This is a genomic window from Pseudomonas sp. Ps21-P2 (assembly GCF_039672565.1).
Taxonomy (GTDB): Bacteria; Pseudomonadota; Gammaproteobacteria; order Pseudomonadales; family Pseudomonadaceae; genus Aquipseudomonas.
The window spans coordinates 345,254-459,568 of record NZ_JBDFPL010000005.1; the positions used below are offsets into that span (position 1 = coordinate 345,254).

A 114,315-nucleotide genomic window follows, 5' to 3' on the forward strand; every position below is an offset into this window, starting at 1 on the left:
ACCGCCCAGCAGACTGACGCTGAAGGTGCGGATGTGCACCACCGCGACGTTCATCAGCGGCTGCGGATGCCGACGCATGTGGCGCCAGGCCAGCGCGCCGCAGACCACGCCGAGCGCCGTTACCGCAAGGCCCGGCCACTGACTGCCATGGCCCTGCCCCAGCCGTTCCATCCCGAACAACAGCGCCGTGCAGGCCACGCCCAGCAGCAGGAAACCTTTCAGGTCAAACGGCCGAGTGCTGACTTCATTGCGCTTGGGGATGAGGATGAGGGTGGCAATCAGCGCCATGACGCCGAGGGGCAGGTTGAGGTAGAAAATCCACGGCCACGACGCGTGGGTAACGATGAACCCGCCCAGGGGCGGCCCGAGTATCGGCGCCACCAGCCCGGGCCAGGTGATCAGCGAAATGGCCCGCACCAGGTCTTTCTTTTCAGTGGCGCGCATGACCGCGAGGCGCCCGACCGGGACCATCATTGCGCCGCTCATGCCTTGCAGGACCCGGGCGGCGACGAACGTCTCAAGACTGTCGCTGATGCCGCACAGCATCGAAGCCACCGTGAACAGCACGATGGCGCCGCCGAACACCCGGCGTGAACCGAGTCGGTCGGCCAACCAGCCGCTGAGGGGAATGAACGCTGCGATCGCCAGCATGTAAGCGCTCATGCCGATATTCAGGTCCACCGCCGCGACGCCGAAGGTCCGGGCCATTTCCGGCATGGCCGTGGCGATCACCGTGGCGTCGAGGTTTTCCATGAAAAAAGTGACGGCCACCAACAAGGCGATCAGCGTGGATTGGCGTTGCGACATCGTTGGGTCCTCAGGCAAGCGTGGCGTTTGACCTGCCGGGTCACGGCAGCAGGTAGCGCATCACCGCATCACAGATCATCGCTTTTTGCCGCGCCTTGACCGCTTCGTCTTCCAGGTCGATCTGGAAAATCTCGGAAAAGGTATGGCGGTTCGACACCCGATAGAAACAGAACGAGCTCATCAGCATGTGCAGGTCAACGGCCTGTACGCCTGCCCGGAACACGCCGTCCTGCTCGCCGCGCCGCAAGGTGTCGTCCAGCGCCTGCAAAACGTTCCGGCTCAGCTCGCGGATGGTCGGAGACTGTTTGACGTTGGCGCCGTTGTGGATGTTTTCGATGCACACGATGCGCACGAAATCGACGTTGCGGTCGTGGTGATCGAAGGTGAATTCCACCAGCCGCCTGACCGCTTCTTCCGGCGCGAGCACGCCGAGGTCAAGGCTGCTTTCCGTGGTGCGAATGTCGCCGTAGAGCTTCTCCAGCACTTCGGTGTACAGCTGCTCCTTGCTGTTGAAGTAGTAATAGATCATGCGCTTGGAGGTTTGCGTGCGCTCGGCGATCGCGTCAACGCGGGCGCCGGAGAGCCCTTGGGCGACGAACTCGGCGACGGCCGCCTGAAGGATACCGTCGCGGGTTTTCTCCGGATTGTTCTTGCGGGACTTGCGCGGGGCGTCTTCGGGCGCTTCGGCGAGGCTGTCGTCAACGGTTTTCATGCGGGGCTCACGACCACGGTGGAATCGCGGGATTATGGGCTGCGCCTGTGCGTTACGGAAGTGGTGCGTGCCGATGCGCTACACGTCATCAGAACCGGGCGGAGCCGCTGCGGGCCCTGGCCATTGCCGCCAGGCGCACCGCCGCATTCGCCTCGCCGTACCCGGCGTAACCCTTCCTGCGCTGGAGGATTTCAAAAAAGAAACGTCCCTCGAACGCCTCGGTGCAGGCGTGAAACAGCTCGCCACCGTCGGCATCGCGGTCATACAGCACGTTGTGGCGCGCCAGTTCGCCAAGGAATGCGGCGTCGAAACCGAACCGCGCGCCCAGGTCATCGTAGTAATTCTGCGGAATCACCAGCCACGGCACGCCTGCCGCTTTAGCGCGGGCAACCTGGACGAAAATGTCGTCACAGGCGAAGGCGATGTGATGAACGCCAGAGCCGCCGTAGCTCGACAGTGCGTGGGAGATTGCCGTGTCGCCGCGATCCGGCGTGTTCAGCGGCAGGCGCACGGTGCCGCAACGGCTGCGTAACGCCCGGCTCCTCACCAGACCGTGGGGATCAGGCAGCAGCTGGTCGGCATCGGCCACAAAATCCAGCACGCTTTTGTAGAACAGCACCCGGCTGTCCAGGCTGTCGGCCGGCAACGCCATGGCCACATGATCGATGCACTGCAAACCGCTTTGCGTGGGAGACTGCGGGCTCAGGATGAAATCCCTGTCCCAGCTCGATTGCCCTGACGCGGCAGGCTCGACCAGGTAAATAAGGCTGCCGTCCGGCGCACGCACCGCCGGGGGCTCCCGATCATCAGGCCCCACCGGACCACCATAGATTTCGGCATTGAACTGACGCGCCCGCTCCAGCGCGTCAGCGCTGTTGTCCACCCGCAACCCCATGGCGCGCAGCGACGGGCCGGGGGCTTCAAGGGCTGAGTCAGCGAAGGAAGCGGCAGCGAAAGGCATCTGAGGTAAGGACAAGCGCTCGGCGTTCAGCACGATCTTGATATCGCCCTGCCCCAGCATGGTCATGGCTTTGCTGCGGTGCTGACCCAGGGTGCCGAAGCCCAGGCCATGCAGCCAGCTGACCAATCGCGCCCCCTGGGCATCCTCCACGGCAAACTCGAGAAACTCGACGCCGTTGCAGGCGCTGGGTGCCGGCGGATGGAACAACGATGACGGCGCGATGGGTTGAGATGGCTGCTCCAGCAGCGCGCGGGTTTGCGCTTCCAGGTACAGCAACGAGCGCAGGCCGTCGGCGGCGTTGGCCCGAGTGGGCGCGGCGCGAAACACGTCGTTGAAAATCTCCAGCGACAGCGGACCGGTGTAGCCGCTGCGCAAAATTGCCGCGAGAAAGCCGGGGCAATCGAACTCGCCCTGCCCCGGAAAACACCGGAAATGCCGGCTCCACTCCAGCACGCCCATGTTCAGCAGCGGCGCGTCGGCCATCTGCACGAAGAAGATCTTGTCGCCGGGAATCTGCGCAATCCCGCTCGGATCGCCCTTGAGCGACAGCGTGTGGAAACTGTCGAGCAGCACGCCGAGGGCCGGATGGTCGACCTGCCGGACGAGATCCCAGACCTGCTGCCAGGTGTTGACGTGACGTCCCCATGCAAGCCCTTCATAGCCCACGCGCAGTTGACGCGCCCCAGCCCGCTCGGCGATCGACCCAAGATCACTGAGCAGCACGTCTCGCTCGCCCAGGGAATCGCTGGCGGTATTGCTGCACACCAGCATCAGGTCGGTGCCAAGTTCGTGCATCAGGTCGAATTTGCGTTCGGCACGGTCGAGGTTGCGCTGAAGATGCTCGCGGCGACAGCCCTCGAAGTCGCTGAAAGGCTGAAACAGGGTGATAGCGATGCCCAGGTCCGCGCAGAGCTGGCGCACCTGGCGCGGACTGCCGTCGTAACAGAGCAGGTCGTTTTCGAAAATTTCAACACCGTCAAACCCTGCGGCGGCAATGGCTTCCAGCTTTTCCGGCAGGGTGCCGCTCAAGGAAACGGTGGCGATCGATCGCTGCATGCGGGGGTGGCTCCTGAATAATCACATGGCGCCCGGCACGATGATGGGGCTCGAACCGGGCGGGCGTTCATGGGATTATTCGCGCCGCTGCATGGGACATCAACTGAAATGAACCATACGGTTAGTTTTATGACGCTATGCGGGGCCAAGGCCTTGGCCGCGCGGACATCACCATAACAATTTCAAAACAGGCTTGATGCTTATGCGGTCCCCTTCTGCTTCGCCTGCCCCGGTCGCCTCCCACCCTGCGCCTCCCCACGCCAGTGTGAGCGAAAAAATTCGCGGCGCCCTGGCCGTCGGCAAAACCCGTTGGGGCATGCTGGCACTGGTGTTCTTCGCCACCACCCTGAACTACATCGACCGCGCCGCACTCGGCGTGATGCAACCGATCCTGGCGAAGCAAATGAGCTGGACGGCGATGGATTACGCCAACATCAACTTCTGGTTTCAGGTCGGTTACGCCATCGGTTTTCTGCTGCAGGGGCGTTTCATCGATCGGGTCGGCGTCAAGCGCGCATTCTTTCTGGCGGTGCTGCTGTGGAGTGTTGCGACGGGCGCCCATGGCCTGGCCACATCGGCAGCGGGCTTCATGGTCTGCCGGTTCATTCTCGGCCTGACCGAAGCGGCAAATTACCCGGCCTGCGTCAAGGTCACCCGGGTGTGGTTCCCGGCCGGCGAACGCGCCGTGGCCACCGGCATATTCAACGCCGGCACCAACGTCGGTGCGATGGTCACGCCCGCCCTGTTGCCGCTGATCCTCACGGTGTGGGGCTGGCAGGCGGCGTTCATCTGCATGGGTGCGCTGGGGCTGGTCTGGGTCATCACCTGGCGGCTGACCTATTTCAATCCGCAGGAACATCCCACCGTGCGCGCCAGTGAGCGGGCCTACATCAACAGCGAGGCCGAGCCTGAGACCGAGGCTGAAGCGGAAAAAGTACCGCTCTCGCGGATCCTGAAGATGCGCGGCACCTGGGCCTTCGCCCTCGCCTACGCCGTGACCGCGCCGGTGTTCTGGTTCTACCTCTACTGGCTGCCGCCGTTTCTGAATCAGCAATACAACCTGGGCATCAGCGTGACGCAGATGGGCATCCCGCTGATGCTGATCTGGCTGACCGCCGATTTCGGCAGCATCGGCGGCGGCATTCTCTCCTCGTGGCTGATCGGCCGGGGCATGCGCCCGATGACCGCCCGCTTGCTGTCGATGCTGGTATTCGCCGTGACGATCATTGGCGTGGTGTTCGCCGCCAACGCCAGCGGTCTCTGGGTGGCCGTGCTGGCGATCGCCCTGGCGGTGGGTGCGCATCAGGCCTGGACGGCGAACATCTGGAGCCTGGTCATGGATTACACGCCCCGGCACATGATCAGCACCGTGTTCGGCTTCGGCGGCATGTGCGCGGCCATCGGCGGCATGTTCATGACGCAGATCGTCGGCGCCGTCCTGACCGCGACCCACAACAACTACAGCGTGCTGTTCACCCTGATCCCGGTGATGTACTTCGTTGCGCTGATCTGGATGTATTTCATGGCGCCGCGCAAATCATGAAGCCGCTGTCGTCAGCCACCCTTTTTGCGCTGTTGCCACGCCGCCGCCAGGCCGCTGAGGCAGATGATCGCAATGCCGGCCTGGGCGACAAGGGATGGTGAGTGGTTGAAGACGATGTAGCCCCACAGCCCGGCGAAGACGATCTGGCAGTAACCGAACGGCGCCAGCATGGCCGGCGCGGCGAAGCGGAAGGCCTGGGTCAGCATCAGGTGCGCGACCATGCCGCAGGTGCCCAGCGCCAGCATGAAGGGAATGTGTTTCCACTCCGGCGATTGCCAGAAGAACGGCACGATGGCGCTCATCAACAGGCTGTTGAACAGCCCGGCGAAGAAGTTGCTGGTGGTCGGGCTGTCGTGGGCCGCGACCAGACGGGTCAGCAGCTGATAGCAGGCGAAACAGAACGCCGAGCCCAGCGGCAGCAACACTGCCGGCCGAAACAGCTCGCCGCCGGGATGCACGATGACCAGTACCCCGCTGAAGCCCACCAGCACGGCGATCCATTGCCCGCGGCTGACCGTCTCCTTGAGCAGTGGCACCGACAGCGCCGTGACCAGCAGCGGCGCGAGGAAGTTGACCGCGGTCGCCTCGGCGATCGGGATGAACATCAGGCCACTGGTGAACAACAGACTGGTGCCCAGCAGGCACACCGCGCGCAACGCCTGCAAACACGGGCGCTTGGTGCGCAGCACACGCAGGCCCGACGACGGCATGAAAATGCACGCCATCAGCCCGGTGTGCACCACATAGCGCACCCAGACCACCATCATGATCGGGTAGATGCCGGAGAGGTATTTGGACAGCGTGTCGTGACTGGAAAACAGAAAGGTCGCAAACAGGATCAGTGCGATGCCTTTCAATGGCTGGTTGACGCCGGAGAGTGGCGTGCTGGTGGTGCTCATCTGCGTTCCTTTGGCCTTGCGTGAATGCGGGTCTGTCCCTTGCCGTGTCGAGCGCCGGCCTTTCGTCGAGGAATCCAGTGTCAGCAAGAATATAGAAGGCGTCGCCGGAGCACCAAGCAAACATGACCGCCCGGGCGTTTTTCTGACTGTCTGGATCAGACCTTTCCGCTCACCCGGATTTGCCGCAGACTGCCGCTCTCGTTGGCTCGAAAACGGACGCTCAGTGGATCGCATTCAGGAAATGACCCTTTTTGCCGCCGTCGCCGAAGGCCCCAGCTTCGCGGCGGTGTCGCGCAACCTGAACGTGTCCACGGCCACCGTGACCCGCGCCGTCGCGCAACTGGAAGCGCGGCTCGGCACCTTGCTGATCGTGCGCACCACCCGGCAGTTGCGCCTGACCGAAGCCGGCGTGCGCTTCGCCGACGACTGCCGGCGCCTGCTGGCCGATCTGCACGAAGCCGAAAGCGCCGCTGCCGGCATCCATGCCACGCCCCGCGGGTTGCTGACCATTACCGCGCCGCAGGTGTTCGGCGATTTGCACGTCACGCCGGTCATGACCGACTACCTGAGTCAGCACCCGGAGGTGCAGATTCGGGGCCTGTTGATGGACCGGATTGCCGGTCAACTGGAAGAAGGCATCGACGTGTCGGTGCGCATCGGCGACTTGCCCGACTCGTCGATGACGGCCATTCAGGTCGGTACCGTGCGGCGCATGGTCTGCGCCTCCCCCGCTTATCTCGCCGCCCACGGCACGCCCCGGCATCCCCACGAACTCATCGAGCGCGAAACCGTTTCCGTGATGATCACCGGTCGCAGCCCCGCGTGGACCTTCCGCATCGAAGGCCAGCACCAGGAAGTGAAAGTGCAGTCGCGGCTGTCGATGACGTCGTTCACTGCCTCCATTCATGCCGCCATCGATGGCTGGGGGCTGACCCAGGTGCCGTCCTATCAGATTCGCCGACACCTGCAGGCGGGCACCTTGTGCGCCGTGCTCGAAGACTTCGAAGTCACGCCGATGCCGGTTTACGTGGTCTACGTCGAGGGGCGACGGGGGTCATCCAAGGTGCGCTCGTTCGTTGATTTCTGCGTGCAGCGTTTGCGCGCGGACCTGCATTACAGCGCCGGGCCGGGTTGATGGCGGGACACTCCCACAAGTCCTGCACCCACCCAAAATCCCGAGCCGAACACCACCCCGTGGGAGTCGAGCTTGCTCGCGAAGGCTTACTTTCAGTCCCCAGAAAAGTGGCTGAATGCATCGACTTCTTCGTGAGCAAGGTGGAGCGCCACCCCGGTCACTCGCACCGGACACCCCAGTCTCTCCCTACCTACTGAAATAGGGTTAGAGTGGTCGCGCTGGCTCCGTCATCCTTCGACACAGCAACAAAAGGAACGGGGCGCTTTCCATCAATCACCTGAAGGAAGACACGCGTGAATCCATCGTCTCACCCAGCGAACATTGCCGAATTGATCGTCGCCGCCATGGGCGGCGGTCAGAAAATCACTGAAATCCGTCCTGAATACGTGCCCGACGATGCGGCCAGTGCCTACGCGCTGCAGCGCGAGATTCTGCGTCTGCGCGACACCACCGTGGGCGGCTGGAAGGTCGGCGCCAAGTCGCCGACCGGGCCAATCAATGGCGCGCTGTTGCCGGACGACGGTATTTTCGCCAGCGGCAGTCAGGTTGAGTGCGTCGACTATCCGTCGCCGATTCTGGAGCTGGAGATCGCGTTTCGTCTTGGCCGCGAATTCACCCCTCGCGACGAGGCGTACTCGGATGAAGACGTGCTGAGCAGCATCGCGACGATGGGCGCGACCATTGAAGTGGTGTCTAGCCGGTTCGCGGCCTGGCCGAAGATCGAGCCATTGCTGGCCTTGGGCGACCTGCTCAACCATGGGGCGTTGGTCATCGGTGAGTTTGTCGACTACGACGCCAGCTTTCCGTTTGTCGAGCCTGCGCTGAGCTTCACTTATGGCGATGAAGACATTGTGCCGGGCGATGGTGCGAATCCGGCCGGTGACCCTCGGCGGTTGCTGCCGTGGCTGGTCAATCACCACACGCAGAACGGGCTGAGCGTGACGCCGGAGATGGTGATCACGACCGGTTCCTATACCGGGATGTACAAGACCCGCGGGCCGGGTCTGGCGGTTGGCGAGATTCGCGGGCTGCCGGTGGTCTCGGTGGAGTTGATTTAGGTTCCTCGGTCGCCCTTGGTGGGACCGGCTTCAGCCGGGAAGACGTCGGTGCATCCAACCTATCTTCAGCGCCAGTTACGGCCCCTTACCGGCTAAAGCCGGTCCTACCAAAAGCAGCGTGCGCTTTCTGGCCTGTTCCCGGCTGAAGTTGGTCCTGCCGACCGCGCACGACCTGTGGGACCGGCTTTAGCCGGGAAGCATTTGATTTGGGTGCTTCGGGGATCGTGGCTCATCCCTGGCGCCAATACCCCGGCCGGTTGTAGACCTCTTTCAGAAACGCGATAAAAAACCGCACTTTCGCCGGCAGGTAATGCTGCTGCGGGTACACGCCCTGGATGTCGTAACTGGACAAGGCAAATTCGTCCAGCACGGTGACCAGCGCGCCGCTTTCAACCTCGTTCTGAATCTCCCACGTCGAACGCCAGCTCAGGCCAAGCCCGCGCTTGGCCCAGTCATACAACAGCTCGCCATCGTTGCAGTACAGGTTGCCCGCAACCTTGATCGCCACCGGCTTGCCCTCGCGCTGAAACGTCCAGCCGCGATGCTGCCCGCCCTGCAGGTTGAACGACAGGCAATTGTGCTGCGCCAGATCCTCAAGCACCTGGGGAAACCCATGCTCGGCGAAATACGCCGGAGAGCCACAGACCACGCGTTTATTGGCGTACAGCTTGATGGCGACGTAGTTCGGGTCCAGCACCTCGCCGATGCGAATGCTCATGTCATAACCCTCACGCACCAGATCCACCACGTTGTCAGTGAGGTTGAATGACAGCTGCAAATCCGGAAACCGCGCCTGGAATTCCGGCGCATGGGGCGCCACGTGCTGACGGCCAAACCCGGCGGGCGCCGAGACCACCAGATGGCCCCGCACGCTGCTTTCGTTCTCGCTGATGCTGGCGTCCAGCTCCTCGAACGACTGCAGCACCAGCTTGGCGTTCTCCAGGTACGACTCGCCGGCATCGGTCAGGGTCAAGCCCCGCGTCGAGCGATGAATCAGCTTTACGCCCAGGCGATCCTCCAGCGCGCTCAGTCGCCGGCCCATGATCACCGGCGTCACCCCCTCCACCAGCGCCGCGGCGGCAAAACTGCCACGGGTAGCCACCAGAACGTAGCTGCGCAATTCCGTATATCGATCCATTCGATACTCCAGATACCGATAGAACGGATAAAAACAGCCATTCACAAAACATCGGATTCAAATCAGGCTGTTTACGTACAAAAACTATCGAGTTCAGGAGACTAGCAAATGACCGTCATGAGAGCCATCGAAGCCGCCGTTCTGGTGATGCGTCGCGAAGGCGTCGACACCGCCTTCGGTATTCCGGGCGCCGCGATCAACCCGCTGTACGCCGCCTTCAAGAAACTCGGCGGCATTGACCACGTGCTGGCGCGCCACGTCGAAGGCGCTTCGCACATGGCCGAGGGTTACACCCGCGCCATCGCCGGCAATATCGGCGTGTGCATCGGCACCTCGGGCCCGGCCGGCACCGACATGATCACCGGTCTGTATTCAGCCTCCGCCGACTCGATTCCGATTCTGTGCATCACCGGCCAGGCGCCGCGCGCACGGATGCACAAGGAAGACTTCCAGGCCGTGGACATCGCCAGCATCGCCGCGCCGGTGGCCAAGTGGGCGACCACGGTCATGGAGCCGGGCCAGGTGCCCTATGTGTTCCAGAAAGCCTTTCAGCTGATGCGCAGCGGCCGACCCGGTCCGGTGTTGATCGACCTGCCCTTCGACGTGCAGATGGCCGAGATCGAATTTGACATCGACGCCTACGAACCGCTGCCGGTGGTCAAGCCCCAGGCCAGCCGCAAGCAGATCGAAAAAGCCCTGGCGATGCTCAACGCCTCCGAACGTCCGCTGATCGTGGCCGGCGGCGGCATCATCAACGCCGATGCCTCGGACGCGCTGGTGGAGTTCGCCGAGCTGACCGGCATTCCGGTGATCCCGACGCTGATGGGCTGGGGCACGATCCCCGACGATCATCCGCAGATGGCCGGCATGGTCGGGCTGCAGACGTCTCACCGCTACGGCAACGCGACGATGCTGGAGTCTGATCTGGTCCTCGGCATCGGTAACCGCTGGGCCAACCGCCACACCGGCACCGTGTCGGTGTACAGCGAAGGGCGCACGTTCATCCACGTCGACATCGAACCGACGCAGATCGGCCGTGTGCTGACGCCGGAGCTGGGCATCGTTTCCGACGCCGGCGCAGCCCTGGCGATGTTTATCGAAGTGGCGCGCGAGTGGCACACCGCCGGCAAGCTGAAGAACCGGAGCGAATGGCTCGCCAGTTGCCAGAAACGCAAGCGCACGCTGCAGCGCAAGACCCATTACGAGAACATCCCGGTCAAGCCGCAGCGGGTGTACGAGGAGATGAATCAGTATTTCGGCAAGGACACCAGCTACATCAGCACCATCGGCCTGTCGCAGATTGCCGGCGCGCAATTCCTCCACGTCTACAAGCCGCGTCACTGGATCAACTGCGGACAGGCCGGGCCGCTGGGCTGGACCATTCCGGCGGCGCTGGGCGTGGTCAAGGCCGACCCGAGCCGCCAGGTGGTCGCGCTGTCAGGGGATTACGATTTCCAGTTCATGATCGAAGAGCTCGCCGTCGGTGCGCAGTTCAAGCTGCCGTACATCCACGTGGTGGTGAACAACTCGTACCTGGGCCTCATCCGTCAGGCCCAGCGCAATTTCGACATCGATTACTGCGTGCAGCTGGCGTTCGACAACATCAACGCGCCTGAGCTGGAAGGCTATGGCGTCGATCACGTCGCGGTTGCCGAGGGCCTCGGCTGCAAGGCGATCCGCGTGCTCGACCCGGCGCACCTGCAGGCCGCCTTCGCCGAAGCCACCAGCCTGATGCAGCAGTACCGCGTGCCGGTGGTGGTGGAGATCATTCTCGAACGCGTCACCAACATTGCGATGGGCACCGAGATCAACGCCATCAATGAATTCGAGTCCCTGGCCGAGAGCGGCGCCGACGCCCCCACCGCCATCAGCCTGCTGGACTGATCGCGCCTGGTTGCTCCAAACAAAAGCTCCCAACACGAACCCGGAACACGAACAAGGAGTACGTCATGCCCCGTTTATGCGCCAACCTGTCGATGCTGTTCACCGAGCTGGCATTTCTGCAACGTTTCGAAGCCGCCGCCGACGCCGGGTTCAGTGGCGTCGAGTACCTGTTTCCCTATGACTTCAGCTCCGCCCAGATCAAGGCCGAGCTGGACCGCAACCGGCTCACTCAAGTGCTGTTCAACTTGCCAGCCGGGGACTGGGCCAAGGGCGAGCGCGGCATCGCCTGTCACCCCAATCGGGTCGAGGAGTTCTATGCCGGCGTTGACTTGGCCATTGCGTACGCCAAGGTCCTGGGCAACACCCAGATCAATTGCCTGGCGGGGATCAAACCCCAGGGATTCGACGACGGGCTGATCGAGAAGACCTTCGTCGACAACCTCAAATACGCCGCCGACCGACTGCAAGCCCAGGGCATTGATCTGGTGATGGAAATGATCAACAACCTGGACATTCCGGGGTTCTACCTGAACACCACCGCCCAGGCGCTGGCGATTCGCGAGAAGGTCGGCAGCCGCAATCTGTCGCTGCAATACGACATCTACCACATGCAAATCATGGAAGGCGACCTGGCCCGCACCCTCGAAAATCACCTGCCGGCGATCCGTCACGTGCAACTGGCGGACAACCCGGGGCGCCACGAACCGGGCACCGGCGAGATCAACTACGGCTTTTTGTTCAAGCACCTGGACCGGCTGGGTTATCGCGGCTGGATCGGCTGTGAATACAAGCCGCTGACCACCACCGAAGCCGGGCTTGGGTGGCTGAAAACCCATAATTTGATCTGATACCGATTCTTGTAGGAGTGAGCTTGCTCGCGATGCTGTGGGCTGTTGACGATGCGCTGACTGATAAATCGCAATCGCGAGCAAGCTCACTCCTACAGGAAGAAATATTGAGGCATGTACGCAACCAGTCTGCCTCCTCCAAACAAGGGAAAAAATCTCATGGCTAACATCGGATTCATCGGCACCGGCATCATGGGCCTGCCCATGGCAGAAAACCTGCAGAAAGCAGGTCATCAATTGATTCTCTCCCGGCACTTCATTGCCCCGCCCGCGTCCCTGGTGGAGGGCGGCGCGACGGTGCTGGCCAACCCGCGGGAAGTGGCGCAGGAAGCGGAATTCATCATCGTCATGCTGCCGGACACCCCGCAGGTCAACGACGTGCTGTTCGGCGAAAACGGTCTGAGCGAGGGCGTTGATAGCCGCAACGTGGTCATCGACATGAGCTCGATTTCCCCCTCGGCGACGAAAGCCTTCGCCGAGAAAATCAACGCCACCGGCGCGCAGTACCTCGACGCGCCGGTATCGGGCGGCGAAGTCGGCGCCAAGGCGGCCACGCTGAGCATCATGGTCGGCGGCGAGCAGGCCACATTCGAGCGCGCCCTGCCCCTGTTCCAGACCATGGGCAAGAACATCACCCTGGTCGGTGGCAACGGAGACGGCCAGACCGCCAAGGTCGCCAACCAGATCATCGTCGCGCTGAACATCCAGGCCGTGGCCGAAGCCTTGCTGTTTGCCTCGAAAAACGGCGCTGACCCGGCCAAGGTGCGGGAAGCGTTGATGGGCGGTTTTGCCTCGTCGAAGATTCTTGAAGTGCATGGCGAACGGATGATCAAAGGGACGTTCAACCCAGGCTTCAGGATCGCGCTGCATCAAAAGGATCTGAACCTGGCCCTTGAAGGTGCGCGGGAGTTGGGCCTGAACCTGCCCAATACGGCCATCGCCCAGCAAGTGTTCAGCACCTGCGCGGCATTGGGCGGGAGTGGCTGGGATCACTCGGGGCTGATCAAGGGGCTGGAACACATGGCGAATTTTTCGATTCGTGGGGATCACAGGCCTGATTGACTGGCATTGAGAGGTGTGTTGTCCATACCGGCCCCTTCCCGGCTGAAGCCGGGCCCACTAAAAGCAGCGGCATGCACTGTGTGGGACCGGCTTTAGCCGGGAAGAGGCCCGCCCTGCTGATACATATCCCGGCCAGTCACAAGCAAAAAAGCCAGGCCTCCTTTCGGACAGCCTGGCTTTCTTGGGCAGCGGGGATTCAAATCACCCCGCCTCCCGATCAGAAAATATTGATCGGATAATCGGCAATCAAACGAAATTCCTTCACGTCGCCGTCAGGCTGGTCGCCGTTGGCGGTGTGCCAGGCCTGCCGCATGCGCAGGGACAAATCCTTCGCCGGACCGGACTGCACTACATACTTCGCTTCGAGGTTGGTTTCGTGGTGGTCGCCGTCATCGCCATAACCGGTGTAAGTGCTGTTCGATGGAATATGGGACCCATCGATGTCGTCACCGTGAATATAACGGACCATGAAACTCAGCCCCGGCGCGCCATAACTCGCCATGTTCAGGTCATACCGCGCCTGCCAGGACTTTTCCCCTGGACCATTGAAGTCGGAATACTGAACCGAGTTCGCGAGCAGTATCGAGTCGCCAGTGTCGCCCGCGCCGTTATTACCGAAGGCCACATAATCGAACGGCGTGTCGCCATGCACTTTCTGATAGGCCAGGGTCACGGTATGAGCGGTCAGGAATGAATAGGCCGCCGCCAGCGACCAGGTCGTGTTGCTGATATCGCCCGCCTTGGCGGCACCACTGTCGTTGGTGCGATAGATATTGAAATCGAAGTTCAACGACTGCTGATCAGAGATCGGCAAGGTGTAGTTGGCATTGCCGTAGTACTGATGCCAGACATCCTTGAGGTCCGAGCCGTAAAGGCTGACCGACAGATTATCGGTGAGCGCATATTTGCCGCCGGCGTAGTCAATGCTGCTGGCTTCGACGTTGGCATACGCCGCCCAGATGCCGTGATCATTGTTGGTGGTGATCGGGCCGTTGCTGCCGGTGAAGTGGCCGCCGTCGAGTTCCAGGTTGGCGATGTCGCTGCTCAGCAGGTTAAAGCCAGTGGCGGTTTGCGGGAACAGGCGTGAGCCGCCCGCGGCAAACACTGGCGCCTGGGGCTGCAGATTGCCGTAGCGCAATTCAGTCTTCGAGATGCGCATCTTCAGCGCCCCGCCGGCTGTGCCGTATTCATCCTGGGGATTGCCATGGCTGTCCACTGGCAGGTTGCCAGTGCCGGTGGTCCCGCCACCGCCATCCAGTTTCAGGCCCCAGTAACCGTAGGCATCAACGCCAAAACCCACGGTGCCCTGGGTGAAGCCGGAGCTGAAATTACCCAGCACGCCCTGGGTCCAGTCCTTGCTGTCGTCCTTGCCGTTTTTGTTGTCCCGGTTGAAATAATAGTTCTTCAGGTGAACGGTCAGACTGCTGTCGTCGACGAAGCCCTTGGCCTCCGATTGATCACTGACAACTGCTGCCGTTGCCAGTTGACTGACGCCCAGCGATACCGCCAGCGTCATCAGATTCCATTTCACGAAAGTCATTGTTATCCCCTGTCTCGATTAAGGCCCAGCGCTTGCGCCCCCGAATGCGTGGCACTCTTTCAAGTTGACACGACGATTCAGCGCTGAAGCGGGCGTTGCGGCAGATGGAAGCGAAACACACATGCCAGTGACTGGACGGCTGTTCCAGCCAATGGAGCACATTGATTATTGTTGATGCACGTTCTGGCCAGGTTATACCACGCACTTGAAGGCCGAAAATCTTGTAGCACTATCCGACCGGCGGGATTCCCAACGAGTCTTGATAGTCACTATCAATCTTCGTAATAGTCGAAAACTTTAAGCCAGTGTTACCGTCGTCGGCGATGAAGAACACGACTCAATTGCCGGATGACTCCGCAGCATCAGGCAGTCGAATCATGCTCCGCTTCATCATTCCTTTGGTAAGACTTTTAGCCACCTCACGTCAGTGCGGTGGCTTTTTTTATGCCCGCGTTCTACCGGACGTTCGCGACAGGTCCCCGAACACCCAACGGCGGAAAAATTCCTTGTAAAAGGACCAACGGACTCTATTGCTTTAATAGCGAAAATATTTCGGCACTGCTCTGAAAACTCCGATATAAAGCGCACCAAGTAATAGCGTTCTAATATCACGAACGCCATCATTTCAGGTGCCCTTATGTTCAAAGATCTTTCAATTGCCAAGCGCCTGGGACTGGGCTTCGGGCTTGTCCTCGCGCTGATGATTCTCGTCACCCTGGTGGGCGTTAACAGGGTTCATCTGATGGAATCCGCCCTGACCGACGTCAGTGAGGACGCCACCGTCAAACAGCGCTACGCGATCAACTTCCGCGGCAGCGTGCATGACCGCGCCATTGCCCTGCGCGATGCCGTGCTGGTGCGCAACGACGCAGGCCTTGCCACGCACTTGCGTGACATTGAGCGCCTGGACGGCCTTTATCAGGCCTCGGCCGCGCCCATGGACCGCATCTACCAGACCAAGGGTGCGTCGCCCCGTGAGCAGGAGCTGCTAGCCAACATCAAGACCGCCGAACGCACGGCACTGAGCGCCACCGAGAAACTGCTGAAGCTGCGTCAGCAAGGCGAGATCGACCAGGCCCAGACAATGCTGATGGAGCAAGTGTCCGGCGCCTACAAAGACTGGCTCGCCCGTATCAACGCACTGATTGACCTCGAAGAAGCGTCCATTGGCGGGCACATCACTTCGGTACGAGCCACGGCCTCGCAATTCGCTTCGCTGATGCTGCTGGCTACCGGCATCGCCGTGGTGTTGGGCATCATCGCCTCGCTGCTGATCATCCGCAGCCTCAAGTCGACCCTCGGCGCCGAACCCCACCAGGTCGCGGCTTCAATCCGTCGTCTGGCGGCCGGCGAGCTGACCGACAAGATTGAAACGTCCTACCCCGACAGCGTCATGGGTGCGCTCAAGGCGACCAACCTGCACCTGTCGGCCACCATCACCGAAGTACGCTCTGCCGCATCAGCGTTGACCCACTCCTCCGCCCAATTGCTGTCCAGTTCCGACAGCAACAGCGAGCAGATGCGCCTGCAAGCCAGTGAAACCCAGCAGATGGCGACGGCGATCAATCAGATGGCCACCACCGTAAAAGAAGTCGCGGGCTACGCCGACCAGGCCGCCAATGCCACCCAGACGGCTGACCATGAAGTCGAAAACGGCAAGCGCGTGGTCGAAGGCACTGCCCAGGCAATGGACCAACTGGCGCGCAAGCTGGAAAGCGCCGCTGACTCGGTGGGCCAGGTGTCCAGCGACAGCCGCGCCATCGAAAACGTGGTGGCGGTGATCAACTCCATCGCCGAACGCACCAACCTGCTGGCGCTCAACGCTGCCATCGAGGCCGCCCGCGCCGGTGAAGCGGGCCGCGGTTTCGCCGTAGTGGCCGACGAGGTTCGTTCTCTGGCCAATCGCACTCAGGAATCAACCCAGGAAATCCGCGACATGGTCGGCCAGTTGCAAACGGGTGCGGTGAAGACCGCCGACCTGATGCGCGAAAGCCGCGAAATGGCCCAGCGCACCGTCGAGCAGACCCACGAAGCGCAGACCGCGCTGGTGAAGATCCGCCACGAAGTCGGTGCGCTCAACGACATGAACGCGCAGATCGCCAGCGCCGCCGCGCAGCAACGGGCGGTGGCCGATGACGTCAGCGTCAACATCAACCGCATCCACGATTCCGCACTGGAAACTGCGGTCGGCTCCAATCAGGTCGCACGCTCCAGCCGCGAGCTGTCGACCCTGGCCGACGTGCTCACCGACCGCGTGAGCTTCTTCAAGGTCTGAGCCTGCAAGGCTGCGTCGTTCAGGCGACGCAGCCATTTACGCCATCAGCCCGCCGCCCAAGTTTCCTCGTTAAAGACGTCTTGATTCCGACGCTGCCCCCGGCTTAATCGCTGGAGTCCTTCTGCACTTTCTGGTCTAGTAGCGATCCGATCATCGCGAGTCGACTGCCGTCGATTCCATCATCCATTCGCTGCAACTGCCGCCCTAGCAAAGGTCCCGCCGATGTCTGCCCACCGTTTCAAGCACGCCCTCTCCTGCCTGTCCCTGCTGGCCTGTCTGACCTCCACTGCCGCCTTCGCCCACGCCCATCTTGAAAGCCAGCAGCCGGCTGCCGACAGTGAAGTGAGCGCACCCAAAGAGCTGCGCCTGATCTTCTCCGAAGGCGTCGAAGACACCTTCACCAAAGTCGTGATCAGCCTGGACGCGCCCGATACGCCGACTGAAATCATCCAGACGCGCAACGTCGAAACCGACCCCAACGACAAAAAAGTCCTGATCGTGACCCCGGCCGTGCCGATGGTCCCGGGCAAATACAAGGTGGAATGGCACGCCGTGTCGGTGGACACCCACAAGAGCGAAGGCACCTATCGCTTTCAGGTGACGCCATAACCCCATGCACGAAGGACTGATCCTGTGCCGGTTCATCCACTTCGGCGCAGTGCTGTTGCTGTTCGGGATCGGTGCGTTCCGCAGCCTGTTGTTTGTCCCGCACCTGCGCCCTTTTGAGGCCAGCCCCGCGGGACCTCCGCTGAGTCGACTGCTCGGCTGGCTTGCCGTTGTGGCCTTGGCGAGCGCAGTGGCCTGGCTGATGCTGACGGCTGCTTACCTGAGCAGTGACTGGAGCAGCGCAATCGATCCGTCCACGGTCGGGCGGGTACTCGGCAATACCTGGTTCGGGCACGTGTGGATCGTCCATTTGTTGTTAAACGCGCTGGTTGTCATCCTCAATCGCCGGGCGAAGCCGAGTGTCATGCTGGTCCTCAACGCCCTGTTGCTGATGACGTTGGCGCCGGTCGGTCACGGCGCGATGTTTGAGGGGCTGAAAGGACAGTTGTTGATCCTCAATCAGATGCTGCACCTGCTCGGCGTCGGCACCTGGCTCGGCGGGTTATGGATGCTGGTCTGGCTGCTGAGGGCTGATCATGGCGTCGATCTCGCGGCGGTATTGCGGCGTTTCAGCGGCATCGGCTACGGGCTGGTGGCGGTGATCATCGCCACGGGCCTGATCAACGTTCGTGCGCTCAGCGGCGGGTTCTGGCCTGCACCTGCGCTTGCCGGGTTTGGCCTGGTGCTGGCGGTCAAAGTCGTGATGGTGTTGGGCATGCTGGCGCTGGCGGCGCTGAACCGGCAACTGGCCCGGGCGGCTGATCTGCCGGTTCAGCGCCTGAAGTTGAGCCTGTTTCTGGAATGCCTGTGTGGCGCCGGTGCGCTGGCGGCGGTGTCGTTGCTTGGCACCTTGCCGCCGATGCTGGGCTGATGTGAATGCGAGGTCCTGCGTACAGAGAGTTTGAACGCAAGACTCGGAGTGTCGTCCTCCATCGCAGCGATTAACGTACAGGCCAGTAAACCGTCAGAGAGCCCGCCAATGAGCCGCCAGCCGCGTAATCCGTCACCCGAAAGCGTCGAGTTCGATCCGCGCTGGAGCGCCGTGCTGTCCAGGGACGCCAGCGCCGACGGGCTGTTTGTCTACGGCGTGCGCACCACCGGCGTCTATTGCCGCCCGAGCAGCAGCGCGCGCTTGCCTCGCCCGGAAAACGTGGTGTTCTTTGACAGTGCCACCGAGGCCGAAGCCGCCGGGTTTCGCCCGAGCAAACGCGCCGCCGCCGACCGCACCGGTCTGGCTGAGCAGCGTGCTGCCGTGGTCGCTGGCGCCTGTCGACTGATCGCCGAAGCGGAGTTGCTGCCGACCCTCGCCGAGCTGGCCGTCCACGCCGGCATGAGCCCCTGGCATTTCCACCGCGTGTTCAAAGCCGTCACCGGCCTGACACCCAAGGGCTACGCCAATGCCCACCGCGCCGACAAGGTGCGCAGCAAACTGACGGACAGCGGGCGCATCACCGACGCCCTGTACGACGCCGGTTTCAATTCCAACAGCCGCTTTTACGAAGCCAGTGCCGGATTGCTGGGCATGAGCCCCACCGACTACCGCAAGGGCGGCGCCGCGCTGGAGATTCGGTTTGCCGTCGGCGAGTGCTTTCTCGGTGCGATTCTGGTGGCCCGGAGTCCGCGCGGCGTGTGCGCCATTCTGCTGGGCGATGACCCCAATCGATTGGTGCAAGACCTCCAGGATCAGTTTCACAGCGCCACGCTGATCGGCGGCGATGCCGACTTCGAGCGGCTCATGGCTGAGGTGGTCGGGTTTATCGAGGCGCCGAAGCTGGGCCTGAACCTGCCACTGGATTTGCAGGGCACGGCGTTTCAGCAGCGGGTGTGGCAGGCCCTGGCGCAGATACCGCCGGGCACGACCGCCAGTTACGCACAAATCGCCCGGCAAATCGGTGCGCCGACCGCCAGTCGTGCGGTCGCCCTCGCCTGCGGGGCAAACCGGATTGCCGTGGCAATTCCCTGTCACCGGGTGGTGCGCAGCGACGGCGGATTGTCGGGTTATCGTTGGGGGGTGGAGCGCAAGCGCGCGTTGCTCACTCGTGAAGGTCAAGGAACGGAACCACAGCATTCACGCTGAGCTATTTTGATTGGTTTCAGCCCAGCTCAAACTTCAGTTCCGCTGCTTCCACGATCCTATCGATCCTCGCGGGTGTGCCACAGACGCAGCAGATAGATTGTGGAACTGGCTATCTCGTAGCGCATCTCGTAATGGCCGATCTGGATTCTGCGCACATCCCTCGGTTCAAATTCTTCAAGGCGTTCGCCGATGCGTGGATTAACGAGCAGCGTAGTCGGTGCTGCCGTGAGTTGCTGCACGGTTCGTGCGGCGGCAGGCTGATTGGCCGCTGCCAGAAACTCATAGAGCCGGGCAATGTTGGAAAGCGCCTTGCTCGTCCACTTCAGTTCCATCAGTGTGGAACCGGCAACGGCGTGTCGGTGCTAAGGCTATCAGCCCAGGCCTGAACGGTCTGGTGGTCAATTACGTGACCAGCATCAACATCAGCCAATGCCTCGCGAGTCAGGCGACTGCGCTCTTCTTCCTGATCTATCCAGGCGGACAGGGCCTGTTTGACGATCCAGTTTTTGGAGCGTTCCAGCCGCTCCGCCATCAAATCGACTTTTTGTGCCAACGCCTCAGGAACGTGAGCCGTCACCGATCGGGTCTTTGCGGAAGTTGCCATGATAGGACGGTCCTGATTAGAGAGTGATTTAAAGTTAATCATAGTGAGTCATTAAAAATCGTCAAGAACAGGGTCAGCTGTCGGATTGCGCTGTACGCCATCCGTTAGGCGTTTCCGGCTAAAGCCGGCTCCACTAGGGAAGCAAAGCATGCAAACGCCGGTAACAGCTTCTCGCTTGAGAAACCCTGACAGCGGCGTAAGGTCCCTGCACCGGATCTCACAAGGAGCATGGACGTGCCTTCGACTCTTCAAGCAGCGATAACCGACACCGCCCCCTCATTCTGGTTGATCGCCGACCAGCTCAACGCACGCAACGAAACCGAACGGCTGGACTACATCCGCTCGGGCTTCCCGCCCGGCTGGGTCAAGGTGCTGCGCAATGCCTTCCGCCTCAGCAACAGCCAGCTCGAAGCCTTATTGGCCACCTCGGTCTCCACGCTGGAGCGCCGCCAGCGTCAGCAACGACCGCTGGACATCGTCGGCTCCGAACGCCTCGACCGGGTCGCCGCCCTCGCCACCCACGCCGCCGAACTCTTCGAAGACCAGAACACCGCCCGCCGCTGGATGATTGCGTCCAACCGCGCGCTCAATGGGCAGACGCCTATCGCCCTGTGCGAAACCGAAATCGGCGCACGCCAGGCACGTCGGGTGCTCAGCGCCTTGCAGCACGGCGGGGTCGTCTGATGCAGGCCTGGAGGATCAGCAAGGCAAATGCCGCGAACGATCTGTCCGGCACGGGCGCCGCGCAGTTCGGCGGGCGCTGGAATCATGCCGACCAGCCTGCCCTCTACCTGGCGCTGAGTGCGTCAGGCTGCGCGCTGGACACCCTCGTTCAGTGCGCGAGCCTGCCGCAGCCGGGTTTCCAGCTGGTTCACCTGCAGTTGCCGGATGACCCGGCACTGTATTGGCAGCCTGCCCTCTCGCAACTGCCGCCCGGCTGGGACGTCACGCCGGCAGACCGGCCCAGCATGGATTTCGGCAGCGCCTGGCTGGAGCGGCGTGAGCAACTGGGTTTGATCGTGCCCTCCGCAATCATCACCCACACGCGCAACCTGCTGCTCAACCCCCGTCACCCCGCCATGGCGCAGGTCAGGGTGCTCGACGTGCGCCCTTTCACCTGCGGCTGATCAGCGCTGGGTGTCGACCACGATTCTGCCGCGCACCTGCCCGTCCATGAGCTGGTGTGCGGTTTCAATCACCTCACTCAAGCCGATCTCCCGGCTGATCGATGGCAGCAGCGAGACATCGAGATCCCGGGCCAGACGCGCCCAGGCGTCGATGCGGTCCTGGCGCGGGCGCATCACACTGTCGATACCGGCCAGCGTTACACCTCGCAGAATGAACGGCGCCACCGATGCCGGAAAGTCCATGCCCTGGGCCAGTCCGCAGGTCGCCACCGTGCCCCAGTACCGTGTGCTGGCGCAGATATTGGCGAGCGTGTGACTGCCCACCGAATCAATTGCCCCGGCCCAGCGCTCTTTGGCCAATGGGCGGCCGGGCTCGGCAAGGGTCGCGCGGTCGATAATTTCAGCGGCGCCGAGGGACGTCAGGTATTCGCTCTCGCTCACGCGGCCGGTGGAGGCCACGACGCGATAACCGAGCTTGGCCAGCAACGCGATGGCGAAACTGCCGACACCGCCGTTGGCCCCGGTCACCAGCACCTCGCCCTTGTCCGGCGTCACGCCGTTTCTCTCCAGTGCCATGATTGCCAGCATCGCGGTGTATCCCGCCGTGCCGATGGCCATAGCCTGCGCCGGTGTAAAGGCGCTGGGTAGCGGGATCAGCCATCTGCCTTGCAGCCGCGCCTTTTGTGCCAAGCCACCCCAATGCCCTTCCCCCACGCCCCAGCCGTTCAGCAACACCTGATCGCCGGGTTTGAAGTCCGGGTCGCGGCTGTCCTCGACGGTGCCGGCCAGATCCACGCCGGGCACCATCGGGAACTGCCGAACGATCGGCCCTTTGCCGGTGATCGCCAGGCCGTCCTTGTAATTCAGCGTGCTGTGGCTGACGCGCACCGTGACGTCGCCCTCGGGCAACTGACTGTCATCGATGTCTGCCAGCTCGGCGCGGTAGCCGTTGTCGTCTTTGTTGATCAGGATGCCTTTGAACATTGCCCCTCTCCTATTTAGACCGCTCGTCTATAACCAGACCTGAAAACATCAGCGCGGCAAGCCGCGCAGAAATCCAATGATGAAGGTGTTAAGTGGTTGCTCGTTCTGCACCAGCCGAGCCCGCAGCACGGCGCCCTCCCAGCCGATCCAGAAATACGCCGCCAGTTCTGAACAATCCGTGCGCGCTGGCAGTTCCCCTGCGGCAATCGCCGCCTTGAAGCAGACCGTCAGGCGCGCCTGCCAATCGAGGAAAACCTTTTCCAGGGCCTCGCGGAAACCCGTTGGCAGGACGCTCACTTCCTGGCCCATGTTGCCGACCAGACAGCCGCGTCGGAACTCATAGCGGGCGATGTTGACCTTTGATTCCTGAACGAACGCGGCCAGTCGTTCCAGCGGCGACAGGGTTTCATCCAGCAGCCAGCGATCAAGGCGCCGGGCAAAGTAGCCGGCGTAGCTGTCGAGCACCGCGAGGCCAAACACCTCTTTGCTGGCAAAGTAGTGATAGAAAGAGCCTTTGGGCACGCCGACGCGTTTGAGGATGCCGTCGATGCCTGTGGCCATGAAGCCCTGCTCGGTCAGCACCTCTACGCCGCAACGGATCAGCGCCTCGCGGGTGTCGAAGTCATCGGGGCGCGCCACTTTGGGCGGGCGGCCGGGGCGTCTGGGTTTTGCAATGATGTCGTTCATGGGGTTGCATATTAGACCGAGCGTCTATTAAATCAACCGCATTTTTTCAAATGCTGCTTTTTAACAGCCTTTTCGCTATGGAGACTCTGCCGATGATCGCCTGGCCCGACACCCGCCTGCTCAAACTGCTGGACATCGAACTGCCCATCCTCCAAGCGCCCATGGCCGGCGCGTCCGGCTCGGCAATGGCCATCGCCGTCGGCAAAGCGGGCGGCCTGCCCTCGCTGCCTTGCGCCATGCTCACCCGCGCGCAGATTCGCGAAGAAGTGGCGCGAATACGCGCGAGCACTCACGCGCCGCTTAACCTGAATTTCTTCTGCCACTCGACTCCGCCCGCCGATCCGCAGGCGGATGCCGACTGGAAAAACCTGCTCAAGCCCTATTACGACGAACTGGGTGCAGACTTCGACGCGCCGACGCCCACGTCCAACCGCGCACCGTTTGACGAAGCGGCCTGCGCCTTGATCGAAGAACTGAAGCCTCAAGTGGTCAGCTTCCATTTCGGTCTCCCCGAGGCTGCGCTGCTGGCGCGGGTGAAGGCGACTGGCGCGAAGGTGTTGTCTTCTGCAACCACGGTTGAAGAAGCGATTTGGCTCGAAGCGCGGGGTTGCGATGCGATCATCGCCATGGGCTACGAGGCCGGAGGGCATCGCGGCATGTTCCTCAGCGATCAGCTTCACACCCAGGTCGGGACCATGGCGCTGGTGCCGCAGATTGTCGATGCCGTGAGGATTCCGGTCATCGCGGCCGGTGGCATTGCCGACAGTCGCGGGATTGCCGCTGCGTTCATGCTCGGCGCGTCAGCGGTTCAGATCGGCACCGCGTATCTGTTTACCCCGGAAGCCAAGACTTCCGCGCTGCATCAGTCGGCACTGAGCCGAGCGCAGGATAGCCAGACCGCTATCACCAACATTTTCACCGGCCGCCCGGCCCGGGGCATCGTCAACCGCATCATGGCTGACATCGGACCGATGGCCGATGCCGCGCCGGCCTTCCCCACAGCGGGCGGCGCGTTGATGCCGCTTCGCAGCAAGGCCGAAGCCCGGGGCGACGACGGTTTCATGAACCTCTGGGCGGGTCAGGCAGTGGGCATCAAGCACTCGCTGTCGGCGGAAGAACTCACCCGGACGCTGGCCATCGGCGCCCTGGAACGGCTGGCCGGGCGCTGAGCCGGTGATTAACCCGCCGATTTAAAAACGCAGCGCGGCAAGATCCGGCTTCCGCGCGGGGAAGAGTCGCTATATATTTCGCTGCATAGCGTTTGACCGGCGTCCGGTTGGCGTTCTTCCTCACCCCGTTTGCCACAGCCCGTTCGCCACCCCGGAGCCGTTCCATGCGCGCAGTTTCACACCGCTTCACCCTCACCTCACTGGCCATCGCCTTTGTCGCGCTGTCCTCGGGCACAGCGTTTGCCGATGAAGTCCAGGTGGCCGTCGCGGCCAATTTCACCGCGCCGATCCAGGCCATCGCCACGGATTTTGAAAAGGATACGGGCCACACACTCGTGGCCTCGTTCGGCGCCACCGGCCAGTTCTACACCCAGATCAAAAATGGCGCGCCGTTCGAGGTGTTCCTCGCCGCCGATGACACCACTCCGGCAAAACTTGAGAGCGAAAACGAGACGGTGAAAGGCTCGCGCTTCACCTACGCCGTTGGCACCCTCGCGCTGTGGTCGGCCAAAGACGGCTACGTCGACGACAAAGGCCAAGTGCTCAAGGACGGCAAATTCCAGCACTTGTCCATTGCCAACCCGAAAGCTGCACCCTACGGCCTCGCCGCCACTCAGACCCTGGACAAACTGGGCCTGACTGACGCGACCAAAAGCAAGATCGTCGAAGGCCAGAGCATCGCCCAGGCCTATCAGTTCGTGCAGACCGGCAACGCGGAACTGGGTTTCGTCGCCCTCTCCCAGGTGTTCAAGGACGGTAAGCTGACCGGGGGCTCGGCGTGGATCGTTCCGGCCAACCTCCATGAACCCATCAAGCAGGACGCCGTGATCCTCAACAAGGGCAAGGACAACGCCGCCGCCAAGGCGCTGATGGACTACCTCAAGGGCCCGAAGGCCGCCGCAATCATCAAGTCCTACGGGTACCAGCTGTAAATGCTGCTGGGCAGTGCCGACCTCGCGGCCATCTGGCTGACGCTGAAACTGGCGTCCCTCACCACCGTGATTCTGCTGATCGTCGGCACGCCCATCGCGCTGTGGCTGTCGCGCACCCGCTCCTGGCTGAAAGGCCCGATCGGCGCGGTGGTCGCCCTGCCCCTGGTGCTGCCGCCCACGGTGATCGGCTTTTATCTGTTGCTGTTGCTCGGGCCGAACGGCGCGGTCGGGCAACTGACCCAGAGCCTGGGGCTCGGCACGCTGACGTTCAGTTTCACCGGGTTGGTGATCGGCTCGGTGCTGTATTCCCTGCCGTTCGTGGTTCAGCCCTTGCAGAACGCTTTCGCCGCCATCGGCTCGCGCCCCCTTGAAGTGGCGGCCACGTTGCGCGCAGGCCCTTGGGACACGTTCTTCTCGGTGATCCTGCCGCTGGCGCGCCCTGGCTTTATCACCGGGGCGATTCTGGGTTTCGCTCACACCGTGGGTGAGTTTGGCGTGGTGCTGATGATCGGTGGCAACATCCCGGAGAAAACCCGGGTCGTGTCCACGCAAATCTATAACCACGTCGAATCCATGGAATACGCCCAGGCCCATTGGCTGGCCGGGGCGATGCTGGTGTTTTCCTTTGTGGTGCTGCTGGCGCTGTACTCCAGCGGCAAGGCGCGTTCGGCGTGGAGCGGCACATGAGCGCGAACATTGAAGTGCGCTTCAAGGTCGACTACGCCGAGTTCGCTCTGGACGTCGACCTCAATCTGCCCGGTCGCGGCGTCACGGCGCTCTACGGCCATTCCGGTTCTGGCAAAACCACTTGCCTGCGTTGCATCGCCGGGCTGGAAAAGGCAGCCGACGGTTATATCCGTGTCAACGGCGAGGTCTGGCAGGACAGCGCCAACCATTTCTTTCTCCCCCCACACAAACGCCCCTTGGGCTACGTGTTCCAGGAAGCCAGCCTGTTTCCGCACCTCGACGTCGAGGGCAATCTGCGTTTCGGCCTCAAGCGCATCCCCGAGCGCGACAGGCGTATCACGCTGCAACAAGCGACGTCATTGCTGGGCATCGATCATCTGCTCAGCCGCGCGCCCGACAAACTGTCCGGCGGCGAGCGCCAGCGGGTCGGCATCGCCCGGGCGTTACTGACCAGCCCGCGCCTGCTGCTGATGGACGAACCCCTGGCGGCGCTGGATGCGCAACGCAAGAGCGAAATCCTGCCGTACCTCGGACGTCTGCATGACGAGCTGGATATTCCGGTGATCTACGTGAGTCACGCCCAGGATGAAGTGGCTCGACTGGCTGATCATCTGGTGCTGCTCAGCGACGGCAAAGCACTGGCCAGCGGCCCCATCGGCGAGACCCTGGCGCGGCTGGATCTGCCGCTGGCGATGGGCGACGACGCGGGCGTGGTCATCGAAGGCAGCGTGCTGGCCTATGACGCTGCGTATCAGCTCATCACCGTCCAACTGCCGCGTAGCCAGTTGAGCATCCGCGTCGCCCACTCGGCATTGCTGCCCGGCAAGCCGCTGCGTCTCAAAGTGCAGGCGCGGGACGTGAGCCTGAGTCTGCAACCCGACGCTCAAAGCAGCATCCTCAATCGCCTGCCGGTCACGGTCATCGAAGAGATCGCCGCTGACAACACCGCCCATGTGCTGGTCCGCCTGAATGCCGACGGCTCGCCGCTGCTGGCGCGGATCACCCGCTATTCCAGGGATCAGCTGCAATTGGCACCCGGTCAACGGCTGTGGGCGCAGATCAAGTCAGTGGCGCTGCTGGCCTAGGCCCGATCCATCGCACTCATCAGAACGCAATTATTCGGCACGACTGCGCAGCGCCACGGTCAATGCAAAAAGACCCCGCGTTCAGGACTGCCTTTCATGCCGGACACAATTCACAGCGAAGACCTGCCCAAAGATCTGCACTACGTCGACGACAGCCAGCCCGGATTCAGCCGCAAGATCCTGCGCGGCAAGTTCGCCTATTTCGACATCGACGGCCAGCGCATTCGCGACGAGGACGAGATCAAGCGCATCAACGCGCTAGTGATCCCCCCGGCTTACAGCGACGTGTGGATCTGCGCCGACCGCCAGGGCCATCTGCAAGCCACTGGCCGCGACGCCCGCGGGCGCAAGCAGTATCGCTATCACCCGCGCTGGCGCGAGATCCGCGACGAGAACAAATACTCGCGGATGATCGCCTTCGGCCAGGCGCTGCCCAAGGTGCGCAAGCAGCTGGAAACGCAACTGGCGAAACCCGGCATGGGCCGCGAGAAGGTCATGGCGGCGGTGCTGTCGCTGCTGGATCAGACGCTGATCCGTATCGGCAACAGCCAGTACGCCCGGGACAACCGCTCCTACGGGCTGACCACGCTGCGCAACAAACATGTCGACGTGAAGGGCAGCAAGATCTACTTCGAGTTTCGCGGCAAGAGCGGCGTCGAGCACCGGCTCAGCGTCACCGACCGACGCCTGGCGAACATCATCAAACGCTGCATGGAATTGCCCGGCCAGAACCTCTTCCAGTACCTGGACGACGACGGCCAGCGGCATACCGTGTCCTCCCACGATATCAACCAGTACTTGCACACACTGACCGGCGCCGATTTCACCGCCAAGGATTACCGCACCTGGGCCGGCAGCGCGATGGCGCTGGCGACCCTGCGCAAGCTGCACTGGGAACCGGAAGCGGACGCGAAGAAACACGTCGTGTCCATGGTCAAGGAAGTCGCCCGATTGCTGGGCAACACCCCGGCCGTCTGCCGCAAGTGCTACATCCACCCGGCCGTGCTGGAAGCCTTCGCCATGGGCGAACTGGCCAAGCTGCCGCGTATCCGCCAGCGCAAAGGGCTGCGTCTGGAGGAAGTGGCGCTGGCCGGTTTCCTCCAGGGCCTGCAGGCCGCCGAGGTCATTCGTGAAGCATCCGAAGAACTGACAGGAGAAACAGCATGACCAATCACGACGCTCACATCCCGGGTGAAAAACTCAATGACCCGGACGCGCGCCCTGCCGACGTAGCCGATGACCGCGACCGCACCGACGACGTGCGTGAAGACGAGCCGCTGACCGGCGGCGACCACGATGACGCCGGGCACACCCCCAAGGTGCCCCTCGCCGAGTAAACCCGTTCTTGTATTTCAGGATTCAAAGGCCTCACCCATGACCACACCGCCGCACCTGCCAGATGACGCCCGCCCTGCTTCCTTCACCGTAGATGCCAACCGCCCCGGATTCGTCCGGGTTCGCGGTGCCCGTGAGCACAATCTCAAGGACGTGGACGTCGACATCCCCCGCGACGCGCTGGTGGTGTTCACCGGCGTGTCGGGGTCGGGCAAATCCTCGCTGGCGTTCTCCACCCTGTACGCCGAAGCCCAGCGCCGCTATTTCGAATCCGTCGCGCCCTACGCCCGACGCCTGATCGACCAAGTGGGCGTGCCCGACGTCGACTCCATCGAAGGCCTGCCGCCCGCCGTTGCACTGCAGCAGCAACGGGGTACGCCGAGCACGCGCTCTTCGGTCGGCAGCGTGACCACCCTGTCCAGCCTGATCCGCATGCTCTATTCCCGCGCCGGCACCTATCCGCCGGGCCAACCCATGCTCTACGCCGAGGACTTCTCGCCCAACCTGCCCCAGGGCGCCTGCCCCGAGTGCCATGGCCTGGGCCGGGTCTATGAGATTCCCGAAGAACTGATGGTGCCGGACGATTCGCTGACCATCCGCCAGCGCGCTATCGCCGCATGGCCCTTGGCCTGGGGCGGTCAGAACCAGCGCGACATCCTCGTGACGCTGGGTTACGACGTCGATACCCCGTGGCGCGACCTGCCAAAAAAGGACCGCGACTGGATTCTGTTTACCGACGAACAGCCCAACGTACCGGTCTACGCCGGCCTGACGCCTGAAGAGACGCGTCTCGCGATCAAGCGCAAGGTCGAGCCGAGCTACCAGGGCACCTTCACCGGCGCCCGCCGCTACGTGCAGCACACCTTCGCCACCACGCAGAGCGCGCTGATGAAAAAGCGCGTCTCGCGGTTCATGCGCGGCAGCCCGTGCCCGTTGTGCGATGGCAAACGCCTGAAGCGTGAAGCCCTGTCGGTGACCTTTGCCGGCCTCGACATCGGCGAGCTGGCGCAGATGCCGCTGTTGCGGCTGGCCGAGGTCTTGCGCCCCGTGGCAGCCGGCGTCTTCGATGATGAAGATCGCGACAGCGCCGTGCTGGATCGCGAGCAAATGGCCAAAGCGAAAAAGAAGCGGGTCAGTGCAGGCGGCTCGGCCCACGACGCCGCCCCCGATGTACGCGCGACGCCCAACCTGTCTGTCGAGAAGCGCCTCGCCGCTCAGCGCATTGCTCAAGACCTGTTGGCGCGGGTCAGCACCCTCACCGAGCTGGGGCTCGGTTACCTGGCGCTGGATCGCAGCACGCCGTCGCTGTCGTCGGGTGAATTGCAGCGCCTGCGCCTTGCGACGCAATTGGGCTCGCAACTGTTCGGCGTGATCTACGTGCTGGACGAGCCGTCGGCGGGTCTGCACCCGGCGGACAGCGAAGCCCTGTTTACAGCGCTCCAGCAGCTCAAGGCGTCCGGCAATTCGCTGTTCGTCGTCGAGCATGACCTGGAAACCATGCGCCGCGCCGACTGGCTGATCGACGTCGGCCCCGCCGCCGGGGAGCATGGCGGGCACGTGCTGTACAGCGGCCCTCCCGCAGGCCTGGCCGAGATCGAGGCGTCGCAAACTCGGCGGCATCTGTTCGCCGAACACACGGAGTTGCGCGCCGCAAGAAGGCAGCCCACTGACTGGCTGCGCCTGGAAGGCATCACCCGCAACAACCTCAACGAACTGAGCGCAAAGTTTCCGCTGGGCTGCTTCACATCCGTGACCGGCATCTCCGGCTCGGGCAAATCCAGCCTGGTCAGCCAAGCGCTGCTGGAACTGGTGGGCGCGGAGTTGGGACGCCCGGTCGCGGAAGTCGAAGCGGAAGAATCCAGCCTCGAAGACGACGCGCCGCAACCCACCGGCGGGCACATCGCTGGCGGATTAAGCGCGATCAAGCGTCTGGTGCAGGTCGACCAGAAACCCATCGGCCGCACCCCTCGCTCCAACCTGGCGACCTACACCGGGCTGTTCGACAACGTGCGCAAACTGTTCGCCGCGACGCCCGATGGGCAGAAGGCCGGCTACGACGCCGGACAGTTCTCGTTCAACGTCGCCAAAGGCCGCTGCCCGGTGTGCGAGGGCGAAGGATTCGTCAGCGTTGAATTGCTGTTCATGCCCAGCGTCTACGCGCCCTGCCCGACTTGCCATGGTGCGCGCTACAACCCGGACACCCTGGCTATCAAGTGGAATGGTTTGAGCATCGCCGACGTGTTGCAGCTGACGGTTGAACAAGCGGTGGACGTATTCGCCGAACAAACCGGCGTGCTGCGCTCGCTTACCGTATTGCGTGATATCGGCCTGGGCTATCTGCGTCTCGGTCAGCCTGCGACTGAACTGTCCGGCGGTGAGGCTCAGCGCATCAAACTGGCAACGGAGCTACAGCGCAGTCAGCGTGGCGCCACGTTGTATGTCCTCGATGAGCCGACCACGGGGCTGCACCCAACTGATGTGGATCGACTGCTGACGCAGTTAAATACGTTGGTGGATGCAGGGCATAGCGTGGTGGTGGTTGAGCATGAAATGCGCGTGGTTGCCCAAAGTGACTGGGTGATCGACATTGGCCCGGGGGCTGGGGACAAGGGTGGGAATGTTGTGGCTGCTGGCACGCCTGAGTTGGTTGCGGATGTGGGGGAGAGCCGGACGGCGCCGTTTTTGCGGAAGGTGTTGCGGGGCTGAGTGAGTTCTGTAGAGGTGTTGAAACGAAACAGGCACTTGGGGTTGCCCTCAAGTGCCTGTTTGCTGGAATATGTCAGCCTAGCTGAATGTCTGACTGGAGGTTTTGTTGGAGCAGGCGATCTTACAGCGTAATAACGAGCCTGGGCAGACTAGCGCCAGAACCCTCCCACGGTATGATGCGGAGGATAACGGAATACATTTCGATACTACGGAGCGCTGAACTAAAGCGCGTTGGCATGCCTCTAGATCGGGCACAGATACCTTCAAAAAGAGTCAGCACATCAAGAAAATATAAATATAAATATAAATATAAATCTACTACCGCAGCACCACCCAAGGATATCAACTAATGGCCGTCGCCGAGTTCTTCACCGCCGTTAAGGACCGCTTTACAAGCGCCGTTGGATTTTCAATTGCAATTTCTTGGCTCATTATTAACTACGATTTTTTAATTATCATATTTAGCGGCGCGGGCCCGATGGAAAAAATTCAGCTTATCAATAATCAGGTTTACTATAGTATATCTGTGAAATTTTGGTGCTGGTTCGCACTGCCTGTATTTGCCGGTTGTTTGTACACCTTTCTCTATCCTTACATCGATATTCAGATTTCTTTGTTTCTTGAAAAAATGAAAGTTCAGAAAGAAAAGAAGCTTTTGGAGATTGCCCGCACAATACCCATCGCTGCTGAAACCCAGTTTGAATTTTTTCAGACATATGATGAGAAAATAGAATCATATAAGGATAGGCTACAGAAAGTAGTTGTAAAGCGTAATAGTGACGTGCAAAGATTGGAAACCATAAAGCGAGAGCTAGAGACAAAGAGCTCTCAGCGCCTTTTAGTTCTATTTTGTCAAGGCACAAGAATATCTCCGGGGAATCTTCCTCTTTTGGTGGAATACGACACCGGAACTTACTCGGAGCTCAAAACTAACTGGCAAGAGGATTATGTGGACTTTTCAGCGAAGAAAGAATTTGCATGGTTACTTCGCCTGGCCAAAGAGTCTCGACATCGTGAAACAAGCGTGGATGAGCTGCGGTTAATTAACGTTGAGCACATCACAGACACTTTTGCAGGCGCAAGCGAAGCAGAGCGAAACGATTATTTAGATTTAGTATTAGCTCTGGGACTAGTAACGAGGTTTGAGTCAGTGTTCAACATAGAACCTCTCCGGATGGAAGGGATATTGAGGGTTTCAACCATCGTAGCTGAGTTAGCGGCGGATCAGCCACTAGCCCACGATAAAAACAGTTGATTTAATGCGTTCGTACCTGCTGATGGTAGCGTCAGCGGGTTCGAGCATTGTTCTCCCCAATCACGCTGACAAAGTCGTAGGCCTTTTGCATTTGCAGCTAACTATCCTTCCCACGATCGTTTGCATACTCGCGTCGAGCCTAAGGATCAGCAGGGCCTTGAGCGGACGCGCAGGACGGTTTCGTGATCACCACGGCCGACAGCCATCAAGCCATGGTAGACATTCATGATCAACGACCGGTGCGGAGCCCGGAGCACGCCCAAAAATGGATTGACCCTGATAACCCCGCCAAAGCGCGCGACCGAGATCGTGAAAGACTGCCGCAGGTCCACCTAGCGATGCGCTTGATTCAAGGTGGACAAGGATGTGGGGCACTTGCGTAATCAGGGCCGCGCCTGAGAGAAGAGATGTAGGAAGGGTGATGGCACTTTTGACAACGGATCATGAAGAGCAATAGTATTTCAATATTGAGCCGAGCTTTCTATATGAGCTAGGTATTTACTCTCAAAACTGAAAGGTGAATTCATGCAGTGCCCTACTTGTCAAAAGGTTTTTCATGAACAGCCAGAACAGCTTATATTCCATAATATTCCTGAAACTCGAGATCGGGCTTATACAATCTGGGTTCAACAGTGTCCTTCCTGCTACGAGAGCATAGTAGTCAGGGAAACTGGTCGTGCATTTAACAGAACGCTACACCCAGTAGAGTCGACAGAAATAATATACCCGTCACGAAATCAACTAATGCTACCGCCGGAAATCCCTGAGAAATATCGCCAAGAACTAGAAGAAGCAAGAACAGCGATTAATTATAGCCCGAAAGCCAGCGCTGCTCTATCCAGGCGACTGTTGCAAATGACATTTCACAATGAGCTCAAGATCAAAGCCCGTGATTTATCCAAGGAAATTGATGAATTCATAGAGTCCTCGAAAGCACCTACTTATCTAACCAGTGCGGTTGATGCAATACGCAACATTGGAAACTTCGCCGCGCACCCTATAAAAAACAGTCATACCGGAGATATTGTCGAAGTAGAACCAGGAGAAGCGGAGTGGCTACTAGAAGTGTTGACGGCGCTCTTTGATTTCGTATTTGTCCAGCCGCAAACATTAAAAGCTAGGCGGGAAGCGCTGAATTTGAAACTAGCCGAACTTGGTAAGCCAGAGTTGAAAGGTGAAGAGAGCTAGTTTGAGCCCAGGCTTTGGTACGCACCCTCGCATGCCAATCCAGCTATCAGAGCCGCGTCATAAGCCGTTGAGAGCTCTCCCGCTATTTTGTCAGCCCGCGGGAACCGGTCGTGTAACACCATCGCGGCGCAGAAGGCTGTTTTGCCTCGCTCGGCAGCGTCGGGATCTCCGGCGGTGTCTTCGTGTGCTCCGACGGTACCGAACAGAATTTCGTCTCGATGCAGTACTTACCCTGCCCGGCTGTGCCGCGAAGCTCGTTGCCGGATGGAAGCAGTTTGAAGCAGATCTGGCGACTTACGAGCCAGGCGAAGCAGTGCCCGACGCGGTAGGCAAAACGCCGGACGCGCTTCCGGCGTTACGCATCGAAGTCACGGGCATGGTGACCGCCAGCAACCTGGAACCATTCAAGGCTCACTCGCTGGACGTGTTCGCAGCCATCAACACCGACCTGCAGACCGACCTGCATTTCGCCGACGCAGAGAACACCGTGTAATGGCGGTGCTGACGGTGAGCTGGGCGGCGCTGGACGACCTAGTCCTGATTCATGGCGACGCCTCCAACATGGACGGCGTCGAGCTGCAGCGGGTGGCGGCATGATCAGCTTCAGCCTGAACCCTGATGCGCAGAACCGGATCAAGTCGGCCGAACTCGCGGCGGCCGTGGCGGAGTTTGAGAGCCGCCGCGGGCAGATTTTGCAGGTGAATGCTTCACGGGAGATCCGATCCCGCCAAAGCCGAGGGACTGGATTGATCCGGACACGGTGCTCAAGCTCAGGCCTCGGGTACTAGCACGGCAAGCTTTAGCGGAGCGACGACGAACCTAGGCACACCGGTTGTATGCATAGAGAACCTATACTGCCATTTGGCCCTTTGAAAAAGGGCCGTATCCTGTGCTGGGGTGAAGAAACGCTGACTTCTAACAGCAGCAATAGCGGCGCGTGAATAGCAATATCGAACTCACCAGCCGATCAGGTCAATCTTTACCTTTAATTTCCTTCTCGAATAAGCTCTTTGTAGGCTTTGACCTAGGTCCCCGATGCATTTTTATATAGTTCATTATTCCCTCTTCCGTGAGGCCACGCGAGACCCCTTCATTCAAAACATCTGCAACTGAAAATTTAAGATCCGCCGCCAAACTTTCAACATACATGTGGTTCACTTTATCCGGGCTGTCGAAGTTTCGAGCGGGGAAGCTCTGACGCTCAATTTCTCTGACCCTGCTAGTCAAAGCACGCGTGTTCGATAGGATTTCATCCAGAATGCTTACCTCTGACCGCGGCTCAGCTGCATCCTCTGAAAGGATGTCCTTAAGAATTCTTTTGAATTCCTTATCGAATTGCGGCCAATAGGTATCAAATACTTGCCTCAATATCCTTTCGTTGAGCTTGGCTGTTTCCAGCCCGGCGTTCAACGAGCAAACCAACCCCCACATGGATGAGTGGTCGGCGGTGGTATGGTTGAACTGCGCAAGTGGATCTTCAATATCAGCAGGTTTTAAATCTACAAGGAATGTGCAAACGCGGTTGGTGCTTAAGCCTTTTGCAAGAGCGCCGGTCTCAAAAAGAATCCAAGGCTTATTTTTGTTATCTTGAGTTAAACAGACTATGCCTGCAGCCGTGTCCTTCAACTGATCCGAGATTTCGGAGAACCATATTGCCCCCTTATCGATATCGCGCGTCGAAATCCAGGGCTGCGACGCCTGCAATACGCATTTTATCCAGTCCGCAAGCAGCTCTGCTACTGCTTTACTCCGACGTCCTGACCAGCTGACAAAAACCTTCATGACCACTCCCTGATCCGGCACATGCCGGGAACTAGGTATAGCCCGCCAACAATTTATTCGCCACCGGTTTCTCGGAGGCATCAACTCGCCTGAAGTAATTGAAATGCCAATCCGCAAAATCATCATGCACATGATTGACAAAAAACCCGACGGAAGCCCCGCCGTGCTTCATGTAGCGAGCGAGCCGCTGCCCGAGTCGCAAGCTAACGAAGACCTGTTAGGGCATTTGAACGAGAGCTACAACGCCAAGCAGGGCAAGGTTTGGGGCTTGCTTCACGCGGGGTCCGGCGCGCACCCGCTGAGGGGCTGCCTGGGCAAATACATCGTCGACGAGATCGGCTTCCACGAGTTCAGCCTGGCTGCCGTCGAGCATTTGCAGCACTTGATGGAAGAGTCAAACCTTGCGATCGGAGGGCACGTCCTGTTCGTGCACTACCAGCAGGGCATTACCGAGTACCTGTCTATTGCGGTTATTCAGCAGTCGGAAAGCATCGCAGTTGGCGAAGACCTCCGGACCATCACAGCTAAATACCTCGACCTCGATCACCTCCACCTAGCCGGGCGGATCAACCTGTCCGAATGGCAGAACAATCCGGCGTCTCGGCAGTACATCTCGTTCATAAAAGGCAAAAACGGCAGGAAAGCGCCGGAGTACTTCCGTGACTTCATTGGCTGTCAGGAAGCCATCGACGCTCCTGGCGAAACCCGTACCTTGCTCAGGGCGTTCAGCGACTTTGTGGAAAACGAGGATCTGCCTGAGGAGGCGGCACGGGAGAAGACACGCACCCTGGTGGACTACGCGATGAGTCAGACCAAATTGGGCGAGCCAATCATCCTTGAGGAACTGTCCGGGCTGGTGGATGAAGATCAACCCATGTCTTTTTACGACCACATCCGCAACAAGAACTATGGGTTGTCCCCGGCGATCCCTGCCGATAAGCGAACGCTCAACCGATTCCAACGCTTCACCGGGCGAGTGGAAGGCCTGTCGATCAGCTTTGAAGCGCAACTGCTGGTGCACGAAGGTGAAGTACGACAAGAACAATGACACGCTCGTCATTAACGGCGTGCCGACTCTTCTGACCGATCAACTCAAGCGCGCCGGTGTAGAGCGGTAACCGTGGAGCAGCTTCAAGGATTGTCATAACCATTTCCGCTCCAGTCATCCGATACCACGGCGCCAAGTTCAGACTCGCATCGTCGGTGCCATAGGACTTCCCGCCTCATGCCTGCTACGGGAGTCACTCAACAGCGCCGGCGTGCCACCCCAGAGAGCTGCCTAGAAACTCCGTCCGGAAGCCATACATAGAGCTCTGTAAACAAGCTATTTGTTCAGTTCGGCTCTAGCAGGATCTTGCGCACCATTAGTAGAGTGATAGTAAGAAATCATCGCATGACTACCTATAACAAATAGGATAAACAACATGAGCACGCAAAACCGAACGGACCATTTCTTTGTGTCTTTATATGCAGGCTCCCCGAGCTTAACGGTTTCCCAAGTTTCCTTGAGAATACCCCTCGATATCGAGGTCATTTCTTCAGCCGCAGAGTGCACTTGCTCCTTTAACTGCAGCCGCTTCTCTTTGTTCTTTTCAGCCTTAATTTCGTGCAAAAAAATAGTGCAGGAGTCGAATTTATTTTCAAATCTTACGAAGCTTGGCTCGTCCGGCTTGAAATGTAGCCGAACCATCGCGTAGCCCTGGTGGATTTTTTGTGTCAAATCCCGACTGGCGGCGATACCTTCGCTCCATTTTTCCTGCATAATTTTAACCGCTTCCTTTCTCGATTCAGTTTTGTACTCGCTTTCTTCTAAAGTATTTTCGCGCTTAATCTTTAGAAACTCTTCCAATAAGGCTTGATTAGATGCAACGAGTGATGCCTGAGCATTTATAGCCCCTATTAGTTCTGCAAAGGATGCTCGCACCGAATCAGTCCAGCCTTGGCGAAACTCGGTAGTTTTGCTTTCTTTCTCATTAACAAGCTTAACGATACTTAACGCCGCAGTAATAAAACCTGCAAGGGCTGTGAGAAACGCTGTAAGCAAGATTTTGTCCATTCAAGTGTCCCTTCCTGTTATGTCTTCGATGTGAGCCATATCAGACACGACTCCGAACCAAATTACCATCATGCCAAACTCACGCCGTGAAAGCGGCGCCTTCCGGAGCCTCAATGGCAATCACTGTCCCAGTGATCCGCTACCACGGGGCGAAGTTCAGGCTCGCACCATGGGTGCTGCAGCACTTCCGCCCCATACCTGCTACGTCGAATCATTCGGCGGTGCCGCCGGCGTGCTCATGCAGAAGCCACGCTCCTACGCCGACGTTTACAACGACCTCGATGGTGACGTCGTAAACCTGTTCCGGGTGCTTCAGGACCCGGCGACGCGAATGGAGCTTGTCGACCGACTGGTGCTGACGCCCTACTCCCGAGCCGAGTTTGAGCTTTCCTGGAAGTCGACAAGCCACCCGGTTGAACGCGCCCGGCGCACGATCATTCGCGCACAGATGGGTTTCGGGTCAGCCGGTGCGACGAAGGGTGTCACTGGTTTTCGCATAGACACAAAGCGCCAATACGGCACCGCCCAGTCACTCTGGGCCGAATACCCCGACTCGCTCGCGGCGGTCGGTCAAAGGCTCTCCGGCGTCTTGATCGAGAACAGTCCTGCCATTGAGGTCATCACTGCACACGACGCAGCGACGACACTGCATTACGTCGCCCCCCGTACGTGCACGACACTAGGTACAAGGGCGCATCGACTGGACGGTATTACCGTCATGAGATGGACGACAAAGAACACCGAAAGCTTCTCGGCGTTTTACTCGAGCTAGAAGGAATGGTCGTACTGTCTGGCTACCCAAGCGAACTGTACAGCGAATTGCTGCCTGACTGGAGCTGGTACCGCACGTCGGCGCGGATATCCGCAGGGCGCGGCACGGCAAGGCGTACTGAATGCATTTGGCTGAACCCGGCATACGTCGATCGAGTCAGTCAAATCCGCTTGGACCTAGGGCTCCATCTCTAGCGCCTAAGGTACGGAAGTGGAGTAAGTAGTGACCGCCTGGAAGAACGCACCTATAGATGCAGAGGCAGCAGCTAACTTGTTCCATCGGCTCTGAAGCTTTGCAGTTGCATACACATCAAAAGTGCCCTTTATGCTTTTTTCAACTCTCGTACTTGTACCCGGCGGGTATTTACCCGGACGGTAGAGGACTTGAGCTGTCGCAGACCGCAGCCAACAGAAACACGAAATGAGCGCGAATACGCAGGTAATGCCTGGCGCGGCAACTTTGAAGAACTGAGTCACGCTCTCGATCCCCATCATAAAAGCCTCCTTCTTACACTCGAGTGTTTCGACGAGGATACCTTATGTCATCTAACAAACCGCGCATCGTCTGCCAGTTTAGCTGTGGCGCCGCCTGGGCAGTGGCAACGAAACTAGCGCTGGCCGATTACACCTGCACGTATGACGTGCTGATCATAAATGCATTCCTCGCCAACGAGCATGAGGACAACCGGAGGTTCCTCGCTGACTGTGAATCGTGGTTCGGCAGGCCGGTGACGGTTCTACGTAATACCAAATACGGCGGCGATATCATCGAGGTCTTACGGCGCGAGCGGTACGCGAAAAATCAGTTTGGCGCCCCATGCACCAAGCTGCTTAAGCGCCGGCTGCTCGACACATTGAAGCAGCCAGGTGACGTCATGGTGTTCGGCTACACCGTTGAGGAGAGGGATCGGCTAGAAACTTTCCGAGAACGGAACCCTGATCGTCCTGTCATCGCGCCGCTGATTGATCGCGGCCTGGTAAGGAAGACTGCAAGGCGATGGTCGAACGAGCTGGCATCAAACTGCCCTTCATGTACCGACTTGGCTACGACAACGCCAACTGCATCGGCTGTGTGAAAAGCGGAGAAGGATATTTCCGAGCCATCCGCGAAGACTTTCCAGAAAAGTTAGAATCGCTTTGTCACGTGCAGGACCTGCTGGGCCCAGGCTCGTACCTTCACAGGAACCGCGCCACCAAAGAGCGTTACTCGCTGAGAGACTTGGGCGACGGCCCAGTGCGGCGGAACGAGAAGATTCCCGCATGCTCTTTTTTCTGCGAACTAGCCGAAGCTTACATCATCGCCAGCGCATGATTACGGCAGAACTTTTATTCCGCTTGCCGCTGCTGTAAGGCGATGAAGGTTTCTGACTGAGCCAGAAAGACCTTCGGAAACGCTGCCTTCAAATTCCGCCAAACCAGGACCTGCGAGTTTTTCAATGATGGCTGCAACTTCAGCAATTGTGAGCCTTATCTCATGGTCGTATTCACCCTTGCCATCGTGGCTCTTAGTTCTCCTCATCAGAAGAGTTACCACGGGCCCATCGCCCAAATCTGATTGAAGCCCAATCTGAACAGGCTTTTCTTTTCTGTTTTTTATCGGGCTCCAACCTTCTTTTCGATTTGAGCCTTGACGACGAATTTCCATTAGCGGTGCTCCGAGACATCGGCTAACTGCCGGGCGCACACAATTACCCTACTTTCACGACTCACGCCACTGGCGAGGATCCCCATGTCCGCACATCAGAAGACACATCCCTTCGATTTTAAAACTCAGTACGGCCTCGGCTTCGACTCTCAAGACGATGAGATCGTCGTGGACTTCTTCTGCGGCGGTGGCGGCGCCGGTACCGGCCTCGAAATGGGGCTAGGCCGCAAGGTCAGCGTCGCGAAGACCACAGCGCCAAAGCGATCAGCATGCACACCATCAACCACCCGGGCGCCAGGCACTTCACCACCGACGTGTTCGATGGTGATCCGGACGCCGAGTGCGGCGGCAAGGCAGTGGGCTGGTTCCACATGTCGCCGGACTGCACCCATCACAGCCAGGCCGCTGGCGGCCAGCCGCGCAAGCGCGAGATCCGTAACCTCTCGTGGATCGGTTTGAAGTGGGCCGGCAAGAAGCGGCCTCGAGTCATAAGCCTGGAAAATGTGAAGCAGATCCTGCAATGGGGTCCGCTGATCGCCAAGCGCGACAAAGCGACCGGCCGCATAATCAAGCTGGTGCCAAGCGTGAACAAAAAAGGAAAAGAGGTCTTGGTGAAAGTGGTCGCCGCGCCCGGCGAGATCGTTCCTGTCGGCGAGCAGTTCCTCGTCCCTAACCCCAAGCGCAAAGGCAGCACCTGGAAACGTTTTGTTGAGTTGCTGGAGCAGCACGGTTACGTCGTCGAATGGCGAGTGATCAAGGCATGCGACTTCGGCGCGCCCACCAGCCGCGAACGCCTGTTCATGATCGCTCGGTGCGACGGACTGCCGATCGTCTGGCCGCAGCCGACCCACGCGAAGAAGCCCGGCAAGGGCCAGCTGAAATACCGCACCGCCGCCGAGTGCATCGACTTCAGCGACTTGGGTAAGAGCATTTTCGGCCGCAAGGATGAGCTGGCCGACGCCACCAAACGCCGAATCGCCAAGGGCATGAGGAAGTTCGTCATCGACCACCCTGCCCCCTTTATTGTGCCGATCGCGAACTGGTCGACTGAGACGGTGCAGTCGCTGAACGAGCCGCTGCGAACCGTGACGTCTTACCCGAAAGGTGGTGCATTCTCGGTGGTGAGCCCAATCATCGCACCGGCCACGCATCAGGGGAGCGACCGTATCAACCATCCACTTGAGCCGCTGCCGACGGTAACCTGCGCCAACCGCGGCGAACTGACATTGATCAGCCCTACGCTGGTTCAGACCGGCTACGGGGAGCGCGCGGGCCAGCAACCGCGCGTGCCGGGATTGGATCAACCGCTGGGGACCGTCGTCGCTGGAGGCATAAAGCACGCGCTCGCCTCTGCGCACCTGGTGAAGTTCAGGTTTAACGACGAAGGCAAAGCGTTGGACGAGCCGCTGCCGACAATCACCAGCGGCGGCAATTATCAGCGCCCGGCCGGCGCGGCGCACGCCATGGGAATCGCCACCGCATTCATGGCGCAGATGAACGGCGGCTTCAACACCACCGTAGCGAAAAGCCTGGAGGACCCGCTAACCACAGTCACGAATACCGGCAGTCAGCAACAGCTAGTGACGGCAACGCTGGTCACCAACACGACCGGCTACGCCCCGTCAGATATCGAGGGACCGGTACCGACGCTCACGACCGGACAACATCAGATGCTCACCACGGCGCATCTCCTGCACCTGCGCGGCAACTGCGACGCCCGGGCCGCCGCCGATCCACTCCACATGGTCAGCGCCGGCGGGACTCATCACGGGCTCGTCACAGCTTTCATGGAGCGCCAGTTTGGCGCCAGCGTCGGCCAGCACCTGGATGAACCCGCACCGACCATCACGGCAGGCGGCGGAGGCAAGAGTTCGCTGGTCAGCTTAGAGTTGTCGCCAGAGCACGAAGAAGGCGCGTTGCGTGTTGCTGCGTTCCTGATCAGTTACTACGGCACGGAGAACATGAGCAGCTGCGACCAGCCCGCTCCGACGATCACCACAAAGGATCGACTCGGCCTAGTCACCGTCATGGTAAAGGGAACGCCCTACGTGATCGTCGACATCCGACTGCGGATGCTGCAACCGGCTGAGCTGTATCGGGCGCAGGGATTTCCACCGGATTACATCATCACGCATGGTGCCGACGGGAAGGCGTTCACGAAGACGGAGCAGGTCCACATGTGCGGGAATAGTGTCAGCCCGCCGCCGATGGCCGCCCTCGCCGGGGCGAATGATCCTTGGCGAGTGGCGGCAGAGCAGGCAGCCGCAGCGTAACTTGCTCACAGCCAGCCCAAACGCACAAGCGATTCGATGACGGCTAGCACGGCAATAAGCAGATTGACCAGATTGGTGAGTCGCTTCATGAATTCCTCGGTTGGCTGATTTGCTAATCCGAGTCGACGATGCGCTGACGGTAATGCTCGATAGTCTGCGCGCTTAACACGCTGCGCTCATCATGGCGCCCGACTCCCAAGAGAACTCGTTTCCCACCAGTGAGGGGCATTAGTACATCACCAGATTAATCGAATTGAGTATATCCTGGTAAATGTACTAAAAATTCTGAGCAGGCGTGAGAAGAGTTGCGGATGCCTAAGAACACAAAACCCCGCGTGGCCTGCGCCAGCGGGGTCTTTTGAGCATGCCTGAGAGGGCATGAGAATCGAATATGGTGCCCCGAGCCGGAGTCGAACCGGCACATCCTTTCGGACGACGGATTTTAAGTCCGGTGTGTCTACCAATTTCACCATCAGGGCGGTAGCACATATCAACCTTGACCTCCGCGTGCTGTGTAGCGAGGCCAGCTGATAAGAGTGGGGAATATATACACCCTAAGCCCGGGAGGCAAGTTCAAAGCTTTCGGATTCAATTGGTTACGTTTGTTTACCGTCGCAATCTCGATACCTTGTCTATGCTCTCTCCCAGCGAAGGGTGACACGCTCGCGCAGCTGTCCTGCCCCTCTTTTGACAAACTGAATGAGGTGTCTATGAAATCCGCTTTGTGGCTTGGCCTGATTGGAGCATTTTCGGTGAGCGCTCAGGCGGCGTCGCTCAATGTCCCAATGAACCTGGTGAGCGCCGATGGCGCCCCACAGCCTATTGGCGAGGTCAATATCAGCGAGACAGCTTATGGGCTGGTATTCACCCCCGAGCTGAAATCCCTACCCGCCGGCATTCACGGTCTTCATGTTCACGAAAAAGCGAGTTGCGATTCGGGCATGAAAGACGGCAAAAAAGTGGCGGCACTCGCAGCAGGCGGCCATTTTGACCCAGCCAGTACCGGCAAGCATCTGGGGCCATACGGCGATGGCCACCTGGGCGATCTGCCGGCGGTCTACGTCAATGCCGATGGTGTGGCCAACTATCCTGTGCTTGCACCACGCCTGAAGAAAATTGCCGACATCAAAGGCCACGCGCTCATGATCCATGTCGGCGGCGACAATCACTCGGATATGCCTATGCCATTGGGCGGTGGCGGTGATCGTATGGCATGTGGTGTTATCTGACGGAAATCACACCGGCTTGGGCTCGCTGAATCGTTGACAGTCAAAATGGCCCGGATTCGAGCTTTCGTTCCATAGGAGGTTGCGGAAACGATAGTCAGAGTTGCGGAAACTCTGACCCAATCAGCGCCCACAAAAAAGCCCGTAAGACGTTGATCTTACGGGCTTTAAATGTGGAGGCCGAGGTCGGAATCGAACCGGCGTAAGCGGATTTGCAATCCGCGGCATAACCATTTTGCTACTCGGCCTCAAACGCTCAACGATCCAACCACTACCGCTAAACGCATACAAACTGGAGCGGGAAACGAGACTCGAACTCGCGACCCCGACCTTGGCAAGGTCGTGCTCTACCAACTGAGCTATTCCCGCTTTGTGTGGGCGCCATTCTATACACTCAAATGACCCCGTCAACCCCTTGATTTAAAAATACTTATTTTTTATCTGTGGTCGTGCGCAGATGCGGCCATGCCGCGCGCAGGTATTGCACCATCGACCAGAGCGTCAGGCCCGCGGCGACCATCAACAGCACGTAACCCAACACCACCCAGAAGGTAAACGCAGGCGGGTTGGCCAGCAGGATGACCAGCGCAAGCATCTGTGCAGCGGTTTTCCATTTGCCCAGGTTTGACACGGCCACTTGTGCCCGCGCCCCCAGCTCGGCCATCCACTCGCGAAGCGCCGAGATGACAATCTCGCGGCCGATGATCACAGCGGCGGGCAGCGTGAGCCAAAGGTTGGCGTGGGCTTGTACCAGCAACACCAGCGCAACGGCCACCATCAACTTGTCAGCCACCGGATCGAGAAACGCCCCGAACGGTGTGCTCTGCTCCAGGCGTCTTGCCAGGTACCCGTCCAGCCAGTCGGTCGCGGCTGCCAAGGCAAATACCGAACTGGCGGCCATGTAGCTCCAGTGGTATGGCAGATAAAACAACAGAATGAAGATCGGAATCAGCAGGACACGTAATACGGTGATCAGATTAGGGATATTCATCGGCACAACTGGCTACGAGGTGAGCGAGCATTCTACTCGCTGTGCAGGTTTGCATAAATCGACTCTGCGAGCTTTTTGCTGATTCCCGGCGCCTTGGCGATTTCTTCGATGCTGGCCCGGGACAATTCCTGAAGACCGCCGAAATGCTTGAGCAGATCGCGACGGCGGGTCGGGCCCACGCCTGCCACCCCTTCCAAGGTTGAAGTACGACGGGTTTTACCGCGTCGCGCACGGTGCCCGGTGATGGCAAACCGGTGGGCTTCGTCGCGGATCTGCTGGATCAAATGCAGCGCGGGGGAATCGCCCTTGAGGGTGAACTCATGGGCCGCATCGTTCAAGTACAGCGTCTCGAAACCGGCCTTGCGTGTAGCGCCCTTGGCGACGCCCAGCAAAATCAGGTCGGGGATCGCCAACTCGTTCATCACGTCGCGGGCCATGCTCAACTGGCCCTTGCCGCCGTCCACCAGCAGGATGTCCGGCAGTTTTCCCTCGCCGTCCTTGATTTTGCTGAAGCGACGGGTAAGGGCCTGGTGCATGGCGGCGTAGTCGTCCCCCGCCGTGATGCCTTCAATGTTGTAACGGCGGTAATCCGATTTGATCGGCCCCTCGGGACCGAACACCACGCACGACGCCACCGTCGCTTCACCGCTGGAATGGCTGATGTCATAGCATTCCAGACGCTGCGGCGGCTCCTCGAGTTTGAGCACTTGGGCCAACGCTTCAAATCGCGCAGTGACGTGCTGCCGGTTGGCAAGCCGCGCCATCAGTGCCTGCTCGGCATTGGTCACGGCGAGTTGCTGCCAGCGCGCACGGGTGCCACGCACCCGATGGCTGATGATGATTTCGCGCCCGCGCGAGGCATCGATGGCGTCAATCAGCGCCGGAAAATCCTCGCTGACCACGTTGACGATGACTTCGCCGGGCAATTCGCGCTCGCCACCGCCCAGGAAATACTGGGCGAGGAAAGCGGACATAACCTCGCCCACCTCCTCCTCGATCCCGACCTGGGGGAAGAAATTCTTGCTGCCGAGCACCCGCCCGCCACGCACGCTGATCAGATGGACGCAGGCGCCGCCCGGATTGACGAACGCCGCCACGACATCGACATCGCCGGTACCGCCGTCCATGCTCTGCTGATCCTGGACGCGGCGCAGCAGGCCGATCTGGTCACGCAGCTCGGCCGCGTGCTCGAAATCGAGGTTCATTGCCGACTTTTCCATCAGCGCATTGAGTTCGTCGGTGAGGGCATTGCTGCGGCCCTCGAGGAACATCACCGAGTGACGCACGTCCTCGTTGTAGATCTGCGGCTCGACCAGGTTCACGCACGGCGCCTTGCAGCGCTTGATCTGGTACTGCAGGCAAGGCCGCGTGCGGTTCTTGTAGAAGCTGTCTTCGCACTGACGAACGTGGAAGGTCTTCTGCAGAATGCTCAGGCTTTCGCGAATGGCGCCGGCGCTGGGGTAAGGCCCGAAGTAGCGGCCCTTGGCCTTTTTAGCGCCACGATGGATGCTGAGCCGGGGAAATTCGCCGTCGGACAGGTGCACGTAGGGGTAGGATTTGTCGTCGCGCAGCAGGATGTTGTACGGCGGGCGCGACTCCTTGATCAGGGTTTGTTCCAGCAGCAGCGCCTCGGTTTCGTTGGCGGTGATGGTGGTTTCAACCTGAGCGATCCGCGCGACCAATGCGCCTGTTTTCGGGGCGTGGCCGGTCTTGCGGAAATAGCTGGCGAGGCGTTTCTTTAAATTCTTGGCCTTGCCGACGTACAGCAGCTTGCCGTCGATATCGAACATCCGATATACGCCGGGGCGGCCACTGCAGGTGGACAGAAAAGCACTGGGATCAAACGGCTGGGTCATTTATGCGCTGGCGTCGACCATGCCATGACGAACGGCCAGCAGGGCCAGCTCAACGTCACTGCTAATCGACAGCTTCTCGAATATGCGGTACCGGTAGGTATTCACGGTTTTGGGGGACAGACAAAGCTTGTCGGAAATCGTCTGCACTTTCTGGCAGCCGACAATCATAAGGGCAATCTGGATTTCCCGCTCGGACAAGAGATCGAACGGCGAATTGCTGGTCTGCGGCTGGAACGATTTAAGTGCCAGTTGCTGAGCGATCTGCGGGCTGATGTAGCGCTGCCCTGCGAACACCAGGCGGATGGCCTGAACCATTTCGGTCAGGCCGGCGCCCTTGGTCATGTATCCCGCCGCGCCCGCTTGCAACAGGCGTGTAGGGAACGGATCTTCTTCGCACACAGTCACCGCCACCACCTTCATGTCGGGGTGGCTGCGGATGAGCTTGCGCGTGGCTTCCAGTCCGCCGATGCCAGGCATCTTCACGTCCATCAGCACGACGTCGGGTTTCAGCTCACGGGCCTTCTGCAACGACTCTTCACCGGACTCGGCCTGCCCCACCACCTGCAAGCCTTCGATATCGGCCAACATGCGCGTGATACCTGTCCGAACCAGATCGTGGTCATCGACAACCAGCACCCTAATCAAGCAGACACCTCACCGAATGATTCATGGCGGCTACCCGCCACGTTAACAAAAGAAAGTACGCGACCCGCTCTGGAGCACTGCTCGTGCATATGTGCCAGATGATCTACAACGATGCCGACAAACTATCATCATCGACCGCAAAACTTGATAAAAATCTTCAAACATACGACCGCTGAATCCCTCGCAAAGTCCTAGGGCTTCTTGTCCGGGGCATAGCTGCTCTGGTATTCAGCGAGGGTAGTCGTCAGCCGGCAGATGGCATCCTGCTCTTCCTTGCCGAGGGTGCGGTAACTGCCCACCATCCACTCCTCGTTTTCACTCAGGCTGACGATGGGCACGGGGGTGCGCGACCCCGTCAGCACGTACAACACATCAACACCGCGAAGGGCGACCCGGGCCAGGTAATCGGCCTTGGGCGTGCGCTCGCCGTTTTCATACTTGCCCTGTGCATTGGCTTCCACGCCGCCGATTTCACCGAATGCGCGTTGTGAAAGCCCCAAGCGCTCACGCTCTTCCCTAATTCGGGCACTTATTCCACTCATTTGAATGTATAGCCTTGTTGACATCACCCTTTTGAGTGATAGAATCGAAATAATTTGAACGAACTTGAACGGTTTTGAACTATGCCCGGAATCCGTACTGCCGCACAAGCCAAGGCTTGGCTGGAACAGCAAGGCAAATCGGTTCAAGAGTTTGCCAGAGAGCACAACGTGGACCCGGCGACGACCTATCAAGTGCTGTCCGGGCGAAAGAAGGGACGGCGGGGCGAGTCGCACAAAGTCGCGGTGCTGCTGGGAATGAAGATCGGCGTGATACCGCTTGAAGGCGGCCCTGCGAAAGTGCGTGAGGACTGAATCGGCATTTTGCCGTTTTAACTGCGTCTTGGTAAGCAGCCGGCGTCAATCACCCCGATTGCAATTTCCAATTGAAGAATCCGACGGGTCTGAAGTAAGCTCGGCGGCATTCCACGGAGACAGACCATGTTGCCTTCCCTTTCCACCCAGTTGTTCGCCGCCGACGGTTCACGTCTGGCCGAGCGTGCGGCTGCCTGGAATGCGACAGCATCTATCGCTCCTGCATCTTATTTTTATGGGTATTGGTTTAGCCACTGGCGCGCCTGATACCCACACGGCGCCCTGAACTTCGGGACGCCCACCAGAGATAACTCTCACCCCCGGTCGGCTTCCCGACCGGGGGTTTTGTTTTTCTGGGCCACCCATTTTTGACCGATTGATTTGAGGAACTGCACATGAACCACACCCACTATTACCGCTACGACACCGACTTCGCCTGGCGATTTAGCAACCTCCGTTCGGGACAGCCTGCCGCCTCCGATCGGTCACTGACAGGTGGCAACGCCCTGCTCACAGCCAATCCGGCCAATTGTCGAACACCCCAGTAGGTCCGCGCGGGAACGCCCGCCGACCAGGAAGCCAGCACATGAATTCGCCCGTCGTCCGCAACACCCTCATCGATCTGCCGTCCAGCGCCGTCACCCTGAATGACAGCTGCCCTGCCCCGAAACGCCTGCCCACGCCGTTCGCGCTGAAACATCAGCTGCCGCTGGACGCTGCCATGACCGCACAGGTCGCCGCCCACCGTCAGTCGATTCGCGCCATTCTCAATGGTGAAGATTCGCGCCTGCTGGTCGTGGTCGGCCCGTGCTCGATCCACGATCCCCATGCCGCCCTTGAATACGCCGAGCGCCTGGCCCGTCTGGCTGCCGAAGTCAGCGACCAGATGCTGCTGGTGATGCGCGCCTACGTCGAGAAGCCCCGCACCACGGTGGGCTGGAAAGGCCTGGCGTACGATCCCTCGCTGGATGGCAGTGACGACATGGCCGAGGGCCTGGTCCTGTCACGGCAGTTGATGCGTGAAATGGTCCGCCTCGGCCTGCCTATCGCCACAGAGCTGCTGCAGCCGATGGCGGCGGGTTACTTCGATGACGTCCTGAGTTGGGTGGCGATTGGCGCAAGAACGACCGAATCGCAGATCCACCGGGAAATGGCCAGCGGCCTCGGCGTGCCCACGGGCTTCAAGAACGGCACCGACGGCGGCATTTCCGTGGCCTGCGACGCCATTCGCTCGGCGGCCCACGCGCACCGGCATTTCGGCATGGATTCCCAGGGCCACCCGGCGATTATCGAGACGTCGGGCAATCCCGACACTCACATCGTGCTGCGCGGCGGTCACGGCGGTCCCAACTATGACGCGGCCAGTGTCGCCGCGGTGAATGCCAGCCTGGCGAAGCACCGCATGGCCGCGCGCATCATGGTCGATTGCAGTCACGCCAACAGCGGCAAGGATCCGCTGCGTCAGCCGGCCGTATTCAACGATGTGCTGCAGCAACGACTGGCCGGCGACCGAACACTGATCGGCATGATGCTGGAAAGTCACTTGTTCGAAGGCTGCCAGCCCTTGAGTGCTTCACTCAAATACGGCGTGTCAGTGACGGACGCGTGCCTGGGCTGGGAGTCCACCGAGCGCCTGCTGCGCGATGGCGTGAACAGACTGCGCTACAGGTAACATTTGCAAACGGGAAGCCGGTGCCAGCCATGCGTCCGGCTTCCCTCCGCGGCGTCGTCGTTGTCAGCCACCGCCCGTCACAGCTAAGACGCCGATCGTGGGAAAGCGCCCCACCCACCCTGCGGATTTGGGCCGCAACGGCTGCGCCTTTTCCAGCCTCCCCGGCAACCAAGGCCTGTAGCGGTCAAAGGCTCGCCACAACCTGCATCAGCCGGCGCATTGCCATGCACCGCCGCGCCCTTCCCCTATCACTTCCGCTGGTTACGCTCGATCCCTCTCCGCCATACAAGGAATGATCGACATGTACAGGGAAGTCACCACCAAGTACCCCCTTTTGCTGGTCCACGGCCTGTTCGGTTTCGACCGGATCGGCAAGGTGGACATGTTCCATGCCATCCCCGAGGCGCTGGAGAAAGCCGGCTGCAGGGTTCATGTGCCGGCGCTGTCCGGCGTCCACGACAACGAAACCCGCGGCGAGCAGTTGATTGACCAGATCGAACGCTTCCTGCGCCGCACCGGCTACCTGAAAGTCAACCTGATCGGGCACAGCCAGGGCGCGCTGACCTCCCGCTATGCCGCCGCGCTGCGTCCCGACATCGTGGCGTCGGTCACCTCGGTGAGCGGGCCCAATCACGGCTCGGAAGTGGCCGATCGCGTACGTCGGGCGCTGACACCCGGGCAAATGCCTGAAGCGGTCGCATCACGGATGACCGCAGGTTTCGCGCATTTTCTTGCGCTGTTGAGCGGCAACGCGGACTTGCCCCAGGACCCGATTCAGGCGCTGGATGCGCTGACCACCGAGGGCGTAGCAGCGTTCAACAGCAAGTATTCCCAAGGGCTGCCATCGACGTGGGGCGGTGAAGGCGCCGAACGGGTCCACGGCGTTCACTATTACTCGTGGAGCGGCTGCATCGACGGCTCACTGTTGTCCGAAGGCCGCAATGCCATGGACCCGCTGCACCTGGCATTGCGCAGTTACGCGCTGCTGTTCGAGAAGGAAGCCGCGTCCAATGACGGCCTAGTTGGCCGCTTCAGCTCCCACCTGGGCAAGGTGATCCGCTCCGACTACCCGATGGACCACGTGGACTCCATCAATCAGAGCGCCGGTCTGGTCCGCAAGCAGGTCGATCCGGTAAAGCTGTACGTGGACCATGCCGGTCTGCTGTTCAGCAAAGGTCTTTGAGCGACGATGTCGTCTGTCACGGCAAGACAAAGGCGCCTGAACTTTCTCGGGAAACGCGGCCCTTAATCCGGTACGCTCGTTTCTTTTTTTTCACAGGAGTCATCCCAATGGCCAAAGCCACTGCCCGCCACATCCTCGTATCCAGCGAAGAGAAGTGCAACGAACTCAAGGCGCAGATCGAAGGCGGCGCTGATTTTGCCGAAGTCGCAAAATCCAACTCCAGCTGCCCGTCCAGCCGTCAAGGCGGCGACCTCGGCTCTTTCGGCCCCGGTCAAATGGTCAAGGAATTCGACACCGTGGTGTTCAGCGCACCGGTGAATGTCGTCCAGGGCCCGGTGAAAACCCAGTTCGGTTACCACCTGCTGGAAGTGACCAGCCGCCAGGACTGATCCTCCGCGCTGTTGCACGAACGGCCCGCCCTTGAAAGCGGGCCGTTTGTTTATCGGATCCCTGCTCCAACGCTGTATTGTCCGGTTACAAAGGCTTCGGCTTTGCGGTACCTTCCCACCGGGGTAACCAATAAAAAAACCGGATCGGCCAGCCGCGCCGTCATGACCTTCAACCCTGATATTGGTCACCAATGTCAGTCAGGATTCGTGCAATGCGTTTTGTTTTGTCATCGCTGATGGTTGCAACACTCGTCCTCGTTTCAGGTTTTCAGGTTCTGTCCGCCGCCCCTCAACACGCGTTGACCGTTTACGGCGAGGCGCCACGCTATCCGGCGAATTTCGAACACTTCGATTACGTGAATGCCGCCGCCCCGAAAGGCGGGAGCATGCGCCGCTCGGCGCAGGAAATCGGCCAGTTCGATCACATCATGCCGTACCTCGACAAAGGCACCGGCGTCTCCCAGGTCAATGGCTTGCTTTACTCGCCCCTGGCAGTCAAGTCGCTGGATGAGCCCTACACCGTGTATGGCCTGATCGCAGAGAAAATGGAGCGCGCTGCCGACGGCATGTCATTGCGTTTCTACCTGAGCCCCAAGGCGAAATTCTCCGACGGCTCGCCCATCACCGCCGAAGACGTGCGCTACACCTACAACCTGCTGATGACCCAGGGCAGCCTGTCGTACCGCACCGAGTTTCAAGACGTCAAAGGCGTGGAAGTCGAGTCGCCGACGCAAATTAGGTTTGATTTCAAAAGCAGCGAAAGCCGCACCCTGCCGCTGGATCTGGCCTCGCTGCCAGTGTTTCCCGAACATTGGTGGAAGGACCGCGACTTCGCCAACGGCGGCGGCTTCGAGATCCCGGTGGGCAGCGGCCCGTATCGCATCGGCAAGGTCGACCCGGGTCGCAGCGTCACCTTCGAGCGCAACCCCGACTGGTGGGGCAAGGACCTGCCGGTCAATCGCGGCCAGTACAACTTCGATCATTTCAGCGTCGAGTATTTCGGCGACACCGACGTCGCCCGTCAGGTGTTGCGCGGTGGTGGTTACGACTACAACCGCGAGTATTCCGCCACCGGGTATTCGATCGGTTATGACAGCCCGGCCTTGACCGAGGGCCGTCTGCAGCGGGCGCACCTGGCCAAGGGCGCGGTGCAGAGCTCCCAGGGTTTTATCTTCAATCTGGACCGTCCGAAGTTTCAGGACCGTCGCGTGCGCCAGGCGCTGGCGATGCTGTGGGATTTCGAGTGGACCAACAAACAGATGATGCGCAACGTCTATGTGCGCCAGAACAGTTACTTCTCCAACAGTGATCTGGCGGCGACAGCGCTGCCCACCGTGTCCGAGCTGAAGATTCTTGAGCCGCTGCGCGGTCAGGTGCCGCCGGAAGTCTTCACCACGGTGTTCCAGACCCCGAAAACCGATGGCAGCGGTTTCATCCGCGATAAACAGCTGCAGGCCCTGGCGTTGCTCGAAGAAGCAGGCTGGATGCCCCAGGGTGACAAGCTGGTCAACGCCCAGGGCGAACCGTTGAGTTTTACTTTTCTCAATGGCCAGAGCGGCTTCGAGAAAATCCTGCTGCCCTACAAGCGCAATCTAGCGCAGATCGGCATCGATTTCGAAATCCGCCGCATCGACTCGGCACAGTACCTGAACAGGGTCATGGCCCGGGATTACGACATGATCGTCACCGGCTACGGCGTCTCAACCTCCCCCGGCATGGAGCTGTACAACAACTTCGGCTCGAAAGTCGCCACCGATTCCGGCTCCAGCAACTACATGGTCCTGCGCGACCCGGCCGTCGACACACTGATCGAGGGCCTGGCCAAGGCCGACAGCAAGCCCGCGATGATCGATTACGCCCATGCCCTGGACCGGGTGCTGCAGTGGGGCTTCTACTGGATTCCCAACTATTACTCGCCCGGCTCGTCCACGGTGTGGTGGAACCGCTTCGGCATTCCCAAGGTGCAGGCCAGCAACAGTGAGGCCATCGACACCTGGTGGGAAGTCAGCCCCCAGGCACTGACCAACGAAGAGTTCGCCCGACAACGGGGCGCTTCGGCCATTCCCTCGGAGGTCAAGTAATGCTCGGCTACCTGATGAGGCGCCTGCTGCTGATCATTCCGACGCTGCTGTGCATTCTGTTGGTCAACTTCTTCATCGTGCAGGCCGCGCCCGGCGGCCCGGTCGAGCAAGCCATCGCCAAGCTGCAAGGGGTGGCCGGGGGCACGATTGGCGCCGGCCACACCGAAACCATGAACGCCGGCCAGTCCCGAGCCAGTCGCGGCCTCGATCCCAAGCTGATCAAGGAAATCGAGCATCAATACGGCTTCGACAAACCCTTGCACGAGCGCTTGTGGCTGATGCTGAAGAACTACGCGCAGCTGGATTTCGGCAACAGCTTCTTTCGCGGCGCCAAGGTGACGGACCTGATCCTGCAGAAAATGCCCGTCTCTATCTCACTGGGGCTGTGGGCAACATTGATTACCTACCTGGTGTCGATCCCCCTGGGCATCCGCAAGGCGGTCAAGCACGGAAGCCACTTCGACATCTGGAGCAGCACGGCAATCATCATCGGTTACGCGATGCCGGCCTTTCTGTTCGCCATGCTGCTGGTGGTGCTGTTTGCCGGCGGCACGTCGCTGAGCTGGTTCCCGGTGCGCGGCCTGGTGTCCGAAAACTTCGATCAATTGAGCACCGTCGGCAAGATCGCCGACTACTTCTGGCACCTGGTATTGCCGGTGACGTCGCTGGTGATTGGCGGCTTCGCGACGCTGACCATTCTGACCAAGAACTCCTTCCTCAACGAAGTCACCCGCCAGTACGTCGTGACCGCCCGGGCCAAAGGCCTGAGCGAGCGGCGAGTGCTTTATGGCCACGTGTTCCGCAACGCCATGTTGCTGATCGTGGCCGGCATTCCCCAGGCGTTCATCAGTGTGTTCTTTGCCGGTTCGTTGATGATCGAGGTGATCTTTTCCCTCGATGGCCTCGGCCGCATGAGCTACGAAGCCGCGGTGTCCCGGGACTACCCGGTGGTGTTCGGTTCGCTGTTCATCTTCACGCTGTTCGGGTTGCTGATAAAGCTGGTCGGGGACATCTGCTACACCCTGGTCGACCCCCGAATCGACTTCAGCGCGAGGAATGCGTGATGCGCAGACTGTCTCCGGTGGCTCGCCGTCGCTTCGAGCGTTTTCGCAATAACCGCCGCGGCTGGTGGTCGCTGTGGCTGTTCTGCGGGCTGTTCGTGCTCAGCCTGTGCGGCGAACTCATCGCCAACGATAAACCCCTGGTGCTGAGTTATCAGCACGAACTGTATTTCCCCGCCTTCAAGCGCCACACCGAGCAGGAATTCGGCGGCCAGTTGCCGTTTCAGCCGGATTACCGCAGCGATTACGTGCGCCAGCTGATCAGCAAGGGTGACGGCTGGATGCTGTTTCCGCCGATCCCGTTCAGCGATGACACCCCCAACTATGACCTGAACAAGCCCGCGCCGAGCCCGCCCTCCTCGATCAACTGGCTGGGCACCGACGATCAGGCCAGGGACGTGCTGGCCCGGGTGATTTTCGGCGCGCGGGTGTCGATTCTGTTTGCCCTGGCGCTGACCTTCATCAGTGCGCTGATTGGCATCGCTGCCGGCGCATTGCAGGGCTATTACGGCGGCTGGGTGGATTTGCTCGGCCAGCGCCTGCTGGAAGTCTGGTCCGGCCTGCCGGTGCTGTACCTGCTGATCATTCTGTCGGGCTTCGTCGAGCCGAATTTCTGGTGGCTGCTGGGGATCATGGCGCTCTTTTCATGGCTGGCGCTGGTGGACGTGGTGCGCGCCGAGTTCCTGCGCGGGCGCAATCTGGAATACGTCAAAGCGGCGCGCGCGCTGGGATTGAGTGATCGCAAGGTGATCCTGCGGCACATTCTCCCGAACGCGATGAACGCGACCCTGAGCTATCTGCCGTTCATCCTCACCGGGGCGATTTCCACGCTGACCGCGCTGGACTTCCTCGGCTTCGGCATGCCCGCCGGCAGCGCGTCCCTGGGCGAGCTGATCGCCCAGGGCAAACAGAACCTGCAGGCGCCATGGCTGGGCTTCACGGCATTTTTCACACTGGCGCTGATACTGTCGCTGCTGGTGTTTATTGGCGAGGCCCTGCGGGATGCCTTCGACCCGAGGTCCTGAGATGTCCGAAAACCTGATCGAAATCCGCGACCTCTCGGTGTCGTTCAACGGCCACACGGTGGTCAAGCACCTCAGCCTGGACATCCCCGCCGGCGAGTGCCTGGCACTGGTCGGAGAGTCGGGCTCGGGCAAATCGGTGACGGCCCACTCGATCCTGCAACTGCTGCCCCAGGCCGGCACGCTGAGCACCGGCAGCATTCGTTATCGCGGCAAAGAGCTGCTCGGCGCCGATGGCAACGTCATGCGCGAGCTGCGGGGCAATCAGATCGCGATGATCTTTCAGGAGCCGATGACCTCGCTGAACCCCTTGCACACCGTGTCCCGCCAGATCGGCGAGACCTTGTTGCTGCATAAGGGGATGGCCGGCAAGGCGGCCCAGGCGCGGATCATCGAGCTGCTGGAGCTGGTCGGCATTCAGCACCCGAAGAAGCGCCTGAAGGCCTACCCCCATGAGTTGTCCGGCGGTCAACGCCAGCGAGTGATGATCGCCATGGCCCTGGCCTGCGAGCCGGAACTGCTGATTGCCGATGAGCCCACTACTGCGCTGGACGTGACGGTACAGCGCAAGATCCTGCTGCTGCTCAAACAGCTGCAGCAACGGCTGAACATGTCGCTGTTGCTGATCAGCCACGACCTGAATCTGGTGCACAGCATCGCCCAGCGGGTGTGCGTCATGCGCGCCGGGGAAATCGTCGAGGAGTCCAATTGCCAGCTGTTGTTCAAGAACCCGCAACACCCTTACAGCCGCTTGCTGCTGGACGCGGAACCGGCGGGCGAGCCGTTGCCCCGGGACACCCGCGAGAAGGTGCTGGAGGTCGACAACCTGCGCGTCTGGTTCTCCCTCGGCGGCGGGATTTTCAACCGGCACCACGAGTACCTGAAAGCCGTCGATGACATCAGTTTGAGCATCGAGCGCGGCAAAACCCTGGGCATCGTCGGGGAATCCGGCTCGGGCAAGTCGACACTTGGTCAGGCCATCCTGCGCTTGCTGGAATCCCGTGGCAGTATCCGCTTCAAGGGTCACGCGCTGGACAGCCTGAATCAGAAGCAGATGCGGCCATGGCGCAAGCAGATGCAGGTGGTGTTTCAGGACCCTTACGGCAGCCTCAGCCCGCGCATGTCGGTGGCACAGATCATCAGCGAGGGCCTGGAAGTTCACAGCGACCTGGACAAGGCCAGCTGTGAGGCCGAAGTGATTCGCGCGCTGGAGGAAGTCGGCATCGACCCGTCGAGCCGGCACCGCTACCCCCACGAGTTTTCCGGTGGGCAGCGGCAACGTATCGCCATTGCCCGCGCCCTTGTGCTTAAACCTGCCTTGATATTGCTCGACGAACCGACCTCTGCGCTGGATCGCACCGTGCAGAAGCAGGTCGTCGCGTTGTTGCGTCAGTTGCAGGAACGGCATGGCCTGACTTACCTGTTCATCAGTCACGACCTGGCGGTGGTCAAGGCGCTGGCCCATGACCTGATCGTGGTCAAGGACGGCAAGGTGGTCGAGCGCGGCGCGAGCCACGACGTGTTCGATGCGCCACAGCATCCCTACACCCGGGAACTGCTGGCGGCAGCGCACCCCGGTTTCAACTGAAGCCATTTTGAATCTGTAGTCTGTGCGGCCAGATGCCGAGGAACAGGAAGGACGGAACCGCACATGAAAGACAGTGAGAGCCTGAAGGATTACCGACGCGTTCGGCGACTGGCGATCCGTTCGCTTTTCGAGATAATTGAGCAGTCCAGCGAAGGCACGGTCATCGTCGACCGCGACGCTCGCATCGTCTGGATCAACGAGCGTTACGCACGCCGCTTTGGCCTCGAAGACCCCAGCCGCGCGGTGGGTCAGCCGTGTGAGCAAGTGATTCCGGGCAGTCTGCTGCGTCAGGTGGCGAGCAACGGTCAGCCGATTCTGCTGGACATGATGGACACGGCGAAGGATCCGCTGGTGGTCATGCGCCTGCCGATTCATGACGACGGCGGCGCGGTGATCGGCGCCATCGGTTTTGCGCTGTTCGATGAGCTGCACGCGCTGTCGCCGCTGCTCAAGCGCTATTCAAGCATGCAGCAGGAGCTGGCCTCGACCCGCTCCCTCCTGCGCGCCCGTCAGGCCAAATACAGTTTTGCCCACTTCATCGGCACCAGTGCCGCCAGCCTGGAGGTCAAACGCCGCGCCCGGCGCAGCGCCAGCACCGATTCGCCGGTGTTGCTCCTTGGTGAAACCGGAACCGGCAAGGAGCTGCTGGCCCACGCCGTGCACAATAGCTCGCCACGGGCGCACAAACCCTTCATCAGCATCAACAGCGCGGCCATCCCCGAAGCGTTGCTTGAGGCGGAGTTCTTTGGCACCGCCCCCGGCGCATTCACCGGCGCCGACCGCAAGGGGCGCCAGGGCAAATTGCACCTGGCCGAGGGCGGCACGCTGTTTCTTGATGAGATCGGCGACATGCCCCTGCCGCTGCAGAGCAAGCTGCTGCGCGTGCTGCAGGAAAAAGAGTACGAGCCGGTGGGTTCCAACGAAATGATCAAAAGCGATGTGCGCCTGATCGCGGCGACCTCTACGGATCTCGAAGCGGCGATCAAGCGTGGGGAGTTTCGTGCTGACCTGTATTACCGATTGAGCGTGCTGCCCATCCGGGTGCCGCCGTTGCGCGAGCGTCTGGATGATATTCCGGCGTTGACCGAAGCGATTCTCGAGGACCTGCGCAGCCAGCACGAACTGGCGCCGGCAGCCATGGCCGCCCTCGCACAGCATGCCTGGCCGGGCAACATTCGCGAGCTGCGCAACGTGCTCGAACGTGCGGCATTGCTCAGCGACGATCTGCAGCTCAATCCCGGCGACATTCGCGCGGCCATCGGCACGCTGGTTCCCGTGACCAGTCCGCCGGCAACGGCCTCGTTGGCGTCCAATGATCAGACGTACAGCGAGGCGCGGCAGCATTTCGACCGGGAGCTGATTCAGGCGAAGCTGGCGCAGTGTGCGGGGAACGTGATCCTCGCGGCCCGGCAGCTGGGACTGGGGCGTTCGACGCTGTACAAGAAAATGGCAGCGCTGGGGATCGCCGAGTCTCAATAGAGAGACTGACTGTCCATGATGCTGGACTGGTCGATAGAAGCCTTGATCCAGAGCTGTCGCCACCCAGGGCAACGGGTTGGTCAGATGCCGAATTCCACAATCGTGGTCTCATTTTCTGGACGAATCTGACCCGCCGCCCTGACGCCACCGAGCAAATCCCTTAGGAATCAGCCAGTTAGCGCACTGGCATGAAAGTAGCTATACGTCCTGTTGCGCGGCCTCGCCACACCCAAAACAAAAACAACAGGAGACACTCGATGAGTGTGATCATCGCTTTAGCGGCCCTTACGCTGCTGATGCTGGCTGCCTACCGGGGTTACAGCGTCATCCTCTTTGCCCCCATCGCGGCCCTCGGTGCCGTACTGCTCACCGACCCCTCTGCCGTGGCGCCCGCCTTCACCGGCGTGTTCATGGACAAGATGGTCGGCTTCGTCAAACTCTACTTCCCGGTGTTTTTGCTTGGTGCCGTGTTCGGCAAGCTGATCGAGCTCTCGGGTTTTTCGCGCTCCATCGTGGCGGCTGCCATACGGCTGCTCGGCACCCGCCAGGCGATGCTGGTGATCGTGCTGGTCTGCGCGCTGCTGACCTATGGCGGTGTTTCGCTGTTTGTGGTGGTGTTTGCGGTCTACCCGTTCGCCGCCGAGATGTTTCGCCAGAGCAACATTCCCAAACGGCTGATTCCGGCGACCATCGCCCTCGGTGCGTTTTCGTTCACCATGGACGCCCTGCCCGGCACCCCGCAGATCCAGAACATCATCCCCTCGACCTTCTTCAACACCACGGCGTGGGCGGCGCCGTGGCTGGGCCTGATCGGCACGGCGTTCGTGTTCAGCGTCGGCATGCTGTTTCTGCAGCGCCAGCGCAACAAGGCCCAGCGTGCCGGCGAAGGCTACGGCACTGAGTTGCGCAACGAGCCGGACACCCCGGACGACATCGCCCTGCCCAACCCGTGGATCGCACTGGCGCCGCTGTTGCTGGTGGGGATCATGAACCTGCTGTTCACCCAGTGGATTCCCCAGTGGTACGGCAAGACTCACACCCTCGCGCTCCCGGGTATGGCGACGCCGGTGCAGACCGACATCGCCAAGATCACCGCGATCTGGGCCGTGGAAGCGGCGTTGCTGGTGGGGATTGTCTTTGTGCTGCTGTTCGCCTTCAAGACGGTGAAATCGAAGCTGGCCGAGGGCAGCAAGGGCGCAGTCAGCGGCGCGCTGCTGGCGGCGATGAATACGGCCTCGGAATACGGTTTTGGCGCTGTGATTGCGTCGTTGCCCGGATTCCTGGTGCTGGCTGACGGGCTCAAAAGCATTCCCAATCCACTGGTCAACGAAGCGATTACCGTGACCTTGCTGGCGGGGATCACCGGTTCGGCGTCCGGGGGCATGAGTATTGCGCTGGCGGCGATGTCCGATAGCTTTATCGCGGCGGCCCACGCGGCGAACATTCCGCTGGAGGTGTTACACCGCGTCGCGGCCATGGCCAGCGGCGGCATGGACACGCTCCCGCACAACGGCGCGGTCATCACCCTGCTGGCGGTCACCGGCCTGACCCACCGTGAGGCTTATAAGGACATCTTCGGCATCACCCTCATCAAGACACTGGCGGTGTTCGTGGTGATCGGCGTTTTCTATGCAACCGGCATCGTATGAGGAATCGAACATGAGTCTGCAAGGCAAAACCGCACTGGTCACCGGCTCCACCAGCGGCATCGGCCTGGGCATCGCGCTGACGCTGGCCAAGGCTGGCGCAAATCTGGTGCTCAACGGTTTCGGCGATGCATCGGCGGTGATCGAGCAGGTCAAGCAGTACGGCGGGAAAGTCGGCCACCACCCGGCGGACGTCAGCGATGTCGCGCAGATCGCCGACATGATTGCCTACGCCGAGCGTGAGTTTGGCGGCGTCGACATCCTGGTTAACAACGCAGGGATTCAGCACGTCGACGCGGTGGAGGATTTCCCGGTGGAGAGCTGGGACAAGATCATTGCCATCAACCTGTCGTCGGTGTTTCACAGCACGCGGCTGTGCCTACCGGGCATGCGTGCCAAGGGCTGGGGGCGAATCGTGAACATTGCGTCGGTGCATGGCCTGGTGGGTTCGACGGGCAAGGCGGCGTACGTGGCAGCCAAGCACGGCGTCATCGGGTTGACCAAGGTGGTCGGGCTGGAAACCGCGGCAAGCAATGTCACCTGCAACGCCATCTGCCCCGGGTGGGTGCTGACGCCACTGGTGCAGAAGCAGATCGATGATCGCGCTGCGCAGACCGGTGACCTGGAACAGGCCAAGCATGACCTGCTGGCGGAGAAGCAGCCGTCGCTGGAATTCGTGACCCCTTCGCAGCTGGGGGAATTGACGTTGTTTCTGTGCAGCGAAGCGGGCGCGCAGGTGCGTGGCGCGGCGTGGAATATCGATGGCGGGTGGCTGGCGCGCTGAGCCTGGTAGGACTGGCTTTAGCCCGGAAAGCGTCGGTCGCTGCACCTCTAAAGGTGTGTTGCTCAAACCGGCCCATTCCCGGCTGAAGCCGGACCTACAAGGGTACGCGGACATCAGTGGGACTGGCTTTAGCCGGGAAAGCGTCGGTCGCTACACCTCGAAATGTGTGGTGCTCAAACCGGCCTCTTCCCGGCTGAAGCCGGTCCCACAAGGGTACGCGTCGGTGATGACACCGCAGAATCATCGACGAGGAAACCTCAACTCCCCGGCTCGTCCCGCTCATCCACCAGCCCCCAATCCTTCACATTCACCTGCGCAGCGGGCTGGGGCGCACGGGGCGCGGTGGCGATGGTGGATGGCCCATCCTCACTGTGCAATTTCAACCGCAGGCGCACGTTGTTGGCGGAATCCGCATTCTTCAGAGCCTCGTCTTCCGTGATCGCACCCTCCACCGCCAGGTCATACAGCGCGTTGTCGAAGGTTTGCATGCCGAGGTTGGTGGATTTCTCCATGATGCCCTTGAGCTCGGTCAGCTCGTTGCGGTGGATCAGGTCGCGAATCGTCGGCGTGCCCAGCATCACCTCCACCGCGGCACGGCGTTTGCCGTCGGTGGTCTTGACCAGTCGCTGGGAGACGAATGCCTTGAGGTTATTGCCCAGGTCATGCAGCAGCTGAGGGCGGCGCTCTTCGGGGAAGAAATTAATGATGCGGTCCAGCGCCTGGTTGGCGTTGTTGGCGTGCAACGTCGAGATCGCCAGGTGGCCGGTGTCGGCAAATGCCAGCGCGTGCTCCATGGTCTCGCGGTCGCGGATTTCGCCGATCAGAATCACGTCCGGCGCCTGACGCAGGGTGTTCTTCAGCGCCGCATGAAAGCTACGCGTGTCGACGCCCACTTCGCGCTGGTTGATGATCGAGCGCTTGTGTTTGTGAATGAACTCCACCGGGTCTTCGATGGTGATGATGTGGCCGCTGGCGTGGCGGTTGCGGTGATCGATCAGTGCCGCCAGGGAGGTCGATTTACCCGAACCGGTGGCGCCGACAAAGAGCACCAGGCCGTGCTTCTCCATGATCACATCGAGCAGGATCGGCGGCAGGTGCAGGTCTTCGAATTTGGGGATGTCGAGCTTGATGTTGCGCGCCACGATCGACACTTCATTGCGCTGCTTGAAGATGTTGATCCGGAAACGCCCGACGCCGGACAGGGAAAACGCCAGGTTCATTTCCAGATCCCGTTCGAAATCCACGCGCTGCTCGGCGTCCATGATGCCGTTGGCGATCAGGCCGACGTCGCCGGGTTTGAACGCTTCCGTGCCCAGCGGCTTGAGCACGCCGTTGAACTTGGCGCAAGGGGGCGCGCCGGTGGACAGGTAAAGGTCCGATCCATCCTGGGTGGCAAGCACCTTCAACAACGCCGGAAAATCCATAAGGCAACACCGCACAAGAGGTTTGAGGAGACTGCAGGCCTACAGTGTGTCGACCTTCGGCCGGTTTCAACGTTCGGGCTGTTTAACTGCCGGTCAGAGCTGTTTGAACAGCCGGGTCAGGCCTGTCTCAGCGCCGAGCCACACGTTCGTCCGGTCAAGGTGTGGGAAATTACCCGAAATCGCGCAGCAAAGGCATAATGCGCGGCTTTTTTATCGAGACGTCCGGACCATCATGAAAGCCCAAGCCCGTCACATTCTGGTCAAGACCGCTGAAGAAGCCGAGCAACTGAAGCAGCGCATCGCCAAGGGCGAGGCGTTCGACGTGCTGGCGAAGAAGTATTCGACCTGCCCGAGCGGAAAGCGCGGCGGCGATCTGGGTGAGGTGCGGCCGGGCCAGATGGTCGGCGCGATTGATCAGGTGATTTTCAAAAAGCCGCTGCGGACCGTGCATGGTCCGGTCAAGAGCAAATTCGGGTATCACCTGGTGCAGGTGTTTTATCGGGATTGAGGGTACAGCCCAAACCCTTGCAGCGATCTCACGGGCCCTTTCCCGGCTAAAGCCGGTCCTACAAGGGTCCGCATTCCCTCAGCCAATCCCACTGAATGCACGCGATTCTTTAGTGGGACCGGCTTTAGCCGGGAAGAGGCCCGCATGCACACCCTCGATTTCGCGGCGTAACGCCCGACGCCTTCCCGGCTGAAGCCGGTCCCACAAGGGTCCGCATTCCTTCAGACAATCCCACTGAACGCGCGCGATTCTTTAGTGGGACCGGCTTTAGCCGGGAAGAGGCCGGTGGCCACACCATCTATTTCCGATTCAGACGGGCATCACGCTGCGCGGGATCAAAGCGCCCGGGTGCTGAATCACCAGGCTCGCCAACTGATGCCCGGCGTTGGCCGCATCTTTTGGACCGCCGCCGCGCAAACGCCGAGCCAGATAGGCAGCGCTGAACGAATCCCCCGCCGCCGTGGTGTCGATGACCTTCTGCACGGTGTGCGCCGGCACTTCATAACGCCGGTCATCGACACTGACGAGACAGCTCTGGGCCCCGCGTTTCACCACCACCTCACTGACACCCATGGCCCGATAGGTTTGCAGAATCTCCTCGCCGTCGCTGTAGTCGAACAGCGCCTGCTCATCCTCCTCGGTCAGCAGCGCCAGATCGACTTCGTGCATGACTGCGCGATAGGCCTGCCGCGCCTGTTCGACGCTGCGCCACAAGCGCGGGCGGTAATTGTTGTCGAACACCACCCTCGCCCCTCGGTCTCGGGCATCGCCAAGGGTCGAGAGCAGCCGCGCCCTGCCCGTTTCACCCAGCACCGCCAGGGTGATGCCGCTGAAATACAGCACGTCGTAATCCGGCAGCGCGGCCAGCACCGGCTCGGCCGCTGGCGTGGTGAAGCATTCGCGCACCGCCGCCTCGTTGCGCCAGTAAAGAAAGCGCCGCTCGCCACTGGCGTCGGTCTGAATGCAATACAGCCCCGGCAGCCTCCCCGGCAGACGCTGCACCCGACTCAGACCAATCCCCTCATCCTTCCAGACCTGGCACATGGCGTCGCTGAAACTGTCGTCGCCCAGCGCCGTGACGTAATCCACCTGCGCCGCCGAACCCAGCAGGCGCGACAGGTACACCGCGGTGTTCAGCGTGTCTCCGCCGAAGCTCTGCTTGAGCGTGCCGTTGGCGTGCTGTTGCAACTCGATCATGCATTCGCCGATCAGCGCGACGCGCGGATAGCTGTGACTGACCATTTCACTCATCGCAGACTCCTGTCAGAAGCAGGTATCGAAGGATTCGATGACGCACAGATCATCACCCACCAGGCAACCCGTGCGCCATTTGTCGAAAGTCAGGCACGGGTGAGAGGTGCCGAACGAAATGATATCGCCCACTTTCAATTCGCAACCGGGCGCGACGGTCATGAACGCGTGCTGGTCCATTACCGCTGTGACCTTGCAAGCACTCACGTCCTCGCCAATCGCCGGCACCGCCCCCGGCGCGTAGCGTTTGATCGGGGTGGGCATGCCGGCGTCGAACGCCACGTCGCGTTTGCCCATGGCGATCACCGCAAAACCCGGCTCCGGCATCGATTGCACATGGGCCCAGACCTCCATCGCTGGCTGCAAACCCTCGCTCAGGTCGTGACGTCGATCGAGCACGCAGCATTGCGCGTCTTTGTAGATGCCGTGGTCGTGGACCACGTAACTGCCGGGGCGCAACACGCTCAGGAAACGCTCGCGCACCTGCTGTTTGTCGAATTCTTCGGCGATCAGGTCGTACCAGGCCGAGCCCGAGGCTGTGACGATCGGGCGATCCAGCGCAAACGCGCCCTTGTCCTGCAGCGTCACGGCCAGCCGCACCAGCGACGTGGCGAACGCGCGAATGCCGCTCACCGCCTGATCACCATGAATCACGCCTTCGTAGCCTTCGATGCCGGTCAGCTTCAGCGCCGGTTGTGCCGCAATGGCGTCGGCCAGGGCCATGACCTCGGCTTCGCTGCGGCAGCCGCAGCGTCCACCGACCACGCCGTACTCGATCATCACATTCAAGTTCAGGCCCCTGGCGGCGAAGAACTCGCCCAGCGCCTTGACGTTGTCCGGGTGATCGACCATGCAGTGAAAGTCGAACATGGAGTCAGTGAGCATCTCGGCGATGATCGCCATGTTCGGCGCGCCGACCAGCTGGTTGGCCATCAGCACGCGACGCACGCCATGGGCGTAGGCCGCGCGGGTCTGCACCGCCGTGGCGAGGGTCATGCCCCACGCGCCGTGCTGCAACTGCCGCAGAAACAGCGCCGGGACCATGCTGGTCTTGCCGTGGGGCGCGAGCTCGGCGCCGCTGTCACTCACGAACTTCTGCATCCAGCGCAGGTTGTGCTCCAGCGCCGTGTCGTGGATCACCAGCGCGGGCAGGCTGACGTCGCGTACCAGGTGATCGCCGGGTTGCGTGGCGCCTTTTTCAATCGCGGCAATGCTCATCTCTGTTCTCCTGAATTTTTTGTTCGAGTGTACGTAATGCCAACGTTATTCGATGACGCGCCGGGCCAGACCGTTGGCGCTGTCGATCAACACGCGCCGGTAATGATCGTAGTGGGCAGTGGCGTCGGCGCGCGGGGCGACAATGCACAGGGTCGCGATGCAGATGCCCTGTTTGTCCCGCACCGGCGCGGCGAAGCAATGGGTGAAGGTGTCGGCGATGCTGTCGAAGGAAAAGAAGCCGTCGTCGTGGGCCTTGCGGATCTCGGCGAGAAACGTCTCGATCGGCAGGCGCTTGCCGTCCGGCAGGATGAAGTCCTCGTCGTCGATCAGGTCGATGATCGCCTGATCGGTGAGGTGCCCGAGCAGCAAGCGTCCCGAAGCCGTCCACGGAATCGGCGCGTCCTCGCCGATATCGGACGATATGCGGAAATGCCGCGCGCCTTCTTTCATCAGCGCGACGGTGTATTTGCGGCCGTTGAGCAGGCACATCTGTGCGGTTTCCCGGGTCTGCTCGACGATTTCACCCAGGCTCACTTCAGCCTCGCGGGTGAAGTCGAAATGGCGCAGATGCGCCTGCCCGAGGAAATACAGCTGCCGACCCAGGTACACGTGGCCGTCCTTGCCGACGGTCTCGAGGACGCGCCGCTCCAGCAGCGAACTGACCAGCTCATACACCGTCGATTTCGGGCTGCCGATACCACTGGCGATCTCGTTGGGCCGCATCGGCGTGCCGGTTTCCTTGAGAAAATCGAGAATATCGAACGCTCGGTCTAAACCACGGGCCCGGCGTTTGATGTCTTCGGTCATAAGAGCAGCTCCAGGCTAAACGGCGCGGATGCAAAAACGCCTTCAGCCTTTAAAAATGGGGGTAGGCAATTGAGCTGCAAGCTTCAAGCGGCACGTGTTGCATCAGCGCTCTACCGACTTGCAGCTTGCAGCTTAAAGCTTGCCGCTGCTCCTTACTTTTTCTTGTAGGCAATGCAATCGATCTCGACCTTGCAGTCGACCATCATGTTGGCCTGCACGCAGGCGCGGGCCGGTGCGTGTTCCGGGGAGAAATACTCGCCGAAGACCTTGTTGAAACTCCAGAAATCACGGGGGTCTTCCAGCCACACGCCGACGCGCACCACGTCTTCCAGGCCGTAACCGGCCTCAGTCAGGATGGCCACCAGGTTCTGCATGGTTTTATGGGTCTGCTCGACGATCCCGCCGTTGATGATCTCACCGTTTTCGGCCGGCACCTGCCCCGACACATGCAGCCAGCCATCGGCTTCGACGGCGCGGGCGAATGGACGTGGCTGGCCGCCACCTGCGGTACTGCCAGCACCGTAACGAGTAATGCTCATGAAAATCTCCTTTGATTGAGCGTCTTAAAAACGAATGTTCTTGAGAAATTCAGCCAGACGCGCTGACTTGGGTTGTTCGAATAATGCCTTGGGCGGGCCCTGCTCTTCGATGCGGCCCTGGTTCATGAACACGATCTGATCGGACACCTCGTAAGCGAAGCGCATCTCGTGGGTCACCAGCAGCATGGTCATGCCCTCTTCCGCCAGGCCCTTGATCACGCTGAGCACCTCGCCCACCAGCTCCGGGTCCAATGCCGACGTAACCTCGTCGAACAGCATCAGGCTCGGGTTCATGGCAATGGCGCGGGCAATCGCCACGCGCTGCTGCTGGCCGCCGGACAACTGGCCGGGAAAGTGATTGCGCCGCTCCAGCAGGCCGACGCGTTCCAGCCACTTTTCGGCCAGCGCTACGGCCTGGTCCTTGGGCAGCTTTTTTACTTTGAGCAGGCCGAGGGTAACGTTCTGCAGCGCGGTCAAGTGCGGGAACAGGTTGAACTGCTGAAACGCCATGCCGGTCATCGCCCGGTGCTGCGCGATGAGTTTTTCCGGATGACGCACGCGCTTGCCACTGACGTCGCTGTAGCCGATGTCCTGACCTTCGAGACGAATGTGCCCGCCCTGAAATTCTTCCAGCAGATTGACGCAACGCAACAGCGTGGTTTTGCCCGAGCCGCTGGAGCCGATCAGCGTCACCACGTTGCCTTTGTTCATCTTCAGGTCGACGCCCTTGAGCACTTCAACCGGGCCATAGGATTTGTGCAGCCCTTCGATGCTCAACAGAGCCGGGGCGGCAGGTGCGGTTTGAGTCTGTGTCATGGCAAGGCCACCCGTTTTTCGATTTGCCGCCCAAGAAGCTCGATGGCGTAGTTGATGACGAAGAAGAGAAAGCCGGCGAACAGGTAAAACTCGAGCGTCATGAAGTTGCGCGCGATGACCTGCTGGGTGCTGAGCAGCAGCTCGGCCACGCCGATCACCGAGAGCAGGGTCGAGGCCTTGACGATCTCCGTCGATGAATTGACCCAGGTCGGCAATATCTGCCGCAGCGCTTGAGGCAACAGCACATAACTGAGGGACTGACCGAACGTCAGGCCGATGGCCTTGCCGGCTTCCAGTTGCCCGCGCGGGATGGCCTGCAAGGCACCGCGCACGATCTCGGCGACATGGGAGCCGCAAAACAGCGTCAGCCCCAGCGCACCGGCCTGGAACGCGCCGATCTGCCAGCCCAGCGCTGGCGCCATGTAAAAGCAGGCCAGCACCAGGACAAACACGGGCGTGCCGCGAATCAGATCGACGTAGGCGCGAAACGGCAGGCGCGCCCACCATTTCCCGTAGGTCAGGATCAGCCCGGCGAACACGCCGATCACCGTCCCGAACACGATCGCCAGTCCCGCGCACTGCACGCTGGTGAGAAACCCTGCCCACAACGCCTCCCGGGCAATCCACAATTCATGCAACCAACTGGGTTGTTCGTACATGTTCCGGGCCTCCTAGCGGCGAATCGCCAGACGCTGCTCGAGGTAACGCAGCAGCATGGCTATGAGGTAACAGGCCGCGACGTACAGCGCCGTGGTCACCAGCCAGGTTTCAATCACCCGGTAGCTCTCGACGTTGATCTTGCGCGCGTAATAGGTCAGTTCCGGCACCGCGATGGCGGCGGCCAGGGACGTGTCCTTGAACAGCGAAATGAAGTTGTTCGACAACGCCGGCAGCACGTTGCGCAGCATCACCGGGACGACGATGTAAGCGCGCACCTGCCATTCGCCGAGGCCGATCGCCAGCCCCGCTTCACGCTGGCCCTTGTGAATGCTCAGCAGCCCTGCGCGGAACACTTCGGTCAGGTACGCCCCGGCATACAGCGACAGGGTGATGATGAACGACGGGATCTTGTCCAGACGAATACCGAGCCCGGGCAAGGCGAAGTAGATCAACAGGATCAGCACCAGAATCGGCGTGTTGCGCACCACGGTGACGTAAACCGACGCCACGATGCGCAGGGCCCGATAGCGCGACAGCATCGCAAACGCGGCCATCATGCCGATCACGCACCCGATGGCGATGGAGATCAGGGCCAGTTCCAGGCCGAGCCCCAGCCCCGCCAGCAGACTGGGGAAATCCCGCCAGACCGCTGCAAAATTCAGCTGATAATTCATGGTCAGCAGTACCTGGGGCGGGACGGCACCACGGCCGTCCTCGCCCGCTTCAGTGGGCGACGCAAGCGGCGCGGGTTATTTGTATTCCATCGGGAAACCGATCGCAGGGGTCGGCAGGTCCACGCCGAACCACTTCTTGAACGACTCGGCATACATCGGGAACTCGACCCCGGTCATGGCTTCATGCAGGGCGGTGTTGACGAAGTTCAGCCAGTCCTGATCACCACGCTTCACGGCGCAGGCGTAGGTCTGCGGGCTCCAGGCGAACGCGGGCGAGCGATAGCGACCGGGGTTCTGCACCATCAGGTATTTCACCGACGACTGATCGGTGGCCGCCGCATCGGCACGACCGGAGTTGATGGCCTGGTACATCAGATCGACGCTGTCGTACTGATCAACCTTCGCCTTGGGCAGCGCCTGATGCACCAGCTCTTCGGCATAGACGTTTTGCAGCACGGCAACGGTGACGCCATCGCCGGCGCCTTTCAGGTCATCGATTTCCTTGTACTTGCTGTTGGTCGGCAGCAGCAGTGCGACGCCTTCGCGGTAGTAAGGCAGGGTGAAGGCCACCTGCTGGGCGCGGCTGGCGGTGACGGTGATGAACTGGCAGCTCATGTCGACTTTGTCGGTCAGCAGGTTCGGGATACGCGCGTCGGAAGACTGCACGACGAACTCGACTTTGCTCGGGTCATTGAACAGGCCCTTGGCGACGATCCGCGCGATGTCGATATCAAAACCCTGCAACTTGCCGTCTGCACCCTGGAAGTGCCAAGGGGCATTGGTGCTCCCCGTACCCACGATCAGATGGCCACGCTGCAGAACGCTGTCGAGCTTGCTGTCAGCGGCATACGCCGTCGTCGCAAACGTCGCTGTTGTTATCAGGGCCAGTGCAAAAGCTTTCAAAGAAAGGGATCCGCGCCACATGAGAGAAACTCCGCCGGTTGAATTTATTCCGCTATAGCGGAACACTGTTTGCCACAACGGAATAGACAGCAGAAAGTGTGCCACAGACCTGGGCGCTATAAGAAGGCGCAAGAATCACCGGTATTTTCAATCACATGGGTGCAGAGGCAGGTGCGTCCAGGTCGAAACCTGGCGCGGGCCGAGAGAATTCAGCGCTACGGATCACCCCACGCAGTGAGCATTGGGCCCCATCGGTGTGCGCCCCGCGCCAGAAACGCGCATCACCTCTTACCGTCGCCGACCGTTCATCGCGCCAAGGGCACGATCGCCTTGGTGTGACCCCTAAGCATCGCGCCACTTCAGTAGTGGCGCTTTGGGCTGTGCTGGGTCCAGCCCAGGCCGCTACAACACGCCGCCGGGCGGGTTGACGAAAAACTCCCCCACTCCAGCTATGGTTTTGCTGTGACCGGCCGATTTATGTGGAGGTCAAGGGAACATTGGCACCGTTACTGCTTCAAACGTCTTTATGAAGCTTTTATGACAACCGCGTGAACATGCACGGACGGCAGGCGCTTTTACGGGTTGTACGGTGGAGGAACGCCAATGAAAGAACGAGCCACAGTCATTTGCCGCAGGGACAATCAGATCCTCTACGTGCGCAAATCCAAAGCTCGCTGGAACCTGCCGGGCGGCAAGGTCGAAGCCGATGAATCGCCCGCGCAGGCGGCTGCCCGAGAACTACGTGAAGAGACCGGACTGATCCTGGAAGACCTGGCGTACATCACCCGGTTTGAAGGCGGCACTGTGTTGCATCACGTGTTCGAAGTGTCGGTGACGATGATCGCCACCCCTGCCCCCCACAATGAAATTGCCGACTGCAAGTGGTTTACCACTGAAGAGCTGGGCAGCCAGAAAGTCAGGCCTTCTGCGAAGTCCATCGTGAAAGCTTTTCTGACCAACGCTATTTATTAACTGTTGTTGAGAGCTGTTCACAGGTTTTTCACATCGAGGGCGGTAGTCTTCAATTGCTCCTCCAAGACTGACTTTAAGCCCGCACCCCCCATCGCGGGCTTTTTCTTGTCCGGAATTCCTTGTCAGCGCCCTCCTTTTATCCACGCATGATCTATACACATTCTGACGACCGGGCTTAATTTCGGCATACGAACGCCGACATCAAGCAGAGGATATCCAAGGAGCGGCAGATGTTTAATTCCAAAGTCAAAAAGCAGGTGGCCACACTAAGCTCGGAGCTGGTCACGCTCAAAAATTTTCATGACGCCCTCATGCAGGAGATGCTGTCGCTGACGGTGGATTCCGACCTGCGCATCACGGACGCCAACAGCAAGTTCTGCGCAGCAATCGGTTACTCCCACGATGAACTGGTCGGCCACCCCATGGCGGCATTTATCCCTTCCTACGTGGCGACCATGCCATGCTTTCGCAACTTCAAGGCCGCAGCCACCAGCGGCACGGCAGTGACCGACGACTACCGCTTCGTCAGCAAAGGCGGTTCGCTGATCTGGCTGCACGCCACCTGGTCGCCGTTGAAAGATGAGCAAGGTCGCCTCGTCGCCTTCAAATGTCTGGCCACCAACGTCACCGCCGAAGTCAACAAGGCCCGGGAAAACGAGTCGTTCATCAACGCCCTGCTGCGGTCGACAGCGGTCATCGAATTCGACCTCGGCGGCCACGTGCTGAAGGCTAACCAGTCCTTCCTCCAGGAAATGGGCTACAGCCAGGATCAGATTCTCGGCAAGCACCACAGCCTGTTCTGTGACCCGAAATTCGCCGCCACCGAAGACTACAAAGCGTTCTGGAAACGCCTGAACAACGGTGAGTTCGTGGCAGACCGGTTCAAACGCTTGAACAGCCGTGGCGATGAAGTCTGGCTGGAAGCGACGTACAACCCGGTCCACGACACCCAGGGCAAGCTTTACAAAGTGGTGAAGTTCGCCACTGTCATTACCGATCAGGTACATCGCGAAGCGGAAATCAGCGTCGCGGCGGGCACTGCCTTCGAAATCTCCCAGCGCACCGATGTCTCGGCCCAGCGTGGAGCAGCGGTGATCAACAACACGGTGGAAACCATGAACGGCATTGCCGACCAGATGCTTTCCGCCTCCCATGGCATGGAAGCGCTGGGCAAGCAATCGCTGCTGATCAGCACCATCGTGCAAACCATCGGTGGCATCGCCCAGCAGACCAACTTGCTGGCCCTTAATGCCGCCATCGAAGCGGCCCGCGCCGGTGAACAAGGGCGTGGCTTTGCCGTCGTGGCGGATGAAGTGCGTCAGTTGGCCGGGCGCACCAGCACGGCCACCGAGGAAATTGTCGCGGTGGTGCAACAGAACCAGAAACTGGTGGATGACGTGGTCAAGGACATGGGCAGCACACGGGTTCAGGCCGAACAGGGCCTGTCGCTGGCCAACCAGGCGGGCAGCGTGATCGTGGAAATTCAGGAGGGCGCGCGGCAGGTCGTGGGGGCGGTGCAGCGATTTACCCACCAGCTCTGACGGCCTCGGCTGCATCTTTTCGACGATCGGCCCCATGGCAAATGGTCGCAGAGAGCAGAGGGGGAGGATACGGGTGCAGCACAAGATGCTAATCTGCGCGACGTACATGCCCCGGCCGGTACGCCACTACACATCGATATGGAGCCGACAATGGCTTTGGATTCCCTGCTCTGCCCGGATTTGCTGACCATTGCCGAGCGTTCGGCGATCGCCGAGGTTGAGGCCACGACGAACATCCTCAGACTCGTGACCCGGCTGACCGGCATGCGCTTTGCGGGCATCGCCAAGTTCACCGATGCCGAGTGGGTCGCCTGCGCGGTCTATGACGAGATTCACATCGGTATCCAGGAAGGCGAAGTCCTGGAGTTGGAATCAACACTGTGTAACGAGCTGATCGAAAACCCGAAGGCGCTGATCATCCCCAGCATCAGCAAAAGCGAGCACTATGCGGGTCGCCCGGTGGTCAAGCGTTACGCCATCGAAAGCTACATCGGCGTACCGATCTCCCTGCCCGACGGCCAACTCTTCGGCGCGCTGTGCCTGCTCGACTCCAAGGCCAGCACCTTCGAGAACCCCGACCTCGTCGAAACCCTTGGGCTGTTCTCCCGACTGATCGGCTGCATCGTGTTCTCCCATTACTCCACGGTGAACAAGGTCAGGACGCAGGTCGAGCACGCTTGATCAGGTGATGCAATTCGGGAGCGGCGTCAGGGCCGCTCACGCTTAGCCACCTTCATCAGGCCACGTCACCTCGTCGGTCACGTGGCGTCGTAGTCCCTGAGCGCCAGCGATAGCTTTTACTCACTCGCCGGTAACAGTCTTCACAAGTGCAGAGTGGCCTTTCGGGTTGTCCGCGTTGGTAATCACTGTTACGACTGCGGACTGTGTACCAGAGGCAGCGGCCACGGTAGTCGCGAGCATCGGCTTACCACCCGCACTGAAAGAGGCATCGAGCTGACGCAAGCCCAACCCACTGGCTTTAACGATGCTTTTTTCCCCAAGTTTTTTATAGTTTTGGTAATCGGTACGTTGTTGCAGCGCCGTGCCGGTCAGTAGACCGTTCAAGGCGGTTTCGTCGTTGTCGGAATCGACGGCTGTCGCAAGGGGAACCTGCCCGGTGATCAGCACGCTTTTTTCTGCTTTGTTGAGGTAGTTGGCGCCGGTCATGCCCATGGCAGTCGCTCTAGGGTCGATTGGCGCAGGATCTTTGACAAACCCCGCCGGTACGTTGACTGAAAGCTTGCCCCCTAACATCGAGGCCTGCTGGGCGGTGTAACTGCTCTGCGCCTCTGGCGGTGAGGCGGCCAGAGCGGCCGTGACGCCAACGGTCATTGACACGGCCAGGCTCAATGTGAGATTCAGCGCGCCTTTTTTTAGCGATCGGTTCGTCACGGCAGGCAAATTCCATTTATTCAACATAGTCGATTCCAGAAATGATCACAGGGAGATTCAAGCGACTCTAGCCAGTACAGAGCCCAGCGTAGAGCCACCTTTACGCATTCAGCTGACAGGTCCTTCAGACATTTGTTCCAGAGTCCGCCATACAACTGTCGTCATACTTATGCGACACTACGCGCAATGTCTGGAACGAATCCCTCCTTTATCGCCCAACAGCTCGGACGCCCCGTCCAGATGCTGCTCTCGACATATGCGCGCTGGCTCTGCTCCAGCGGTGATTGGGGGGAAATGGAAAACTCAGAAATGCCCCAGGATTGACCCAAGGTCACATCTAGCAACCCGCAACCCATTGATAGGTAAGGTAATTGATTTCCACAGCTAACATCACCATGCAGTTTGGCGCCAAGCCGCTGTTCGAGAACGTTTCGGTCAAATTCGGCGGTGGCAATCGCTATGGCCTCATCGGCGCCAATGGCTGTGGCAAGTCCACCTTCATGAAGATCCTCGGCGGCGATCTGGAGCCGTCTGGCGGCCAGGTGATGCTTGAGCCGAACGTGCGTCTGGGTAAATTGCGCCAGGACCAGTTCGCCTACGAAGACTTCACCGTCATCGACACCGTGATCATGGGTCACGAAGAGCTGTGGAAGGTCAAGGCCGAGCGCGATCGCATCTACTCGCTGCCGGAAATGACCGAAGAAGACGGCATGGCCGTCGCCGAGCTGGAAACCGAATTCGCTGAAATGGACGGCTACACCGCCGAATCCCGTGCCGGTGAGCTGTTGCTCGGTCTGGGCATTGGCATCGAGCAGCACAACGGGCCGATGAGCGAAGTGTCGCCGGGCTGGAAGCTGCGCGTGTTGCTGGCCCAGGCGCTGTTCTCCGATCCTGAAGTGCTGTTGCTCGATGAACCGACCAACCACCTGGACATCAACACCATTCGCTGGCTGGAAAACATCCTGACCCAGCGTTCCAGCCTGATGATCATCATTTCTCACGACCGTCACTTCCTCAACAGCGTGTGCACCCACATGGCTGACCTGGATTACGGCGAGCTGCGCCTGTTCCCGGGCAACTACGACGAGTACATGACCGTGGCGACCCAGTCCCGCGAGCAGTTGCTGTCGGACAACGCCAAGAAGAAAGCCCAGATCTCCGAATTGCAGTCGTTCGTCAGCCGCTTCTCGGCCAACGCCTCGAAAGCCAAGCAGGCCACGTCCCGCGCCAAGGCGATCGACAAGATCCAGCTGGCCGAGGTCAAACCGTCGAGCCGCGTCAGCCCGTTCATCCGCTTCGATCAGAACAAGAAGCTGCACCGTCAGGCGGTCATCATTGACCAAATGGCCAAAGGCTTCGACGGCAAGCCGCTGTTCAAGAACTTCAGCTTCCAGGTTGAAGCCGGCGAGCGCGTTGCGATCATCGGCCCGAACGGTATCGGTAAAACCACTCTGCTGCGCACCCTGGTCAATGAGCTGACCCCGGATGCCGGCACGATCAAGTGGACCGATGCGGCAGAGCTGGGTTACTACGCCCAGGACCACGCCCACGACTTCGAAGACGATGTCACCCTGTTCGACTGGATGGGGCAATGGACCCAAGGTGAGCAAGTCATTCGCGGCACCCTGGGCCGGATGCTGTTCTCCAACGACGAGATCCTCAAGTCGGTCAAGGTCATTTCCGGTGGTGAGCAAGGCCGCATGCTGTTCGGCAAGCTGATCCTGCAGAAGCCGAACGTGCTGATCATGGACGAACCGACCAACCACCTGGACATGGAGTCGATCGAGGCGCTGAACCTGGCGCTGGAGAACTACCCGGGCACGCTGATCTTCGTCAGCCACGACCGCGAGTTCGTCTCGTCCCTCGCCACCCGCATCATCGAGTTGAGCCCAAGTGGCGTGACCGACTTCAGCGGCACCTACGACGATTACCTGCGCAGCCAGGGCGTCGCGTTCTGATCAGGGTCATGCACTGACAGAGCCATGCTGAAAACAAGAAGCCCCGTCCATCGTGACGGGGCTTTTTTGTGACAGTGGGACCGGCTTCAGCCGGGAAGACGCCAGGCCAGGCGCCCCCGATCCTGCGGTGTGACATCCGACGCTTTCCCGGCTAAAGCCGGTCCTACGAAGGCAAATGCAAACACTCGCAGGACCGGCTTTAGCCGGGAAAGGGCGAGTCCGGGTGTCCTCTGATTCTGGAGAAAAACCGTTAGCCAGCTTTCATTTCCTGACACCACGGGCGATGATGCGGCACTCCCACCGCTCCAGCGAAGAGTCCCCATGTCTGCCGCCCTGCCGCCCGATGCGCCTGCCCATTCCCCCACCCATGACGCCAGTTCGATGGCGATCACGCTTCAAATCGTCTCCATCGTCGTCTACACCTTCATCGCCTTCCTGTGCATCGGCCTGCCCATCGCGGTGATGCCCGGCTACGTGCACAACCAGCTGGGCTTCAGCGCCGTGATTGCGGGGCTGGTGATCGGCGCGCAGTACCTGGCGACGCTGTTGAGTCGTCCGGTGGCGGGACGCATCTGCGACACCATCGGCACCAAGCGCGCCATTGTTTACGGGCTGTCGGGCATCGCGTTGAGCGGCGTGCTGACGTTGGCAGCAATCCTTCTGGAGCGTTTCGCCGGAGTCAGTCTGACCATCCTGATCATCGCTCGCCTGTTCCTCGGTGCGTCCCAGGGCTTGATCGGCGTCGGCACCATCAGCTGGTGCATCGGCCAGGTCGGTTCGGAGCACACCGCCCGCTCGATCTCCTGGAACGGCATCGCGTCCTACGGCGCCATTGCGATCGGCGCGCCGCTGGGGGTGGTGATGGTCGGCGCGATGGGCTTTGCCAGCCTGGGCGTGGTGCTGTTCGTGCTGGCCGCCGGGGCACTGTTGTTGATCCGCAACAAGCCGGCGATCCCTGTGATGCGCGGCGAGCGCCTGCCGTTCTTCTCGGTGTTCGGCCGGGTGGCGCCGTTCGGCCTGAGCCTGACCCTGTCCTCCATCGGCTACGGCACGCTGACCACGTTCATCACCCTGTTTTACCTGGCCCGTGGCTGGGAAGGCGCGGCCTGGTGCCTGACGGTGTTCGGCGTTTGTTTCATCCTGGCGCGGTTGCTGTTCATCAACGCGATCAACCGCTTCGGCGGCTTCCGCTCGGCGATCGTCTGCATCTCGGTGGAAACCCTGGGGCTGTTGCTGTTGTGGCTGGCACCCGATACCACTTTCGCCCTGATCGGCGCGGGGCTGACCGGTTTTGGTTTGTCGCTGGTGTACCCGGCACTGGGCGTGGAAGCCATCAAGCAGGTTCCCAACAGCAGTCGCGGCGCGGGGCTCAGCGCCTATGCGGTGTTCTTCGACCTGGCCCTGGCCATTGCCGGGCCGCTGATGGGCGCGGTGGCGCTGGGCATGGGCTACGGCTGGATTTTCTTCTTCGCGGCGCTGTTGTCGGTGGCGGCGTTGACGCTGGCGGTGGTGCTGTCGCGCAGGGCGCCGGTCGACACGCGGGTGTAGCGAGCGCAGCGTCTCAAAGCTTCCCGGCTGAAGCCGGTCCTACAGAGAGCCCGCGTTGGTTCAGTAGGACCGGCGTCAGCCGGGAAGAGGCCGGCGACTCTGCAACAGCGCTCACTCGCTGTTGAAATCCCCCGGCCACAGCCCGTCCCACCTAAAAGCTGAACTGCCGCCTCGCGTCCCGGTCCGAATAGCACATCCCCGAACAGGAGTGAGGGCGTGACCCCCGATCCCGCTGGCTCGAACGCTACCCCTCCGGACCCGGCCACGTTGCGCGAAGTCCACAAACTGCGCGTGCTGACCGTGAACACCCACAAGGGCTTCACCGCCCTGAACCGGCGTTTCATCCTGCCGGAGTTGCGTGAAGCCGTGCGCAGCACCGGTGCCGACCTGGTGTTTCTCCAGGAAGTCCTCGGCGGCCATGACCGCCACGCCGCCAAGTACGAAGACTGGCCCGACACGCCGCACTACGAATTTCTCGCCGACAGTATGTGGACGGACTTCGCCTACGGCCGCAACGCGGTCTACCCCGATGGCCACCACGGCAACGCGCTGCTGTCCAAATACCCGATCCTGCATTACCGCAATCTGGACATCTCGATCACCGGGCCGGAACGCCGGGGCTTGTTGCACTGCGTGCTGCAAGTGCCAGGGCATGCCGAGGTCCATGCGATTTGCGTGCACCTCAGCCTGCTGGAAAGCCATCGCCAGTTGCAGCTGAACCTGCTCTGCGATCTGCTCGACTCCCTGCCCGAGGACGCACCGGTGGTGATCGCCGGCGACTTCAACGACTGGCAGCTCCAGGGCAACAAGCGCCTGCAGCGCTGCGGCTACCTGCATGAAGCCTTCGAGCGCAGTCAGGGCCGGCTGGCGAAAACGTACCCGGCGCGCTTCCCGATGCTGCGCCTGGACCGGATCTACCTGCGCAACGCCACCAGCCACCAACCAAAAATCCTCGGCACGCGGCCATGGACGCATCTGTCCGATCACCTGCCGCTGACCGTCGAAGTGCACATGTAACAGCGGGCATCACTCGTCACCGCCGTTGGTCTGCCAGCGAGTCGACGGGTTAAACGATTGCGTGAACGCCCCCTCACAGTTAAGGCGAGGCACCTGTCTCGCCTTCTCAATAACAAGAGGTCTGCGATCATGGCTAACACCGGAAAGTCGAACCCTGGCAATTTTGCGAACGATAAAGAGAAAGCGTCCGAAGCCGGCAAGAAAGGCGGACAGGCTTCAGGCAGCGGCAATGCCGGAAGCGATATGAAGAAAGAATCGGGTGCAGGCGCGAGCGGCACCGGCAAGAAAGGCGGCTCAGGCGGCAAGTCGTAACGACGTGCGGCTGAGTGAAGCGAGCGAGGGCCAAGGCTCTCGCTCTTTTGTTTGAGCATCAGTCAAAAAAGCAATGTAGGCCTCGTAGCAAGCACAGGTTGTCAGCGGCACCCTCCCCCCTCATTTATCCGGATCGATCAGCGGCACCGTGGCGTCCCGATCAAACTGGGAACCCGGGTCTTCGTTGCCCGGATCCATGTCGGCGTCAAATCCTGTCTCTTCGTCACCCGGCTGGGGAGCGGGGCGCGGCGGAACGGGTGCAGCGTCAGGTGTATGGGATTGCATGGCAGTCACCTCTCGTTTCAATGTGGCCGATAATAGAGTCAGAGGGCTCGACAACGACCGGGTTCAATGGATCGAGCTTAGCTGGCGCTGACGGTCCAGTGCACGGCGTCTTCGGCAAACTGCAATTGCTCGACACGATGGGCAATGCCGCACGCCAGGGAGTCTTCGGCGCGGATCACCTTCTCCTCCGCTGACAGGCAGCGCCCTATGTCTAGCGGGTGCAGCGCGCTCACGGTCTCGCTCTGGTAGATATTCACGTAGCGCTGCAGGTCGTTGTCCAGGCTGCGCAGGTATTCGCGCATGCGTGAGTGGTCCACCGAGCTCTGGTTGAAGTACCAGCTCATGGGGTGGATCAGAAAACGCGAATGGGGGCAGACAATCCGCTCTTGAGCCGCCAGGTAGATGACGATGCCCATGGATTCGATGTTGCCGCTGTTCAACGCGCGGATCGGCACTTTCAGGGATTTGAGGAAGTTGTACAGGGTGAATCCCAGTGCGGTGCTGCCGCCGGCGGTCGACAGATTCAGCAGCAATCCGGTCGCGCCCTTGCCGAGGGCTTCCAGGCAGCGATCGCGAAAATGCTCGGTGCTGGCCTGATCGACCCCGCAGTGGAAATGAATGATGTGCTCGCTCATCGGCGGCCTCGCTGGTCATGGATGGCTTACTCACGGGCCTCTTCCCGGCTAAAGCCGGTCCCACAGAGAAATCGCAGGAGCCGGTCACACGAGGAATCGCAGGAGCGGGTCCCAGTGAGGTACCGCAAATAGCGAGATTTGCATGGACTGAGGATAGCCGCTCGCTGGGCATGTGAAAGCACACGCTCGCCCATTCCGAAGAACCCCTGCGGCAATCAGCAGTCAGTAAAGAAGCTTCGCCGGTTTCATCGTGCTCGATCCGGGCCATGAACCGCGCGCCATCCAACACGCCCCACCGCACAGGACACCCCCCAATGAGTCTGCACGACAAGATCATCGGCCGCCTCGGCTTCGGCTCCGCGCCGCTGGGCAACATGTTCCGCACCATCGATGAAGATGAAGCTGCGGCCACCGTTCAATCCGCCTGGGATCAAGGCATTCGCTATTTCGACACCGCGCCCATCTACGGCGCCGGCTTGTCCGAGCAGCGCCTGGGCAAGGCCCTCGCCGGCGTCCCACGCGACCAGTACACGCTGAGCACCAAAGTCGGCCGGCTGATTTCCGACGAGATCGACACCGAGACCCGCAGCGGCCCGTTCGCCGAAGGCCTGAAAAACAAGATCGTCACCGATTATTCCGCCGACGCCACGCTGCGTTCCATTGAAGCGAGCCTGGAGCGGTTGAACACTGATCGTCTGGATATCGTGTTTGTCCACGACATCGCGCAGGACGCCCACGGCGATGCCTGGATCGAGCATTTCAATATCGCCCGCACTGGCGCTTTCCGCGCCCTCACCCGCCTGCGTGAAGAAGGCGTGATCATGGCCTGGGGCTTGGGCGTCAATCGCGTCGAGCCGTGCGAACTGACGCTGGATCTGGAAGAAGCCCAGCCCGATGGTTTCCTGCTCGCCGGCCGTTATTCGCTGCTCGATCACGACCAACCGCTGCAACGGCTGTTCGACAAGGCCCGTCAGTACAACGCCGAATTCGTCGTCGGCGGGCCTTACAGCTCCGGCGTGTTGGTGGGCGGCAAGCATTTCGAGTATCAGGAGGCGTCGCCAGCGATGCTCGACAAGGTGGCGCACATTCAGGAGATCGCCCGTCAGTACCAGGTGGACATCAAATCGGCAGCGCTGCAATTTGTCCTTGCCAACCCGCTGGTGGCGGCGGTGATTCCGGGTGCCAGCCGCCCTTCGCGGATCATCGAGGACGTCACCGCGCTTAACGCACAGGTGCCGGATGGTTTCTGGCAGGCCATGCGCGATCAGGGCTTCATCGCCCTGCAGGCGCCCGTGCCGATGAAAGACTGATATCGTGGGCAACGACGCCGGGCCAGACGCCCGGCCTTGTTTTCTGCGCGAGATCTGTCCATGCGAATTCTGATCGTCAACGTCAACACCACCGAATCGATGACCGAGACCATCGCCGAGCAGGCCCGCAGCGTGGCCTCGCCTGGCACCGAGATCATCGGCCTGACCCCGCGCTTCGGCGCCGAGTCGGTGGAAGGCAATTTCGAAAGCTACCTGGCGGCCATCGCGGTGATGGACCGGGTGATGTCCTACGAAGGGCCCTATGACGCCGTGATTCAGGCCGGTTACGGCGAACATGGCCGCGAGGGTTTGCAGGAATTGCTCGAGGTGCCGGTGGTGGACATCACCGAAGCGGCGGCCAGCCTGGCGATGCTGCTGGGGCATAAATACGCGGTGGTCACCACGCTGGACCGCACCGTGCCGCTGATCGAGGATCGCCTGAAACTGGCCGGCGTGTACGAACGCTGCGCGTCGGTGCGGGCCAGCGGCATGAGCGTACTGGAGCTGGAGGAATCGCCCGAGCGTGCGGTCGAGGCGATCGTTGAGCAGGCCATGGAAGCAGTGAGTCGGGACAAGGCCGAGGTGATTTGCCTGGGCTGCGGCGGCATGGCCGGGCTGGATCAACTCATCCGTGACCGCGCCGGTGTGCCCGTGGTGGATGGCGTGACCGCTGCGGTGGCACTGGCGGAATCACTGGTGAGTCTGGGGTTAAAGACTTCAAAAGTGCGCACCTATGCGACGCCACGGCCGAAGAAGATCGTGGGTTGGCCGTTTAAGCTCTAAGCCGGTGGTGTTGAGCTCACGCCGATGGCGCTGCAAACACATACCTTGTGGGAGCGAGCTCGCTCGCGAAGACTGCATTCCAGCCGCAGAAGATTTAGCGGATGTGCTGGCCTCTTCGTGAGCAAGCTCACTCCCACAGGTGTTGCGTCCGTCCAGTTACTGCGAGGTGTCAATACATCTCCGGCGCACCGCCTCCGCATTCGCCTCCACCCGCCGAATCGTTTAGTATCCCCGCCGCCGGTTTCCGCTCGGAATTAATAGGGAATCCCCAGGCGCGTGCTCCGCGCTAAAAGGGAACTGTCCCCGCAACTGTAGGCGCTGAGCCCTGCTTCCTGTTTGCCACTGGGTGACCCCGGGAAGGCCGAAGCACGGCGATGAAGCGCCAGTCAGGAGACCTGCCGGCCAGCATATTCATTCACCGGCGGGGTGTCCGGGGAAGGACTCCCGTTCGTGCGTCGTTCGCGCGCACTGTGCTCGCCCTCATCGTAGGGGCGCCTGTCGGGATGGACTTTCCAGTGCCTGCTTCGCCAAGCATTCAGGCTATCTGGAGATCGCTGTTCATGCCGCTGCGCCGCCTCGCCGCCCTGCTCGTCACCCTGACTTTGCCCACTGCCGCCCTCGCGGCGTCGACGATTTACCCCTTGACCGTGGACAACTGCGGCCAAGCGCTGACCTTCACCCACGCCCCGCAGAAAGCCGTGACCATCGGCCAGGCGGCCACCGAGATGCTCTATGCCCTCGGACTGGGTCCTAACGTCGTCGGCACGTCGCTGTGGTTCAACCCCGTCCTGGCCCAGTACCAAACCCTCAACGACGGCATCGCTCGGCTCGCGGATAACGCGCCGAGTTTTGAATCGGTGATCGGCAAACGCCCGGATTTCGTCCCGGTGCAGTTCGAGTGGATGGTCGGGCCACAGGGCGCCGTTGGTACCCGCGAGCAGTTCCGCGACCTGGGCATCCCGACCTACATCCTGCCGTCCGATTGCGAGGGCAAGAACAACCGGGTCGGCGCCGACGGCACGCGCCTCGAAGCCTTCCGCATCGACACGCTGTACAAAAGCCTGCGGCAGCTGGCGCAGATTTTCGACGTGCAGGACCGTGGCGAGCAGTTGATCGCGGATTACCAGGCGCGAATGGCTCGGGCTGTGGCGCAGGCGAACGCCCATGCCAACCCGCCCGTCTCGGCGGTCTTCTGGTTTTCCAGCCCGGACATCAACGTCGATCCGTACGTGGCCGGACGCAAGGGCATTCCCAACTTCATGCTCGACACCCTCGGCATGCGTAACGTCATCGACTCCGACGAGGAATGGCCGACCGTGGGCTGGGAAACCATCGCCAAGGCCAACCCGACGGTGCTGGTCATCGCGCGGATGGACCGTCGCCGCTTCCCGGCCGACGATCACGAGAAGAAGCTGGCCTTCCTCCGCTCGGACCCGGTCACACGGAATATGGATTCGGTGAAAAACAATCGCATCGTGATCATGGACGCCAGCGCCATGGAGTCCAGCGTACGGCTGTTCGACGGCATCGAACAACTGGCCCAGGCCACTCAAGCGCAATGACGTCATTCAGCATGCCCCGTTCCAGCGTCGTTCGAATCTTCGTCCACGGTGCTTGGGCCCTCGCGTTGCTGGCGTTGGCGGTGCTGGCGGGCGTGGCGATCGGCGAGACGTCGATCAGCCTGCCGGTGATCGTTCAGGTGCTGGCGAACAAGCTGTGGGCCGCAGGCTATCCCCTCGACCCTATCGACGAGGGCATCGTCTGGAATTACCGCCTGACCCGGGCCATCGTTGCCGCCACCTGCGGCGCAGGGCTCGCCGTGTCGGGCGTGGTCTTGCAATCGCTGCTGCGCAACCCGCTGGCCGATCCCTACTTGCTGGGCATTTCCGCCGGCGCTTCGACTGGCGCGGTGCTGGTGGCGATCATCGGCATCGGTGCCGGGACGATTTCACTCTCCACCGGCGCGTTTGCCGGGGCGATTGCTGCCTTCGCGCTGGTCGCCCTGCTCGCCCGCTCCTCTCGGGGCCAGACCGCTGCCGGCCAGATCATCCTGGCGGGCATTGCCGGGTCCCAGCTGTTCAACGCCCTGACGTCCTTCCTGATCACCAAGTCGGCCAATGCCGAACAGGCCCGCGGGATCATGTTCTGGTTGCTGGGCAATCTCAGCGGCGTGCGCTGGTCGTCGGTGGCGCTGTCGGTGCCGGTCGTGGTGCTCGGCTTGCTGGTGTGCCTGTGGCATCGGCGCGCGCTGGATGCGTTCACCTTTGGCAGCGATTCAGCGGCGTCCCTGGGCATTCCGGTACGCCGGGTGCAGGCCGTGCTGATTCTCACCGCCGCGCTGATGACGGCGGTGATGGTGTCGATCGTCGGCTCCATCGGCTTCGTCGGGCTGGTGATTCCCCACGCGGTGCGCCTGATGGCCGGGGTGCGCCACGCGCGTCTGTTGCCCTTGAGCGCCCTGATCGGCGCGCTGTTCATGATCGCCGCCGACGTGCTGTCGCGCACCTTGATCAAGGGTCAGGTGTTGCCGATCGGGGTCATCACGGCGCTGGTGGGCGCGCCGGTTTTTGCCATGATTCTGGTCCGCGGGAATCGTCCTCGATGAACGCCCGTGAGGAGGTGCCCGGCACCATGCTGGAAGGGAGTGACCTGAGTTATTCGGTCAAGGGCGCGCAACTGCTCAGTGGGGTGAGCCTGGCGATTCGGCCGGGGGAAAACCTGGGGATCGTCGGGCCGAATGGCTCGGGGAAGTCGACGCTGCTGAAGCTGCTGGCGGGGATTCAAAAGCCGTCTCGGGGCGACGTTCACTTGGGCGGGAGGCGCTTGTCGTCGCTGAGCCGGCGGGACATTGCGCGGCAGGTGGCGGTGGTGGAGCAGCACGCGCAGACGGGTGATTCGATCAGTCTGTTGCAGGCGGTTGAGTTGGGCCGTACGCCGTGGCTGTCGGCGCTGGCGCCGTGGGGCGCGGACGATGACCGGATTGTGGCGCAGGCGCTGGCGGATGTGAGTTTGCAGCACTTGGGGCATCGGGCGTGGCATACGTTGTCGGGTGGGGAGCAGCAGCGGGGGCATATTGCGCGGGCTTTGGCGCAGCGCCCGCAGGTGTTGTTGCTGGATGAGCCGACGAATCATCTGGATATTCAGCAGCAGTTGTCGATTTTGCGGTTGGTGCAGGATTTGCCGGTGACGACGGTGGTGGCGTTGCATGATTTGAATCAGGCGCTGGGGTGTGATCGTCTGGCAGTGATGGATGGGGGGCGGTTGGTGGCGTTGGGTTCGCCCTTTGATGTGTTGTCGCCGGAGCTATTGGGTGAGGTTTTTGGGGTGCGGGGGCATTGGTTGGTTGATCCGTTTGACGGGGCCAAGGTGTTGAGGTTGAGGGCGCCAGGATCAAAGGCGTCGGCCTAACGGCCTCGTTTTCGCCTTCGGCGAGTTACTTGGAAAAGCACCCCAAGTAACCAAGGGTGCTTGCTCCTGGTTGGGTTCCTCCTTCGTCGGAATACCTTCACTCCGGTCTCGCTCCGTGGGCCCGCGCCGAACGGGCATCCATGCCCTGACGGCGCTCTCGCCGCATCCATGCGGCTCGGCCCACTCCGCGAGACCTCCGTTCAGCCTGCACCCAAGTCGCGATTGGCGGTGCTTGAACCTTTTGCGTATGAAGATCAAAAGCAGATCAAGAGCGGATCAAGAGCAGATCAAGAGCTTCCCGGCTGAAGCCGGTCCTACTGAATGCACGAGCTGCTGTTAGTGGGACTGGCTTTAGCCGGGAAGAGGCCGGTTCTGGCGGTCGAGGATTTTCGGGTTGGACCGTCCCTGTGGGAGCGAGCTTGCTCGCGAATGCGGTATCTCAAACACCCCCGATCATGCGGCCCACCCCAACCTCAATACCGTGGCTTCACCGCCTTCCACTCCGGTTTGTATTTCTGCATTTGCCGCACATCATCCCGCTGGCGAATCCCGCACGTCAGGAATTGGTCATTGAGTTTGCCCAGCTGGTCATAGTCCAGTTCAAGCCCCAACCCAGGCTCGCGGGTGAGGTGGACGCAGCCGTCGATGATGGGGAGTTTGCCGCCTTTGATGACTTCTTCGTCCGGTTCTTGCCACGGGTAGTGGGTGTCGCAGGCGAAGTCGAGGTTGGGGACGGCGGCGGCGACGTGGGTCATGGCCATGAGGCTGATGCCAAGGTGGGAGTTGGAGTGCATGGAGACGCCGAGGCCGAAGGTGTCGCACATTTTTGCCAGGGCCTGGGTGTCGCGCAGGCCGCCCCAGTAATGGTGGTCGGCGAGGACGATCTGCACGCTGTTCAGCGCGACGCTGCGGCGGAATTCGTCGAAGTCGGTGACGACCATGTTGGTCGCCAGCGGCAGGCCGGTGCGTGTGTGCAGTTCGGCCATGCCTTCCAGCCCCGGCGTCGGGTCTTCGTAGTATTGCAGGTCATCGCCGAGCAGTTCGGCCATGCGGATCGAGGTTTCCAGCGACCAGTTGCCGTTCGGGTCGATACGCAGCGGATAGCCCGGGAAGGCCTTTTTCAGCGCTTTGATGCAGGACACTTCGTGCTCGGGGTCCAGGGCGCCGGCTTTGAGTTTGATGCTTTTGAAACCGTACGCTTCGATCATCCGCCGCGCCTGGGCGACGATCTGTTCTTCGCTCAGCGCTTCTCCCCAGCTGTCTGGCGCGTAGGGCGAATCGGCGTGTTGGGCGTATTTGAAGAACAGGTACGCACTGAACGGCACGCGGTCGCGAACGGCACCGCCCAGCAGGTCAACCAGTGGCAGGTTCATGGAACGTGCCTGCACATCCAGAAACGCCACTTCGAACGCCGAATAGGCATTGCTCACCGCTTTGCTGGCGTGTGAACCCGGCGCCAATTCGGCACCGGCAACGCTCGCCGGCTTGTTTGCAGAAACGGTCGCTTTGACCACCGCACGCAAGTGGTTGAGGTTGAACGGGTCCATGCCGATCAACTGGCTCTGCAACTGCTGCTGAATCGCCAGGGCCGGGGCATCGCCGTAGCTTTCTCCCAGGCCGAGGTAGCCGTTGTCGGTTTCGACTTCAATGATCGAGCGCAGGGCAAACGGCTCGTGGATGCCGCTGGCGTTGAGCAACGGCGGATCGCGGAAGGCAATCGGGGTGACGGTGACGCGTGTGATTTTCAAATGACTTCTCCCGGTCAATCAGGGTGTGAGGCTAGGGTTTGACGCTTGACGATGAGCTGAGCGACGCGGCTGCTCGCAGTGGCGCAGCGTCCTCAAGCTTTGGGCGGTGTGGGTCGCCTTTCGGTGTGGTACGGGCGAAAAAGATCACCACGGCCGCCACCAATGAGGTGAGTGCCAGGCCGTACATGCCGCCTTGAATGGAGCCGGTTTTCTGCTCCAGAAAGCCGAACGCGGTGGGCGCCACGAAGCCGCCGAGGTTGCCGATCGAGTTGATCAGCGCGATCACCGCCGCTGCGATGCGCGCGTCCAGATAGCCTTGGGGAATCGGCCAGAACAGCGCGGACGCCGCTTTGAAACCGATGGCCGCAAAGCAGATGGCGACGAAGGCGAAGATCGGCCCGCCGACGGTGGACATGAACATTCCGCAGGCGGCAATCACCAGGGTGACCGCTACCCACGCCTGTTGATGTTTGAAGCGAGCCGCCAGCGCCGCGAAGCCATACATGGCGATGATCGAGATGATCCACGGAATCGAGTTGAACAGGCCGACTTCGAAATCGCTGAGGCTGCCCATCTTCTTGATCATGCTCGGCAGCCAGAACGTCGCCCCGTAGATGGTCAGGGCCACGGAAAAGTAGATGAAGCAAAAGAGCATGATCTGCCGGTCGGCGAGCAGCTTGAAGATCGACGGCTTGATCACTTGCGCCGCTTCCCGGGCGCGCTGTTCGGCGTCGATGGCGCTGATCAGTGCGCCCTTCTCTTCTTCGCTCAGCCACTTGGCATCCCGGGGATGGGACTGCAGCCAGAACCAGACAAAACCGCACAGGGCGATGGAGGCGAAGCCTTCGATGATGAACATCCACTGCCAGCCGTGCAGGTTCATGCCGCTGACGCCGAGCAACGCCCCGGACACCGGCCCGGAAATCACCGACGCAATGGCCGAGCCGCTGAGAAAGATCGCCATGGCCTTGCCGCGTTCGCTCGAAGGCAGCCACTGAGTGAAGTAATAAATGATGCCGGGGAAGAACCCCGCTTCGGCCGCGCCGAGGATGAAGCGCAGCACATAGAAACTGGTTTCGCCGCGCACGAAAGCCATGGCCATCGCCGCTGCGCCCCAGGTGAACATGATGCGCGTCAGCCAGGCGCGGGCGCCGAAGCGTTGCAGGAGCATGTTTGACGGGACTTCGAACAGCGCGTAGCCGACGAAAAACAGCCCGGCGCCGAGCCCGTAGGCCGCGGCGCCGATGCCCAGGTCGGTTTCCATGTGGCTGCGGACGAAGCCGATGTTGACCCGGTCGATGTAGTTGACGATGAACATGATCACGAACAACGGCAACACATGACGCTTCACTTTCGCGGCCGCGCGGGCCAGAACAGTGGGATCGGCGTTATGAGTGGGTTCACTAATGGGAACGGTGCGGTTCAAGGTGCGACTCCCGGTCTTTGTATTTTTTTTGGGATGAGCGTGGGAAATGCAGGTGATGAGCCGATCATGGACCGCCACATTGTTCCCGTCTAATCTAGATTGACTGTTGATTGATACCCGGAATAGATCAATGTTCGAGCTTGCCCAGCTACGTTGCTTCACCACCGTCGCCACCGAACTCAACTTCCGCCGGGCTGCCGAACGGCTGAACATGACCCAGCCACCGCTGAGCCGGCAGATCCAGTTGCTTGAGCATTCCTTGGGGGTTCAGCTGTTCAACCGCAACACCCGCAGCGTCGCCTTGACCGCGGCGGGCCGGGCATTTTTCATCGAAGCCCAGACGCTGCTGGAACGTGCGCATCAGGCGGCCATCGCGGCGCGGCGCTTTGCCGAGGGCGACATCGGCTCGGTGACCATCAGCTTCGTCGGTAGCGCGGTGTACGAGTTTCTGCCACGGGTGATCGCCGAAGCGCGGCAGAACCAGCCCCACGTGAAAATCTCCCTCACCGAACTCAATACCTATCAGCAACACGAAGCCCTGCGCGCCCGGCGCATCGATCTGGGCATCGTGCGCGCGCCGCTGCTGCAGCCCGGTTATGAAACCGAATGCCTGGTCCGCGAACCCTTCGTGCTGGCGGTGCCCAGCAGTCATCCGCTGGCCAACGCCCGGAACATCAGCGTGCAGGACCTCGACGCCCAGCCCTTCCTGATGTACTCCCACTCGGCATACCCGCCGTTCAACGAACTGCTCACCGGCATGTTTCGCTCGGCGCAAGTGGCGCCGGAGTACGTGCAGTGGCTGGGTTCGTCGCTGACCATTCTGGCGCTGGTGAATGCCGGCATGGGCCTGGCGCTGGTGCCGCGTTGCGCCACGAATGTGGTGTTCAAGGGCGTGACGTTCCGCGACATCGATCTCGGTGAAGGGGTGCAGAGCGAGCTGCACCTGGTCTGGCGCTCGGACAACGACAACCCGGCGTGTCAGATGCTGCTGGAGGCGATTCGCGCGGCGGTGAAAGCCGAAGGGGTGTGAAGCGGCTTCAGCCGGGAATGCGTCGGTGGTTACACCGCAAAGGTGGCGGTGCCTGCACTGGCCTCTTCCCGGCTTAAGCCGGTCCCACTAAACCATCCGCGTGCATTCAATGGGACTGGCTGGAACGCCGACTTGTGGGACCGGCTTCAGCCGGGAAGGCGTCGGTGGGCACACCGCAACAGTAATGCCCACATCCGACCTAACACTCAGGTGCGCTGGGCGACTGCCGATGCATCCAGCGGCGCGGCATCCTCCGGCGTGATCGAAAACGGCTCGATCTTGCCGACAATGAACAGATAGCTGAACGCCCCCAGCAGCGCAAACGCCCCGGCGGTGAGCAGCGGCGCGGTGAACGAGCCGTTGCCGATCACCAGCATGAAGCCGGTGAAAGTAGTGATGAAGATGCCGGCGGTATTCGATGCGAAGTTCTGAATGCCACCGATCGAGGCTACATGGGCCGGGGTCGGCGCGACGTCAGCCGGCAGGCACCAGATGCTCGCGCCGGCAAACGCCAGGCTGGCGTAGGCCAGGCTGAAAAAGCCGAGCATCGCGTAGGTGCCATCGACGAACACCGACAAGGAAATGCTCGACGACATCAGCATGCCGCCGACGATGCAGGTCTTGCGCGCAGCGGTCAGGCTCCAGCCCCGGCGATACAGCGCGTCGGAGGTCAGCCCGCCGATCCAGCCGCCGACGATGGACGCGATCGCCGGAATGGTACCGAGTGTTCCGAGGGATTTCAGCGAGAAACCGCGTTCGGTGACCAGGTAGGTCGGGAACCAGGTGATGAAGAAATAGATCACGAAGTTCAGGCAGAAGAAGCCCAGCATCATCCCCCACAGGGTGCGGTGACGAAACAGCGACGCCCATTTCACTTTCGGCCGTGCGGCGAGGGTCGCCGCCTTGCCCGCTTCGTGCTGCTCGATGGCCGCAACCGCTTGAGGCTCTTTGTAGATCAGGAACCAGCCCACGACCCAGATCAAACCCACTGCGCCGGTGATGATGAACGAGGCGCGCCAGCCCCACAGCTCGATGATCAGCGCCACCAGCGGGATGGACAACGCCGAGCCGACCCGCGAGCCGCTGTCGAAGATGCTGGTGGCAAAGCCGCGCTCCTTGACGTCGAACCACTGGCTGACGATTTTCGCGCAGGACGGATACGCCCCCGCCTCCCCCACGCCGAGCATCAGGCGGCAACCGAACATCGCCGCCAGGCTCCCGGCCGCCGCCGTGGCCGCCGTGAACAGCGACCACCAGGCCACCGCGAGGGGCAGCGCGATGCGCGCGCCGACCTTGTCGACGAACCAGCCAAACGGCATTTGCATGAGTGCGTAGGTCCAGAAGAAACCGCTGAGCAGCAGGCCCATTTGCCCTGAGCCCAAACCGAGTTCTTTCTGGATATAGGGGGCGGCAACCGCGAGGTTAGCCCTGTCGATGTAGTTGATGGCCACCGCGAGGAAGCACAGAAAAATTACCAACCAGCGCCCTTTCTGCATGGCGAGTCCTCCTAATTATTTTTATGAGTAAGACGTCGTTAGAGCTTCGTCTAGCGCCCGGGCCCTGATTCACACGCTGTTTACCGAGGGATAAAGCATCCTTCGGGAACCGCAGAATTGGCCTGACCAAATATCCGAATGCAGCCGATACTAGACCCGCAATCCGGGTTATGGAAATCGAAAAGGCGATTTATTTGCCGATTTATGGCTCGACGGTCGGGATTTGCATAATTTGGCCTGACCAATCTATGCTGCTGCGCACGCCACGCTCAGCCCGGCTTCAATGAAGCACTGGCGGTCTTGAGCGGCCCGCTCCCATAACAACAAGGACTGCGCAATGAAAATGACCTTCCGTTGGTACGGCGACAGCGATCCCGTCACCCTGCCCTATATTCGTCAGATCCCCGGCATGACCGGCGTGGTCTCCGCCATTTACGACATCCCGGTGGGCGAGGTCTGGCCGCTGGAGAAAATCGCCGCCCTCAAGGCCACGGTGAATGCCCACGGCCTTGAGCTGGAGGTCATCGAGAGCGTGCCGGTCCACGAAGACATCAAGCGCGGCCTGCCTTCCCGCGATCAATTGATCGACAACTACGGCCAGACCCTGCGCAACCTGGCCGCCTGCGGAATCAAGGTGGTTTGCTACAACTTCATGCCGGTGTTCGACTGGACCCGCTCGACCCTGGCCATGGAGCTGCCGGACGGTTCGACCACCCTGGCGTTCGACGTGGCGGTGATCGAGCAGGCGAATCTCGACAACGGCATCAGCCTGCCCGGCTGGGACGTCAGCTACGAGCCGGAAGTCCTGCGCGCGCTGATCAACGAATACGCGCAGGTCGACGAGGCCACTTTGCGCGAGCGACTGGCGTATTTTCTGGAGCGGATCATTCCGGTGGCGAAAGATGCGGGCATCAAAATGGCCCTACACCCGGACGACCCTCCGCGCTCAATGTTCGGCATGCCACGGGTGGTGAAGAACCGCGAGGACCTGGCGCACATTCTGGCGATGGTCGATGACCCGGCCAATGGCCTGACGCTGTGTTCAGGCTCCCTCGGCGCCGATCTGGGCAATGACGTCCCGTCGCTGGTGCGGGAATTTGGCGGTCAGGGGCGCATTCACTTCGCCCATCTGCGCAATGTGAAGGTCAACGAAGCCGGTGATTTCTACGAAACCGCGCACCGCTCGGAAGACGGCTCGCTGGACATGGCCGAGATCGTCAAGGCCTACGTCGAGACCGGCTTCGAGGGCTATTACCGCCCTGACCACGGGCGGATGATCTGGGGTGAAACCGGCAAACCGGGCTACGGCCTGTACGACCGGGCGCTGGGCGCGGTGTATTTGAATGGCTTGTGGGAAGGGATTCGCAAGACCATGGCGTGAGGCTGAGGACCTTTGAACAGCACCGCCTTGCGGCGGGCGCCTGTTAACGCAACTCCGCGTCCATCCCGTCCAGCCAGCGCGCTTCGGACCGGCGCAGGTGTTCGCGCATGGCGGTCTGGGCGCCGATCAGGTCGCGGGTCTGCACGGCGTGCAGGATGGCTTCGTGCTCGGCCACCGCCATGGCCCAGGTTTCGCGGGTTTCGGAGTGTTCGCTGACGTGGGCGGTAAGCGGGCTGTACCGCTCTTCGAACAGGGACGTGATGATGCGCACCAGGGTCGAGTTGCCGCTCATTTTCGCCAGCCGCTGGTGGAATTTGCGGTCGTCGTCCAGTGCCGGCACGCCTTTGAGCGCACCCTCGCGCATCTTGTCGATGCACCCCTGCAGGTAGCGGAAATCAGCTTTGCTGCCGTGCAGACAGGCCAGCATCACGCTCTCGCCTTCGATCAACGCCCGGGCCTGCATCAGCTCTGACGGGCTCTCGCCCAGGGTGCGGGTTTTGCCTTTGACGCCCAGCAGGTGCTCGCAGACATAGATGCCGGAACCCATGCGAATCTCGACGCTGCCTTCGATTTCCAGGGCGATCAGGGCTTCGCGCAAGGACGGACGAGAGACCCCGAGCAACTGCGCCAGATCACGTTCAGGCGGCAGCCGCGCGCCGGGGGCGATGCCATGCTTGCGAATGTGCTCGCGCAATCGGTCGGCAGTGATCTGGTAAAGGCGGCGTTCGGGGGCTGGGCTTGGCGCGGTCATCAATCACGTTCCATCAGGATGCGCCGGAGGATATCACAGGCGTTGGGGCGCCTTGTCAGGTGGCCTTGCGGGCGGTGAACAACCTTAATTTATGATTGTTCCCCACGCTCCGCGTGGGAACACATCCCCTGACGCTCTGCGTCACACGAGGGGACGCGGAGCGTCCCGGGCGGCATTCCCACGCGGAGCGTGGGGACGATCATCAATGGATGCATCCCATTTAGTAGGACCGGCTTTAGCCGGGAATCAATCCGCCAACGCTCCCTTGAGCGTCGGCTGCTCCAACCCAGCAATCCCCCGCCCCATCTCCACCACCGGCAAGAACCTGCGGCGTTTCTTCTCATCGTGATTCTGCGCGATGTCGGCAATCCTGTGCTGCAAAAACGGGTTCAAAAAACGATCGCGAACGCTGGCCAGATAATCCCGCGCCTGATCCCCTTGGCCCTTCGCCGCAAACACCGGCAGCACCTCCCGCTCCCACAGATCCTCCAGGCTCTCGCGCAGCAGCGGGTCGTTCATTGCCTGAAACACGATTTCGTCGGACGGCCTGCCATCCTTCAACCACCGCTCGGCCAGCCAGGTGTGCCCGAGGTTGAGCATGAACAATTTGTACTGCTCGTACTGCTCAAGCTGATCCGTCACTACCACGCAAGGGTGCGTACACGGCAGCACCAGCCCCGGCTGACGCTCAATGGCCCAGATCGCGTACGGCTCGGCGATGGCACCCACTGGCTGAATCGGCTGCGAGACGATGCGATCAACCAACGAATTCGCCCAGCGACAGGTGTCGCGCAGGTAGTGGGCAAACCCGCTATCGATGCCCCACTCCGCCGCCAGCGCAATGATCAGGTCGCGCAGCACATCGCCGTTGCGCGAGACCAACTCACAGGGGAACAGCGACAACGGCGCCTCAGGATTCGCCTGCCAGCGGTCATGGAGCAACACCAGCAGTTTCGCCGGAAAATTCTGGGGCGTCGGCGCCTCGGCGGCTAGGCAAGACGCCGTGTCCGCCGCATCCAGCACGTAGCCTTTGTCACCCGTGTTGGAGATGACCACCTGCACGTCGTGCCGTATCGCCTGACGAATCAACGTCCAGTCGGGACCGGCTTGCAGCGCGCCGGCAACCGATGTGGACCAATACTCCTCATCCACCGTGCGACCGCTTTCCGCGCCCTGAATGCGCACCGGATACCCCGTGCCACCGGCCAACGCCGCAACTCGCTGGGCGCTGTCGGCGCTGCCGGTGGTTTGCACGACGGTGATTCTGCCCAGCGCTTCGCCCTTCTCCAGGGCCTGGGAAATGAACAGGTCAGCATGGGCCTGAAGAAAACGGCTGGTGCCGAACTGCAGAATGGGGGTGAATGGGGTCGCGTGCATGCCCGCGCCTCCTAGCATTCGACGATGGCTTTGACGACCCGCTGGGCAGGGTCGAGCAGTGTGGTGAAGCGCTCGGTCACTTCGCTGAGGGCCATGCGGTGGGTGTTGAGCGCTGCGTCGGGGATCAAGCCGTCGCGCAGGCATTGCTCGACGTAGCGGAAGTCTTCGACGGTGGCGTTGCGACTGCCCATCAGGGTCGCTTCGCGCTTGTGAAATTCAGGGTCGGAGAAGCTGATGGTGTCGCGAACGATGGACACCAGCACGTACTTGCCGCCGTGGGCAATGAACTCGAAACCGCGCTCCATGGCCTTGGCGTTGCCGGTGGCGTCATACACCACATCGAAAAACTCGCCCTGGGTCAGTTGCTCCAGTTGCTGCTTGTCGTCTGCGCCGATCAGCACGGCCGAATCGATCTGCAGGTGCTGCTTGCAGAACGTCAGGCGGTCCTCGCGGGTGTCGAGCACAGTGACTTTCGCCCCCCGCAGGCGGGAGAAAATCGCCACCGCCATGCCGATCGGGCCAGTGCCGACCACCAGCGCTCGTTGGCCGGATTGCACGTCCGAGCGACGCACCGCATGGGCGCCAATGGACAGAAACTCGATCATGGCCGCCTGATCCAGCGTCACGCCGTCGGCCTTGAGTACGAAGCCGTGGGGCAGGCTCAGGTATTCAGTGAACGCGCCGTCGCGGTGGACGCCCAGCACTTGAATGCGCACGCAGCAATTGGTCTTGCCCTGGCGACAGGCGATGCAGTCGCCACAGGACAGGTATGGCATCACATAGACCACGTCGCCGGGCTCAAGGCCACTGCCCGCCTCGCTTTGCTCGACGATGCCGGAGAATTCGTGGCCCATGACCCGGGGGTATTCAAGGAACGGCTGATTGCCGTTGAAGATGTGCAAATCAGTACCGCAAACCCCGACCCGCTTGATGCGAACCAGCGTCTCGCCGGGTGCGCGTTCGGGTTTCGGACGGTCGAGGGCCAGCAGGGAACCGGGTTTTTCGCAGACGACGGTGAGCATCTTCTCTCTCCAGACCAGGCACGCCGGCGCCGCTGAAACGGCTTGAGCCACAGGTAACCGGGCAGTGATCTTGTTGTTGTGAGGTGGTGAATGGATTCTGGAAGCGCGGGCCGCAGTTGCAGTGGCTTGGGCGATGACAAGTGCGGCGCTGCAGGAAAAAACTACACAGCCGCCCGACCATTGGCAAGACCAATTAGGCAATTAAGCTATTGGCCTTACCAAATTAGCCCTTCAAGTTTTAGGAGCGATTGCCCGTGCCACAGCTATAAATCCCCTCCACCCATGGTTATGATCGGAGCCCATGAATTCCCCATTGCCGATCCGCTCGCCCTGCCCGCCCGGCGCCTGTCAATGCGACCGCGACCGACTGTTGGAGCTGGAGGGCGCGGACGTGCGCATCCTTCGCCTGACCCGTCAGGAAGAAAAACGTCTTCTTGATCGACTGGAAAATATCGCCAGCCTGGAAGATCTGCAGCGCCTGCAACAGCGGATGTTCGAGCAACTCGGCATCCGCCTCGATGTCGCCCCCGGCTTCAATGAAGTGCGCAGCATGCGCGGCATGGTCATCGACATCGCCGAATTGCCCGGCATGTGCCGCAAGACCCGCGCCGCGATCCCTGCGGCCATACGCCGGGGCCTCGAAAAGAACCCCGAGATCGCCTGGCGCCTGCTCAACGCCCACGACTTGTTGCGGGATGCCTGACCACAGTGACAGGCCCTCAGGGTCTGGCACCGGAAACCAGCATCCATACCGCCTCAGTTCTCCCAGTCAGCCTTGTCGATCTTCAACCCGTGCAGACCGTTGTAGGCCGCGCGTTTAGGCTGCTCCCAGCCCTGGAGCAACGCCGCATCAATGTCGTAGATTTCGACGCCCAATGGCCGGCACACGGTCAGCGGATCCTGGGCATCCGGGCCCCACATTGGCAATGAAAGGTCGCCGCCGGGGCACGTTGACAACGCGCAAAGCAGGTCGATTTCGGCGAAGAACTCAAGGTAATCGCCCTGTTTGGCCGGGCAGGCTTTCATGAAATAAAGATCGTCGTGATTCAAGCCGGTGCACTGGAAGATGTTCAGCACGTCGTGCACGTCGAATTCGGTCAGGCCGTGGGGCAACACGGCGCGGGTCAGGTTCGAATGGCAGTGATGGTGAAAGTCTTCGCCGGTGAGCATCTTGTTGACGTAGGGATCGCAGCGGGTGCCGAGCAGGTCATGCAGCCGACCGCCATGTTCGTCGATGCCATAGCTGGCGAGGCTATCGTCGGTGATGGTGACCATCGGCCGCAGGAACGGCAGGTTCGACCACAACCGGTCATGGGTTGTGACATGGGCGCCCTGCAATTGCCGGGTGCGCGCGGCCCACATGCGTTCGCGCGGGTCATCGGCGCTCCAGACATTGAAGTCGCCCACTTGCGGGCCCACCGGGGTGGTCACGCGGAACACCTGCCCGGCCTTGACCTTCCACGCCCGCCCGGTACGGATCGGCACTTCGAACTGCTCGACCAGGGTGCGGCTGTCCTGCGCCTCACGGATGCGTTGATAAAACGCCGTGTCGACCTGCAGCGCCGAGCCTTTGCTGACCTGATAAGCAACGGGATAGTCTTTGTACATGGGTGCTCCTGGCGAGTGATTGACTTCTAAGGGATTTGAGCACAGCACAGCCCGTGCCAATGGCTTTCAGAGATTAACGAACCTCCCTGATTTGGAATTTAATTTCCATCTGTACAAGCAATAGAACTGCGGCTAGCATTGCGACAGCCTCACCGAGGCCCCGAATCGACCTCAACAAGACCTCATCGAGAGGCTTCAGGGGATTCACATGCTCGACCGCGCCAGACGTTTCTCCATCAAGCAGATCGCAACCCAGGCCGGCGTGAGCAAGGCGACGGTCGATCGCGTCCTGCATCAGCGCGGCAGCGTGCATTACCAGACCCACCGCCGCATTCACCAGGCCCTCGAAGAACTCGAAGCCCAGGAAAAATCCGGGCCTGCGGTGGGCCGCACCTTTCATATCGACGTCATCCTGCACACGCCCAAGCGCTTCAGCGACGCGGTGCAGGAGGCGGTTCTCGCCCAGCTCGGCAGTCTGGCGCCGTTTCGGATCTTTCCGCGCTTTCACCTGTATCAGGCCATCGGCACACAGCAGATGCACGACCTGATTCTGCGCTGCGTCGAAAAAGGCAGTCAGGGCCTGATCATCAAGGCGGCGGATGAATTGCCGATCAACGAAGCGGTGAATCAGGCCACGGCGGCGGGTGTGCCGGTGGTGACCTTTGTTTCCGATCTGCCCCAGAGTGAGCGCATCGGTTACATCGGCATGGACAATCGCACTGCCGGGCAGACCGCGGCGTACCTGATGTCGCGCTGGCTGGACGATGCCGCCCAGGACGTGGCCGTGGTGATCAGCAGTGAGCTGTTTCGTGGCGAGGAAGAGCGAGAAATGGGTTTCCGCACCTGGCTGCGCAGCCGTGCGGCGCATTTGCGCGTCGTCGACGTCACCGGAGGGTTCGGGGTGCATGAGCCGACTTTCGAGAAAGTGACTCGAGCGCTGCAGGACAATCCGTCGATCAAGGCCATTTACAGCGTCGGCGGCGGCAACCGCGCGATCGTCGAAGCCTTCGCCGCACTGGATCGCCCCCTTGAGGTGTTCATCGGCCACGACCTCGATCAGGAAAACCGCCAACTGCTGGCGGAAGAAAAGATTGCCGCGATCATCGATCACAACCTGCAGGTCGACGCCCGCAACGCGTTTCTGCACATCCTGCAGTTTCATCGGCTGTGGAAGGCGGTGCCGATTCCCGTTTCCCACGTGCAGGTGGTCACGCCGTTCAACCTGACGCACTGATGTGCAGCCGCACCCGTTACGCCGATCACCCCATAACAACAATCCCGGAGATCCCCCCATGCTACGCATTGCTGTCCTCGGCGCAGGCCGTATCGCCAACATTCACGCAGCCAACGTGGCCGCCAATCCCAACGTACAACTCACGGTGATCGCTGACCCCTGGCGCGAAGGGGTTGACACCCTCGCCGGAAAGCTGCGCTGCGCCGCGGCCTATGACTGCGCCGAAGCCATTGCCCGTGACGACGTGGATGCGATTGTCATCGGCACGCCCACCGACACCCACATCGACCTGATGCTGCGGGCGGTCAAGCTGGGCAAACCGGTACTGTGCGAGAAACCCATTGATCTGGATTTCGCCAAAGCCGCCCGCGCGGTGGAAGAGATCGAGCGCCTGAACGGCAAAGTGATGCTCGGTTTCAACCGCCGCTTCGACCCCGACACCCTGCAGATGCGCAAGTCCATTGCCCGCGGGGACATCGGCGAGGTGCGCCAGGTGGTCATCACCAGCCGTGATCCGGGTCTGGCGCCGGTGGAATACCTGACCCACTCCGGCGGCATCTTCCGCGACATGACCATCCATGATTTCGACACCGCGCGCACGCTGCTCGGCGAAGAACCCATCGAAGTCATCGCCATCGCCAGCCGACTGGTGGAGCCCGCACTGGCGCAAATCGACGACTACGACAGCGTGATGGTGCTGCTGCGCACCGCCTCCGGAAAACAGTGCCACATCAATTGCTGCCGCGAAGCCGTGTACGGCTATGACCAGCGCCTGGAAGTGTTCGGCTCCAAGGGGATGATCCTCAACGACAACCATCGCCCGAGCACCGTGCGCAGCTACAGCGCCACGCAGACCGAAGTGCGTGAGCCGCTGGAGAATTTCTTTCTCGAGCGTTATGCCGCTTCGTATCGCATCGAGCTGAACCAGTTCATCGACGCGGTGCGGGGCAACGAAACCCTGCCCACCAACGCCCGCGACGGCTTGAGAGCCCTGCATCTGGCCAACTGCGCCATCGAATCGATCAAGACCGGGCGGGCGGTGAAGGTGGAAATCTGAGTCGCGGAGAAACGCGTCGCCCGAAATCAGGATCGGGCAGGTGAACATTTTGTGGGGGATTGCCCGTCGTCAAGACGACACGGTATCGCGCAGCAGATGCGGTCCATGTGGGAGTGAGCTTGCTGACGAAGACAGCATTCCAGTCGCCAAAGATTCTGCGGATGGACGGCCCTTTCCGCGAGCAAGCTCGCTCCCACAATGTTTATCGCCGGCATCTCGGCAATCACGTCATGTTCGACGTTTCCCTGCGCATCACTTGAAATCCCGGCTGCGCACATCAAGTCCGGTGAGCATTGGCGTGAGGTCGAACAATCGCTGGGCGATGACGTGACGCACGCCCTTCTGGAATTCGAACTTGCCGAACACCTGCATCAACTGCGACCCCACCAGCACCTTGCGTTGACGCTCGGCCAGATCACGCCAGACCACGACGTTGATCATTCCGTGTTCGTCTTCCAGCGTCACAAAGGTCACGCCACTGGCGGTGCCGGGCCGTTGTCGACCGACGACAAGCCCGGCGACGCTGAAACTGCGGCCATGCTCTTCATCGAGCAAATCCTTGGAACTGCGAAAACGCTTCGCTGCCAGTTTAGAGCGCAGCAAGGCCAGCGGATGCGGGCCGAGTGTGGTGCCGAGGGTGTCGTAATCGGCAGCAAGGTCCTGGGCGACACTCGGCAGCGGCAGCGCGACCTGGGCCTCTTCGCCAAAATAGTCGTCCCCGAACAACGGCCGTTGCATCTCGACGCCGGCGATCTCCCAGCGCGCCCGGTGCCGATGCCCCACCAGCCCGCGCAGGGCGCCGGAATCCGCCAGCGCAGCACGGGCCCGGTTGTCCAGTTCGGCGCGAATGCACAGGTCGGCCACGTCCTTGAAATCTCGGACACCACGGGCCTGTTCAATGCGCGTGGCGTCCTCCTGGCGGAACCCCTTAATCATGCGCAGGCCCATGCGAATGGCCAGGTTCTGGTTGTATTCGCGGCCGGCAACCGGCTCGAGCGAACAGTCCCAGTCGCTGTAACGCACGTCCACCGGGTGCACGTCGATCTGATGGCGGCGGGCGTCCTGCAGCAATTGATCCGGGCTGTAAAAACCCATGGGCCAGCTGTTGATCAGCGCGCAGGTAAAGGCTGCCGGTTCGTGGCACTTGAGCCAGCAACTGGCGTAGGTCAGCAGGGCGAAACTGGCGGCGTGGGATTCCGGAAAGCCGTAGCTGCCGAAGCCCTTGATCTGCTCGAAAATGCGCTGGATGAACTCGTCCGGGTAACCCTTTTCCTTCATGCGCTCGCTCAAGCGGATCCGATGGGGCTCAAGACCGCCGTGGCGCTTCCAGGCGGCCATGGAACGTCTCAGTTGATCCGCCTCGCCGGGGGAATAATCAGCAGCGACGATCGCCAGTTGCATGACCTGTTCCTGAAAAAGGGGCACGCCCAATGTGCGTTCGAACACCACTTTCAGTTCATCGGACGGGTAGGTCACCTCCTCTTCTCCGTTCTTGCGGCGCAGATACGGGTGGACCATACCGCCCTGAATCGGCCCGGGGCGGACGATGGCGACCTCGATCACCAGGTCATAGAAGGTGTTGGGTTTCAAGCGCGGCAGCATGGACATCTGCGCCCGCGACTCGATCTGGAACACGCCGATGGTGTCGGCGCGGGTGATCATGTCGTAGGTCGGTTTGTCCTCGGCGGGGATCGTCGCAAGGGTCAGGTCGTAACCGCGATAACCTCTGACCAGATCGAATGTCCGGCGCAGGGCGCTGAGCATGCCCAGGGCGAGGATATCGACTTTGAGCAGGCCGACCAGATCGAGGTCGTCCTTGTCCCACTGAATGATGGTGCGGTCCGCCATGGCGGCGTTTTCGACGGGCACCAGGGTTTCCAGCGGATGCTCGGAAATCACGAAACCGCCGGGGTGCTGGGACAGATGCCGGGGGAAGCCGATGAGTTCGCCGGTCAGCGTCAGTACCCGCCGCAGGATCGGGCTGTCGGGTTCGAAACCGGATTCGCGCAGGCGTTCGGCGGGCGGCATGCTGTCGCTCCAGCGGCTGAAGCAGTCCGCCAGGGCGTTGATCTGGTCGGGCGGCAAACCGAGGACCCGCGCCACATCCCGTACGGCCCCCGCACCGTGGTAGGTACTGGCAACGGCGGTGAGCGCCGCCCTGCCCCGGCCGTATCGACGGAACACGTATTGCAGCACTTCCTCGCGCCGTTCGTGCTCGAAATCCACGTCGATGTCCGGGGGCTCGTCGCGCTCTTCGGAGATGAAACGCTCGAACAGCAGATTGCTTTTTGACGGGTCCAGCTCGGTGATGCCCAGGGCAAAACACACCGTGGAGTTGGCCGCCGAGCCCCGACCCTGGCAGAGGATATGCTGCTCGCGGGCGAAGCTGACGATGTCGTGCACCGTGAGGAAGTAACTCTCGTAACGCTTGGCCGCGATCACTTTCAGCTCTTTTTCGATGTTGCTGCGGGCGACGTCTGGCACGCCCTGAGGCCAGCGACGGCTGGCGCCCTGCTCGGTCAGGTGCCGTAACCAACTGCTGGGGGACTGGTCAGGCGGCACCAGTTCATGGGGGTATTCGTAGCGCAATTCACTGAGGTCGAAGGTGCAGCGCCGGGCGATGTTCACGGTTTCAATCAGCAGGCTCGACGGATACAGCTCGCCCAGCACCAACAGCGGTCGCAAATGCCGCTCGCCGTTGGAAAAAAGCCGATGGCCTGCCTCCGCCACGGTGGTGTGATGGCGAACGGCGCTCATGGTGTCCTGCAAGGCCCGACGACCGCGGGTGTGCATGTGCACGTCGCCACTGGCAACGGCAGGAATCGCCATGGCCCGTGCCATGCCGAGCAAGGTGTTCAGACGCTTTCGATCATCCGGACCGCAATGCAACTCGACACTCAGCCACAGATTCTGCTGAAAAACCCCGCGCAGCCAGTCACCTTGTTCCCGCCGCGTCGGGACGTCCTGTTCAAGATCCGGCAGCCACAGCGCCAAAAGCCCCGAGAGCGGCGGCTGGAAGTCCTCGCGCAGCAAGCGGTATTCGCCTTTCTTGCTACGGCGCCGACCCTGGGTGATCAAGCGACACAGGGCTTGGTAACCGGCGAGATTCTCCACCAGCAAGACGATTTTCGGGCCGTTCTCGACGGTGATTTCGCTGCCGATGATCAGCGGCAGCTCACATTCCTTCGCCGCCTGCCAAGCCCGCACAATGCCCGCCAGGGTGCATTCATCGGTGATCGCCAGCGCTTGATAGCCATGCAGTTTGGCCCGCTCGAACAGCTCCTTCGCACTCGACGCCCCACGCTGGAAGCTGAAGTTCGACAGGCAATGCAGCTCGGCGTATGCCCCGCTCATGCGAACCAGCCGTGCAGCAACAGGCTGCTGTCGCCGACGCTGCGGTACGCCCAGCCGCGCTGGCCGTTGCGGGTTTCGACGAGGTAATAGTCGCGGCGCACGTCGCCGCCGTCCCACCAGCCCGACTCGATGCGCTCCGGCCCGGCCAGCACGCGCACGCCCGGCTCGGTCAGTAACTCGGGCTCAGGCAACAGCCAGCCGGGGCGCGGCACTTTATGGGTCAGCACCAGCGGCTTGTTCGGGCAAGCGGGCAGCGAGGCGTGTTCCGGACGATGGTCGGCATTGAAGCCCAGGCCAGCGACCGCTTCATCCCCAAGCCGTGCGCGCAAACGCTCGCGCAGTTGCTCCCAGGGCATGGTCTGCTGCGGACGGTCGTCGAACAGCTCGCGGTGGGTGGGCACGAAGGCCGGCAGATCCTTGGCCTGCAATCGCAACGCGCGCACCGGCGACGGCACTTCGACTTGCTCCAGACGGCCCCGCGCCAGCTCGAACAGCATGTTGGCTTCGCGCTCGGCACTGAGCAGGCCGACGGGAATCTGTGTGTCCGGGGCCACGCTGCCGACGCTTGGCACGTGTTCCAGATGAATCACGAAACGTTGCACGCCGCTGTCGCGCCCGGCCAGAAACACCGCCAGATCGGCAATCATGCGCTTGAGCGGGAACAGCAGCGCCTGATGGGATTCGACGTCGAAATTCAGCTCGATACGGGTATCGAAACGGTCCGGCGGCACATAACACTCCAGCCCCATGGGCCGGCGCCCGAACAGCGTGTCGAGGTGTTGCAGGACCGCCGCCGGGAAACGCCGGGCCAGGGTGTCACGGGGCAACGCCTGAACCTGTCGCACGCGATGCAGGCCCATGCGCGCCAGGGCCGTGGCCACCTCGGTTGGCAGGCCGATGCGGTTGACCGGCATCTGTGCCAGCACCTCATGCAGCGTGTCGCCATCGGTCACGGCGAGACCATCATGGGCGTTGGCAAGCATGCGGGCCGCCAGCGGATTGGGTGCCGCGACGATGCGGTGGGTGAAGCCCAGCTCGGTCAGTTCCTGACGCAGACGCGCTTCGAAGACCGGCCACGGCCCGAACAGGCCAAAGCTGGATTCAACCTCCATCAACAGCACGCGCGGGTACTTGAGGCTGACATGGGAACTGAAACGGTAGGCCCAGGCCGCCAGCAAACGATGCCAGCGCTCGGTTTCGTCGGGGTCGTATTCGACGGTGGCGAATTCACGGGTCATGGCATGGGCTGCGGTTAACGACTGGCCGGCACGCAGGCCCATTGCCCGGGCCGCCGGGTTGACCGTCTGCAGCACCCGGCGCTGCGCCGTGCCGCTGATCAGCGCCAGCGGTTCTTCAGGGTTTTCGCGACGACGTATGACGCCGTCCAGCGCCAGCTGCGGCAGGAGGACACAAGCCCAGAGCATGGCAACCTCAAGCGTCAGCAGTGAACGGAACGGGGGAAGCAGGCGGCAGCCCGCCGCGACACTTGAGCACCCGCAACTGGCTTGGGCGAGCGTCGATGGCAATGCGCAGCGCGGCCGGTGACGGATTGGCGGCCGCCTCGTGCCCGCGACAGGCAAAGGCGAGGGTTTCACCGGTTTCGGCCGCCACCTGCAACCGACGCAAGGCACGGTCGTCGACCTTGGTCGGCCAGCACAGCACTGCGCCGCAACTGCCCGAGCGCAGGCATTGCTCCACCGCCCATAGGGCATCGCGCTCGTTGGCGTGGATGATCGACAACTGCCTCAGGTCGATGCCCGCCATCTGCCAGGCCTGGGCATAGGGGAGATAGGGAGGCGCAACCAGCACGATGCGTTCGCCGCTGTCAGCAAGCCGCGCCAGGGTCGGCCACATCAGCCGCAGTTCACCACTGCCGTTGGCCGCCACCAGCACTTCGGTCATCGCCGCAGGGGGCCAGCCTCCCATGGGCAACGCCGCGTCGAGGGCCGCATGGCCGGTGGGCTGGGCGGCAACCGAAGGCGTCTGCTGACGCCCCTTCCAGACGCGCCGCTCGTCCAGCAGCGCGTCGAGGCTGACCACCGCGCCCATCATTCCCGGCGCACCAGGCCACAGAACACACCTTCGATGGCGAAGTCCTGGTCGGGCCGAACAATGATGGGTTGATACGCCGGGTTGCGCGGCAGCAAACGCAGCTGATCATCGCCGCGCTCAAGGCGCTTGATGGTCACTTCGCCGTCCAGCCGGGCCACGATGATCTGCCCGTCGCGGGCGTCGGCGCTTTGCAGGATGCCCACCAGATCGCCATCAAAGATGCCGTCGTCGATCATCGAGTCCCCGCTCACCCGCAGCAGGTAATCCGGGACGCGCATGAAGGTGCGGCTGTCCAGCGTGAAGGTGTCGTGGTTATCGAGGTCGGGGCCAATGGGCGCACCGGCGGCCACCCGACCGAGGACGGGAAAGTCGAGCATCTGCGGCCGCGGACGGGTGTCCACCAGCCGGATGCCGCGGGCCTGGTTGGCGGTGACTTCGATCAAACCGGCATCGGTGAGCGCCACGATGTGCTTGCGCGCGACACTGCGGGAAGCAAATCCGAAGGCTTCGGAAATTTCAGCCAGGCTGGGAGGCTGGCCATTCTGGGCGATGCGATCTCGAATGAACGTGAGGATGGCAGCGCGTTTTGGGGATAGGGTCGTCATGGAGCACATTTGTACTCTTCTCAACTAAACCTGACTAGCGCCTCTTGTCGATCCGGCTGCAATTTTTGTAACAGAGCGGCGATCAAGGGAATCGCCACCCTGCTCAAAAGCCCTTTCTTTAGCGCTCAAACATCGCTTGAATCTGCGGATACGCGAGGCTGGTCTCGATGACCGTTTCCGAGCGCCCTTCCTCCAGAAAGCCCCGTGCCAGTTGCTCGGCCTGTCCCCACAAGGTCTGGGCGATGCTGGATCCGGCGCTCAACCGGCGAACGCCCAATGCGGCCAACGCATCGGCGGCGGGCAGTCCCTGTCGCGCCAGCAGATTGAGGGGCAGACCGATGCCTGCAACGACGGCTTTGATCTGCTCGACATCCACCAGGGCCGCGACGAACAGGCCGTCCGCACCCGCCTCCCTGTAAAGCTGGCCTCGCTTCAGGGTTTCCTTCAGGCGCAACTCATCAGCGACCAGACTCGCCAGGTAAACGTCCGTTCGGGCATTGATAAAGACGTCCAGCCCGTTACGGGCCGCCATGCTTTTGATCGCCTCGATCTTGCGGGCCAGCAGATCCGGCGCGTCGGAACCGTCCTCGATATTGATGCCGACCGCCCCGACGTCCAGCACCCGCTTGACGTTCTCCGCAGCGGTTTGCGGGTCGTCCGCGTAGCCGTTTTCCATGTCCACCGACAGCGGCACCTTGATCAACCGCGCGATGCTGGCCGCGACGCTGACCGCAATGTCAACCGGAAACACACGGCCATCGGCATAGCCCTGGGCCCAGGCGACCCCGGCGCTGGTGGTTGCAATGGCAGTGGCGCCGAGGCTTTCGAACAGCCGCGCGCTGCCCGCATCCCAGGCATTGGGCAGGCGCAAGACGGTGGATTGGTGGTGCAGTGAGCGAAACGTCTGAGCGGAACCGGGCATGATCATCTCCATTGATTTAAGGGTCGGCCGTTGCGTACGTTTTCAAGCGGCGTGTTGCGTGAAGCTTTGCGTAAACCGTGAAGCGATTGATTCAGAACAGTGACGCCTGGGTCGAAGCCGCCGCCATGACGCGCCTTCCCCGCTGTACCGGCTGATATCCCTCCAGGGTCAGCAGCAGATGCTTGGCGTCGAGGCCACCCGCAAAACCGGTCAGCGCACCGGAGCTGCCGATTACACGGTGGCAGGGGGCGATGATCGAAATGGGGTTTTTGCCGTTGGCCGCACCGACCGCGCGCACGGCGGCGGGGTTGCCGATCTGCAGGGCAATGTCGAGATAACTGCGGGTTTCGCCGAAAGGAATATTCAGCAAGGCCTGCCAGACTTTCTGCTGAAATTCGGTGCCATGGAATTCGAGTTCAAGCTCGAAGCGCTGACGGCGACCTGCAAAGTATTCGGCGAGCTGGCGTTCGGTCCGGTCAAGAATAGCGCTGCCGTCATCTTCGCTCATGGCTCCGAGCAGCACGCGGTTCGGGCGGTCGTTTTCCCACAGCACGGCGGCCAGACGCGGGCCCTTGGCGATCAGTTTCAGCTGCCCAACCGGGGAATCGATGAAACGGTAGGTGAAGGTCATCGTCTGGCTCCTGCTCTGGTTTTTACTCTCGATACGGGCGCGCCGGGATTAACTGGAATCGTCCGTACGCCGACATACTACTCGCGCGCCCTTCCCGAACCACCCGGTTCTTGCGCTCGAACTCGCCGGTCAGCCGCCCTTCTGCTTGCCCGCCGCATCCGCCGCGGAATTCCAGATGTGCATCGCCGCATACGCGCGCCAGGGTTTCCAGGCGTCGGCCCGCGCCTTGTGCTGTGGCAGGCGCAGCAGGGCCGGCTCCTGCAGGGTCATGAGATTCATCAGCACCAGATCCGCGGCGGGCCAGGCGTCCGGGTCACGCCAGGCGCGCATGGCGATGTATTCCACGGTCCAGGGGCCGATGCCGGGCATGGCCAGCAACTGTCGCCGCACATCGCCAATGTCCCCATGGCGCACGTCAAGGGACAGCTCGCCACTGGCCACCGCTGCGGCGAGACGCTGCAGGGTATCGACGCGCTTGCCGGGCATGCCGATCTTGTCCAGGTTGGCCTGCGCCAGGGCATCCGGCGTCGGGAATCGCCACCCCAGCTGTTCATGCAGACCCTCGCTGACCTGAGCCCCGGCGCGCTGCACCAGACGACCGACGATCGTGGTTGCACCCTTGACGCTGACCTGCTGCCCGACGACCGTGCGCACCGCCAGCTCGAACCCGGAAAACGACCCCGGTACGCGCAGCCCCGGACGACGCTGCACCAGCGATGCCAGCCACGGGTCTTGGGACAGGGCCTGGTCGATGATGTGAGGTTCGGCGTACAGATCGAACATGTGAGACACGGGCACGATCAGCTCATCAATGTGCTGGCTCACCTCGCCGTGGGCGGTCGCCAGCAAATGTTGCCCGTCCGGCGACAGTGCGACCGACAAGGCACCTTGGCTGCCCTTGAAATCGATGTTGCGCAGGTACACCCCATCGACCACCGCCTCCACGCCCGCCGTCATCCGCGCCGCGAAGAAATCGAGCATGCGCTGCCAGTCGAACGGTGGGTGAAAGGGTATCAGGCGCGAGGCGTGGGGCTGGAGAGGTTGAAGCATGGGGGAACTGCCGGCAGTCAGGGTCGGCTGACGCTAGCGTAATCGATGGAGGGGCACAAACTTTTCGGGCGGGAACGCATAGTGAGGGTGATCACACTGGCCTCTTCCCGGCTAAAGCCGGTCCTACAGGGGATCGTGTTCTACGACGGATCCCGTGCATCTCTGTCAGCTCGGGCAGCCCACAGAACCGCCGTCAAGGTTCTGCTTGTAGTTTTCATACTGCAACGTGGCTTTGCCGTCGTTCCATTTGAGGGTCAGCACGAGCACGGAATCGAAGTCCTCGGCGACCCAGTCATTGACCAGTTTGACCTTCTCGCCAGACGCTTCCTCGGCGACCTTGTTGATCAGCTCCGGCAGGTAGCCGTGGGACCAGGCAGTGTAGATGGTGGCGTCGTGGTATTTGTCGCGCATCAGCTCATCGGCCAGATCACCGGTGTCGTTGGCGGCGAAATCGATATTGACCGGCAGGCCCAGCTTGATGGCACTTGGGCCAACGGTCATCAGTGGGCGAAGGTAGCTGTAGGAATGATCGTGCTCGCCCTCTTCCACATGACGGCTCGGGTTGGCCGCGAAGATGAAGTCGGCTTTGCCGAAGGTATTCGGCAGCACCGTGGACAGGTCGATGGCCCGATTGAGGCCCTGGCAGTTCAGCTGACCCAGTCCGGTTTCGGGCTTCTCGGCGTGGCGTAGAAACACCAGGGTCTGGGTGCCGTTCTTGGCCTCGGCATGAACACCCTTACCGGCGGCGAACCAGAAAATGGCGGAAGCGATGAGGAGGGTCGGAAACAGAAAATAGGTCATGCGCTGCATCGCGCGGGACCACAGAGGAGGTGTTGAAAGGCTCATATCGGCATGGAGTTCTGATGGCTCGTGATGGGCGTGACGCCCGATGCAACGTCCTTGTCAGCGTGCAGCTCGGTGCAGTATGGCGAGCAAATATTTCCGTATTACGAATGCCCATCAGATCAGAAAACGCTCAAGAGGTTGCACGCAAGCACCTGATTTGCCGAATTAATCGCCGAACGGTCAGAGGGTGTTGTTTTGGGGTACCGGTTTGTACCGGCTGCAGACCACCGCGCTGAGCAGCACGGCGACGCCCGCTGTGGTGTAAATCCATGCGGGGGACGCCCATGGCAGCAGCACCCCGGCGAGCAGCGGCCCGACGCCTGCACCGACATCGCGCCACACCGCATTGCCCGCCAGCGCCTGAACCCTGCCCGGCCCCGGATTGCGTTCGGCGACCAGGGTAGTCACCAATGGCAATTGCAACGCCCGCAGGATCAGAATCGCGCCGGCGCCGACGATCAGCCAGTGAAAGCCGAACGCCGTCAACGCCAGTGCGGTCGCGGCGGAAAGCACCACCAGCATGCGCACAGCGCCGAAGTTGTCAGCCGCGCGCCCGCCCAACGGGCTGAGAAGCATCTCCGAGGCGTAGCGCAGGGCCAGCAACACACCGGCGATAAAGACCGCATTGCCGCCGAGCACTGTCTGCGCCTGAAGCGACAACCCGAAGATGAACAGCCCGTCCAGCGCCACGCCTTCGACGAACGACCACAGCGCCACACTGTCCGGCCGCTTGAAACGGCGCCCGGTTGCATTGGACAGAGAATGCGGCGCAGCGGGCAGTCCCCGCGCAAACCACACCGCTCCGAGGGAACACAGCGCGAGGATGAAAAAGATAAGCCGCGGACCGTAATGCAGGCTGATCAGCGCGCCGATGGGCAGTGCCAGCATAGGGCCGATGGCGATAATCGCGCGGGATCGACCCGCCCGACGTGCCGCTCCACCTAACTCCGAGGTCGCCAATGCCTGGGTCGACAGGTTCAGCGCCGCGTAACTCAGGCCCCAGCCCAGTCGCAGGATCAGCAACCACCAGAACCCGCTGATGAAGCTGTTGCCAAACGCGCAGACCGCCGATACCAGGGCCGCCAGCGTCAAGGCCGCGCGATCGCCCCGCGCGGCGTAGAAACGTACGACATAGCTGTAGCCGAAAATCCGGACCAGCCGGTTGGCCGCCAGCAGGATCCCTGCTTGGGCGAGGCTGATGCCGAAGGCCCCGGCGTTCATCGGCAGCAACAGATACAGAAGCACGTCGCTGGGCAGGCACAAGCTGAGAATGATCGCAGAACGGCGCGATGCGGAATCGGCGGAACGGGCAGTGACGGCGGACATGCTCGGAGAGGCCCTGTTGCAACGGTGGAGCGCCAGCATGCGGTTCTGCGCGTCGGCTGACAACCCGCAGCGCAGCGCAGCGTGCTGAGTCTTCGGACGGCGGAGATTGCCGCTGTTTGCCCAGCAACAGTCGATCAGCAGACTGTTGCATCGGTAGCACTTTCCCACTTGCCCGGCCCCGCAATCAGGGGACCTGGGCGGCGCCTCGCCAATGGCACAAAGCCTGCAATATTCCAATCAAGCAGATCGATTCGCTCCGACTGCTGATTTCGTCATAAGCAGCCGTGCGCAGCTTCCGCCCCTTGACTGGACACTCACCCATGACCGCACTTTCCCGTCTGCCGACTTCCTTCAAACTACTCGCCGGCGCGCTTGCACTGACGTTACAGCCGCTGGTCCAGGCTGCCGAGGCGCCACCGGCCGAGGTGCACCTGGATTACGCCTACTACTCGCCGGTCAGTCTGGTGCTCAAGCACTTTGGCTGGCTGGAAAAAGCCCTGCCAAACAGCAAAGTCAGCTGGGTGTTCAGCCAGGGCAGCAACCGCTCGCTGGAATACCTCAACAGCGGCGGCGTCGACTTCGCCTCCTCCGCCAGTCTCTCGGCGGTGCTGGCGCGGGCCAACGGCAGCCCGATCAAATCGGTTTATGTCTACAGCCGCGCCGAGTGGACCGCGCTGGTGGTGCGCAAGGATTCGACCCTGCAGAGCGTTGCCGATCTGAAGGGCAAGAAAATCGCCGCTACCAAAGGCACCGACCCTTACCTGTTTACCCTGCGCGCCTTGCAGCAGGCGAAGCTGACCAAGGACGACGTCGAACTCTTGCATCTGCAACACCCGGACGGCCGTATTGCGCTGGAGAAAGGCGACGTCGACGCCTGGGCCGGGCTCGATCCGCACATGGCCGCGAGCGAAATACAGGCCGGCTCGCGCTTGTTGTATCGCAACAAGGACTTCAACAGCTTCGGCGTGGTCAGCGTGACCGAGCGTTATGCGAAGGAACACCCTGAAGCGATCAAAACCGTCCTTGGCGCGTACGAAAAAGCCCGGGAATGGTCGCTGAAAAATCCGGACGAGCTGGCCCAATTGCTCGCCACCGAGTCAGGCCTGCCGCTGGATGTCGCCAAATTGCAGTTGACCCGCACTGACCTCGGCAGCCCGCTGCTGACCGACAAAGACGTGACCGCGTCGAAGGCCGCCGCGCCGATTCTGGTTTCCGAAGCGCTGGTGCGCAAAGGGACGAACGTTGACCAGGTCATCGACCAGTTGATCGACCCGAGCTTCGGCAACGCGGTCGTCGCCAAGCCATGAGCAACGCGCGGGGCAGCGAAGTCAGTGGCGGCGGTATCGGAAGCAGCGTCAGCCCCAGAGCTCAGGTGTTGAAGGACGAGGCGTTGGACGCGCAACCGGTTGTGCGGCGTACACGTGGAAATGGGCGAACCCGCCTGAAGGGGCTTGCCGTGCCGGTGGCCCTTTTGCTGTTGCTGGAAATTGCCGTCCGCGTGGGCTGGGTGCAGTCCTACCAGATGCCGGCGCCCAGCGAGATCGCTACGACGCTGACCGATCTGGCCGACGGCGCGCTGTGGAAACACATCGGCGCCAGTTTGACGCGGGTGCTGTCGGGGTTCGTGATCGGTGCGGGTCTGGCGCTGGTGTTCGCGGCGTGGGTCGGGCTCAGTCGCGAGGCGGAAGCGTATCTGGAGCCGACGTTCGCGGGGCTGCGCTCGATTCCGAGCTTGGCCTGGGTGCCGCTGTTGCTGTTGTGGCTGGGGATCGGTGAGACCTCCAAGATTGTGCTGATTGCCATCGGCGCGTTTTTTCCGGTGTACCTCAACGGCGTGGCGGCGATTCGCAACATCGATCGCAAGATGGTGGAGGTCGGGCAGATATTTCGCTTCAGTCAGCGGCAGATGATTGTGCATGTGTTTTTGCCCGCCGCCCTGCCCGGTCTGTTCACCGGGTTGCGCTCGGGGTTGAGTCTGGCGTGGATGTTTCTAGTGGCAGCGGAGTTGATCGCTGCGACGAAGGGGCTGGGTTATTTGCTCAGTGACGGGCGCGAGACGTCGAGGCCCGACATTGTGCTGGCGGCGATCATTGTGCTGGCGGTGTTGGGCAAGTTGACCGATGGGGTGTTGGCGATGCTGGAAAGGCGGTTTTTGGCCTGGCGGGATACTTTTAAGGGCTAAGATCAAGATCAAGGGCGTCGGCCTAACGGCCTCGAGTTTCGCCTTCGGCGAGTTACTTTTAAAAAGCACTAAAAGTAACCAAAAGTGCCTGCTCTCGGTTGGGCCCTTCCTTCGTCAGGGTACCTTCACTCCGGTCTCGCTCCGTGGGCACGCTGCCATCCGCCATCCATGGCGGGGGGCAGCTCTCGCCGCATCCATGCGGCTCGGCCCACTCCACGAGACCTGCGTTCAGCCTGCACCAAAGTCGCGTTTCGCGGTGACCGGACTTTTTGTGTACGAAGATCAAAAGCAGATCAAAAGCAGATCAAAAGCAGATCAAAAGCAGATCAAAAGCAGATCAAAAGCAGATCAAAAGCAGATCAAGGGCATATCAGTCGCCGGCGACTTGTGGGAGTGAGCTTGCTCACGAAGGGGTCGGTACATCCAACAGATATCTGGTGTTTGAGATAAAGCATTCGCGAGCAAGCTCGCTCCCACAGGGAGGGCGTGCTATCAGCAAAAATGTCGGCGCCTGAGCTGGCCTCTTCCCGGCTAAAGCCGGTCCTACAGGGCGTACGCGGTGCTTTTGTAGGACCGGCTTCAGCCGGGAATCCGTTGCTCTGCTTTTGATCTGCTTTTGATCTGCTTTTGATCTGCTTTTGATCTTCATGCACAAAAAGCCCAGTCACCGCCAAACGCGACTTGGGTGCAGGCTGAACGCAGGTCTCGCGGAGTGGGCCGAGCGGCATGGATGCCGCGAGAGCCGCCCCCCGCCATGGATGGCGGATGGCGGCGGGCCCACGGAGCGAGACCGGAGTGAAGGAACCCTGACGAAGGAAGGGCCCAACCAGGAGCACAAGCCCTTGGTTACTTGGGGCTTTATCAAGTAACTCGCCGAAGGCGAAATATCTGCCGTTAGGCAGATGCTCTTAAAGCCATATTGACGCCACCCCACAATCTGGTGTCTCCTGAAACCGGTTTCAGAGCACAACCGCTCTCCCCATAAGCCTGCTGATAAATCCAATAAGGTCCAGGCCGTGAACAGCATCTCCACCCCGACGCGCACCCGCGTCACCATGAACGACGTCGCCGACCTCGCCGGCGTCTCCAAGGCCAGCGTCTCGCGCTTCATCGGCGATGACCGCCAACTGCTGTCTGATGCCATCGCCAAACGCATCGAACAGGCCATCGACACCCTCGGCTATCGCCCCAACCAAATGGCCCGCGGCCTCAAACGCGGCCGCACCCGCCTGATCGGCATGCTCGTCGCCGACATCCGCAACCCCTACTCCATCGCCGTCATGCACGGCGTCGAAACGGCCTGCCGCAAACACGGCTACAGCCTCGTCGTCTGCAACACCGACCGCGACGATGAACAGGAACGCCTGCACCTCGCCGCCCTGCGCTCCTACAACATCGAAGGCCTGATCGTGAACACCCTCGGCCATCACCTCGACGAACTGCGCGAACTGCACCGCGAACTGCCGATGGTGCTGGTGGACCGCAAGGTCGATGAACTGCACAGCGACCTCGTCGGCCTCGACAACGTCACAGCAGTGACGCAGGCGCTGGATCATCTGCATGACGCCGGCTATCGCGATGTACTCATGGTCACCGAACCCCAGGACGGCACCAGTTCGCGGATCGAGCGGATGGACGCCTTCAAGAAACAGATCGCCGAGCGAACCGACATGCATGGGCAGGTCTGCGAAACCGGCGAATCATTACGCGATCGGTTGCGCCACTTCCTCGCGCAAGAAGGGCCCGGCCCCAAAGCGCTGTTCACCGCCAACGGCGTCGCAACCCTGATCACCACCCGCCAATTGCATGAGCTGGGCTGTCACTTGTTTAACGACATCGGCTTGATCGCCCTCGACGAGCTGGACTGGTACCCGCTGGTCGGCAGCGGCATCACGTCGCTGGCCCAACCTACCCATGAGATGGGCATCACCGCCTTCGAATGCCTGCTCAATCGCCTGCGTGGGGATCAGGAGCCGGTGCGGCTGTACGACTTTCCCGCGCAGTTGATCGCGCGGGGCTCGACCCGACGACAGACCTGACATCCCCACACAGATACCGCAGGTCAGACCCTGCACGCCGACGCGAACTTTTACCCGGTTCGCTCGTTCGAACAAAAATGTAACCGGTTTCAGAGGACAATAATAATGACCCTACCATCCGTTGCCATCAGCCTCGGCGCCTTCGGTGCTGACCTCGTTCGTGCCCGTGGCCAGGCCAGTTTCATCCCGCTGCTGGTGGACGCCGGCGTCAAGCGCATCGAACTGCGCGAAGAGCTGTTCAGCCCCAGCCTCGCTGATCAAGACTTCCCTGCCCTTGCCCGCGCCATTCAGGCTCAAGGCCTGGAGTGCCTGCACTCGGCGCCCCTTGAGTTGTGGCTTGAAGGCGACACGCAACCGAACCCCGAATTGAAACCGACCCTGGAGCGCGCCACCGCATGCGGTGCGTTCTGGCTCAAAGTGTCGCTGGGGCATTTTGGCAAGCACTGCGACGTCGCCGCGCTGGCCGATCGCCTGGCGCCCTACGACGTTCACTTGCTGGTGGAAAACGATCAGACCGAACAGGGCGGCCGCATTGAGCCCTTCGTGGAGTTCTTCGCGCAGATCACCGCGCTGCAAATGCCCATCGGCATGACCTTCGACATCGGCAACTGGCGTTGGCAGGAGCAGTCGGCCCGCGACGCTGCCCAGCAGTTGGGCCGATACGTCGAATATCTGCACTGCAAGGCAATCTCCCGGAGCGCGTCAGGCAAGCTCATCGCCGTGCCGCCTGCTTCAATCGACCTGCAACAGTGGGAATTGCTCATCCAGCACATGCCGGTGAACCTGCCCCGCGCCATCGAGTACCCGCTGCAAGGCGACGACTTGCTGGAGGTGACCCGCGAACAGGTTGCCC

103 protein-coding genes, 3 tRNA genes, 5 pseudogenes and 1 riboswitch (2 of these 112 only partly in view) are annotated in these 114,315 nt (G+C 61.3%); of the genes and pseudogenes, 62 read left to right on the forward strand and 49 right to left on the reverse strand.

From position 1 onward, the window contains the following. The 3 genes from ABEH28_RS15235 to ABEH28_RS15245 all read right to left on the reverse strand — a co-directional run. Positions 1-807: the 5' portion of a DHA2 family efflux MFS transporter permease subunit gene (locus tag ABEH28_RS15235; RefSeq protein ID WP_346630409.1), read on the reverse strand. It extends 588 nt beyond the left edge of the window; the window shows 807 of its 1,395 coding nt (coding positions 1-807); its start codon is at positions 805-807; the stop codon falls past the left edge of the window. 40 nt (positions 808-847) lie between these two features. Continuing rightward, a complete protein-coding gene (locus ABEH28_RS15240) occupies positions 848-1,519 on the reverse strand; it encodes a TetR/AcrR family transcriptional regulator (RefSeq protein ID WP_346630410.1) in 672 nt (223 codons plus the stop codon). Between the two features lie 88 nt (positions 1,520-1,607). Continuing rightward, on the reverse strand, positions 1,608-3,536 hold the full coding sequence (locus ABEH28_RS15245) for a TIM barrel protein (RefSeq protein ID WP_346630411.1): 1,929 nt from the start codon (positions 3,534-3,536) through the stop codon (positions 1,608-1,610). A gap of 202 nt (positions 3,537-3,738) precedes the next feature. On the opposite strand from ABEH28_RS15245, the gene ABEH28_RS15250 reads away from it, so the two are divergent. After that, entirely contained in the window at positions 3,739-5,079 is a 1,341-nt protein-coding gene (locus tag ABEH28_RS15250; RefSeq protein ID WP_346630412.1) for an MFS transporter, read from the forward strand. An 11-nt stretch (positions 5,080-5,090) separates the two neighbouring features. On the opposite strand, the gene ABEH28_RS15255 is transcribed toward ABEH28_RS15250, so the two are convergent. After that, positions 5,091-5,978: a DMT family transporter gene (locus ABEH28_RS15255; protein ID WP_346630413.1), complete on the reverse strand. Its 888-nt coding sequence runs from the start codon at positions 5,976-5,978 to the stop codon at positions 5,091-5,093. A 223-nt stretch (positions 5,979-6,201) separates the two neighbouring features. On the opposite strand from ABEH28_RS15255, the gene ABEH28_RS15260 reads away from it, so the two are divergent. After that, positions 6,202-7,113: a LysR family transcriptional regulator gene (locus ABEH28_RS15260; protein WP_346630414.1), complete on the forward strand. Its 912-nt coding sequence runs from the start codon at positions 6,202-6,204 to the stop codon at positions 7,111-7,113. A gap of 293 nt (positions 7,114-7,406) precedes the next feature. Then, on the forward strand, positions 7,407-8,171 hold the full coding sequence (locus ABEH28_RS15265) for a 2-keto-4-pentenoate hydratase (protein ID WP_346630415.1): 765 nt from the start codon (positions 7,407-7,409) through the stop codon (positions 8,169-8,171). Between the two features lie 229 nt (positions 8,172-8,400). Here the strand turns inward: ABEH28_RS15265 and ABEH28_RS15270 are convergent, their stop codons facing one another. After that, positions 8,401-9,309 (reverse strand): LysR family transcriptional regulator, encoded by a 909-nt coding sequence (locus ABEH28_RS15270; protein WP_346630416.1) that lies wholly within the window; start codon positions 9,307-9,309, stop codon positions 8,401-8,403. Between the two features lie 108 nt (positions 9,310-9,417). On the opposite strand from ABEH28_RS15270, the gene gcl reads away from it, so the two are divergent. The 3 genes from gcl (at position 9,418) to ABEH28_RS15285 (ending at position 13,103) form a co-directional block, all read left to right on the forward strand. Then, positions 9,418-11,193 carry a glyoxylate carboligase gene (gene gcl / locus ABEH28_RS15275; protein WP_346630417.1) on the forward strand — a complete coding sequence of 592 codons (1,776 nt, stop codon included), beginning with the start codon at positions 9,418-9,420 and terminating at the stop codon, positions 11,191-11,193. A 65-nt stretch (positions 11,194-11,258) separates the two neighbouring features. After that, positions 11,259-12,041, forward strand: a complete 783-nt coding sequence (hyi, locus tag ABEH28_RS15280; RefSeq protein ID WP_346630418.1) for a hydroxypyruvate isomerase — start codon at positions 11,259-11,261, stop codon at positions 12,039-12,041. A 159-nt stretch (positions 12,042-12,200) separates the two neighbouring features. Continuing rightward, positions 12,201-13,103 (forward strand): 2-hydroxy-3-oxopropionate reductase, encoded by a 903-nt coding sequence (locus ABEH28_RS15285; protein ID WP_346630419.1) that lies wholly within the window; start codon positions 12,201-12,203, stop codon positions 13,101-13,103. 217 nt (positions 13,104-13,320) lie between these two features. Here the strand turns inward: ABEH28_RS15285 and ABEH28_RS15290 are convergent, their stop codons facing one another. Continuing rightward, entirely contained in the window at positions 13,321-14,643 is a 1,323-nt protein-coding gene (locus tag ABEH28_RS15290) for an OprD family porin (protein WP_282372333.1), read from the reverse strand. Between the two features lie 637 nt (positions 14,644-15,280). Between ABEH28_RS15290 and ABEH28_RS15295 the strand changes: the two genes are divergently transcribed. The 4 genes from ABEH28_RS15295 to ada all read left to right on the forward strand — a co-directional run bounded on the left by ABEH28_RS15295 (position 15,281) and on the right by ada (position 19,601). Continuing rightward, on the forward strand, positions 15,281-16,918 hold the full coding sequence (locus ABEH28_RS15295) for a methyl-accepting chemotaxis protein (protein ID WP_346630420.1): 1,638 nt from the start codon (positions 15,281-15,283) through the stop codon (positions 16,916-16,918). Between the two features lie 222 nt (positions 16,919-17,140). Continuing rightward, positions 17,141-17,527 carry a copper homeostasis periplasmic binding protein CopC gene (gene copC, locus ABEH28_RS15300; RefSeq protein WP_192173942.1) on the forward strand — a complete coding sequence of 129 codons (387 nt, stop codon included), beginning with the start codon at positions 17,141-17,143 and terminating at the stop codon, positions 17,525-17,527. 4 nt (positions 17,528-17,531) lie between these two features. Next, positions 17,532-18,395 carry a copper homeostasis membrane protein CopD gene (copD, locus tag ABEH28_RS15305; RefSeq protein WP_346630421.1) on the forward strand — a complete coding sequence of 288 codons (864 nt, stop codon included), beginning with the start codon at positions 17,532-17,534 and terminating at the stop codon, positions 18,393-18,395. 108 nt (positions 18,396-18,503) lie between these two features. Continuing rightward, complete coding sequence (ada, locus tag ABEH28_RS15310; RefSeq protein WP_346630422.1) at positions 18,504-19,601, forward strand: bifunctional DNA-binding transcriptional regulator/O6-methylguanine-DNA methyltransferase Ada; 1,098 nt, start codon at positions 18,504-18,506, stop codon at positions 19,599-19,601. 56 nt (positions 19,602-19,657) lie between these two features. On the opposite strand, the gene ABEH28_RS15315 is transcribed toward ada, so the two are convergent. Together ABEH28_RS15315 and ABEH28_RS15320 are read right to left on the reverse strand one after the other, a co-directional pair. Then, positions 19,658-19,933 carry a type II toxin-antitoxin system RelE/ParE family toxin gene (locus ABEH28_RS15315; RefSeq protein WP_346630423.1) on the reverse strand — a complete coding sequence of 92 codons (276 nt, stop codon included), beginning with the start codon at positions 19,931-19,933 and terminating at the stop codon, positions 19,658-19,660. Then, entirely contained in the window at positions 19,933-20,205 is a 273-nt protein-coding gene (locus tag ABEH28_RS15320) for a ribbon-helix-helix domain-containing protein (RefSeq protein ID WP_192173946.1), read from the reverse strand. Before ABEH28_RS15320 ends, ABEH28_RS15315 begins: the two co-directional genes overlap by 1 nt. Positions 20,206-20,439: 234 nt before the next feature. Here ABEH28_RS15320 and ABEH28_RS15325 point away from each other — a divergent pair, with 234 nt between their 5' ends. After that, complete coding sequence (locus ABEH28_RS15325; protein WP_282372338.1) at positions 20,440-20,889, forward strand: antitoxin Xre/MbcA/ParS toxin-binding domain-containing protein; 450 nt, start codon at positions 20,440-20,442, stop codon at positions 20,887-20,889. Continuing rightward, entirely contained in the window at positions 20,889-21,332 is a 444-nt protein-coding gene (locus ABEH28_RS15330) for an RES family NAD+ phosphorylase (protein WP_346630424.1), read from the forward strand. The genes ABEH28_RS15325 and ABEH28_RS15330 overlap by 1 nt, the downstream gene beginning before the upstream one ends. On the opposite strand, the gene ABEH28_RS15335 is transcribed toward ABEH28_RS15330, so the two are convergent. After that, complete coding sequence (locus tag ABEH28_RS15335; protein ID WP_346630425.1) at positions 21,333-22,316, reverse strand: MDR family oxidoreductase; 984 nt, start codon at positions 22,314-22,316, stop codon at positions 21,333-21,335. A gap of 48 nt (positions 22,317-22,364) precedes the next feature. Then, positions 22,365-23,003, reverse strand: coding sequence for a TetR/AcrR family transcriptional regulator (locus tag ABEH28_RS15340; protein ID WP_346630426.1), 639 nt, complete (start codon positions 23,001-23,003; stop codon positions 22,365-22,367). Between the two features lie 92 nt (positions 23,004-23,095). On the opposite strand from ABEH28_RS15340, the gene ABEH28_RS15345 reads away from it, so the two are divergent. The 9 genes from ABEH28_RS15345 to ABEH28_RS15385 all read left to right on the forward strand — a co-directional run bounded on the left by ABEH28_RS15345 (position 23,096) and on the right by ABEH28_RS15385 (position 33,360). Next, a complete protein-coding gene (locus ABEH28_RS15345; RefSeq protein ID WP_346630427.1) occupies positions 23,096-24,172 on the forward strand; it encodes a nitronate monooxygenase family protein in 1,077 nt (358 codons plus the stop codon). A 164-nt stretch (positions 24,173-24,336) separates the two neighbouring features. Continuing rightward, positions 24,337-25,104, forward strand: a complete 768-nt coding sequence (gene modA / locus ABEH28_RS15350) for a molybdate ABC transporter substrate-binding protein (protein ID WP_346630428.1) — start codon at positions 24,337-24,339, stop codon at positions 25,102-25,104. Then, complete coding sequence (modB, locus tag ABEH28_RS15355) at positions 25,105-25,791, forward strand: molybdate ABC transporter permease subunit (protein WP_346630429.1); 687 nt, start codon at positions 25,105-25,107, stop codon at positions 25,789-25,791. Further along, complete coding sequence (modC, locus tag ABEH28_RS15360; protein WP_346630430.1) at positions 25,788-26,876, forward strand: molybdenum ABC transporter ATP-binding protein; 1,089 nt, start codon at positions 25,788-25,790, stop codon at positions 26,874-26,876. Before modB ends, modC begins: the two co-directional genes overlap by 4 nt. Before the next feature lie 96 nt (positions 26,877-26,972). Beyond that, positions 26,973-28,043, forward strand: coding sequence for a DNA topoisomerase IB (locus ABEH28_RS15365; protein ID WP_282372348.1), 1,071 nt, complete (start codon positions 26,973-26,975; stop codon positions 28,041-28,043). Beyond that, positions 28,040-28,213: a hypothetical protein gene (locus tag ABEH28_RS15370; protein ID WP_282372349.1), complete on the forward strand. Its 174-nt coding sequence runs from the start codon at positions 28,040-28,042 to the stop codon at positions 28,211-28,213. The genes ABEH28_RS15365 and ABEH28_RS15370 overlap by 4 nt, the downstream gene beginning before the upstream one ends. Positions 28,214-28,250: 37 nt before the next feature. Further along, positions 28,251-30,917 (forward strand): excinuclease ABC subunit UvrA, encoded by a 2,667-nt coding sequence (locus ABEH28_RS15375; RefSeq protein ID WP_346630431.1) that lies wholly within the window; start codon positions 28,251-28,253, stop codon positions 30,915-30,917. A 349-nt stretch (positions 30,918-31,266) separates the two neighbouring features. Then, on the forward strand, positions 31,267-32,172 hold the full coding sequence (locus ABEH28_RS15380) for a hypothetical protein (RefSeq protein WP_346630432.1): 906 nt from the start codon (positions 31,267-31,269) through the stop codon (positions 32,170-32,172). Between the two features lie 744 nt (positions 32,173-32,916). Continuing rightward, positions 32,917-33,360 carry a DUF4145 domain-containing protein gene (locus ABEH28_RS15385; protein ID WP_346630433.1) on the forward strand — a complete coding sequence of 148 codons (444 nt, stop codon included), beginning with the start codon at positions 32,917-32,919 and terminating at the stop codon, positions 33,358-33,360. On the opposite strand, the gene ABEH28_RS15390 is transcribed toward ABEH28_RS15385, so the two are convergent. Then, entirely contained in the window at positions 33,357-33,584 is a 228-nt protein-coding gene (locus ABEH28_RS15390; RefSeq protein ID WP_346630508.1) for a DUF2514 family protein, read from the reverse strand. The two genes, ABEH28_RS15385 and ABEH28_RS15390, sit on opposite strands and share 4 nt — an antisense overlap. On the opposite strand from ABEH28_RS15390, the pseudogene ABEH28_RS15395 reads away from it, so the two are divergent. After that, positions 33,537-33,850 (forward strand): annotated as a pseudogene (locus tag ABEH28_RS15395) (Heme peroxidase); the annotation flags it as partial. The gene ABEH28_RS15390 and the pseudogene ABEH28_RS15395 sit on opposite strands and share 48 nt — an antisense overlap. Before the next feature lie 482 nt (positions 33,851-34,332). Here ABEH28_RS15395 and ABEH28_RS15400 read toward each other — a convergent pair. Further along, on the reverse strand, positions 34,333-35,142 hold the full coding sequence (locus ABEH28_RS15400) for a toll/interleukin-1 receptor domain-containing protein (RefSeq protein ID WP_346630434.1): 810 nt from the start codon (positions 35,140-35,142) through the stop codon (positions 34,333-34,335). A 103-nt stretch (positions 35,143-35,245) separates the two neighbouring features. Between ABEH28_RS15400 and yejK the strand changes: the two are divergent. After that, a pseudogene (gene yejK, locus ABEH28_RS15405) lies at positions 35,246-36,260 on the forward strand (nucleoid-associated protein YejK). A gap of 206 nt (positions 36,261-36,466) precedes the next feature. Here yejK and ABEH28_RS15410 read toward each other — a convergent pair. Continuing rightward, positions 36,467-37,198, reverse strand: a complete 732-nt coding sequence (locus ABEH28_RS15410; RefSeq protein ID WP_346630435.1) for a hypothetical protein — start codon at positions 37,196-37,198, stop codon at positions 36,467-36,469. Positions 37,199-37,311: 113 nt separating this feature from the next. Between ABEH28_RS15410 and ABEH28_RS15415 the strand changes: the two are divergent. Further along, positions 37,312-38,164: pseudogene (locus ABEH28_RS15415) on the forward strand (DNA adenine methylase). 344 nt (positions 38,165-38,508) lie between these two features. Then, positions 38,509-39,045, forward strand: a complete 537-nt coding sequence (locus ABEH28_RS15420; protein ID WP_346630436.1) for a hypothetical protein — start codon at positions 38,509-38,511, stop codon at positions 39,043-39,045. A 236-nt stretch (positions 39,046-39,281) separates the two neighbouring features. Here ABEH28_RS15420 and ABEH28_RS15425 read toward each other — a convergent pair whose 3' ends face one another. Then, positions 39,282-39,614, reverse strand: a complete 333-nt coding sequence (locus ABEH28_RS15425; RefSeq protein ID WP_346630437.1) for a hypothetical protein — start codon at positions 39,612-39,614, stop codon at positions 39,282-39,284. 84 nt (positions 39,615-39,698) lie between these two features. Between ABEH28_RS15425 and ABEH28_RS15430 the strand changes: the two are divergent. Beyond that, positions 39,699-41,887: pseudogene (locus ABEH28_RS15430) on the forward strand (DNA cytosine methyltransferase). Positions 41,888-42,279: 392 nt separating this feature from the next. Here the strand turns inward: ABEH28_RS15430 and ABEH28_RS15435 are convergent. Continuing rightward, positions 42,280-42,366 (reverse strand) — tRNA-Leu (locus ABEH28_RS15435). Positions 42,367-42,597: 231 nt separating this feature from the next. Between ABEH28_RS15435 and sodC the strand changes: the two genes are divergently transcribed. Then, positions 42,598-43,116: a superoxide dismutase [Cu-Zn] SodC gene (sodC, locus tag ABEH28_RS15440; protein ID WP_346630438.1), complete on the forward strand. Its 519-nt coding sequence runs from the start codon at positions 42,598-42,600 to the stop codon at positions 43,114-43,116. 171 nt (positions 43,117-43,287) lie between these two features. Here sodC and ABEH28_RS15445 read toward each other — a convergent pair. The 6 genes from ABEH28_RS15445 to ABEH28_RS15470 form a co-directional block, all read right to left on the reverse strand. Beyond that, positions 43,288-43,361, reverse strand: a tRNA-Cys gene (locus ABEH28_RS15445). A gap of 45 nt (positions 43,362-43,406) precedes the next feature. After that, positions 43,407-43,482 (reverse strand) — tRNA-Gly (locus ABEH28_RS15450). A gap of 61 nt (positions 43,483-43,543) precedes the next feature. Next, the gene (gene pgsA, locus ABEH28_RS15455) at positions 43,544-44,104 is read right to left on the reverse strand and encodes a CDP-diacylglycerol--glycerol-3-phosphate 3-phosphatidyltransferase (RefSeq protein WP_346630439.1); all 561 of its coding nucleotides are present in this window, start codon (positions 44,102-44,104) and stop codon (positions 43,544-43,546) included. Positions 44,105-44,136: 32 nt separating this feature from the next. Then, the gene (gene uvrC / locus ABEH28_RS15460) at positions 44,137-45,960 is read right to left on the reverse strand and encodes an excinuclease ABC subunit UvrC (RefSeq protein WP_346630440.1); all 1,824 of its coding nucleotides are present in this window, start codon (positions 45,958-45,960) and stop codon (positions 44,137-44,139) included. Continuing rightward, entirely contained in the window at positions 45,961-46,605 is a 645-nt protein-coding gene (gene uvrY, locus ABEH28_RS15465) for a UvrY/SirA/GacA family response regulator transcription factor (RefSeq protein ID WP_065990451.1), read from the reverse strand. Positions 46,606-46,796: 191 nt separating this feature from the next. Continuing rightward, complete coding sequence (locus ABEH28_RS15470; RefSeq protein WP_346630441.1) at positions 46,797-47,147, reverse strand: helix-turn-helix transcriptional regulator; 351 nt, start codon at positions 47,145-47,147, stop codon at positions 46,797-46,799. An 81-nt stretch (positions 47,148-47,228) separates the two neighbouring features. On the opposite strand from ABEH28_RS15470, the gene ABEH28_RS15475 reads away from it, so the two are divergent. The 12 genes from ABEH28_RS15475 to ABEH28_RS15530 all read left to right on the forward strand — a co-directional run bounded on the left by ABEH28_RS15475 (position 47,229) and on the right by ABEH28_RS15530 (position 60,364). After that, entirely contained in the window at positions 47,229-47,459 is a 231-nt protein-coding gene (locus ABEH28_RS15475) for a DNA-binding protein (protein ID WP_346630442.1), read from the forward strand. A 126-nt stretch (positions 47,460-47,585) separates the two neighbouring features. Then, complete coding sequence (locus tag ABEH28_RS15480; RefSeq protein WP_346630443.1) at positions 47,586-47,726, forward strand: hypothetical protein; 141 nt, start codon at positions 47,586-47,588, stop codon at positions 47,724-47,726. Between the two features lie 319 nt (positions 47,727-48,045). Further along, positions 48,046-49,131 (forward strand): 3-deoxy-7-phosphoheptulonate synthase, encoded by a 1,086-nt coding sequence (locus ABEH28_RS15485; protein ID WP_346630444.1) that lies wholly within the window; start codon positions 48,046-48,048, stop codon positions 49,129-49,131. Between the two features lie 301 nt (positions 49,132-49,432). After that, complete coding sequence (locus ABEH28_RS15490; RefSeq protein ID WP_346630445.1) at positions 49,433-50,314, forward strand: triacylglycerol lipase; 882 nt, start codon at positions 49,433-49,435, stop codon at positions 50,312-50,314. Between the two features lie 107 nt (positions 50,315-50,421). Beyond that, positions 50,422-50,703, forward strand: a complete 282-nt coding sequence (locus tag ABEH28_RS15495) for a peptidylprolyl isomerase (protein WP_027898593.1) — start codon at positions 50,422-50,424, stop codon at positions 50,701-50,703. Positions 50,704-50,915: 212 nt separating this feature from the next. Then, positions 50,916-52,784: an extracellular solute-binding protein gene (locus tag ABEH28_RS15500; protein ID WP_346630446.1), complete on the forward strand. Its 1,869-nt coding sequence runs from the start codon at positions 50,916-50,918 to the stop codon at positions 52,782-52,784. Beyond that, positions 52,784-53,848, forward strand: coding sequence for a microcin C ABC transporter permease YejB (locus tag ABEH28_RS15505; RefSeq protein ID WP_346630447.1), 1,065 nt, complete (start codon positions 52,784-52,786; stop codon positions 53,846-53,848). The genes ABEH28_RS15500 and ABEH28_RS15505 overlap by 1 nt, the downstream gene beginning before the upstream one ends. Further along, positions 53,848-54,870 carry an ABC transporter permease gene (locus ABEH28_RS15510; RefSeq protein WP_192173966.1) on the forward strand — a complete coding sequence of 341 codons (1,023 nt, stop codon included), beginning with the start codon at positions 53,848-53,850 and terminating at the stop codon, positions 54,868-54,870. The genes ABEH28_RS15505 and ABEH28_RS15510 overlap by 1 nt, the downstream gene beginning before the upstream one ends. A 1-nt stretch (position 54,871) precedes the next feature. After that, on the forward strand, positions 54,872-56,455 hold the full coding sequence (locus ABEH28_RS15515) for an ABC transporter ATP-binding protein (RefSeq protein WP_346630448.1): 1,584 nt from the start codon (positions 54,872-54,874) through the stop codon (positions 56,453-56,455). A gap of 63 nt (positions 56,456-56,518) precedes the next feature. Next, on the forward strand, positions 56,519-57,934 hold the full coding sequence (locus tag ABEH28_RS15520; protein ID WP_346630449.1) for a sigma 54-interacting transcriptional regulator: 1,416 nt from the start codon (positions 56,519-56,521) through the stop codon (positions 57,932-57,934). A gap of 257 nt (positions 57,935-58,191) precedes the next feature. Continuing rightward, positions 58,192-59,583 (forward strand): GntP family permease, encoded by a 1,392-nt coding sequence (locus ABEH28_RS15525; RefSeq protein WP_192173969.1) that lies wholly within the window; start codon positions 58,192-58,194, stop codon positions 59,581-59,583. Positions 59,584-59,593: 10 nt separating this feature from the next. After that, entirely contained in the window at positions 59,594-60,364 is a 771-nt protein-coding gene (locus ABEH28_RS15530) for a 3-hydroxybutyrate dehydrogenase (protein WP_282372223.1), read from the forward strand. 257 nt (positions 60,365-60,621) lie between these two features. On the opposite strand, the gene ABEH28_RS15535 is transcribed toward ABEH28_RS15530, so the two are convergent. Further along, positions 60,622-61,788, reverse strand: coding sequence for a PilT/PilU family type 4a pilus ATPase (locus tag ABEH28_RS15535; protein WP_346630450.1), 1,167 nt, complete (start codon positions 61,786-61,788; stop codon positions 60,622-60,624). 232 nt (positions 61,789-62,020) lie between these two features. Between ABEH28_RS15535 and ABEH28_RS15540 the strand changes: the two genes are divergently transcribed. Next, entirely contained in the window at positions 62,021-62,296 is a 276-nt protein-coding gene (locus tag ABEH28_RS15540) for a peptidylprolyl isomerase (protein ID WP_037009819.1), read from the forward strand. A 309-nt stretch (positions 62,297-62,605) separates the two neighbouring features. Here the strand turns inward: ABEH28_RS15540 and ABEH28_RS15545 are convergent, their stop codons facing one another. The 8 genes from ABEH28_RS15545 to ABEH28_RS15580 form a co-directional block, all read right to left on the reverse strand. Continuing rightward, complete coding sequence (locus tag ABEH28_RS15545) at positions 62,606-63,547, reverse strand: sugar kinase (RefSeq protein WP_346630451.1); 942 nt, start codon at positions 63,545-63,547, stop codon at positions 62,606-62,608. A gap of 12 nt (positions 63,548-63,559) precedes the next feature. Then, the gene (locus ABEH28_RS15550) at positions 63,560-64,765 is read right to left on the reverse strand and encodes an amino acid deaminase (RefSeq protein WP_346630452.1); all 1,206 of its coding nucleotides are present in this window, start codon (positions 64,763-64,765) and stop codon (positions 63,560-63,562) included. 45 nt (positions 64,766-64,810) lie between these two features. Then, positions 64,811-65,572, reverse strand: coding sequence for an IclR family transcriptional regulator (locus ABEH28_RS15555; RefSeq protein ID WP_346630453.1), 762 nt, complete (start codon positions 65,570-65,572; stop codon positions 64,811-64,813). 152 nt (positions 65,573-65,724) lie between these two features. Further along, on the reverse strand, positions 65,725-66,111 hold the full coding sequence (locus tag ABEH28_RS15560; protein ID WP_074883073.1) for a RidA family protein: 387 nt from the start codon (positions 66,109-66,111) through the stop codon (positions 65,725-65,727). A gap of 24 nt (positions 66,112-66,135) precedes the next feature. Beyond that, entirely contained in the window at positions 66,136-66,927 is a 792-nt protein-coding gene (locus ABEH28_RS15565; protein WP_192173975.1) for an amino acid ABC transporter ATP-binding protein, read from the reverse strand. Next, the gene (locus tag ABEH28_RS15570) at positions 66,924-67,586 is read right to left on the reverse strand and encodes an amino acid ABC transporter permease (RefSeq protein ID WP_282372235.1); all 663 of its coding nucleotides are present in this window, start codon (positions 67,584-67,586) and stop codon (positions 66,924-66,926) included. Before ABEH28_RS15570 ends, ABEH28_RS15565 begins: the two co-directional genes overlap by 4 nt. Positions 67,587-67,598: 12 nt before the next feature. Then, entirely contained in the window at positions 67,599-68,261 is a 663-nt protein-coding gene (locus tag ABEH28_RS15575) for an amino acid ABC transporter permease (RefSeq protein WP_282372237.1), read from the reverse strand. 75 nt (positions 68,262-68,336) lie between these two features. After that, positions 68,337-69,185, reverse strand: coding sequence for a transporter substrate-binding domain-containing protein (locus tag ABEH28_RS15580; RefSeq protein WP_346630454.1), 849 nt, complete (start codon positions 69,183-69,185; stop codon positions 68,337-68,339). 582 nt (positions 69,186-69,767) lie between these two features. Between ABEH28_RS15580 and ABEH28_RS15585 the strand changes: the two genes are divergently transcribed. The 3 genes from ABEH28_RS15585 to ABEH28_RS15595 all read left to right on the forward strand — a co-directional run bounded on the left by ABEH28_RS15585 (position 69,768) and on the right by ABEH28_RS15595 (position 72,358). Next, the gene (locus tag ABEH28_RS15585) at positions 69,768-70,136 is read left to right on the forward strand and encodes an NUDIX hydrolase (protein ID WP_192173979.1); all 369 of its coding nucleotides are present in this window, start codon (positions 69,768-69,770) and stop codon (positions 70,134-70,136) included. 230 nt (positions 70,137-70,366) lie between these two features. Further along, positions 70,367-71,677 (forward strand): PAS domain-containing methyl-accepting chemotaxis protein, encoded by a 1,311-nt coding sequence (locus ABEH28_RS15590; protein ID WP_346630455.1) that lies wholly within the window; start codon positions 70,367-70,369, stop codon positions 71,675-71,677. Between the two features lie 150 nt (positions 71,678-71,827). Continuing rightward, positions 71,828-72,358: a GAF domain-containing protein gene (locus ABEH28_RS15595; protein WP_346630456.1), complete on the forward strand. Its 531-nt coding sequence runs from the start codon at positions 71,828-71,830 to the stop codon at positions 72,356-72,358. A 120-nt stretch (positions 72,359-72,478) separates the two neighbouring features. Here ABEH28_RS15595 and ABEH28_RS15600 read toward each other — a convergent pair whose 3' ends face one another. After that, the gene (locus ABEH28_RS15600; protein ID WP_346630457.1) at positions 72,479-73,096 is read right to left on the reverse strand and encodes a polyribonucleotide nucleotidyltransferase; all 618 of its coding nucleotides are present in this window, start codon (positions 73,094-73,096) and stop codon (positions 72,479-72,481) included. 111 nt (positions 73,097-73,207) lie between these two features. On the opposite strand from ABEH28_RS15600, the pseudogene ABEH28_RS15605 reads away from it, so the two are divergent. The 5 genes and pseudogenes from ABEH28_RS15605 to ABEH28_RS15625 form a co-directional block, all read left to right on the forward strand. Further along, positions 73,208-73,393: pseudogene (locus ABEH28_RS15605) on the forward strand (hypothetical protein); the annotation flags it as partial. A gap of 47 nt (positions 73,394-73,440) precedes the next feature. Continuing rightward, positions 73,441-75,027, forward strand: coding sequence for an ABC-F family ATPase (locus ABEH28_RS15610; RefSeq protein WP_133774936.1), 1,587 nt, complete (start codon positions 73,441-73,443; stop codon positions 75,025-75,027). 321 nt (positions 75,028-75,348) lie between these two features. Further along, positions 75,349-76,575, forward strand: a complete 1,227-nt coding sequence (locus tag ABEH28_RS15615) for an MFS transporter (RefSeq protein WP_346630458.1) — start codon at positions 75,349-75,351, stop codon at positions 76,573-76,575. A gap of 216 nt (positions 76,576-76,791) precedes the next feature. Then, positions 76,792-77,592 carry an endonuclease/exonuclease/phosphatase family protein gene (locus ABEH28_RS15620; RefSeq protein ID WP_192173984.1) on the forward strand — a complete coding sequence of 267 codons (801 nt, stop codon included), beginning with the start codon at positions 76,792-76,794 and terminating at the stop codon, positions 77,590-77,592. Positions 77,593-77,721: 129 nt separating this feature from the next. Beyond that, positions 77,722-77,904 carry a KGG domain-containing protein gene (locus ABEH28_RS15625; protein WP_282373580.1) on the forward strand — a complete coding sequence of 61 codons (183 nt, stop codon included), beginning with the start codon at positions 77,722-77,724 and terminating at the stop codon, positions 77,902-77,904. Between the two features lie 120 nt (positions 77,905-78,024). On the opposite strand, the gene ABEH28_RS15630 is transcribed toward ABEH28_RS15625, so the two are convergent. Both ABEH28_RS15630 and ABEH28_RS15635 read right to left on the reverse strand, forming a co-directional pair. After that, positions 78,025-78,189: a hypothetical protein gene (locus tag ABEH28_RS15630; RefSeq protein WP_192173996.1), complete on the reverse strand. Its 165-nt coding sequence runs from the start codon at positions 78,187-78,189 to the stop codon at positions 78,025-78,027. A gap of 77 nt (positions 78,190-78,266) precedes the next feature. Further along, positions 78,267-78,824, reverse strand: coding sequence for an ATP-dependent Clp protease proteolytic subunit (locus tag ABEH28_RS15635; protein WP_192173986.1), 558 nt, complete (start codon positions 78,822-78,824; stop codon positions 78,267-78,269). A gap of 314 nt (positions 78,825-79,138) precedes the next feature. Between ABEH28_RS15635 and ABEH28_RS15640 the strand changes: the two genes are divergently transcribed. The 5 genes from ABEH28_RS15640 to ABEH28_RS15660 all read left to right on the forward strand — a co-directional run bounded on the left by ABEH28_RS15640 (position 79,139) and on the right by ABEH28_RS15660 (position 84,325). Continuing rightward, a complete protein-coding gene (locus ABEH28_RS15640; RefSeq protein WP_346630459.1) occupies positions 79,139-80,134 on the forward strand; it encodes an aldo/keto reductase in 996 nt (331 codons plus the stop codon). Between the two features lie 60 nt (positions 80,135-80,194). Next, complete coding sequence (locus ABEH28_RS15645) at positions 80,195-80,917, forward strand: aspartate/glutamate racemase family protein (RefSeq protein ID WP_346630460.1); 723 nt, start codon at positions 80,195-80,197, stop codon at positions 80,915-80,917. Between the two features lie 221 nt (positions 80,918-81,138). Next, positions 81,139-81,335, forward strand: a riboswitch (cobalamin riboswitch). Between the two features lie 142 nt (positions 81,336-81,477). Beyond that, positions 81,478-82,479, forward strand: coding sequence for an ABC transporter substrate-binding protein (locus tag ABEH28_RS15650; protein WP_346630461.1), 1,002 nt, complete (start codon positions 81,478-81,480; stop codon positions 82,477-82,479). Positions 82,480-82,490: 11 nt separating this feature from the next. Beyond that, a complete protein-coding gene (locus ABEH28_RS15655) occupies positions 82,491-83,522 on the forward strand; it encodes an iron chelate uptake ABC transporter family permease subunit (protein ID WP_346630462.1) in 1,032 nt (343 codons plus the stop codon). Continuing rightward, complete coding sequence (locus tag ABEH28_RS15660) at positions 83,519-84,325, forward strand: ABC transporter ATP-binding protein (RefSeq protein WP_346630463.1); 807 nt, start codon at positions 83,519-83,521, stop codon at positions 84,323-84,325. Before ABEH28_RS15655 ends, ABEH28_RS15660 begins: the two co-directional genes overlap by 4 nt. 473 nt (positions 84,326-84,798) lie before the next feature. Here the strand turns inward: ABEH28_RS15660 and ABEH28_RS15665 are convergent, their stop codons facing one another. Together ABEH28_RS15665 and ABEH28_RS15670 are read right to left on the reverse strand one after the other, a co-directional pair. Then, complete coding sequence (locus ABEH28_RS15665; protein ID WP_346630464.1) at positions 84,799-86,073, reverse strand: glucarate dehydratase family protein; 1,275 nt, start codon at positions 86,071-86,073, stop codon at positions 84,799-84,801. Between the two features lie 31 nt (positions 86,074-86,104). Continuing rightward, the gene (locus ABEH28_RS15670) at positions 86,105-87,391 is read right to left on the reverse strand and encodes an MFS transporter (protein WP_197984002.1); all 1,287 of its coding nucleotides are present in this window, start codon (positions 87,389-87,391) and stop codon (positions 86,105-86,107) included. A 238-nt stretch (positions 87,392-87,629) separates the two neighbouring features. Between ABEH28_RS15670 and ABEH28_RS15675 the strand changes: the two genes are divergently transcribed. Further along, positions 87,630-88,529 carry a LysR substrate-binding domain-containing protein gene (locus ABEH28_RS15675; RefSeq protein WP_346630465.1) on the forward strand — a complete coding sequence of 300 codons (900 nt, stop codon included), beginning with the start codon at positions 87,630-87,632 and terminating at the stop codon, positions 88,527-88,529. Between the two features lie 206 nt (positions 88,530-88,735). Here the strand turns inward: ABEH28_RS15675 and ABEH28_RS15680 are convergent, their stop codons facing one another. Next, a complete protein-coding gene (locus ABEH28_RS15680; protein ID WP_346630466.1) occupies positions 88,736-90,025 on the reverse strand; it encodes an MFS transporter in 1,290 nt (429 codons plus the stop codon). A gap of 337 nt (positions 90,026-90,362) precedes the next feature. Between ABEH28_RS15680 and uxuA the strand changes: the two genes are divergently transcribed. Next, positions 90,363-91,406 carry a mannonate dehydratase gene (uxuA, locus tag ABEH28_RS15685; RefSeq protein ID WP_346630467.1) on the forward strand — a complete coding sequence of 348 codons (1,044 nt, stop codon included), beginning with the start codon at positions 90,363-90,365 and terminating at the stop codon, positions 91,404-91,406. A gap of 43 nt (positions 91,407-91,449) precedes the next feature. Here the strand turns inward: uxuA and ABEH28_RS15690 are convergent, their stop codons facing one another. The 3 genes from ABEH28_RS15690 to ABEH28_RS15700 all read right to left on the reverse strand — a co-directional run bounded on the left by ABEH28_RS15690 (position 91,450) and on the right by ABEH28_RS15700 (position 94,556). Continuing rightward, positions 91,450-92,157 (reverse strand): FadR/GntR family transcriptional regulator, encoded by a 708-nt coding sequence (locus ABEH28_RS15690; RefSeq protein WP_192173670.1) that lies wholly within the window; start codon positions 92,155-92,157, stop codon positions 91,450-91,452. Positions 92,158-92,403: 246 nt separating this feature from the next. Continuing rightward, entirely contained in the window at positions 92,404-93,534 is a 1,131-nt protein-coding gene (locus ABEH28_RS15695) for a mannitol dehydrogenase family protein (RefSeq protein ID WP_346630468.1), read from the reverse strand. Positions 93,535-93,545: 11 nt separating this feature from the next. Beyond that, positions 93,546-94,556, reverse strand: a complete 1,011-nt coding sequence (locus ABEH28_RS15700; RefSeq protein WP_172611963.1) for a zinc-binding alcohol dehydrogenase family protein — start codon at positions 94,554-94,556, stop codon at positions 93,546-93,548. Between the two features lie 301 nt (positions 94,557-94,857). Between ABEH28_RS15700 and ABEH28_RS15705 the strand changes: the two genes are divergently transcribed. Continuing rightward, entirely contained in the window at positions 94,858-95,259 is a 402-nt protein-coding gene (locus ABEH28_RS15705) for a hypothetical protein (protein ID WP_346630469.1), read from the forward strand. A gap of 53 nt (positions 95,260-95,312) precedes the next feature. On the opposite strand, the gene ABEH28_RS15710 is transcribed toward ABEH28_RS15705, so the two are convergent. Next, complete coding sequence (locus ABEH28_RS15710) at positions 95,313-96,164, reverse strand: DUF1989 domain-containing protein (RefSeq protein ID WP_346630470.1); 852 nt, start codon at positions 96,162-96,164, stop codon at positions 95,313-95,315. Between the two features lie 208 nt (positions 96,165-96,372). On the opposite strand from ABEH28_RS15710, the gene ABEH28_RS15715 reads away from it, so the two are divergent. Both ABEH28_RS15715 and iolG read left to right on the forward strand, forming a co-directional pair. After that, the gene (locus ABEH28_RS15715) at positions 96,373-97,398 is read left to right on the forward strand and encodes a LacI family DNA-binding transcriptional regulator (RefSeq protein ID WP_346630471.1); all 1,026 of its coding nucleotides are present in this window, start codon (positions 96,373-96,375) and stop codon (positions 97,396-97,398) included. Between the two features lie 58 nt (positions 97,399-97,456). Continuing rightward, positions 97,457-98,455 (forward strand): inositol 2-dehydrogenase, encoded by a 999-nt coding sequence (gene iolG, locus ABEH28_RS15720; protein WP_346630472.1) that lies wholly within the window; start codon positions 97,457-97,459, stop codon positions 98,453-98,455. Between the two features lie 252 nt (positions 98,456-98,707). On the opposite strand, the gene ABEH28_RS15725 is transcribed toward iolG, so the two are convergent. The 9 genes from ABEH28_RS15725 to ABEH28_RS15765 all read right to left on the reverse strand — a co-directional run bounded on the left by ABEH28_RS15725 (position 98,708) and on the right by ABEH28_RS15765 (position 109,241). After that, positions 98,708-101,809: an error-prone DNA polymerase gene (locus ABEH28_RS15725; protein ID WP_346630473.1), complete on the reverse strand. Its 3,102-nt coding sequence runs from the start codon at positions 101,807-101,809 to the stop codon at positions 98,708-98,710. Next, positions 101,806-103,233: a DNA polymerase Y family protein gene (locus ABEH28_RS15730; RefSeq protein ID WP_192173662.1), complete on the reverse strand. Its 1,428-nt coding sequence runs from the start codon at positions 103,231-103,233 to the stop codon at positions 101,806-101,808. Before ABEH28_RS15730 ends, ABEH28_RS15725 begins: the two co-directional genes overlap by 4 nt. Before the next feature lie 7 nt (positions 103,234-103,240). Beyond that, on the reverse strand, positions 103,241-103,858 hold the full coding sequence (gene imuA / locus ABEH28_RS15735; protein ID WP_346630509.1) for a translesion DNA synthesis-associated protein ImuA: 618 nt from the start codon (positions 103,856-103,858) through the stop codon (positions 103,241-103,243). Further along, complete coding sequence (gene lexA / locus ABEH28_RS15740) at positions 103,858-104,475, reverse strand: transcriptional repressor LexA (RefSeq protein WP_346630474.1); 618 nt, start codon at positions 104,473-104,475, stop codon at positions 103,858-103,860. The genes imuA and lexA overlap by 1 nt, the downstream gene beginning before the upstream one ends. Before the next feature lie 109 nt (positions 104,476-104,584). Then, positions 104,585-105,388, reverse strand: a complete 804-nt coding sequence (locus ABEH28_RS15745) for an isocitrate lyase/phosphoenolpyruvate mutase family protein (RefSeq protein ID WP_346630475.1) — start codon at positions 105,386-105,388, stop codon at positions 104,585-104,587. 91 nt (positions 105,389-105,479) lie between these two features. Continuing rightward, complete coding sequence (locus tag ABEH28_RS15750; RefSeq protein ID WP_346630476.1) at positions 105,480-106,019, reverse strand: methylated-DNA--[protein]-cysteine S-methyltransferase; 540 nt, start codon at positions 106,017-106,019, stop codon at positions 105,480-105,482. A 129-nt stretch (positions 106,020-106,148) separates the two neighbouring features. Continuing rightward, a complete protein-coding gene (locus ABEH28_RS15755; RefSeq protein WP_346630477.1) occupies positions 106,149-107,069 on the reverse strand; it encodes a DNA-3-methyladenine glycosylase in 921 nt (306 codons plus the stop codon). Between the two features lie 165 nt (positions 107,070-107,234). Further along, positions 107,235-107,915 (reverse strand): hypothetical protein, encoded by a 681-nt coding sequence (locus ABEH28_RS15760; protein ID WP_346630478.1) that lies wholly within the window; start codon positions 107,913-107,915, stop codon positions 107,235-107,237. Between the two features lie 180 nt (positions 107,916-108,095). Then, positions 108,096-109,241 carry an MFS transporter gene (locus tag ABEH28_RS15765; protein WP_346630479.1) on the reverse strand — a complete coding sequence of 382 codons (1,146 nt, stop codon included), beginning with the start codon at positions 109,239-109,241 and terminating at the stop codon, positions 108,096-108,098. Between the two features lie 320 nt (positions 109,242-109,561). On the opposite strand from ABEH28_RS15765, the gene ABEH28_RS15770 reads away from it, so the two are divergent. The 4 genes from ABEH28_RS15770 to ABEH28_RS15785 all read left to right on the forward strand — a co-directional run. After that, positions 109,562-110,548, forward strand: coding sequence for an aliphatic sulfonate ABC transporter substrate-binding protein (locus ABEH28_RS15770; protein ID WP_346630480.1), 987 nt, complete (start codon positions 109,562-109,564; stop codon positions 110,546-110,548). 83 nt (positions 110,549-110,631) lie between these two features. Then, the gene (locus ABEH28_RS15775) at positions 110,632-111,423 is read left to right on the forward strand and encodes an ABC transporter permease (RefSeq protein WP_346630510.1); all 792 of its coding nucleotides are present in this window, start codon (positions 110,632-110,634) and stop codon (positions 111,421-111,423) included. Positions 111,424-112,478: 1,055 nt separating this feature from the next. Then, positions 112,479-113,462 carry a LacI family DNA-binding transcriptional regulator gene (locus ABEH28_RS15780; RefSeq protein ID WP_282373245.1) on the forward strand — a complete coding sequence of 328 codons (984 nt, stop codon included), beginning with the start codon at positions 112,479-112,481 and terminating at the stop codon, positions 113,460-113,462. Between the two features lie 105 nt (positions 113,463-113,567). Then, positions 113,568-114,315, forward strand: the 5' portion of a protein-coding gene (locus ABEH28_RS15785; RefSeq protein ID WP_346630481.1) for an AP endonuclease. Its footprint extends 74 nt past the window's final position; only the first 748 of its 822 coding nucleotides appear in the window; it begins with the start codon at positions 113,568-113,570; the stop codon falls past the right edge of the window.

Coding starts and splice junctions, on each gene's coding strand:
- ABEH28_RS15240 (WP_346630410.1), bottom strand. CDS start 1,519: ATGAAAACCGTTGACGACAGCCTCGCCGAAGCGCCCGAAGACGCCCCG.
- ABEH28_RS15245 (WP_346630411.1), bottom strand. CDS start 3,536: ATGCAGCGATCGATCGCCACCGTTTCCTTGAGCGGCACCCTGCCGGAA.
- ABEH28_RS15250 (WP_346630412.1), top strand. CDS start 3,739: ATGCGGTCCCCTTCTGCTTCGCCTGCCCCGGTCGCCTCCCACCCTGCG.
- ABEH28_RS15255 (WP_346630413.1), bottom strand. CDS start 5,978: ATGAGCACCACCAGCACGCCACTCTCCGGCGTCAACCAGCCATTGAAA.
- ABEH28_RS15270 (WP_346630416.1), bottom strand. CDS start 9,309: ATGGATCGATATACGGAATTGCGCAGCTACGTTCTGGTGGCTACCCGT.
- gcl (WP_346630417.1), top strand. CDS start 9,418: ATGACCGTCATGAGAGCCATCGAAGCCGCCGTTCTGGTGATGCGTCGC.
- hyi (WP_346630418.1), top strand. CDS start 11,259: ATGCCCCGTTTATGCGCCAACCTGTCGATGCTGTTCACCGAGCTGGCA.
- ABEH28_RS15285 (WP_346630419.1), top strand. CDS start 12,201: ATGGCTAACATCGGATTCATCGGCACCGGCATCATGGGCCTGCCCATG.
- ABEH28_RS15290 (WP_282372333.1), bottom strand. CDS start 14,643: ATGACTTTCGTGAAATGGAATCTGATGACGCTGGCGGTATCGCTGGGC.
- ABEH28_RS15295 (WP_346630420.1), top strand. CDS start 15,281: ATGTTCAAAGATCTTTCAATTGCCAAGCGCCTGGGACTGGGCTTCGGG.
- copC (WP_192173942.1), top strand. CDS start 17,141: ATGTCTGCCCACCGTTTCAAGCACGCCCTCTCCTGCCTGTCCCTGCTG.
- copD (WP_346630421.1), top strand. CDS start 17,532: ATGCACGAAGGACTGATCCTGTGCCGGTTCATCCACTTCGGCGCAGTG.
- ada (WP_346630422.1), top strand. CDS start 18,504: ATGAGCCGCCAGCCGCGTAATCCGTCACCCGAAAGCGTCGAGTTCGAT.
- ABEH28_RS15315 (WP_346630423.1), bottom strand. CDS start 19,933: ATGGAACTGAAGTGGACGAGCAAGGCGCTTTCCAACATTGCCCGGCTC.
- ABEH28_RS15320 (WP_192173946.1), bottom strand. CDS start 20,205: ATGGCAACTTCCGCAAAGACCCGATCGGTGACGGCTCACGTTCCTGAG.
- ABEH28_RS15330 (WP_346630424.1), top strand. CDS start 20,889: ATGCAGGCCTGGAGGATCAGCAAGGCAAATGCCGCGAACGATCTGTCC.
- ABEH28_RS15335 (WP_346630425.1), bottom strand. CDS start 22,316: ATGTTCAAAGGCATCCTGATCAACAAAGACGACAACGGCTACCGCGCC.
- ABEH28_RS15340 (WP_346630426.1), bottom strand. CDS start 23,003: ATGAACGACATCATTGCAAAACCCAGACGCCCCGGCCGCCCGCCCAAA.
- ABEH28_RS15345 (WP_346630427.1), top strand. CDS start 23,096: ATGATCGCCTGGCCCGACACCCGCCTGCTCAAACTGCTGGACATCGAA.
- modA (WP_346630428.1), top strand. CDS start 24,337: ATGCGCGCAGTTTCACACCGCTTCACCCTCACCTCACTGGCCATCGCC.
- modB (WP_346630429.1), top strand. CDS start 25,105: ATGCTGCTGGGCAGTGCCGACCTCGCGGCCATCTGGCTGACGCTGAAA.
- modC (WP_346630430.1), top strand. CDS start 25,788: ATGAGCGCGAACATTGAAGTGCGCTTCAAGGTCGACTACGCCGAGTTC.
- ABEH28_RS15365 (WP_282372348.1), top strand. CDS start 26,973: ATGCCGGACACAATTCACAGCGAAGACCTGCCCAAAGATCTGCACTAC.
- ABEH28_RS15370 (WP_282372349.1), top strand. CDS start 28,040: ATGACCAATCACGACGCTCACATCCCGGGTGAAAAACTCAATGACCCG.
- ABEH28_RS15375 (WP_346630431.1), top strand. CDS start 28,251: ATGACCACACCGCCGCACCTGCCAGATGACGCCCGCCCTGCTTCCTTC.
- ABEH28_RS15380 (WP_346630432.1), top strand. CDS start 31,267: ATGGCCGTCGCCGAGTTCTTCACCGCCGTTAAGGACCGCTTTACAAGC.
- ABEH28_RS15385 (WP_346630433.1), top strand. CDS start 32,917: ATGCTACCGCCGGAAATCCCTGAGAAATATCGCCAAGAACTAGAAGAA.
- ABEH28_RS15400 (WP_346630434.1), bottom strand. CDS start 35,142: ATGAAGGTTTTTGTCAGCTGGTCAGGACGTCGGAGTAAAGCAGTAGCA.
- ABEH28_RS15410 (WP_346630435.1), bottom strand. CDS start 37,198: ATGGACAAAATCTTGCTTACAGCGTTTCTCACAGCCCTTGCAGGTTTT.
- ABEH28_RS15420 (WP_346630436.1), top strand. CDS start 38,509: ATGTCATCTAACAAACCGCGCATCGTCTGCCAGTTTAGCTGTGGCGCC.
- ABEH28_RS15425 (WP_346630437.1), bottom strand. CDS start 39,614: ATGGAAATTCGTCGTCAAGGCTCAAATCGAAAAGAAGGTTGGAGCCCG.
- sodC (WP_346630438.1), top strand. CDS start 42,598: ATGAAATCCGCTTTGTGGCTTGGCCTGATTGGAGCATTTTCGGTGAGC.
- pgsA (WP_346630439.1), bottom strand. CDS start 44,104: ATGAATATCCCTAATCTGATCACCGTATTACGTGTCCTGCTGATTCCG.
- uvrC (WP_346630440.1), bottom strand. CDS start 45,960: ATGACCCAGCCGTTTGATCCCAGTGCTTTTCTGTCCACCTGCAGTGGC.
- ABEH28_RS15470 (WP_346630441.1), bottom strand. CDS start 47,147: ATGAGTGGAATAAGTGCCCGAATTAGGGAAGAGCGTGAGCGCTTGGGG.
- ABEH28_RS15475 (WP_346630442.1), top strand. CDS start 47,229: ATGCCCGGAATCCGTACTGCCGCACAAGCCAAGGCTTGGCTGGAACAG.
- ABEH28_RS15480 (WP_346630443.1), top strand. CDS start 47,586: ATGTTGCCTTCCCTTTCCACCCAGTTGTTCGCCGCCGACGGTTCACGT.
- ABEH28_RS15485 (WP_346630444.1), top strand. CDS start 48,046: ATGAATTCGCCCGTCGTCCGCAACACCCTCATCGATCTGCCGTCCAGC.
- ABEH28_RS15490 (WP_346630445.1), top strand. CDS start 49,433: ATGTACAGGGAAGTCACCACCAAGTACCCCCTTTTGCTGGTCCACGGC.
- ABEH28_RS15495 (WP_027898593.1), top strand. CDS start 50,422: ATGGCCAAAGCCACTGCCCGCCACATCCTCGTATCCAGCGAAGAGAAG.
- ABEH28_RS15500 (WP_346630446.1), top strand. CDS start 50,916: ATGCGTTTTGTTTTGTCATCGCTGATGGTTGCAACACTCGTCCTCGTT.
- ABEH28_RS15505 (WP_346630447.1), top strand. CDS start 52,784: ATGCTCGGCTACCTGATGAGGCGCCTGCTGCTGATCATTCCGACGCTG.
- ABEH28_RS15510 (WP_192173966.1), top strand. CDS start 53,848: ATGCGCAGACTGTCTCCGGTGGCTCGCCGTCGCTTCGAGCGTTTTCGC.
- ABEH28_RS15515 (WP_346630448.1), top strand. CDS start 54,872: ATGTCCGAAAACCTGATCGAAATCCGCGACCTCTCGGTGTCGTTCAAC.
- ABEH28_RS15520 (WP_346630449.1), top strand. CDS start 56,519: ATGAAAGACAGTGAGAGCCTGAAGGATTACCGACGCGTTCGGCGACTG.
- ABEH28_RS15525 (WP_192173969.1), top strand. CDS start 58,192: ATGAGTGTGATCATCGCTTTAGCGGCCCTTACGCTGCTGATGCTGGCT.
- ABEH28_RS15530 (WP_282372223.1), top strand. CDS start 59,594: ATGAGTCTGCAAGGCAAAACCGCACTGGTCACCGGCTCCACCAGCGGC.
- ABEH28_RS15535 (WP_346630450.1), bottom strand. CDS start 61,788: ATGGATTTTCCGGCGTTGTTGAAGGTGCTTGCCACCCAGGATGGATCG.
- ABEH28_RS15540 (WP_037009819.1), top strand. CDS start 62,021: ATGAAAGCCCAAGCCCGTCACATTCTGGTCAAGACCGCTGAAGAAGCC.
- ABEH28_RS15545 (WP_346630451.1), bottom strand. CDS start 63,547: ATGAGTGAAATGGTCAGTCACAGCTATCCGCGCGTCGCGCTGATCGGC.
- ABEH28_RS15550 (WP_346630452.1), bottom strand. CDS start 64,765: ATGAGCATTGCCGCGATTGAAAAAGGCGCCACGCAACCCGGCGATCAC.
- ABEH28_RS15555 (WP_346630453.1), bottom strand. CDS start 65,572: ATGACCGAAGACATCAAACGCCGGGCCCGTGGTTTAGACCGAGCGTTC.
- ABEH28_RS15560 (WP_074883073.1), bottom strand. CDS start 66,111: ATGAGCATTACTCGTTACGGTGCTGGCAGTACCGCAGGTGGCGGCCAG.
- ABEH28_RS15565 (WP_192173975.1), bottom strand. CDS start 66,927: ATGACACAGACTCAAACCGCACCTGCCGCCCCGGCTCTGTTGAGCATC.
- ABEH28_RS15570 (WP_282372235.1), bottom strand. CDS start 67,586: ATGTACGAACAACCCAGTTGGTTGCATGAATTGTGGATTGCCCGGGAG.
- ABEH28_RS15575 (WP_282372237.1), bottom strand. CDS start 68,261: ATGAATTATCAGCTGAATTTTGCAGCGGTCTGGCGGGATTTCCCCAGT.
- ABEH28_RS15580 (WP_346630454.1), bottom strand. CDS start 69,185: ATGTGGCGCGGATCCCTTTCTTTGAAAGCTTTTGCACTGGCCCTGATA.
- ABEH28_RS15585 (WP_192173979.1), top strand. CDS start 69,768: ATGAAAGAACGAGCCACAGTCATTTGCCGCAGGGACAATCAGATCCTC.
- ABEH28_RS15590 (WP_346630455.1), top strand. CDS start 70,367: ATGTTTAATTCCAAAGTCAAAAAGCAGGTGGCCACACTAAGCTCGGAG.
- ABEH28_RS15595 (WP_346630456.1), top strand. CDS start 71,828: ATGGCTTTGGATTCCCTGCTCTGCCCGGATTTGCTGACCATTGCCGAG.
- ABEH28_RS15600 (WP_346630457.1), bottom strand. CDS start 73,096: ATGTTGAATAAATGGAATTTGCCTGCCGTGACGAACCGATCGCTAAAA.
- ABEH28_RS15615 (WP_346630458.1), top strand. CDS start 75,349: ATGTCTGCCGCCCTGCCGCCCGATGCGCCTGCCCATTCCCCCACCCAT.
- ABEH28_RS15625 (WP_282373580.1), top strand. CDS start 77,722: ATGGCTAACACCGGAAAGTCGAACCCTGGCAATTTTGCGAACGATAAA.
- ABEH28_RS15630 (WP_192173996.1), bottom strand. CDS start 78,189: ATGCAATCCCATACACCTGACGCTGCACCCGTTCCGCCGCGCCCCGCT.
- ABEH28_RS15635 (WP_192173986.1), bottom strand. CDS start 78,824: ATGAGCGAGCACATCATTCATTTCCACTGCGGGGTCGATCAGGCCAGC.
- ABEH28_RS15640 (WP_346630459.1), top strand. CDS start 79,139: ATGAGTCTGCACGACAAGATCATCGGCCGCCTCGGCTTCGGCTCCGCG.
- ABEH28_RS15645 (WP_346630460.1), top strand. CDS start 80,195: ATGCGAATTCTGATCGTCAACGTCAACACCACCGAATCGATGACCGAG.
- ABEH28_RS15650 (WP_346630461.1), top strand. CDS start 81,478: ATGCCGCTGCGCCGCCTCGCCGCCCTGCTCGTCACCCTGACTTTGCCC.
- ABEH28_RS15655 (WP_346630462.1), top strand. CDS start 82,491: ATGCCCCGTTCCAGCGTCGTTCGAATCTTCGTCCACGGTGCTTGGGCC.
- ABEH28_RS15660 (WP_346630463.1), top strand. CDS start 83,519: ATGAACGCCCGTGAGGAGGTGCCCGGCACCATGCTGGAAGGGAGTGAC.
- ABEH28_RS15670 (WP_197984002.1), bottom strand. CDS start 87,391: ATGTTCATCGTCAACTACATCGACCGGGTCAACATCGGCTTCGTCCGC.
- ABEH28_RS15675 (WP_346630465.1), top strand. CDS start 87,630: ATGTTCGAGCTTGCCCAGCTACGTTGCTTCACCACCGTCGCCACCGAA.
- ABEH28_RS15680 (WP_346630466.1), bottom strand. CDS start 90,025: ATGCAGAAAGGGCGCTGGTTGGTAATTTTTCTGTGCTTCCTCGCGGTG.
- uxuA (WP_346630467.1), top strand. CDS start 90,363: ATGAAAATGACCTTCCGTTGGTACGGCGACAGCGATCCCGTCACCCTG.
- ABEH28_RS15690 (WP_192173670.1), bottom strand. CDS start 92,157: ATGACCGCGCCAAGCCCAGCCCCCGAACGCCGCCTTTACCAGATCACT.
- ABEH28_RS15695 (WP_346630468.1), bottom strand. CDS start 93,534: ATGCACGCGACCCCATTCACCCCCATTCTGCAGTTCGGCACCAGCCGT.
- ABEH28_RS15700 (WP_172611963.1), bottom strand. CDS start 94,556: ATGCTCACCGTCGTCTGCGAAAAACCCGGTTCCCTGCTGGCCCTCGAC.
- ABEH28_RS15705 (WP_346630469.1), top strand. CDS start 94,858: ATGAATTCCCCATTGCCGATCCGCTCGCCCTGCCCGCCCGGCGCCTGT.
- ABEH28_RS15710 (WP_346630470.1), bottom strand. CDS start 96,164: ATGTACAAAGACTATCCCGTTGCTTATCAGGTCAGCAAAGGCTCGGCG.
- ABEH28_RS15715 (WP_346630471.1), top strand. CDS start 96,373: ATGCTCGACCGCGCCAGACGTTTCTCCATCAAGCAGATCGCAACCCAG.
- iolG (WP_346630472.1), top strand. CDS start 97,457: ATGCTACGCATTGCTGTCCTCGGCGCAGGCCGTATCGCCAACATTCAC.
- ABEH28_RS15725 (WP_346630473.1), bottom strand. CDS start 101,809: ATGAGCGGGGCATACGCCGAGCTGCATTGCCTGTCGAACTTCAGCTTC.
- ABEH28_RS15730 (WP_192173662.1), bottom strand. CDS start 103,233: ATGCTCTGGGCTTGTGTCCTCCTGCCGCAGCTGGCGCTGGACGGCGTC.
- imuA (WP_346630509.1), bottom strand. CDS start 103,858: ATGGGCGCGGTGGTCAGCCTCGACGCGCTGCTGGACGAGCGGCGCGTC.
- lexA (WP_346630474.1), bottom strand. CDS start 104,475: ATGTGCTCCATGACGACCCTATCCCCAAAACGCGCTGCCATCCTCACG.
- ABEH28_RS15745 (WP_346630475.1), bottom strand. CDS start 105,388: ATGCCCGGTTCCGCTCAGACGTTTCGCTCACTGCACCACCAATCCACC.
- ABEH28_RS15750 (WP_346630476.1), bottom strand. CDS start 106,019: ATGACCTTCACCTACCGTTTCATCGATTCCCCGGTTGGGCAGCTGAAA.
- ABEH28_RS15755 (WP_346630477.1), bottom strand. CDS start 107,069: ATGCTTCAACCTCTCCAGCCCCACGCCTCGCGCCTGATACCCTTTCAC.
- ABEH28_RS15760 (WP_346630478.1), bottom strand. CDS start 107,915: ATGAGCCTTTCAACACCTCCTCTGTGGTCCCGCGCGATGCAGCGCATG.
- ABEH28_RS15765 (WP_346630479.1), bottom strand. CDS start 109,241: ATGTCCGCCGTCACTGCCCGTTCCGCCGATTCCGCATCGCGCCGTTCT.
- ABEH28_RS15770 (WP_346630480.1), top strand. CDS start 109,562: ATGACCGCACTTTCCCGTCTGCCGACTTCCTTCAAACTACTCGCCGGC.
- ABEH28_RS15780 (WP_282373245.1), top strand. CDS start 112,479: ATGAACGACGTCGCCGACCTCGCCGGCGTCTCCAAGGCCAGCGTCTCG.